The 115,343-nt window shown below is 40.6% G+C and carries 105 protein-coding genes (1 of these 105 running past the window's edge); 55 read left to right on the top strand and 50 right to left on the bottom strand.

Translation table 11 applies throughout. The annotated features are described in order from the left end of the window. From ACKI39_RS10145 to ACKI39_RS10135, 3 genes are all read right to left on the bottom strand, one after another. On the bottom strand, window positions 1-1,156 hold the 5' portion of the coding sequence (locus ACKI39_RS10145; protein ID WP_407400163.1) for a peptide ABC transporter substrate-binding protein. The gene continues 335 nt to the left of window position 1, outside the view; the window shows 1,156 of its 1,491 coding nt (coding positions 1-1,156); it begins with the start codon at window positions 1,154-1,156; its stop codon lies beyond the left edge, outside the window. Window positions 1,157-1,247: 91 nt separating this feature from the next. Further along, the gene (locus ACKI39_RS10140; protein WP_407400161.1) at window positions 1,248-2,654 is read right to left on the bottom strand and encodes a TP0584 family protein; all 1,407 of its coding nucleotides are present in this window, start codon (window positions 2,652-2,654) and stop codon (window positions 1,248-1,250) included. A 91-nt stretch (window positions 2,655-2,745) separates the two neighbouring features. Beyond that, window positions 2,746-3,642, bottom strand: coding sequence for a 1-acyl-sn-glycerol-3-phosphate acyltransferase (locus tag ACKI39_RS10135; RefSeq protein WP_407400159.1), 897 nt, complete (start codon window positions 3,640-3,642; stop codon window positions 2,746-2,748). A 145-nt stretch (window positions 3,643-3,787) separates the two neighbouring features. Here ACKI39_RS10135 and groL point away from each other — a divergent pair, with 145 nt between their 5' ends. The 4 genes from groL (at window position 3,788) to ACKI39_RS10115 (ending at window position 11,183) form a co-directional block, all read left to right on the top strand. Continuing rightward, window positions 3,788-5,416 carry a chaperonin GroEL gene (groL, locus tag ACKI39_RS10130; protein WP_407400157.1) on the top strand — a complete coding sequence of 543 codons (1,629 nt, stop codon included), beginning with the start codon at window positions 3,788-3,790 and terminating at the stop codon, window positions 5,414-5,416. A 112-nt stretch (window positions 5,417-5,528) separates the two neighbouring features. Further along, window positions 5,529-7,463, top strand: coding sequence for a substrate-binding and GGDEF domain-containing protein (locus ACKI39_RS10125; RefSeq protein ID WP_407400155.1), 1,935 nt, complete (start codon window positions 5,529-5,531; stop codon window positions 7,461-7,463). A 9-nt stretch (window positions 7,464-7,472) separates the two neighbouring features. Then, window positions 7,473-9,209 carry an AMP-dependent synthetase/ligase gene (locus tag ACKI39_RS10120; RefSeq protein WP_407400153.1) on the top strand — a complete coding sequence of 579 codons (1,737 nt, stop codon included), beginning with the start codon at window positions 7,473-7,475 and terminating at the stop codon, window positions 9,207-9,209. Window positions 9,210-9,980: 771 nt separating this feature from the next. Continuing rightward, complete coding sequence (locus ACKI39_RS10115) at window positions 9,981-11,183, top strand: hypothetical protein (protein ID WP_407400151.1); 1,203 nt, start codon at window positions 9,981-9,983, stop codon at window positions 11,181-11,183. A gap of 34 nt (window positions 11,184-11,217) precedes the next feature. Here ACKI39_RS10115 and ACKI39_RS10110 read toward each other — a convergent pair whose 3' ends face one another. Further along, window positions 11,218-11,973: a class I SAM-dependent methyltransferase gene (locus tag ACKI39_RS10110; protein WP_407400149.1), complete on the bottom strand. Its 756-nt coding sequence runs from the start codon at window positions 11,971-11,973 to the stop codon at window positions 11,218-11,220. Beyond that, on the bottom strand, window positions 11,948-12,169 hold the full coding sequence (locus ACKI39_RS10105) for a hypothetical protein (RefSeq protein WP_407400147.1): 222 nt from the start codon (window positions 12,167-12,169) through the stop codon (window positions 11,948-11,950). The genes ACKI39_RS10110 and ACKI39_RS10105 overlap by 26 nt, the downstream gene beginning before the upstream one ends. Window positions 12,170-12,346: 177 nt before the next feature. Here ACKI39_RS10105 and hprK point away from each other — a divergent pair, with 177 nt between their 5' ends. The 6 genes from hprK (at window position 12,347) to ACKI39_RS10075 (ending at window position 16,220) form a co-directional block, all read left to right on the top strand. Then, complete coding sequence (gene hprK, locus ACKI39_RS10100; RefSeq protein WP_407400145.1) at window positions 12,347-13,336, top strand: HPr(Ser) kinase/phosphatase; 990 nt, start codon at window positions 12,347-12,349, stop codon at window positions 13,334-13,336. A gap of 58 nt (window positions 13,337-13,394) precedes the next feature. Beyond that, window positions 13,395-13,661 carry an HPr family phosphocarrier protein gene (locus tag ACKI39_RS10095; RefSeq protein ID WP_407400143.1) on the top strand — a complete coding sequence of 89 codons (267 nt, stop codon included), beginning with the start codon at window positions 13,395-13,397 and terminating at the stop codon, window positions 13,659-13,661. Beyond that, a complete protein-coding gene (lexA, locus tag ACKI39_RS10090) occupies window positions 13,662-14,273 on the top strand; it encodes a transcriptional repressor LexA (protein WP_407400141.1) in 612 nt (203 codons plus the stop codon). After that, window positions 14,257-15,297, top strand: a complete 1,041-nt coding sequence (gene holA, locus ACKI39_RS10085) for a DNA polymerase III subunit delta (RefSeq protein ID WP_407400139.1) — start codon at window positions 14,257-14,259, stop codon at window positions 15,295-15,297. Before lexA ends, holA begins: the two co-directional genes overlap by 17 nt. Before the next feature lie 108 nt (window positions 15,298-15,405). Beyond that, window positions 15,406-15,903, top strand: coding sequence for a pyridoxamine 5'-phosphate oxidase family protein (locus ACKI39_RS10080; protein ID WP_407400137.1), 498 nt, complete (start codon window positions 15,406-15,408; stop codon window positions 15,901-15,903). Next, a complete protein-coding gene (locus ACKI39_RS10075; RefSeq protein ID WP_407400135.1) occupies window positions 15,903-16,220 on the top strand; it encodes a hypothetical protein in 318 nt (105 codons plus the stop codon). The genes ACKI39_RS10080 and ACKI39_RS10075 overlap by 1 nt, the downstream gene beginning before the upstream one ends. Window positions 16,221-16,450: 230 nt before the next feature. Here the strand turns inward: ACKI39_RS10075 and rpsD are convergent, their stop codons facing one another. After that, the gene (gene rpsD / locus ACKI39_RS10070) at window positions 16,451-17,044 is read right to left on the bottom strand and encodes a 30S ribosomal protein S4 (protein ID WP_407400133.1); all 594 of its coding nucleotides are present in this window, start codon (window positions 17,042-17,044) and stop codon (window positions 16,451-16,453) included. Between the two features lie 116 nt (window positions 17,045-17,160). On the opposite strand from rpsD, the gene ACKI39_RS10065 reads away from it, so the two are divergent. The 7 genes from ACKI39_RS10065 to ACKI39_RS10035 all read left to right on the top strand — a co-directional run bounded on the left by ACKI39_RS10065 (window position 17,161) and on the right by ACKI39_RS10035 (window position 25,357). Beyond that, complete coding sequence (locus ACKI39_RS10065; RefSeq protein ID WP_407400131.1) at window positions 17,161-18,354, top strand: AzlC family ABC transporter permease; 1,194 nt, start codon at window positions 17,161-17,163, stop codon at window positions 18,352-18,354. Between the two features lie 244 nt (window positions 18,355-18,598). After that, complete coding sequence (locus tag ACKI39_RS10060) at window positions 18,599-20,416, top strand: alanine--tRNA ligase (RefSeq protein ID WP_407400129.1); 1,818 nt, start codon at window positions 18,599-18,601, stop codon at window positions 20,414-20,416. Window positions 20,417-20,477: 61 nt separating this feature from the next. Next, a complete protein-coding gene (locus tag ACKI39_RS10055) occupies window positions 20,478-21,557 on the top strand; it encodes an MOSP complex formation periplasmic protein, TDE1658 family (RefSeq protein WP_407400127.1) in 1,080 nt (359 codons plus the stop codon). A 15-nt stretch (window positions 21,558-21,572) separates the two neighbouring features. Further along, entirely contained in the window at window positions 21,573-22,046 is a 474-nt protein-coding gene (gene nusB / locus ACKI39_RS10050; protein WP_407400125.1) for a transcription antitermination factor NusB, read from the top strand. A 41-nt stretch (window positions 22,047-22,087) separates the two neighbouring features. Then, a complete protein-coding gene (locus ACKI39_RS10045) occupies window positions 22,088-23,932 on the top strand; it encodes a hypothetical protein (RefSeq protein ID WP_407400123.1) in 1,845 nt (614 codons plus the stop codon). An 82-nt stretch (window positions 23,933-24,014) separates the two neighbouring features. Then, window positions 24,015-24,287 (top strand): co-chaperone GroES, encoded by a 273-nt coding sequence (locus ACKI39_RS10040; RefSeq protein ID WP_407400121.1) that lies wholly within the window; start codon window positions 24,015-24,017, stop codon window positions 24,285-24,287. Between the two features lie 215 nt (window positions 24,288-24,502). Next, the gene (locus tag ACKI39_RS10035) at window positions 24,503-25,357 is read left to right on the top strand and encodes a sigma-70 family RNA polymerase sigma factor (RefSeq protein WP_407400119.1); all 855 of its coding nucleotides are present in this window, start codon (window positions 24,503-24,505) and stop codon (window positions 25,355-25,357) included. Here ACKI39_RS10035 and ACKI39_RS10030 read toward each other — a convergent pair. From ACKI39_RS10030 to dnaE, 3 genes are all read right to left on the bottom strand, one after another. Beyond that, window positions 25,320-27,491: an ATP-dependent DNA helicase RecG gene (locus ACKI39_RS10030; protein ID WP_407400117.1), complete on the bottom strand. Its 2,172-nt coding sequence runs from the start codon at window positions 27,489-27,491 to the stop codon at window positions 25,320-25,322. The genes ACKI39_RS10035 and ACKI39_RS10030 overlap by 38 nt on opposite strands. A 3-nt stretch (window positions 27,492-27,494) precedes the next feature. After that, on the bottom strand, window positions 27,495-28,094 hold the full coding sequence (locus tag ACKI39_RS10025; protein WP_407400115.1) for a YggT family protein: 600 nt from the start codon (window positions 28,092-28,094) through the stop codon (window positions 27,495-27,497). A gap of 318 nt (window positions 28,095-28,412) precedes the next feature. After that, entirely contained in the window at window positions 28,413-32,150 is a 3,738-nt protein-coding gene (dnaE, locus tag ACKI39_RS10020) for a DNA polymerase III subunit alpha (protein WP_407400113.1), read from the bottom strand. Between the two features lie 70 nt (window positions 32,151-32,220). Here dnaE and ACKI39_RS10015 point away from each other — a divergent pair, with 70 nt between their 5' ends. The 5 genes from ACKI39_RS10015 to ACKI39_RS09995 all read left to right on the top strand — a co-directional run bounded on the left by ACKI39_RS10015 (window position 32,221) and on the right by ACKI39_RS09995 (window position 34,823). After that, complete coding sequence (locus tag ACKI39_RS10015) at window positions 32,221-32,451, top strand: hypothetical protein (protein WP_407400111.1); 231 nt, start codon at window positions 32,221-32,223, stop codon at window positions 32,449-32,451. A 182-nt stretch (window positions 32,452-32,633) separates the two neighbouring features. After that, window positions 32,634-33,062: a 50S ribosomal protein L13 gene (rplM, locus tag ACKI39_RS10010; RefSeq protein WP_407400109.1), complete on the top strand. Its 429-nt coding sequence runs from the start codon at window positions 32,634-32,636 to the stop codon at window positions 33,060-33,062. Between the two features lie 12 nt (window positions 33,063-33,074). Beyond that, window positions 33,075-33,467, top strand: coding sequence for a 30S ribosomal protein S9 (gene rpsI, locus ACKI39_RS10005; protein WP_318689632.1), 393 nt, complete (start codon window positions 33,075-33,077; stop codon window positions 33,465-33,467). Between the two features lie 24 nt (window positions 33,468-33,491). Beyond that, window positions 33,492-34,109, top strand: coding sequence for a regulatory protein RecX (locus tag ACKI39_RS10000; protein ID WP_407400107.1), 618 nt, complete (start codon window positions 33,492-33,494; stop codon window positions 34,107-34,109). A 96-nt stretch (window positions 34,110-34,205) separates the two neighbouring features. Beyond that, window positions 34,206-34,823 carry a response regulator gene (locus ACKI39_RS09995; protein WP_407400105.1) on the top strand — a complete coding sequence of 206 codons (618 nt, stop codon included), beginning with the start codon at window positions 34,206-34,208 and terminating at the stop codon, window positions 34,821-34,823. A gap of 75 nt (window positions 34,824-34,898) precedes the next feature. Here ACKI39_RS09995 and sppA read toward each other — a convergent pair whose 3' ends face one another. Genes sppA through cyaB form a run of 3 tightly spaced genes read right to left on the bottom strand, consistent with a single transcriptional unit; the run spans window position 34,899 to window position 37,166 of the window. Continuing rightward, the gene (sppA, locus tag ACKI39_RS09990) at window positions 34,899-35,945 is read right to left on the bottom strand and encodes a signal peptide peptidase SppA (RefSeq protein ID WP_407400103.1); all 1,047 of its coding nucleotides are present in this window, start codon (window positions 35,943-35,945) and stop codon (window positions 34,899-34,901) included. An 11-nt stretch (window positions 35,946-35,956) separates the two neighbouring features. Then, entirely contained in the window at window positions 35,957-36,592 is a 636-nt protein-coding gene (locus tag ACKI39_RS09985) for a DUF975 family protein (RefSeq protein ID WP_407400101.1), read from the bottom strand. 13 nt (window positions 36,593-36,605) lie between these two features. Then, entirely contained in the window at window positions 36,606-37,166 is a 561-nt protein-coding gene (cyaB, locus tag ACKI39_RS09980; RefSeq protein ID WP_407400099.1) for a class IV adenylate cyclase, read from the bottom strand. 140 nt (window positions 37,167-37,306) lie between these two features. Between cyaB and ilvD the strand changes: the two genes are divergently transcribed. The 6 genes from ilvD to ACKI39_RS09950 all read left to right on the top strand — a co-directional run bounded on the left by ilvD (window position 37,307) and on the right by ACKI39_RS09950 (window position 43,554). Further along, window positions 37,307-38,998 carry a dihydroxy-acid dehydratase gene (gene ilvD / locus ACKI39_RS09975; RefSeq protein WP_318690550.1) on the top strand — a complete coding sequence of 564 codons (1,692 nt, stop codon included), beginning with the start codon at window positions 37,307-37,309 and terminating at the stop codon, window positions 38,996-38,998. Between the two features lie 283 nt (window positions 38,999-39,281). After that, window positions 39,282-39,818, top strand: coding sequence for a manganese efflux pump MntP (locus tag ACKI39_RS09970; protein ID WP_407400097.1), 537 nt, complete (start codon window positions 39,282-39,284; stop codon window positions 39,816-39,818). A gap of 56 nt (window positions 39,819-39,874) precedes the next feature. Beyond that, window positions 39,875-40,291, top strand: coding sequence for a hypothetical protein (locus tag ACKI39_RS09965; RefSeq protein ID WP_407400095.1), 417 nt, complete (start codon window positions 39,875-39,877; stop codon window positions 40,289-40,291). Window positions 40,292-40,460: 169 nt separating this feature from the next. Continuing rightward, window positions 40,461-42,200, top strand: a complete 1,740-nt coding sequence (gene ilvB / locus ACKI39_RS09960) for a biosynthetic-type acetolactate synthase large subunit (RefSeq protein ID WP_407400093.1) — start codon at window positions 40,461-40,463, stop codon at window positions 42,198-42,200. Next, on the top strand, window positions 42,200-42,589 hold the full coding sequence (locus ACKI39_RS09955) for a PilZ domain-containing protein (RefSeq protein WP_407400091.1): 390 nt from the start codon (window positions 42,200-42,202) through the stop codon (window positions 42,587-42,589). Before ilvB ends, ACKI39_RS09955 begins: the two co-directional genes overlap by 1 nt. After that, window positions 42,589-43,554 carry an SAM-dependent methyltransferase gene (locus ACKI39_RS09950; protein ID WP_407400089.1) on the top strand — a complete coding sequence of 322 codons (966 nt, stop codon included), beginning with the start codon at window positions 42,589-42,591 and terminating at the stop codon, window positions 43,552-43,554. Before ACKI39_RS09955 ends, ACKI39_RS09950 begins: the two co-directional genes overlap by 1 nt. Here ACKI39_RS09950 and ACKI39_RS09945 read toward each other — a convergent pair whose 3' ends face one another. Next, complete coding sequence (locus ACKI39_RS09945; RefSeq protein ID WP_407400087.1) at window positions 43,555-44,475, bottom strand: homoserine O-succinyltransferase; 921 nt, start codon at window positions 44,473-44,475, stop codon at window positions 43,555-43,557. A gap of 47 nt (window positions 44,476-44,522) precedes the next feature. Here ACKI39_RS09945 and ACKI39_RS09940 point away from each other — a divergent pair, with 47 nt between their 5' ends. From ACKI39_RS09940 to ACKI39_RS09915, 6 genes are all read left to right on the top strand, one after another. Further along, window positions 44,523-45,515: an alpha/beta hydrolase fold domain-containing protein gene (locus tag ACKI39_RS09940; RefSeq protein ID WP_407400085.1), complete on the top strand. Its 993-nt coding sequence runs from the start codon at window positions 44,523-44,525 to the stop codon at window positions 45,513-45,515. 10 nt (window positions 45,516-45,525) lie between these two features. Beyond that, window positions 45,526-46,998 carry a peptidase U32 family protein gene (locus tag ACKI39_RS09935; protein ID WP_407400083.1) on the top strand — a complete coding sequence of 491 codons (1,473 nt, stop codon included), beginning with the start codon at window positions 45,526-45,528 and terminating at the stop codon, window positions 46,996-46,998. A gap of 22 nt (window positions 46,999-47,020) precedes the next feature. Next, window positions 47,021-47,710, top strand: coding sequence for a hypothetical protein (locus ACKI39_RS09930; RefSeq protein WP_407400081.1), 690 nt, complete (start codon window positions 47,021-47,023; stop codon window positions 47,708-47,710). After that, window positions 47,707-48,597 (top strand): metallophosphoesterase family protein, encoded by an 891-nt coding sequence (locus tag ACKI39_RS09925; protein WP_407400079.1) that lies wholly within the window; start codon window positions 47,707-47,709, stop codon window positions 48,595-48,597. The genes ACKI39_RS09930 and ACKI39_RS09925 overlap by 4 nt, the downstream gene beginning before the upstream one ends. A gap of 73 nt (window positions 48,598-48,670) precedes the next feature. Then, a complete protein-coding gene (locus ACKI39_RS09920; RefSeq protein ID WP_407400077.1) occupies window positions 48,671-50,569 on the top strand; it encodes a RelA/SpoT family protein in 1,899 nt (632 codons plus the stop codon). An 11-nt stretch (window positions 50,570-50,580) separates the two neighbouring features. After that, window positions 50,581-51,660, top strand: coding sequence for a BMP family ABC transporter substrate-binding protein (locus ACKI39_RS09915; protein ID WP_407400075.1), 1,080 nt, complete (start codon window positions 50,581-50,583; stop codon window positions 51,658-51,660). Here the strand turns inward: ACKI39_RS09915 and ACKI39_RS09910 are convergent, their stop codons facing one another. Continuing rightward, window positions 51,661-52,395: a tRNA1(Val) (adenine(37)-N6)-methyltransferase gene (locus ACKI39_RS09910; protein WP_407400073.1), complete on the bottom strand. Its 735-nt coding sequence runs from the start codon at window positions 52,393-52,395 to the stop codon at window positions 51,661-51,663. 37 nt (window positions 52,396-52,432) lie between these two features. On the opposite strand from ACKI39_RS09910, the gene ACKI39_RS09905 reads away from it, so the two are divergent. After that, window positions 52,433-53,779, top strand: a complete 1,347-nt coding sequence (locus ACKI39_RS09905; RefSeq protein WP_407400071.1) for an RluA family pseudouridine synthase — start codon at window positions 52,433-52,435, stop codon at window positions 53,777-53,779. Between the two features lie 88 nt (window positions 53,780-53,867). Here the strand turns inward: ACKI39_RS09905 and ychF are convergent, their stop codons facing one another. Continuing rightward, window positions 53,868-54,998 carry a redox-regulated ATPase YchF gene (gene ychF / locus ACKI39_RS09900; protein WP_318712983.1) on the bottom strand — a complete coding sequence of 377 codons (1,131 nt, stop codon included), beginning with the start codon at window positions 54,996-54,998 and terminating at the stop codon, window positions 53,868-53,870. 1 nt (window position 54,999) lies between these two features. Further along, entirely contained in the window at window positions 55,000-56,703 is a 1,704-nt protein-coding gene (locus tag ACKI39_RS09895; protein WP_407400069.1) for a SulP family inorganic anion transporter, read from the bottom strand. 411 nt (window positions 56,704-57,114) lie between these two features. Here ACKI39_RS09895 and purE point away from each other — a divergent pair, with 411 nt between their 5' ends. The 3 genes from purE to purN all read left to right on the top strand — a co-directional run bounded on the left by purE (window position 57,115) and on the right by purN (window position 59,692). Further along, on the top strand, window positions 57,115-57,615 hold the full coding sequence (gene purE, locus ACKI39_RS09890) for a 5-(carboxyamino)imidazole ribonucleotide mutase (RefSeq protein ID WP_407400067.1): 501 nt from the start codon (window positions 57,115-57,117) through the stop codon (window positions 57,613-57,615). Window positions 57,616-57,675: 60 nt separating this feature from the next. Then, window positions 57,676-58,785, top strand: coding sequence for a phosphoribosylformylglycinamidine cyclo-ligase (purM, locus tag ACKI39_RS09885; protein ID WP_407400065.1), 1,110 nt, complete (start codon window positions 57,676-57,678; stop codon window positions 58,783-58,785). A gap of 283 nt (window positions 58,786-59,068) precedes the next feature. Further along, window positions 59,069-59,692: a phosphoribosylglycinamide formyltransferase gene (gene purN, locus ACKI39_RS09880; RefSeq protein WP_407400063.1), complete on the top strand. Its 624-nt coding sequence runs from the start codon at window positions 59,069-59,071 to the stop codon at window positions 59,690-59,692. Window positions 59,693-59,784: 92 nt separating this feature from the next. Here the strand turns inward: purN and ACKI39_RS09875 are convergent, their stop codons facing one another. Further along, window positions 59,785-61,266: an OmpA family protein gene (locus ACKI39_RS09875; RefSeq protein WP_407400061.1), complete on the bottom strand. Its 1,482-nt coding sequence runs from the start codon at window positions 61,264-61,266 to the stop codon at window positions 59,785-59,787. A gap of 185 nt (window positions 61,267-61,451) precedes the next feature. On the opposite strand from ACKI39_RS09875, the gene ACKI39_RS09870 reads away from it, so the two are divergent. Next, window positions 61,452-63,515, top strand: coding sequence for a methyl-accepting chemotaxis protein (locus tag ACKI39_RS09870; protein ID WP_407400059.1), 2,064 nt, complete (start codon window positions 61,452-61,454; stop codon window positions 63,513-63,515). 101 nt (window positions 63,516-63,616) lie between these two features. Here ACKI39_RS09870 and ACKI39_RS09865 read toward each other — a convergent pair whose 3' ends face one another. Then, complete coding sequence (locus ACKI39_RS09865; protein WP_407400057.1) at window positions 63,617-64,606, bottom strand: lytic transglycosylase domain-containing protein; 990 nt, start codon at window positions 64,604-64,606, stop codon at window positions 63,617-63,619. Next, the gene (locus ACKI39_RS09860; RefSeq protein WP_407400055.1) at window positions 64,603-65,667 is read right to left on the bottom strand and encodes a tetratricopeptide repeat protein; all 1,065 of its coding nucleotides are present in this window, start codon (window positions 65,665-65,667) and stop codon (window positions 64,603-64,605) included. Before ACKI39_RS09860 ends, ACKI39_RS09865 begins: the two co-directional genes overlap by 4 nt. A 51-nt stretch (window positions 65,668-65,718) precedes the next feature. Between ACKI39_RS09860 and ACKI39_RS09855 the strand changes: the two genes are divergently transcribed. The 8 genes from ACKI39_RS09855 (at window position 65,719) to ACKI39_RS09820 (ending at window position 77,188) form a co-directional block, all read left to right on the top strand. Then, the gene (locus tag ACKI39_RS09855; RefSeq protein WP_407400053.1) at window positions 65,719-66,156 is read left to right on the top strand and encodes a hypothetical protein; all 438 of its coding nucleotides are present in this window, start codon (window positions 65,719-65,721) and stop codon (window positions 66,154-66,156) included. Between the two features lie 13 nt (window positions 66,157-66,169). Beyond that, window positions 66,170-67,924, top strand: coding sequence for a tetratricopeptide repeat protein (locus ACKI39_RS09850; RefSeq protein ID WP_407400051.1), 1,755 nt, complete (start codon window positions 66,170-66,172; stop codon window positions 67,922-67,924). A gap of 378 nt (window positions 67,925-68,302) precedes the next feature. Beyond that, entirely contained in the window at window positions 68,303-68,710 is a 408-nt protein-coding gene (gene yajC / locus ACKI39_RS09845) for a preprotein translocase subunit YajC (protein ID WP_407400049.1), read from the top strand. After that, window positions 68,711-70,447 (top strand): protein translocase subunit SecD, encoded by a 1,737-nt coding sequence (secD, locus tag ACKI39_RS09840; RefSeq protein WP_407400047.1) that lies wholly within the window; start codon window positions 68,711-68,713, stop codon window positions 70,445-70,447. Continuing rightward, window positions 70,447-71,664 carry a protein translocase subunit SecF gene (secF, locus tag ACKI39_RS09835; protein ID WP_407400045.1) on the top strand — a complete coding sequence of 406 codons (1,218 nt, stop codon included), beginning with the start codon at window positions 70,447-70,449 and terminating at the stop codon, window positions 71,662-71,664. Before secD ends, secF begins: the two co-directional genes overlap by 1 nt. A gap of 134 nt (window positions 71,665-71,798) precedes the next feature. Next, complete coding sequence (ispH, locus tag ACKI39_RS09830; RefSeq protein WP_407400043.1) at window positions 71,799-72,650, top strand: 4-hydroxy-3-methylbut-2-enyl diphosphate reductase; 852 nt, start codon at window positions 71,799-71,801, stop codon at window positions 72,648-72,650. Window positions 72,651-72,705: 55 nt separating this feature from the next. Beyond that, window positions 72,706-73,740 carry a hypothetical protein gene (locus ACKI39_RS09825; protein ID WP_407400041.1) on the top strand — a complete coding sequence of 345 codons (1,035 nt, stop codon included), beginning with the start codon at window positions 72,706-72,708 and terminating at the stop codon, window positions 73,738-73,740. Between the two features lie 223 nt (window positions 73,741-73,963). Next, window positions 73,964-77,188 (top strand): FlgD immunoglobulin-like domain containing protein, encoded by a 3,225-nt coding sequence (locus tag ACKI39_RS09820; protein WP_407400039.1) that lies wholly within the window; start codon window positions 73,964-73,966, stop codon window positions 77,186-77,188. A gap of 269 nt (window positions 77,189-77,457) precedes the next feature. Here the strand turns inward: ACKI39_RS09820 and pepF are convergent, their stop codons facing one another. Further along, on the bottom strand, window positions 77,458-79,257 hold the full coding sequence (gene pepF / locus ACKI39_RS09815; protein ID WP_407400037.1) for an oligoendopeptidase F: 1,800 nt from the start codon (window positions 79,255-79,257) through the stop codon (window positions 77,458-77,460). Window positions 79,258-79,460: 203 nt separating this feature from the next. Between pepF and ACKI39_RS09810 the strand changes: the two genes are divergently transcribed. Both ACKI39_RS09810 and ACKI39_RS09805 read left to right on the top strand, forming a co-directional pair. Next, complete coding sequence (locus tag ACKI39_RS09810; RefSeq protein ID WP_407400035.1) at window positions 79,461-80,207, top strand: transposase; 747 nt, start codon at window positions 79,461-79,463, stop codon at window positions 80,205-80,207. Window positions 80,208-80,343: 136 nt separating this feature from the next. After that, window positions 80,344-81,513, top strand: coding sequence for a class I SAM-dependent methyltransferase (locus tag ACKI39_RS09805; protein WP_407400033.1), 1,170 nt, complete (start codon window positions 80,344-80,346; stop codon window positions 81,511-81,513). Window positions 81,514-81,779: 266 nt separating this feature from the next. Here ACKI39_RS09805 and ACKI39_RS09800 read toward each other — a convergent pair whose 3' ends face one another. The 30 genes from ACKI39_RS09800 to ACKI39_RS09655 form a co-directional block, all read right to left on the bottom strand. Next, the gene (locus ACKI39_RS09800; protein WP_407400193.1) at window positions 81,780-82,985 is read right to left on the bottom strand and encodes an IS256 family transposase; all 1,206 of its coding nucleotides are present in this window, start codon (window positions 82,983-82,985) and stop codon (window positions 81,780-81,782) included. Window positions 82,986-83,069: 84 nt separating this feature from the next. Beyond that, window positions 83,070-83,285: a polysaccharide biosynthesis C-terminal domain-containing protein gene (locus ACKI39_RS09795; protein ID WP_407400031.1), complete on the bottom strand. Its 216-nt coding sequence runs from the start codon at window positions 83,283-83,285 to the stop codon at window positions 83,070-83,072. Continuing rightward, window positions 83,251-83,817: a GNAT family N-acetyltransferase gene (locus tag ACKI39_RS09790; protein ID WP_407400029.1), complete on the bottom strand. Its 567-nt coding sequence runs from the start codon at window positions 83,815-83,817 to the stop codon at window positions 83,251-83,253. The genes ACKI39_RS09795 and ACKI39_RS09790 overlap by 35 nt, the downstream gene beginning before the upstream one ends. Before the next feature lie 72 nt (window positions 83,818-83,889). Beyond that, window positions 83,890-84,435: a hypothetical protein gene (locus ACKI39_RS09785; RefSeq protein ID WP_407400027.1), complete on the bottom strand. Its 546-nt coding sequence runs from the start codon at window positions 84,433-84,435 to the stop codon at window positions 83,890-83,892. A gap of 77 nt (window positions 84,436-84,512) precedes the next feature. Next, the gene (locus ACKI39_RS09780) at window positions 84,513-85,409 is read right to left on the bottom strand and encodes a leucine-rich repeat domain-containing protein (RefSeq protein ID WP_407400025.1); all 897 of its coding nucleotides are present in this window, start codon (window positions 85,407-85,409) and stop codon (window positions 84,513-84,515) included. Window positions 85,410-85,426: 17 nt separating this feature from the next. Beyond that, complete coding sequence (locus ACKI39_RS09775) at window positions 85,427-85,996, bottom strand: leucine-rich repeat domain-containing protein (RefSeq protein ID WP_407400023.1); 570 nt, start codon at window positions 85,994-85,996, stop codon at window positions 85,427-85,429. 1 nt (window position 85,997) lies between these two features. Next, the gene (locus ACKI39_RS09770; protein WP_407400021.1) at window positions 85,998-86,996 is read right to left on the bottom strand and encodes a helix-turn-helix transcriptional regulator; all 999 of its coding nucleotides are present in this window, start codon (window positions 86,994-86,996) and stop codon (window positions 85,998-86,000) included. A gap of 110 nt (window positions 86,997-87,106) precedes the next feature. Continuing rightward, on the bottom strand, window positions 87,107-87,454 hold the full coding sequence (locus tag ACKI39_RS09765; protein WP_407400020.1) for a hypothetical protein: 348 nt from the start codon (window positions 87,452-87,454) through the stop codon (window positions 87,107-87,109). Window positions 87,455-87,468: 14 nt separating this feature from the next. Then, window positions 87,469-88,125 (bottom strand): hypothetical protein, encoded by a 657-nt coding sequence (locus ACKI39_RS09760; RefSeq protein ID WP_407400018.1) that lies wholly within the window; start codon window positions 88,123-88,125, stop codon window positions 87,469-87,471. Between the two features lie 255 nt (window positions 88,126-88,380). Next, window positions 88,381-88,869 (bottom strand): prolyl-tRNA synthetase associated domain-containing protein, encoded by a 489-nt coding sequence (locus tag ACKI39_RS09755; protein ID WP_407400016.1) that lies wholly within the window; start codon window positions 88,867-88,869, stop codon window positions 88,381-88,383. A 62-nt stretch (window positions 88,870-88,931) separates the two neighbouring features. After that, window positions 88,932-90,122 (bottom strand): Wadjet anti-phage system protein JetD domain-containing protein, encoded by a 1,191-nt coding sequence (locus tag ACKI39_RS09750; RefSeq protein WP_407400014.1) that lies wholly within the window; start codon window positions 90,120-90,122, stop codon window positions 88,932-88,934. Then, the gene (locus ACKI39_RS09745) at window positions 90,112-93,345 is read right to left on the bottom strand and encodes an ATP-binding protein (protein ID WP_407400012.1); all 3,234 of its coding nucleotides are present in this window, start codon (window positions 93,343-93,345) and stop codon (window positions 90,112-90,114) included. Before ACKI39_RS09745 ends, ACKI39_RS09750 begins: the two co-directional genes overlap by 11 nt. Then, window positions 93,317-93,952 carry a DUF4194 domain-containing protein gene (locus ACKI39_RS09740; RefSeq protein ID WP_407400010.1) on the bottom strand — a complete coding sequence of 212 codons (636 nt, stop codon included), beginning with the start codon at window positions 93,950-93,952 and terminating at the stop codon, window positions 93,317-93,319. Before ACKI39_RS09740 ends, ACKI39_RS09745 begins: the two co-directional genes overlap by 29 nt. Continuing rightward, a complete protein-coding gene (locus tag ACKI39_RS09735) occupies window positions 93,945-95,339 on the bottom strand; it encodes a Wadjet anti-phage system protein JetA family protein (RefSeq protein ID WP_407400008.1) in 1,395 nt (464 codons plus the stop codon). Before ACKI39_RS09735 ends, ACKI39_RS09740 begins: the two co-directional genes overlap by 8 nt. Window positions 95,340-95,604: 265 nt before the next feature. Then, on the bottom strand, window positions 95,605-96,987 hold the full coding sequence (locus ACKI39_RS09730; protein ID WP_407400006.1) for an RNA-binding domain-containing protein: 1,383 nt from the start codon (window positions 96,985-96,987) through the stop codon (window positions 95,605-95,607). A 160-nt stretch (window positions 96,988-97,147) separates the two neighbouring features. After that, window positions 97,148-97,516 (bottom strand): hypothetical protein, encoded by a 369-nt coding sequence (locus tag ACKI39_RS09725; protein ID WP_407400004.1) that lies wholly within the window; start codon window positions 97,514-97,516, stop codon window positions 97,148-97,150. 50 nt (window positions 97,517-97,566) lie between these two features. Then, window positions 97,567-98,070, bottom strand: a complete 504-nt coding sequence (locus tag ACKI39_RS09720; protein ID WP_407400002.1) for an O-acetyl-ADP-ribose deacetylase — start codon at window positions 98,068-98,070, stop codon at window positions 97,567-97,569. Next, window positions 98,067-98,384: a hypothetical protein gene (locus ACKI39_RS09715; protein ID WP_407400000.1), complete on the bottom strand. Its 318-nt coding sequence runs from the start codon at window positions 98,382-98,384 to the stop codon at window positions 98,067-98,069. Before ACKI39_RS09715 ends, ACKI39_RS09720 begins: the two co-directional genes overlap by 4 nt. Beyond that, window positions 98,365-99,120 carry a hypothetical protein gene (locus ACKI39_RS09710; protein ID WP_407399998.1) on the bottom strand — a complete coding sequence of 252 codons (756 nt, stop codon included), beginning with the start codon at window positions 99,118-99,120 and terminating at the stop codon, window positions 98,365-98,367. The genes ACKI39_RS09715 and ACKI39_RS09710 overlap by 20 nt, the downstream gene beginning before the upstream one ends. Before the next feature lie 12 nt (window positions 99,121-99,132). Further along, the gene (locus tag ACKI39_RS09705) at window positions 99,133-99,426 is read right to left on the bottom strand and encodes a hypothetical protein (protein ID WP_407399996.1); all 294 of its coding nucleotides are present in this window, start codon (window positions 99,424-99,426) and stop codon (window positions 99,133-99,135) included. A gap of 81 nt (window positions 99,427-99,507) precedes the next feature. After that, window positions 99,508-99,804 (bottom strand): hypothetical protein, encoded by a 297-nt coding sequence (locus ACKI39_RS09700; RefSeq protein ID WP_407399994.1) that lies wholly within the window; start codon window positions 99,802-99,804, stop codon window positions 99,508-99,510. Window positions 99,805-99,851: 47 nt separating this feature from the next. After that, complete coding sequence (locus ACKI39_RS09695) at window positions 99,852-100,145, bottom strand: hypothetical protein (protein ID WP_407399992.1); 294 nt, start codon at window positions 100,143-100,145, stop codon at window positions 99,852-99,854. A gap of 152 nt (window positions 100,146-100,297) precedes the next feature. After that, window positions 100,298-101,044 carry an MBL fold metallo-hydrolase gene (locus tag ACKI39_RS09690; protein WP_407399990.1) on the bottom strand — a complete coding sequence of 249 codons (747 nt, stop codon included), beginning with the start codon at window positions 101,042-101,044 and terminating at the stop codon, window positions 100,298-100,300. A 136-nt stretch (window positions 101,045-101,180) separates the two neighbouring features. Then, a complete protein-coding gene (locus ACKI39_RS09685; protein ID WP_407399988.1) occupies window positions 101,181-101,789 on the bottom strand; it encodes a peptide chain release factor-like protein in 609 nt (202 codons plus the stop codon). Next, on the bottom strand, window positions 101,786-102,913 hold the full coding sequence (locus ACKI39_RS09680; protein ID WP_407399986.1) for an RtcB family protein: 1,128 nt from the start codon (window positions 102,911-102,913) through the stop codon (window positions 101,786-101,788). Before ACKI39_RS09680 ends, ACKI39_RS09685 begins: the two co-directional genes overlap by 4 nt. Window positions 102,914-103,291: 378 nt before the next feature. Then, complete coding sequence (locus ACKI39_RS09675) at window positions 103,292-103,639, bottom strand: PqqD family protein (RefSeq protein ID WP_407399984.1); 348 nt, start codon at window positions 103,637-103,639, stop codon at window positions 103,292-103,294. Next, on the bottom strand, window positions 103,636-105,507 hold the full coding sequence (locus tag ACKI39_RS09670; protein ID WP_407399982.1) for an OPT family oligopeptide transporter: 1,872 nt from the start codon (window positions 105,505-105,507) through the stop codon (window positions 103,636-103,638). Before ACKI39_RS09670 ends, ACKI39_RS09675 begins: the two co-directional genes overlap by 4 nt. Before the next feature lie 464 nt (window positions 105,508-105,971). Then, window positions 105,972-106,946: a plasmid encoded RepA protein gene (locus ACKI39_RS09665; protein WP_407399980.1), complete on the bottom strand. Its 975-nt coding sequence runs from the start codon at window positions 106,944-106,946 to the stop codon at window positions 105,972-105,974. A 3-nt stretch (window positions 106,947-106,949) separates the two neighbouring features. Continuing rightward, the gene (locus ACKI39_RS09660; protein ID WP_407399978.1) at window positions 106,950-107,465 is read right to left on the bottom strand and encodes a hypothetical protein; all 516 of its coding nucleotides are present in this window, start codon (window positions 107,463-107,465) and stop codon (window positions 106,950-106,952) included. After that, the gene (locus ACKI39_RS09655) at window positions 107,462-108,220 is read right to left on the bottom strand and encodes a ParA family protein (protein WP_407399976.1); all 759 of its coding nucleotides are present in this window, start codon (window positions 108,218-108,220) and stop codon (window positions 107,462-107,464) included. The genes ACKI39_RS09660 and ACKI39_RS09655 overlap by 4 nt, the downstream gene beginning before the upstream one ends. A gap of 1,028 nt (window positions 108,221-109,248) precedes the next feature. On the opposite strand from ACKI39_RS09655, the gene ACKI39_RS09650 reads away from it, so the two are divergent. The 6 genes from ACKI39_RS09650 to ACKI39_RS09625 all read left to right on the top strand — a co-directional run bounded on the left by ACKI39_RS09650 (window position 109,249) and on the right by ACKI39_RS09625 (window position 115,010). After that, entirely contained in the window at window positions 109,249-109,920 is a 672-nt protein-coding gene (locus tag ACKI39_RS09650) for an MIP/aquaporin family protein (protein ID WP_407399974.1), read from the top strand. 292 nt (window positions 109,921-110,212) lie between these two features. After that, window positions 110,213-110,803, top strand: coding sequence for a hypothetical protein (locus ACKI39_RS09645; protein WP_407399972.1), 591 nt, complete (start codon window positions 110,213-110,215; stop codon window positions 110,801-110,803). 124 nt (window positions 110,804-110,927) lie between these two features. Further along, a complete protein-coding gene (locus ACKI39_RS09640; RefSeq protein WP_407399970.1) occupies window positions 110,928-111,809 on the top strand; it encodes an AraC family transcriptional regulator in 882 nt (293 codons plus the stop codon). A 259-nt stretch (window positions 111,810-112,068) separates the two neighbouring features. Then, window positions 112,069-113,412, top strand: coding sequence for an ATP-binding protein (locus tag ACKI39_RS09635; protein ID WP_407399968.1), 1,344 nt, complete (start codon window positions 112,069-112,071; stop codon window positions 113,410-113,412). Between the two features lie 146 nt (window positions 113,413-113,558). Next, window positions 113,559-114,350: a MerR family transcriptional regulator gene (locus ACKI39_RS09630; protein ID WP_407399966.1), complete on the top strand. Its 792-nt coding sequence runs from the start codon at window positions 113,559-113,561 to the stop codon at window positions 114,348-114,350. 258 nt (window positions 114,351-114,608) lie between these two features. Continuing rightward, window positions 114,609-115,010: a DUF2992 family protein gene (locus ACKI39_RS09625; protein WP_407399964.1), complete on the top strand. Its 402-nt coding sequence runs from the start codon at window positions 114,609-114,611 to the stop codon at window positions 115,008-115,010. The last annotated feature ends 333 nt before the right edge of the window (window positions 115,011-115,343 follow it).

Below are 115,343 nucleotides of genomic sequence, written 5' to 3'. Positions count from 1 at the left end.
AATCTCCGATCCATGAATAATAGAAAATATCTGCATTCCACTGCGGAATTGAGATGTTGTAGCGTTCAACGGTTGTGTTCTGCATCGTAAGTTCAACGCCCAGTGGTTCCCAAGCTTTTTTCAGAAGTTCTCCCCATTTTTTCAAGTGCTCGTCACCAGTGATGACTGCAAATACGATTTGAAGCTTTTCGTCTTCTCCGATTCCATATCTTTTTCTTGCAGTCTTCATCATTTCTTTTGCATCTACAGGATCCCAGTCTCCGATGCCTGTAACCTTTGGATAGCCTGGCAATGGATTCACAAGGGTTTCCGCCTGAATGCTGAAATCTTTTCTCAGTTCATCATAAGGAATTGCTTCTATGAGGGCGTTGCGGAATTCTGCTTGAGTCCACGGATAGTTCTGCATCTTGAAGAAAAGATATACGGTTCCGAATTCAGCGCTCATCTGAAGATTTGACTTGTTGATGATCTTTGAAAAGTCTGCGTTTCCACTGACCCAGTCGAGTTTTCCTGTATTGTATTTGAATGAATTTTCTGGGTAGTCGTCGCTGATCGTAAAGTTGATTCCAGGAATCTTTACTTTTTCTGCATCCCAATAGTTATTGTTTTTCTTGAGGATGATTTCAGATCCATCTATCTTCTCAAGAACGAATGGACCGCTGAAAACCTTTGCATCTGGATTAACTATGCTGAAGGAATGATGGCATAGAATTTTTGGAAGATGTCCCATCGGTTCCTTTAGTCGGATTACTATTGTGTAGTCGTCGCGTACGTCAATCTTGACATCCTCTGCTTTTCCCTTGCCTTCACGGAATTCCTGTGCACCTGCAATGTTGTCGATCAGGGAAGCAAATGGTGCACCCTTTGTTCCAAGAAGTCTGATGAAGGAATCTCTGACATCATTTGCTTTTATTGGACTTCCATCGCTGAATTTTGCGTTTTCGCGCAAGGTTAGAGTCCAGCGTTTCTTGTCCCTTGAGATTTTGTAGGATTTGCAGATGGCTGGTAGTGGAGCCAAGGAGACTGGATCATAGGAAAAAAGCCCTTCATGAAGTCCTGTAAAAAGCTGTGCTTCCGATGAGTATGATGCCGTAAAAGGATTTAAATTATAGGTGTGGTTCGATACGGCTATATTAACTTCTCTTTGCTCGGACATTTCCTGAGCAAAAAAAATAGTGGCCTTCACCAAAGCTAGGACCACTGAAAAAATGATTTTTTTCTTCAATTTGTTACTCCGAATGGAATCCTTAGATTCCAAGTTTTTTCATCTGTTCAGCTTCTTCAGCGTAGGCAACATAGTCGCTTCTCTGCTGGTTTGCCTTTACAAGAATGTTCTTTATTGTTGTAAGTTCCATGCTGCAACCCTTGATCTTTGCTCGATCCACCATATCGACATGGTTCTTAAAGTATTCATCCAGGGCAATGACAAGGGCAAAGAGATGGTTGTTTTCTGTAATCTGTTTATTCAGGTATTCAAGGATGGCTTCGTCCTTCTGCTGGGAAATTTTGTTGTATCCGGGAGTATCCTTCACCGCAAATGCCGAATAAATCTTGACTCTCTTAAGGAGACCTGCTGAGAAATCATTGTAGTGAACGATTTCCTTTTTCTTTGTTTCAGTTTTCTTGTCCGTGAGGAACACTTCATAGTCTACCTTTGGTTCTTCAAGACCAAAGAAAGATCTAAGAAGCTTCAATAGTTTTTCCTTGATAGATTTTTTTCCGCTTTGCAGGACATCGTGATTTGCGACAATCTTATCATATATGACCTTGTATGAATCATAGGTTGTTCCAACCAGACGTAATGCTTCCATAAGGATGGCGTGTGTGTCTACTTTCTGGATCTTAGATTCGGATGTTTCTTCTTTTACATTTATCTTTGCAAGAAGCGCTGCCTGAAGCTCTGCCTTGTTTGGGGCAGTTTCTTCCGCTACGACCTCTGCAATAAGTTCATTGCTTAAAGGACGCTTTGCCATGCAGGAAGGGAAAAGCCTTCTGATTTCTGTTGTCATTCCCTGTGGAGATGCGTATGCCTTGCCTTTATCGAAAGAGGAATTTTCCAGAATGTTCTTTCTGATATCAAGCTTATAGCGTTCCTTCTGGAATTCAGCAAGCCCCTTGAGGACGTTGTTGATCTCCGATATGGCGTTCTGAGTCTTAAGGGTGTTGTCCTTGATCATGCTGACAGTCAACTGGTCTGCATTGTTTTTGAGTTCATTGATTGCGCTGGCAAGTGATCTGGTGTTCGATCTTGTTGAATTGAGGGAAAGATTGCTCCATGTAAATACATTATTGAGTTCAAGCATTTTCTTGATCGTCTCAATGTTGAGCATTTCAACGGAGAACCTCATGTAGTTGCATACATAGTCTATTACGCTCTCGTAATTGCTTAATCGGATTCCAAGAACCTGAGAACGTTCGTTGTCGCTGAAGGGTTCCGTGTCAGGACATTGGATTGAAGTGACCTTGTTGTCTTTCTTGTATGGATCAGGCGTAATGAGACCGCGTCTTACAAGGGCTTCAAATATGTTTCGGACACAAGAAAGGTGAAGCCTGTAGTCGTCCTGAATCTTAGGAAGCTGAGTGCTGTTGTACCATTGCTCGCGGTCAGCACCTGCCATGATGATTTTTGTGTTGAATGATTCGTTCTCTGCCATATTCTATCCAATTAAAAAAAAGTGAAATCTACTTCTATATTTCAAGTATCGGTAAGAATAATGGCAGAGCTTAACGATTTTTTTTACGGCCTTAAAGCCTTGTCTTTTCTACCTCGTCGTGCTGTTCTTCAAGAATCTGCATTACGCGGTCGATGACCTTCTGCTTTGGATCAGGATCGTCAGCAGGAAGTGTTGCAAGATAATCTTTACGGAACTGCTTGCACTGGATTACAGGACTTGCAGTAAAGATCATTTTGTCCTTGCAGACGATGTCTGAAAGCATGTCTTCCTTGCCGTCCTGAATCTGGAGGATCGATCCGTTTATGCTTACGAGGATTGCGATGTCAAAAAGACGGAGGTAGCTGTCGATCTCACGGAGACCACGCTTTGTTTCTGGATGTCCAGGTCTATAGCGTGTTCCTGATGGGAATACAAGGATTACTTCACCTCGACGCTTACAGTCATCCATTGCGTGCATTGCTGCAAGATTGATCTTGCGAGCCTTCATCTCCTCTTCCTTTGCTTCTTCTTCAGAAACGTTCTGGGCTGCCTTATCAAGGCTGCGTGTAGGGTAGATTACTACGCGTGTAAAGCTTTCTGCAAATGCGCGGACGATAGGATCATCCTCATTCAGCTTCATTCCAGCGATGGCAACGATTCTCTTTGAAAGGTCTGCAAGTTCTTCCTTGCCGTTGTGCTCGAGCATGTACATGAGGGCAGGTAGGTCTGTGTTTGCATAATGCTCCATAAGGATGAGACCACTTTTACCCTCTTTTATCTGATTGTAGAAGTCAAGGAAGTTTTCTTCAGCGCCGATGTGGCTTTCTGGAAGAATATTATCCGAAACCAGTTTGTCTATGAGAACCCTGTTCTTTTCGTTTGCTGGTTGATATACATTTGTAGCGTCGATTTTTGCCGCTGCCACTGAATTTCCTGCCAACTGCTTGAAATAAGGTCCATACATACTGCGAATTGTGTTGATTTCCATCATTGTACTCCAAAATAAGGTGTATTTTTCTATTATAAGAGTAGCATTTTTAACTGTCAATTATCAGAAAAATGTTGTCGATTTTTCATTTTTTTATTATCTTTATACACAATCAATCTATTAAATTATTTTTTTGGAGATAAAAATGGCTAAACAGTTAGTTTACGGTGAAGACGCACGCAAGAAGATGCTTTCTGGAGTTGAGCAGATTGCAAAGGCAGTTAAGGTTACTCTCGGTCCACGTGGCCGCCTTGTAATGCTGGACAAAAAATACGGTGCTCCAACAATTACAAAAGACGGTGTTTCTGTTGCTAAGGAAGTTGAACTTAAGGATCCATTTGAAAACATGGGAGCTCAGCTTGTTCGTGAAGTTTCCTCAAAGACAAATGATGTTGCAGGAGACGGAACTACTACAGCTACGGTACTTGCCTATGCCATCGTTCGTGAAGGCCTCAAGCAGGTTTCTGCAGGTATGACTCCAATCGGAATCAAGCGCGGTATCGACAAGGCTACAGCTCAGGCAGTTGAAGAAATCAAGAAGAATTCCCGTGCTGTAAAGGGTAACGACGACATTACTCATGTTGCAACAATCTCTGCAAACAACGACCCTGAAATCGGTAAGATCCTTGCAGAAGCAATCGAAAAGGTTGGCAAGGACGGCGTCATCACAGTTGAAGAATCAAAGAATATGGATACAACTGTAAAGACAGTAGAAGGTATGCAGTTTGACCGTGGATACATCAACGCTTACTTCATCAATGACCGCGAAAGAATGGAATGTTCATACGAAAATCCATTCATCCTCATCTATGATGAAAAGATCAGCACAATGAAGGACCTTCTTCCAGTTCTTGAAAAGGTAGCTCAGACAGGACGCCCAATCATCATCATCGCAGAAGATGTTGACGGTGAAGCCCTTACTACTTTGGTTGTAAACTCAATCCGTGGTGCCCTCAAGTGCTGTGCTGTAAAGGCTCCTGGATTCGGCGACAGACGTAAGGAAATGCTTCAGGATATCGCCATCCTTACAGGCGGAAAGGTAATCTCAAAGGCAGTAGGACTCAAGCTTGAGGCAACAGAACTTGAAGATCTTGGTACAGCTAAGTCTGTAAAGATCGACAAAGATAATACAACAATCGTTGACGGAAACGGTGACAAGGCTGCCATCGCTGACCGCGTAAACGAAATCAAGACTCAGGTAGAAAAGTCTACATCTGACTACGACAAGGAAAAGCTTAAGGAACGTCTTGCAAAGCTTTCTGGTGGTGTTGCAGTAATCGAAATCGGTGCAATTACAGAAACAGAAATGAAGGAAAAGAAGTTCCGCGTAGAAGATACACTTGCTGCTACCCGCGCTGCCCTTGAAGAAGGTATCGTGTGTGGTGGTGGAATTGCCCTCATCCAGGCTGTAAAGGCTCTCGATGAATCAAAGGCAAATCTTGTAGGAGACGAAAAGGTTGGTTTCGACATCATCAAGCGTGCCCTTGAAGAACCAATCCGCCAGATTGCAGAAAATGCTGGCGTTGACGGTGCAGTTATCGCTGACAAGGCAAAGAGTGCAGAAACTGGTGTTGGATACAATGCCGCTTCCGGTGAATGGGTGGACATGATGGCTGCCGGTATCATCGACCCTGCAAAGGTTACACGCTGTGCTCTTCAGAATGCTGCCTCTGTTGCTGGAATGCTCCTTACAACAGAATGTGCAATCACAGACATTCCAGAACCTCCAGCTCCTGTAGCAGCTCCTGCTCCAGATATGGGCGGAATGTATTAATCGATAATACTTATTTCAGGTTCTATACCTAGATTTTTGGACCCTCGTATTTACAACGGGGGTCTTTTTTATTTTTGTGGTATATGAAATGAACATGGGGTATAATTAAGATATGAGAATCGGACTTGTAATTTATGGCAGCAACAATGAGTATTTTTATCAATTCATCAATGGCGTAAAGAAGTATTGTGGCGTCCATAACATAGATCTGCTTGTGTTCGTTACCGGAGCTCCTAACTGGCAGCCTGCAGATTTTGGATATCATGACTGGTATCTCGTGAAATTTGTAAATGAAATGAATCTTGATGGTGCCATCATTCTTTCTGGTACCATCTGCCATTATGTTACGACAGAAGAAATCAGATCTATCGTAAGATCCTTCTTGCCTTTGCCTGTTGTTTCAGTCAATGTAAAGGTTCCGGGAATCCCATCTCTGATTGAAAATCCTGACAAAGGTTTCTGTGATCTTGTTGAACATCTTGTCGAGAAGCATGGTGTTGAAAAATTCCTTTTCCTTACAACTAGGACGGACAGCGCCGAGATAAAAAGGCGACTTCAGATTTTTAAGAACGTTCTCAAAAAGCATTCCCTCACTTTCCCTTCAAGAAATATCATTCACGGTGACTATACATTTTATTCCGCAGAAAATGCAGTCGTTGAATATATAAATAAATTTGGCAAGAATTTTGGTGCTGTTGTCTGTGTTACTGATGAGATGGCGTATGGTGTCATTTCTGGACTTGAAAAGATGGGACTTTCTGTACCTGATGATGTGATAGTAACAGGATTCGATGATACTTCAATCGCAAAGTCTTCTAAACCGACTCTTTCATCAGTGAATCAGCATGTCTTTGAGCAGGGAGAATTGAGTGCTCAGGTTCTGTGGAATCAGATCATGGGAGAAAAAATTCCTGCAGTAACTACAGTTGAAACTTCCTGCCTTATGAGGCAATCCTGCGGCTGCATAAAGAAAAGCGATGGCGTGAACAATTCTGTGGACACGAATGGTCGATTTACCAAAAACACAAGTGCCATATCCTTCAACGCAACCCTCAGATATCTTGCGGTTCAGGAGCAGATACAGAAGGTTCAGTACCATGTAAACAGACTTCAGGGAAATCTTTCTCTTGATGAACTGACCCACAATCTTCGTGACGATTTTTCTTCTTTGGGAATTTCCAAGGCTGCAATCTGTCTTTACAAGCAACCGATAAAACAGACAGCACAGAAGATGAATACAGCTCCAAACAAGGCAAGGGTCTACTTTGCTTTCGATGAGGAATCCCATAACTTCAACTATGATCCAGACCTATTCTTTGATTGTGAGAATATTCTTCTTCCAGATTATTTCTTTGATTTTCTGAAAGGTCACAACACTGTAATGTCCCTTTATCACGGTGAATATCTCTATGGTTATCTTGTTGTAAAGCTTGGGGACTTGGAGCCATTCATCTATACTCTTTTCTGTTCTGTCATTGCAAAATCCATCTGTTCCGCCTTTGAAGTTTCAAGACGACGGGCAGAGAACCTGACATTGACAAAGACAAACAACGACCTTTCAATCCTTTCGTTTACTGATGAGCTTACTGGAATTTTCAATCGCCGAGGTTTCATGAAGGTTGCTCAGAATGAACTTAAGGCCGCAATCGATGCAAAGAAAACAGGACTTGTCATTTTCGGAGATATTGACGGTTTAAAGAGAATAAATGATACCTATGGTCATGATGCTGGTGACAGGGCAATCCTGGCAGAGGTTCAGCTTTTGAAGAAGGCATTCCGTGAGGCAGATACGATAGGTCGTCTTGGTGGTGATGAATTCGCCATCCTTTCCATTGCACTTTCTTTTGAGATGTTCGATAAGCTTAAAAAACGTTTGGCGGATCTCTGCAATGAATGGAATGAATCTTCAAATGAAGAATTTACGCTGTCCATAAGTCTTGGTGCTGTATCCTTCAACAGAAACAACAATGATCTTTCCAAGCTTTTAAAACTGGCGGACATTGAGCAATATAAAGAAAAAGAAAAACATAAAGCCAATAGAAAATAAGGAGCGGATATGGCAAAAGCACTTGAAAAACCATGGAAGTTTTTGGATTCCTACAGGGGAAAAGATTTTGACGGGGAGTGGCCTACAGTCCCAGAGATGTTCAGCATCACTGCATCAAGATTTCCAGAACGCCCTTGTTTTACTGATTTTGAAGGACCTGGAGGAAGCAAGCAGACTCTTACATATTCCCAGGTAAGGGATAATGTGCTCGCCCTTGCTTGCTGGCTTAAAAAGAATGGTGTTGTAAAGGGTGACCGCATTGCTGTTTCCGGGAAGAATTCTCCTGAATGGGGAACTGTTTTTCTTGCTGGTATGTTCACTGGAGCAGTAGTTTGTCCTATTGACTATGCTCTTCACGAGAAAGAAATGGAAAATCTTCTTTCTACCGCAAAACCTAAATTCTTCTTTGTAGATGAAGAAAAGTACAGCCACTTTGAAGCAGGAAATTTTGAATTCAAAACCTGTTCCCTCAATCCTAAATTTGATGACACCTATGTGTACAACCTTAAGGCTGAATCCGAAGTGAACAGCCATGCCAACGCGGAGGACGATCTTGCGGTCATCCTTTTTACAAGCGGAACAACTGGAAATCCAAAGGGTGTAATGCTTACCCATAAAAATCTTGTTTCTGATACATATATTGCACAGACAAGAATGTACTTGAATGAAAAGGATGTCTTCTATGCTCTTCTTCCTATACATCATGCATACACCATGCAGGCTGTTTTCATTGAGTCCCTTTCTGTAGGAGCTGAGATCGTCTATGGAAAATCAATGGCAGTCACAAGGCTTATGAAGGAACTGAAGGAAGGACAGATAACCATGCTTCTTGGTGTTCCTCTGCTTTTCAATAAGCTTCTTGCAGGAATCATGAAAGGAATCAAAGCCAAGGGACCTGTTGTATATGGCGTGATAAAAGTTATGCTCGAGATGTCCTACATCATCAAAAAGCTTACTGGAAAGAATCCAGGAAAAAAACTTTTTAAGGCTGTCCTTGAACAGGCTAATATTTATTCACTTCGTATAGCAATTTGTGGTGGTGGTCCTCTTGCATCAAGCGTTTTCAAAATCTATAACGAAATGGGAATTGACTTTGTTCAGGGATACGGACTTACAGAAACAAGTCCAATCATAACATTGAATCCTGTAGATCATTTTAAGATTGAATCAGTTGGTCAGTATTTCTTCCCTTGGATGGAAATGAAGATCATCGATAAGGCGGAAAACGGAGTTGGAGAAGTTGCCGTCAAAGGACCTATGGTTTTCAAGGGCTACTACAACATGCCTGAAGAAACTGCTAAGGTGTTTACTGAAGACGGATTTTTCAAGACAGGAGACCTTGGTAAGATAGATAAGGAAGGTTATCTTGTGCTCTGCGGCCGCGCAAAGAATATGATCGTAACTGACGGCGGAAAAAATGTTTATCCTGAAGAAATTGAAAATGCCTTCCAGCTTGAAACTGACATTGCGCAGATTACGGTTCAGGGATATGTGGAAGACAAGGCATCAAAGGCAGAAAAGATAGAAGCCCTTATTTATCCTTCTGATGAACTTTTTGCAAAGCTTGGACTTAAGCGTGACAGTGACGGCAATTCGGAAAAAGTATCCTGTGTCATCAATGAAATAGTTGCTAAGATCAACAAGACGCTTCAGCCTTACGCAAGGATCAGCAAGGTGACGATACTGGAAAAAGCCTTGGAAATGACAACGACTCAGAAAGTCAAAAGAATATATAGTAGAAAATAAAAAAAAACATGCTTCCGTCGAGAACCGGGTCAAGCCTGTTCCGGTGCGCGCTGCGCTTGCAAGTCGTGTTTTGTCAGAACACGTACTCCGCGTATATTTTTTGTTGCAGTAGTCTTTTGACTTGCTTCGTTAAGCGAGACTCCCGCAGAGAACCATGTCAAGCTGGCTCCATTGCTATGGGATCTATACACGAATCGCCTCGCGCGATTCGTGGGGCGAAAGTTATGGCAGGTGCTGACATCTAAGACAGCAGGTGCTTTCGCCCGCTTGCAAGTCGCAGTTTGACCCGAACCCCGACTCCGCATGTTTTTTTTATGACAAAATAGTCTTTTGATTTGCTTCGATAAACGAGGCTCCCGTACGTAACCTGACAAAGCCACTCCATTGCTATGGGGACTATACACGAATCGCCTCGCGCGATTCGTGGGGCGAAAGTTAGGGTAGGTGTCGGCATCTAAGACAGCAAGTGCTTTCGCCCGCTTGCAAGTCGCAGTTTGACCCGAACCCCGACTCCGCATGTTTTTTTTATGACAAAATAGTCTTTTGACTTGCTTCGTTAAGCGAGGCTTCCGCAGAGAACCATGTCAAGCTGACTCCATTGCTATGGGGACTATACACGAATCGCCTCGCGCGATTCGTGGGGCGAAAGTTAGGATAGGTGTCGGCATCTAAGACAGCAAGTGCTTTCGCCCGTTTGCAAGTCGTGTTTTGTCAGAACACGTACTCCGCGTATATTTTTTACCACGCCCACTTTCGCCCAGGGGGAAGTCTATGAAGAAATTTTCACTTATTTTGTTGCTGCTGGAATTGAACCTGGCTTCAATTTATGCAAATGATTCTAGAAATTTTATGGAAAGGGCCTTGAAATTTTCTGGAGCTGACAGTTCATTGATTGCTTCTTATCTGGAAAAAGTCGATTCCATCACCGAAAATTATCTTGAATGCATGAATGGAAAAAAATCGAGGATTATCGCAGAGGAAACTCTTTTGTTCATGTATGACAATTGCCTTAGGACATACATGAGTTCTCAGACAAGAATGGATGTGCTCCTTGATTCCAGGAAATACAACTGTGTTTCCTCATCTTTGCTGTATATGTATTTCATGAAAATCGCCCATGTGCCATGTGTGGAAATCCAGACAAAGGAGCATGCCTTCTGTGAGGTGTTTATAGACGATAGATGGATACGGGTTGAGACGACTAATCCTTACGGTTTTGAACCTGGAACAAAAAAAGAAAAGAAAAACGGATATTACAATGTTCCAGCAAGAAACTATGCAAATCCCAAACGGATAGATGACAACCACGCTCTTTCTCTTATCTTAAGAAATCGCATTGCCCAGACGTCAAGAAAAAATCCACTTGAAGCTTTTGAGCTTGCCGTAGAATGTCATGAGCTATGTGGAGGAGATGAGGAAAGTAGTGGAGTGCTTCAGGCTGCCATCACCAATGCCATAGGAATCATTGACGGCAGGGGAAATACAGATGAAGCTATATCTTTTGGAAGAAAATGTCATGAGAAATACAGACTTGGGAAAGAGGCAAGACAGAACTACGATTCAGCTGTGATGAGAAAAGTCATGGGACTTAACCGAACCATGCAATTTGATTTGGCTCTTGAGTTTATCGAAAAAGAGAGCGACATTTTTACTGCGGAGAATGTAGCATCGGCAAAATCTGCGACGATACAGAACAAGGCTTATTGGATATATGATAATGAAGGTTTTGATTCGGCTATGTCATTGTTGAATGAGCAAAAGGTTATTTCCCAGGCTGAGTTCTCAAGGATCAAAGCAGATATCTGTAAGTCTGAATCCATAAGGTATCATAATGAATCGGTTCCTTTCATGAATAAAAAGGATTATGAAACTGCCTTAAAGATTATTGAAGAGGGTTTGAAGAAAATTCCTGACTCGCAAATTCTTTTAAGAGATAAGTCCAATCTCATTCGGCAGGTGCTCCAAAAGTCCTAGTGGGAAAATCTAAATTTTCGTTTTCAGGTTTCACTTATTTTTTTGCCACAATCACCATGGTGCTTAAGTTCTGGTCGTAAGGTTCCATGTTGAATCCCCCGTATACTTCTGCGCTTTTGAATTTGCATTCCTTAATCAGAATGTCACGGAGTTCCGCAGCTGAATAAAGCCGCTGCACGAAAGTGTGGTCGATTTTCTTTCCATCCTTGTCTATGAGGATCCATCTTGAGCTTAGTCCTTCCCATGCACCAACAACTTTGAATTCTGTGAGGACTGTCATGCCTGCTCTTTCAAACCATTCTCCAGGGGTGAAATATTTTATTGCCGATTCGCGGCTTATGCACTCAAGAATGAAGGTTCCGCCTTTCTTGAGGCTCTTATAGACCTGCTTCAGGATTTTTATGTCGTCTTCAATTTTGTCGCAGTAGCCAAAGGAATTGTAGATGTTGACCGCGGCATCGAACTTATTTTTTGTGGAGAAAGTTCTCATGTCGTGATTGATCAGCTCCAGTTCTACGCCTTCATCTTCGGCGCTTTCTCTTGCGGCATCCAGAAATGGCTGTGTAATGTCCACACCAGTTACTTTCATTCCCAGGGATGCAAGCTCTACGCTGATTCTTCCGACGGCACAGCAGACATCAAGCACTCTGCTTCCTTTTTCAAGCTCGGTAATCTCAATGCATTTTTCTGCAATGCCATGAGCCTGCGACCATTGCTGCTCGTCAAACATGATTGGACCGTAGTTGAGCCAGAAACTCTCATTTTCAAACCATTCTTTCTGCTTGTTCATAATGCTCCCGTGTTTCCTTCATAAGATGGAATGTGTCGTGCTCCTGAAAATCACCCTTAGTCCTTGAGATGTCCTGATCCTGATGCGATAGTTCTGCTGCATTTACATTGAAGGAACTGAAGGAAAGCCAATAGTTGCTGAGGTTCCCTGCAAAAAGGTCATTTTTCTGAAGTTCAGGCAAGTCAAATATCCTCATTTTTTGCCCCCGTATACTTTTTATTATTGAAACCAGTCAACATGCAGTGCCTTATGGTATCATTTGCTTGAGCGTCTACTCCTGCAGATTTATTTTCGGTATGAAAGGAGAAGTGTCTTAAAAAAATGATAAAACAGGTCTATTGTTTTAAATCGGATATAACTGTATAGTATAAATATGTCGGATAAGACCATTACTGTCCTCAATTTGCTGGACATGGATTTAAAAGGACACAACTCACTCAACATTCGCTGTCTTGCAGGCCGCAGTGGTCTTTCCCGTGCAATCAAAGCATCCGATGTCAACAGACCTGGGCTTGCTCTTTCTGGGTTCTATGAATCCTTTGCCCATGAACGAGTTCAGCTTTTCGGTCGTGGAGAGTATGCCTATCTTCAGAAGCTGGAAAATGAGGAAAATCTGGATCCTATCAAGAAATTCTTTACATATGAGATTCCGTGCGTAGTTTTCTGCCAGAACCTTCAGCCTTCGGAGACCATTCTTTCCCTTGCGGAATCATCTGGAGTACCTGTGCTTCAGTCTGATCTTGGATCATCTGAATTTGCACAGAGGATTATCCGTGTCCTCTCGAATATATTCGCGCCTAGCAAAACCCTCCATGGTGTTTTTGTCGAAGTATATGGTGTCGGTATTCTTCTTACTGGAGAAAGTGGTGTAGGTAAGAGTGAAACAGCCCTTGAGCTTATTGAACGCGGTCATCGTCTTGTTGCCGATGACATCGTTGAGATTCGTTGTGTAAACGGTAACTCCATCCTCGGACAAGGTGCAAACAAGCTTATCAGCCATCATATGGAAATCCGTGGTCTCGGCATCATCAATGTCGCTCAGCTTTATGGTGTCGGTGCCATCCGTGAACAGAAGGAAGTTCAGATTGTCATAAAGCTTGAAACCTGGGATCAGACTAAGGTTTACGATAGAATCGGAACGGAAACCCACTTTATGGATATGCTTGGGGTTAAGATTCCTCTGATTGAAATTCCTGTCAAACCAGGACGCAATCTCCCTATCATTATCGAGGCTGCGGCAATGAACGAGCGTCTTAAGACCATGGGTTACTATTCTGCAAGGGAATTCAATCAGAACATTTTGCGCTGGATTGAATCTGGAGAAGCCCAGAAGGCCTATTACGGCGGCGAAGATTTGTACTGAAATAAAAAGTGTAAATAAAGTATAGATAAAATATGTTGATCTAAAAAGGAAGGACATTGTGATCGAAAAAATTTTGACAGTTAGAAACCGTGCTGGAATTCATGCGAGACCTGCAGCTCTCATTGCACAGACAGCAAACAAGTTTGCCTCAGAAATTCTTCTTGAAAAGGAAACTGCTTCTGTTAATGCAAAGTCTATCATGGGTGTAATCACCATGGCTGCTGGATACAATACAACTATTACTCTCAAGGCAGAAGGTGCAGACGAAAAGGAAGCTGCAGAAGCAATCTTTGCTCTCTTTGAATCAAAATTCGAGGAGGAATAAATGAAAGGTTTGACAGCTCGTCAGCAGGAAGTCCTTGATTTCATCACGAGATTTTCCTATGACAATGGATATCCTCCTACAGTACGCGAGATTGGTGAGCATTTTAAGATTTCCCTTCGTGCAGTCCAGGATCATATTGCTGCCTGCCAGAAGAAGGGGGCTCTTACCCAGAGCCAGAAGCGTTCCCGCTCCTTTCGTGTCATCAAGGGTGATGCTGTGCAGGAACCAAGGGTATTCGTTACTAAGGTTCCAAAGCTTGGTACTATTGCCGCAGGTAAGCCTCTTCTTTCGGAAGAAAATCTTGACGGTTATGTGACCATCGCAGAACCTTTCGTAAAGCCAGGCAAAACTTATTTTGCGCTCAATGTCCGTGGTGCAAGCATGATCAATGCTGGCATCCTTGAAGGAGACCTTGCGATCATCGAACAGTCCGAAATAGCTGCAGAAGGTCAGATAGTCGTTGCGGTTGTTGATAATGCCATCACTCTCAAGAGGTTCTATAAGGAACAGGATAGGATCCGTCTTCAGCCTGAAAATCCTGACTTTCAGCCAATATATTCCACTGATGTCAAAATCGCAGGTATCATGGTAGGACTTGTTCGCACATACTGATATGGCAGCAAGGGAATACTATGTTTTCACTGGCCCTGAGGCTGGTGAAAAAAATGATGCTATTGCAAATATTCGTGAGCAGACAAGAAAAAGGTTAGGAGATGTATCCGAATACCGCTACTATGCTTCCGATGTCGATGTCTCGTATCTTGTGGCACAGCTGCAGAATGCAACTCTTTTTGAACCTGCTCTTTTCATTACTGTGCGCAATGCTGAAACAATAAAGTCAAAAAATGATATCGAGCTTCTTGTAAACTGGGCAAAGTCTACTGCAGACAGCGCCAATACCCTCATTCTTATTTCTGAAGAAAACGGAATAGATAAAAAACTTGAGGCTGCCTGTGCGAGTGACCACAAGAAGATTTTCTGGGAAATGTTTGAAAACAGAAAGTCTCAGTGGGTTGAATCCTACTTCCGTAAAAATGGATTTTCCGTTACCTCTGACGCCGTTGAGCAGATTCTCGATATGATTGAGAACAATACAGATTCCTTGAGGTCAGAATGTTCAAGGTTCTTCTTTTGTTTTGAAAAAGGACACACAGTTACATGTGACGATGTTGATAAGATACTTTCCCATAACCGCGAAGAAAATGCATTTACCCTTTTTGATGCCATGGCAGACGGGTCTCGTTCTTCATCGCAGCGTTTTGAAACTTCCATTGAAATTCTGGATAAAATAAAATCAGCCTCAAAGTCTGGTTATCTCATTGCGCTCATTGCGGGGCTTGTATATTGTTTCAGACAGCTTCGTACATGGCATACTATCCATGCAAACGGAGCGCATCCAACGGATGTTCAGCTAAAGACGGCTGGTTTTTCAGGAAAGAAAAAGCAGGAACAGTATGCAAAGGCTGCTAAAGTCTGGAACGCAGGTGCCACTTCATCTATCCTTGCGCTTCTTGCAAGTACGGATGGGTCCATTCGTGAAACTTCGGAGCTTGATGAAAACATCATGGCGATGTGTATCTATTCAATCGTGATTAAAAATGGACTCTTCCCTGCAAAATATGAGCAGGAAATCTGAGATGTCTTTCGGTATGCAATTTAGCTGTTGATTTCTGAAACGGTTATTCAGTCTGTTTGGATGTATTTCCTTGTGTGAGATTCCATACATTGATTTTGAGGTGCCTTTATGAGAAGGAAAGATAGAGAAGTTACAGATTTTAAAGTAATCACGGAAATAATCGATCGGTGTGAAGTTATTAGAATCGGATTGTCTGACGGTGATTATCCATATATCGTGCCTTTGAATTTTTCTTATGAAGCAGATATGGAAAATCATAAGCTTTGCTTTTATATTCATGGTGCGATGGCAGGCCGTAAGTATGAGCTCCTTAAAAAGAATCTAAAATGTTCCTTTGAAATGGATAATCAGATTAAAATTGATTATCTGTATGATTGTCATGACATTACAACACGGTATGAATGCGTAATGGGGACTGCTGATGTAGAAGAAATTCCAGAGGATGAAAAAGAACAGGTCATGCAGGAAAAAATCCTTTCACGATGGGAAGAAGCCAGCAGATTTCCGTGGAACAAGGAAGCTTTGAAACGCTGTGCCATGTTCAGAATAATTGCAAAAACAATCAGCTGCAAAGTTAATCCTTTGACAGGTGGGGCGGATTTATAATGACGGAAGAAGAAATCAAAATTTTTTTTAATGTAAATGTAAATAATGAAAAATCATATCTAGCAGTCAGGAATGTTTTTTCAGATGAAGAAGTCCTAAATCATCCTGAAAAACTCATAGCAGAAATATTAAAGCAGACCTACGGTTATCCGATCAGTTTTATGGATGAGGCCATGGAAGAATTGGTGCACATATCTGAGGAAAAATCTCTTAAGGTTTATGAAAACTACGCTCAGGAAATCGTAAAAGGATATTATGAAAATCTCTATGATTTTACCCAGGAGCTTTCTGATTGTCTCGGTAATTTTCCTGGATGAGTGTTCCTTGATTTGCGCGGAGGATTTAATATACGACGCTCTGCGGATCGCTTGTTGATTTGTAAATTTGAAATCCATTAGATTGCAGCATTATGGTGAAATTTATTCTGCAGACTTTACCCAGTTGGGCGGAAGAAAGTATCTACAAGTTTGAATGACTTGAATTCCTAGACAAATAAAAAAGGGACTGTCCAAAAAGACAGTCCCTTCCTTTTCTGGCAGAAGTAAAATTACTTAGAGTAGAATTCAACGATAAGCTGTTCGTTGATTTCTACAGGGCATTCTGCGCGCTTTGGCATCATTGTAAGCTTACCAGAGAAAGATTCTTCTGTAACTTCAATGTAGTCCAATGGACGGCGGTTTCCGTTAAGGAAAGATGCCTTGACCTGTTCATTCTTCATTGACTTTTCGCGGAGAGAAATTACCTGTCCAACTTTTACCTGGAGTGAAGGAATGTTTACCTTCTTTCCATCAACACGGATGTGACCGTGAGATACAAGCTGGCGTGCCATACGGATTGAGTTTGCGAATCCGATGCGGTATACGAGGTTGTCGAGACGTGTTTCCAATCCTACGATGAGGTTTTCACCTGTCTTGCCTTCCTTGCGGGAAGCAATGTCGTAGTAGCGGCGAAGCTGGCGTTCCATGATACCATAGTAAGCCTTTACCTTCTGCTTTTCACAAAGCTGCTTTCCGTATTCAGAAGTCTTCTTTGTCTTCTTGAAAGCTGGATCGTTAGCTCTGTTCATTGCCTTTGGATGTCCACATACGTTAACACCAAGTCTTCTGCATTCCTTGAAACGTGGGTTTCTTCTTGTTGCCATAATATTAACTCCTATTCACCATGGTGATTTTCTCACCATATTTTTGCCGCGGTGAGGGATATAATAGTTCGTACATTTTATAGAAATTCGCCTATGAATTCAATACAATTTGCTTCATGAATAAAAATATGCTTTTGCACGCCTTGAAAGTTACAATGCCTGTTTTCTTTGGTTACATTTCAATCGGAATTCCTTTTGGTCTTCTCGTCGTAAATGCAGGTTATCCATGGTGGCTTTCACCTCTTATGGGTGTTGCCATGTTTACTGGTGCTGGACAGTTTTTTGCCATTGCACTTTTTTCAACGGGGACAGTCCTCTCGGTAATCGTGCTTGCGGAATTTCTCTTGAGCATCCGCCATATTTTTTACGGCCTTTCTCTTATCGATAGGTATAAAAAACATATCCGCCGCCGTCCTTATCTTATGTATTCAATTACTGATGAAACTTTTGCACTGGTAACTACCGTTGATGTTCCAGCTGGAGTCGATGCTGGAAAATTTTACAACCTGGTTTCTTTCCTTGACCAGAGCTATTGGGTAATCGGGTGTACCATCGGTGCTGGAGCTTATAAAATCCTTGAGGCATACAATTTGACCCAGTATCTTGCAGGTGTTGATTTTGCACTTACCGCATTGTTTGTGGTTCTTGCCGTTGAACAGATTATTTCCCGTCATGATGTTCTGGGACCTGTTGTGGGTGCATTGATCTGCGGTTTTACGGTCTGGCTTTTTAAGGCTGGCAGATTCGATTCGTCTGGAATCATCTGGGTGTCGATATGTTTTGGTCTTACCATGCTTTTCCTTTTGCGCGGAAAGTCTTATTACAGAAACAGCCGTGGAGAGAATGGAAATGTCGTTCCGTCCGAAGAAAAAGAGACAGTGTCTAAATCTGGTGCACTTGCAGCCCTGGCATCAATGGTGATTTTTGCGGTTCTTTTCCTGCTTTTCAGCAAACCTCATAATTTGCTTTCCGAAGGAACTTCCAGACTTTCTTTGGCAGCTGCCCTTGTTGCTGTATTTGCCTCTGGTGCTGTTGTCCTTGCGACAAGGATTCTTCCTTTTGCAGTGTTTGCAAAAAAGAATCCTCCGCTTTTCATCCGCTTTATCGAAAAATATGCACCGCCTCTCATTATGATGGTACTGCTAGTCTATTGTTTCAAGGATGTTGATTATTCTTCCGCAGCTTTGTGCGTGCCTTATTTTGTCTGTGTTGCGACTGTAGGTATCATACATGTCATTTTCCGCAACAGCATGGCAAGCATCATAGGCAGCACCGTCCTCTTCATGCTTCTATCCAGACTCTGGACCTAATTTCAATCGCATGTTATAGAATCAGCAGAAACAATAACTAATAATCGGATTTGAAGATGAAGGTATGCAAAACAGCATGAAAATGCGTAGCAGAGGTTTGTACCAAACTGCGATTTGAATGCGTAGCATTCACCTGAGCAGGCTTGGTGCAGTTCTCTGCGAGAGCATTTTTATTAAATTCATAGCTGCAGGCAATAATCAAATTTATTGAACATTTTCAGTGATTTTTCTATAATATGCGATTATGACCGCTAATGAATTACGCTCTAAGTACATTGAGTTTTTTAAATCAAAGAATCATGCAGAGATTTCAGGACAGTCTCTTATTCCTGAAAATGATCCATCAGTATTGTTTACAACAGCAGGTATGCACCCTCTCGTTCCTTATTTGCTGGGCGAAAAGCATCCTGCGGGAACACGCCTTACAGACTATCAGAAATGTGTTCGCACTGGTGACATCGACGAAGTAGGGGATCCAAGCCACCTTACATGTTTTGAAATGCTTGGAAACTGGTCCCTCGGTGACTATTTCAAGAAAGAATCAATTGCATTCTCTTATGAATTCCTTACAAGCAAAGATTGGCTTGCATTGGATCCAAAAAAGATTTCTGTAACAGTTTTCGCAGGTGATGAAAATGCACCTCGTGATGAAGAAGCTGCTTCATACTGGAAGGAAGTTGGTATGCCTGAAGACAAGATTGCATATCTTCCTGCATCTGACAACTGGTGGGCAGCAGGTCCAACAGGTCCTTGTGGTCCAGATACAGAAATTTTCTACTGGGTTGGAGAAGGACTTCCACCACAGGGTTCAAACAAGGGAACAGACAGTGCCAACTGGATGGAAATCTGGAACAACGTTTTCATGCAGTTTGAACGCAAGGATGAAAAGACTCTCGTTCCTCTTCCAAAGCAGAATGTAGATACAGGCATGGGTCTTGAAAGAACAAACTGTATTCTTCAGGGAAAGACTTCAGTTTATCTTACAGAAGTATTCCAGCCAATCATCGCTGTTGTTGAAAAGCTTGCAAACTACAAGTACGGAACTGATGAAGCAAAGGACCGCTCGGTTCGTATCATTGCAGACCACAGCCGTTCTTCTGTATTCATTCTCGGTGATCAGAAGGGTGTAAGCCCGTCAAACATTGGAGCAGGTTATGTTCTCCGCCGTCTTATTCGCCGTGCAGTTCGCGAAGGAATGAAACTTGGCATCGACCAGGCATTCCTTGCAGAAATTGCAGAAGCCGTAATTGCAAACTTCAAGTGCGCATACCCTGAACTTGAACAGAATGCACAGAAGATTAAGAGCGAACTTACACAGGAAGAAGCAAAGTTCCGTGATGCCCTCAAGAACGGTGAAAAGGAATTCCAGAAGATGATTCCTAACCTTATGAAGAATCCAAAGAAGGAAGTTAGCGGAAAGACAGCATTCAAGCTCTTTGATACTTTCGGATTCCCTCTTGAACTTACAATGGAGCTTGCGTCAGAAAACGGATTCACAGTTGATGTTGAAGGCTTTAAGGAAGCTGAACGCAAGCACAAGGAAGCTTCAAAGTCCCTTGATGCAGGAGCTGCAAAGGGTGGTCTTGCCGAACAGTCTGACGTTACTACAAAGTACCATACTGCAACTCACCTTCTTCAGCAGGCCCTCATCAACGTTCTTGGTGAACAGGTTGCTCAGAAGGGTTCCAACATCAACAATGAGCGCATGAGATTCGACTTTACTTTCGAACGTCCAATGACAAAGGAAGAAATCCAGCAGGTTCAGGACATCGTTAATGAACAGATCAAGGCAGACCTTCCAGTTACAATGGAAATCATGCCTCTTGATAAGGCTAAGGAAGAAGGTGCCCGCGCATTGTTCTCAAACAAGTACGGTGAAGATGTAAAGGTCTATACAATCGGAACAAAGGACAAGTGGTTCAGCAAGGAAGTTTGCGGTGGGCCACATGTTCAGCATACAGCACAGATCGGTGACTTCAAGATCGAAAAAGAACAGTCATCTTCTGCAGGTGTACGCCGTATCCGTGCAACAATCAGCGGTGGTCTTCCACTGGATAAGTAGAAAAAAGGTTAAGACATGTAACCTTTTATAGGATTACATGTTGAAATACTAAGAGGTTATTATGAAAAAGATTATTACAACATTCTTGGCATCAATGGTTGCTTGTGCTGCAGTTTTCGCACAGAGCGACATGACTCCACTTGCTGTAGTCAAGTACAATAAATCAGAAACAATCACTCTCAAACAGCTCAAGACAAGAGTTGCATTCGTTCAGAAGCAGTACGGAATGGAGACTTTCCCAGTTGAGCAGAAGCAGACACTTCTTGAAAACATGATCAATGAAAAGCTTCTTTGTCAGGCAGCAGCAAAAGACGGCGTTGCCATTTCCGACAGCCAGGTTGACAATGCTTTCCTTGCAACTTTCAGCCAGCAGGTAGGAAGACAGCTTACAGAAGCAGAAGTTGAAAACATCATTAAGGAAACAAGCGGTAAGACCCTTGATGAATACATCAAGGAGATGAGTGGAATGTCTCTTTCTGAATACAAGGCTTATCTAAAGAGCCAGCTTCTTGTACAGAACTATGTTTCCCAGAAAAAGCAGGAGGAAATCCGTGCTGTTGCAGCAACTGACGAAGAAATCCGCAATGCCTATGAAATGAACAAGTCAAGTTTCAGATGGGATGAAATGATGAAGCTTTTCCTTGTAATGGTTCCAAAGGGAAGCAACGACATGGCTGCTAAGGCCCTCTGTGAAGACATGAGAAACCAGTACATCAAGGATCCAAAGAAGACTACAGTATTCGTGAATGCTCCAGAAAATGGAAAAAGCTATCAGGCTGGGGAACTTCTTATCGCAAAGACCTCACAGCAGGCCCAGGCTTTGAGATGGTCAGAGGATAAGCTCCGTGAACTTTTCTCTCGCAAGGAAGCATATATCAGTGAATCGACAGAAACATCTACAGATTTCCAGTTCTATGTTGTCCTTAAGAAATACGATGCAAAACTCCTTTCACTCAGCGATGTAGTTCAGCCTGAAACAACAGTTACTGTCTATGATTACATCAAGGGAAACCTTTCTCAGCAGAAGCAGATGCAGTATTTTACAACAGCTGCTCAGAACCTGGCTAAGGAACTTAATACAGATGCAAACGTTGACCGCAAGAAGAAAGGCGACGCTTTGACAAAGCTTCTTAACTGGTAATTAGGAGAATAGTAAGTGTCTCGAAGAAACGGCCGTATCCTTGCAGTTCAGGCATTGTATTCCTATGATGTGGGAAAGATGCCATTGGAAGAGCTTTTAAAGCTTGAATGGATTCAGAATGAATCTGATAACATCGTTCCAGAAGAACTCAAGGAAGGACTTGAAGCTGAAGCTGCAGGTTCTGATACAAAAGCAGAGGAGTACGATTTTGCCCGTCTCCTCATTGCTGGAACAATAAATCATATCGATGAGATTGATGAAAAAATCAAGGCTCATCTTTCTGGAAAATGGGATTTCAACAGATTGAACAAGGTTACTCTTGCAGTAATCCGCATCAGTGTGTTTGCAATCCTCTACCAGAAGGATCTTAATCCTACTATCGTTATTGATGAAGCGATCGGAATTTCAAAGGACTTCGGTACTGACGATTCCTTCAAATTCATCAATGCAATTCTTGATACAATCCGCAAGGAAGAAGAGAAAGCGTGAGAAAAAGATGCCTGTGCATAGCGGTCATATCATCTCTATTTGTGCTGTGCTTTGTATCATGCTCTTCTCATTCGGAAGGATCATCCTTTACCTCCCGTCTAGATGCCATCGATGCCTTCATTTCACAGAATTCAACTGACAGTGCTGTGAAGGCATTGAAAAAACTAGAAAAGAAAGCCTACAGTTCCTATGATCGACTTGGAATCTACAAGCGCTATGTTCTTCTTGGAGAAAAGAAGCTTGCGGAGAAGGTTTTGATCAAAGGACTTAAGAAATTACCTAAGAATCCTGAACTTTCAGCAATATATGTAAATTTTCTTCTCCGTGAAGGAAGGATTGAAGAGGCCTTCAAGATAAGCGTCTGTCTCGAAAAAACAAACTATGCTTCAATGTATTCTGAATGTGTTCTCAGAAAGGCTTTGACTTCCATAAGTGAAAATGGCGAAGTTGTAAATGAAGCTTTCAATCCTGCAAAGAAAAAATCCCGCAAAATGTTGAAGGCAAGCAAACTTTTGCCAGAGAAGACACGGGACGAGATAAAAGAAATTTTCTGCGATGATAAATTTATTCCCATATACACAGGTGCCTTCAAGGGATCTAAAAACAACAGATGGCTATATAATGCTGCTTCCGTTCTTATGCGAAAGGGGGAGTATGGGGCTGCGGCAGAGTTGTATCCTCAGAGGATAACTAATTTTAAAGACAGTCTTTTTTGGGGTAGCGTATTCTTTGACGCAGGACTGTATGCACAGAGTCTCGATTCCCTTGAAGCAAGTGAACGCCTTGCTGCCCTAGATGGTACAGGAGACTATTCTGAAAGTCTTTATGCGGAGATTCTTGCGCTAGAGACAGACTGCTGTTATGTTGAAGGCGAAGAAGACCGCAGTGAGGAGCTTAGGCTTAAGCTTTCCAGCATGGACAATGAAAAGTATCTTACACCTGTTGTCTGCATGAACGGTGCAATGTATTCAAGACGAAAAGGAGATGTCCTTGAAGAATATCGCCGTTTTGATTACATTGCCGATAGATTCCCAGGCTTTGTTCCAGGCATTGCTGGTAAAGGTCAGATTGCTGTAGATCAGCTGTATTGGCCTAAAGAAGATGAGCTTTCAAAGAAGCTTAGGGCTGCTGGGATAAGAACGAGGGAAATGGAAGCCCGTGATGAAATTCCTGTAGTAAAAGTCGATGATGTATACACCCACATTGCTTCCCTTGGAGAAGAAGGTGATGTGCCTGCGTTGCTTGTCCTTAAGGATAGACTTGACTGTGAATATAAGAAAGCAAATGGTCTGAAAAAATCCGTTTCCGACATCTGGGTTCTTCTTGAAAACAGTGAAAATGAGAATGGATATCCTTCTGAGATAGCAAGATATTGTACCGCATACCTTATTGAAGAAAGGATGATCAAGGAAGCCGAAGGTGTCTTTGACGGTTACATGCACAGAAAATATGATATGGACATTTTCAGGAATCCAGAAGAACTGGAGCTTTGGGAATGTGAATTTGCCGCTTGGTTTGCCTGCAAGAATGCAGATTTTGCACATGGTGCGGAACTTTATCGCTTTATAGCCGACAGATATGGACAGAGGCTTCCTGCCCTTAATACTTCTTCTGGAAATAGGAGTGTTACCAATTCCCTTGTTAATCTTGCTGTTGTATATGCAAGCATCGACAACCTGGATGAAGCTTTGAATATTTTAAGTCTTGCTAGTTCAAGAACAGACAATGCAAAGGAAAAAGCTGAAATACTTTACAGGATAGCAGAAATAAACTGGAACCTTGGAGATTCAAGAAGTGCTTCCAGATCCCTTAAATATGCACTTAGTCTAGACAACACCCATAACAGATCTCGCCTTTTACAGAAGAAAATAAAGGCGGATAAGTAATTTTATCTTGAAAAATTTGACTTTAGTTAAAAAAATTTGTAGATTTATAATCACATAAAAGAAGATTATTTGGAGGAAATAAATGACTATCAAACCTTTGGCAGACAGAGTTCTCGTAAAGCAGGCAGCTGCAGAAACAAAGACAGCAGGTGGACTTATCATCCCTGATACAGCACAGGAAAAAACACAGCAGGCAGAAGTCGTTGCTGTAGGTCCAGGAACAGAAAAAGAAAAGATTACTGTGAAGCCTGGAGACAAGATTCTTTATGACAAGTACGCAGGAACTACAATTAAGGCGGATGGAGAAGAGTACCTAATCCTCAAGAACTGCGACATTATTGCTATAGTAGAATAGTTTCGTTGAAGGAATGGGTCATTTTGACTCATTTAAGGCGATGAAAAAGGTCACTGTGTCATTATGATACGGTGACCTTTTGTTTTTTACGGTTCTACGGCTCTGTTTTTCTTATTTTTCATATAAATTCGATTTTTGGGTTCCTGTGAATAAAGTTGGCATGATATATGCTTATTATAAGTGACAGATCGATGCTATTGCACGGGAGGATTGTTATGAGAAAGAGTTCAGTTTATTACGATGATGTAGTCAAGATGCACCTCAATGAAGTCAAGAGATATCCTCTCTTGTCACCAGAGCAGGAAACAGAAGCTGCGACAAAAGCTCTTGCTGGTGATAAAAAAGCTCGTGATCTCATCCTTACTTCCAACATGAGATTTGTCATAAAAGTGGCTGCAAGGTATCGTAACCGTGGTCTTGATTTCGAAGACCTTATCAGCGAAGGTTACCTTGGTCTTATGAAAGCACTGGATCATTTTGATGTTTCTAAAGGCTACCACTTTATTTCCTATGCGGTCTGGTGGATCCGACAGAGCATTCTTAAGGCTATTCTTGATACGGGGCGTGCAATCCGTCTTCCTGTCAACAAAGAGCAGGAACTTCGTCAGATCAAAAAGGCAAGCCATGAGCTTAATCCGCTTGGAAGAAAGTCTGAAGTAGAGGAGCTTGAGGAAGTTGCGTCAATGCTTGGAATGACTCAGTATCATGTTCGTGAAATGCTTGAAATTTCCCGTGATATGACAAGATTGGACAAGACTTTGACTGTTGATTCTGAGACAACTCTTCTTGATACAATTGAATCGGAATTCATGACACCAGAAGAAAATGCCATAGATCAGGCAATGAAGCAGGATATCAATGATGCTCTCTATGCAATGGATAAAAAATCAGCAACGGTAATCGCCATGCGCTATGGACTTAACGGATATGGTGAGAGAACTCTTAAAGAAGTAGGTGAGAAGCTTAATCTTTCACGGGAGAGAGTCCGCCAGATTGAAAAGAAGGCTGTGGACACCCTTAGGGAATATGTGGCTAAGAATAATTCCCTTCACGATTACGTAGTTGCATAAAGGCATCGTATCGTGCAAGTTTAAGCATTTCCTTGTCTCTCGCAAGGTCAGCTATGGAAAGTGAAAGATAACCAGACTGTGAGGTTCCTGAAATTTCCCCAGGACCTCTTAGTTTTAAATCCTGTTCCGCAATGTAGAATCCGTCTGTGCTTTCATGCAATGCCTTTAGTCTTGCTTTTCCTTCCTCTGAAATGTTTTTGCCATATATCAGGAAACAGAAAGATTGAAGGCTTGATCTTCCAACTCGTCCACGCAATTGGTGAAGTTCTGCAAGGCCGAATCGGTCTGCGTGTTCAATTACGATGCAAGTAGCGTTTCCTACATCCACACCGACTTCAACAACTGTAGTTGCTATGAGGATCTGTATTTTACCGTCCCTGAATTCCTCAAGGATTTTTTTCTGTTCTTCTTCAGTAACCTTTCCGTGTATCAAGGCGCAGCTTATGCCTGGGTATACTTGCTGGGAAAGAAATGCATACATTTCTTCCGCTGATTTTAAGGATCTGTCATCGCTGGCGTCCTGAGAGTCCTCTCCAATTCGTGGATATACAAAGTAAGCCTGATGACCTGCCTTCAGCTCTTTACGGACAGCCTCGTAGACGTTCCGCTCGTTGCCCATGACCGTGAGCAGAGTCTTTACTGGTTTTCTTCCTTGTGGCATTGTCTTGATTACGCTTATATCGAGATCTCCAAAAGCGGTTAGGGCTAAGGTCTGCGGAATCGGAGTCGCACTCATCATGAGGACGTCTGGAGTATGTGCCTTTGATCCAAAGGTTATGCGACCTTTATCAATTATGCTTTCCCTCTGTGCCACACCAAAACGGTGCTGTTCGTCGATAATGGCAAGCTGAAGTTTTCTGTATGATACGTTGCGGCTGAATAGAGCATGGGTGCCGATTACAAGATCTATTTTACCCTCGCGAAGGGCATTCACAAGATTCCCTCGTCCTGAACTTTTAAGGTTTCCCGTTAGGAATGCCGCCTTTACGTTTACAGGCTCAAGAAGTTTAGCTGCATTTTCTGCGTGCTGTCGGGCAAGCAATTCTGTCGGAGCCAGTATGGCACACTGTCCGCCGTAGTCGATTGTCCTGAGGCAGGCAAAGAAGGAAACGAGGGTTTTACCAGAACCTACATCTCCTTGAAGAAGACGCTGCATGCTGAAAGGTGGTCTATCATTTGGTGCATTTTCGTTTGAAAGGTGGCCATTGAGCATGGTGTTGAATTCTTCCTGACTTCTATCTATGTCGGCATTTATTTCGAGGATTGCCTGCATCTGGTCGGAGGTAAGCTCAAATGTAAGACGGTCCATAAGTTGTTTTTGTCTTGGAGACAATGACCTTATGAATTCTTCCTTTGAAGTCTCTTTGTGTTCTTCTTTCTGTTCATCGGTCGGCAGCATTCCTCTGTGCTGGTAGGCACGCAATGCCATCTTGTATTCAAACTGATAGAGTTCTTCGTATATGAGCGTCCTTCGTGCGTCCTCCACCTGCTGAAGGTTTTCAGGCATATGTACCTGAATAAGGGCCTGGTGTTTAGGTAAAAGTTTTCTTTCCCTTAATATTTCATCAGGAAGTTCATTGGACACAGCCTTTCCATATGCTTTAAGTGCGGCTGCTACAGTTTTTCTGTAGCTTTTCTGGCTCAATCCTTCCGTAAGAGGATATACTGGTTTGACTGCGCTGTCAGGAATCGGAGAAGAAAGATATTCCGTAAGGTCACCTTCGTACGCTAGTCGAGTTGCTTCAAAAACAGAGGATTGCAGCTCGTTGTATTTGATTTCGAATCTTCCTGTGACGGAAATGACGCTTCCTACTGGAAGTGATTTTTCGAGAAAACTTCTGTTGAAAGCTACAAGCCAAGCATTTGCTGTTCCGTCGGTGATGGCTATTTTTAGGGTCTTCATCTTGCCGTAGCCGAACCATGTATGGGCAGTCACCTTGCAAATTGTATGAACCTTTGAATTCTTGGAGAAATCAGCGAGGGATACTTTTTTTGTTAGGTCATCGTAGTCGCGGGGATAAATGGAAAGAAGATCCGCCACGGTGAAAATGTTCAGTCTTGCAAACTGCTTTGCCGTGGCAGGACCTACGCCTGCAAGAGATTCTACAGTTCCGTTAAGTTCGTGGAGAAGCATTCTTTATAGTGGAAGCCCTGCGAAAAGTTCTGTGATTAAACGTGCGACGTATCCTAAGACAATCTGAACGACAAAAAGTGAAAGTATTGAAATGATCAGTGCAGATTTGTATGTAAGAGTTTTTCCTAAGGTGAATGTTCTTGCGATTCTGTATACAAGAGGTGATATTGAACTGTCGATCTGGTTGAGCATGAAGCTGCTTGAACTGTAGCTGTTTCTGTTGATCAGAATGACGATGAGTCGAACGATGAATACAATGATCACAAAGGTTATGAGGGATGAAAGAATGGAAAAGAAAATCTGTGTTCCCATTGCAAGAATCATACCAACTGAAATTTTCCCGCCGTTTGCAAGCATTCTGAAAAGTGATGAAAGCGCACCAAGGATACATAATGCAAGTGCAGGTGAAAAATCAAAACTGCCCATCCTAAGCCATCTGATTCCCCTAAAGCAGTTCATGTATGGATCACAGATTCCTGAAAGAAACTGAGCTGCCTTTGAATAGGAAAGCTCTGGAATCCAAGTAAGGATGATCCTGAAAAAACAAAAAATAGAATAGATAGTAAAAAGAGAAGCTGCGATTCTAAAAAGTGTATACATCATATTTAAAATATACCCAAAATAACCCCATAAAACAAGTTTGTTCCGCCCATACACGAATTGCCATCAGCAATTCGTGCGACGAAAGTTACACAGGTAAAGATAACTTCAAAACAAACGCTTTCCTAAGGAAAGTTACCCGCCCATACACGAATAGCCTTCAGAAATTCGTGCGACGAAAGTTACACAGGTAAAGATAACTACAAGACAAACGCTTTCCTAAGAAAAGTAGCCCGCCCATACACGAATTGCCATCAGCAATTCGTGCGGCGAAAGTTACACAGGTAAAGATAACTACAAAACAAACGCTTTCGCCGTAGTTCAGTTTGTCCAAACATCAACTACATTCGGCAAATCCTTCAGCTGTGCAAGGAATTCTTCCCTGTGGGAAACGTTAAGCTGGCCGTTTGCCTTGACGATGTAATTCCTTCCGTTGATATTGTCCAGGTGAAAATACACTATGCAGTTGCCCGTTCCCTGTTCGCCAAAGATGATGTCCTTAAGTGTTGAGATATCCTTCACGTTGGCAAATCCAGGCTCAAGCTGAATGTGGACTTCGGAAATAGATTTTTCCTGGAGGGTATTTATGTCTTCCATGGAGTCAATGAGAATGCTTGCGCTTTCCCTTGGTTCTGCAGGTGTTCCCATGTCTGCTTTTCCCTTGAATGCATATACGCCCTCATTCTGGATCTTGTCCTTAAGCTGTTCCCATGTTTTTGGAAAGAAGGTTATATCTATGGAACCGTTCAGATCGTTGAGCTTTGCAAAAGCCATCTGGGACCCTTTTTTTGTCATTATCTGCCTGATGTCAGTGAGCATACCGATTGCTGTGTATGTTGTTCCTGTATTTCTTGCCCATCTGTTTGCTCCGCTAGCTTCCTGTGCTGCTTTTTCTGCCAGGGCGATCCTACCGCAGCGTTCAATGTTCTGGCTGTTTACGGTTGCACATCGCTCAATTACAGTCCTCCAATCATCAAGAGGATGTCCTGAAACGAAGCAACCGATAAGTTCTTTTTCCATGTTTAGCAGAGCCATTTTAGGCATCTCGTCTACTGTTTCATATTTGAAATCGGCGAATTCCTTGATGCCAGTATTCTCAAACAGACTGGCCTGCCCAAATGATGCCTCTGCAAGTTTTTTTTCTACATATGAAATGGCAGCTTCGTAATTCTTGAGGAGCGTTGCTCGGTTCTGGTCTAGCTTGTCAAAGCCTCCAGTCTGGATAAGGACTTCAATAGCCTTTTTATTAACCAGTTGCTTAGGTGCTCTTTTTTCGCCTGTCTCTTCATCTGTTCCAGTATCACGGAGCTTAAGACATCTTTCAAGGAAGTCGATGAAGGAAGTAAACTGTCCGTTGTCCCTTCGTTCCTTAACGATGGCTGCGGCTGCACCGGTTCCCATTCCCTTGATTCCACGGAGTCCAAAGACGATTCTTCCGTCAACAACGTCAAAGTTTATGTCGGAACGGTTTACATCAGGAGCATCTACAGGGACTCCCATTTTTCTTGCTTCTTCTATATAGAAAGGAAGTCCATCAGTCGTTGTTATTTCATTTGTAAGGTTGGCTGCCATGAACTCTGCAGGGTAGTGGCACTTGAGCCATCCTGTGCGGTAAGCAAGGACTGTGTAGGCTGCGGCATGAGACTTGTTGAAACCGTAGCCCGCGAATGGAACCATGATTTCAAAAATATCTTCCGCATGTTCCGTGGTAAAGCCTTCCTTGAGGGCACCTTCTACGAATTCCTTTTTCTTGCCCATAAGAACTTCAGGCTTCTTTTTACCCATGGCACGGCGAAGCATGTCGGCACCACCAAGGGAGAATCCTGCAATCTTCTGGGAAACCTGCATAACCTGTTCCTGGTAAACCATGATACCGTAGGTTTCCTTAAGAATTCCTTCAAGGCATGGGTCAGGGTAGTTGATCTTGGCAGGGTCTTTTTTACCTTCAACGAAGTTTGGAATGTATGCCATAGGTCCCGGACGATAAAGGGCGTTCATGGCTACGAGGTCGTCAAGACAGTTTGGCTGAAGGGCCTTCATCCATTTCTGCATTCCTGGGGATTCAAACTGGAAGATGGCGACTGTCTCTCCGCGGGCAAACATTTCAAAGGTTTCCTTGTCGTCGTCAGGAATTTCCCTTGTGTTGATTGGCTTTGCGCCTTCAGGAAGGTGGCTGTTTATGATGTCTTCCGTATAGCGGATGAGAGAAAGTGTCTTTAAACCAAGGTAGTCGAATTTAACGAGACCGCAAGGTTCGATGATGTCCATGGTGTACTGAACGGCTGTCTTCATTTTTCCGTCGGCATCGGTGATGGCAAAAACAGGAGCCCAGTCGGGAAGTGCCGTAAGACCGATGACCATACCAGAAGCATGGAGACCTGTGTTTCTGATACAGCCTTCAAGTTTCATTGCAAGCTGGAAAAGCTTTGTAAATTTAGGATCATCCTTGTATGGAATGAGCTGTCCGCCGTCTGGAAACTTTTCTGTTGGTTCTTCAAAGCAGTTCTTGAGCTTTGCCTTAGGACTGTCAGGCACACATTTCTTGAGCATGTTTACATCCGACAGAGGAATGTCAAGAATTCGTCCGACATCTGCAATGACATTCTTTGGCTTGAGGGTACCGAATGTGACGATGTGTCCTACCTGACTGTCTCCGTAAAGGTCGCGGGTATGCTGAATGATTTCCTGTCTAAAGTCGAAATCCATGTCGATATCAAAGTCCGGCATGGAAACGCGTTCTGGATTAAGGAATCGTTCAAAAATAAGCTTGAAGCGGAATGGATCGATGTCCGTGATGCCCATGGAGTATGCAACCAGTGAACCTGCACCGGAACCACGACCAGGTCCAATTGGAATATAGTGCTTTGGCTTGTCGTGAATGTTGTCGTAAAGGGATTTTGACCAGTTGATGAATTCCCAGACGATGAGGAAGTAGCCTGAAAATCCCATGCCGAAAATGATGCCGAGTTCGTATTCGCACCTCATGCGGATTTCTTTTGTGATTTCAGGATAGCGCTTTCGAAGACCTTCCTCGACAATGTGACGCATGTAGTCGTCCTGGTTCTGGGTATAGTCCTCGTGCTTCTGGAATTCTTTTGGAAGCTCAAAGCGGGGGAGTGTTCCCTTTAGTTCTGGAGTTGAATACTGATGGATCGTAAGGTCGCACATGGAAGCGATTTTCATGGTGTTTTCCATGGCTTCCTTTATTACGCCTTCGTCTACACCTTGAATGCCGTTGAGAACTTTTTTCATTTCTGATTCAGACTTAAGGTACCATTCAGGTCCACCCATTGGAGGTGTGTCCTTCAGAAGTTTTTTATGTCCGATGGCAACAAGTGCATTCTGTGCTTCTGCATCTTCCTTGTTTGTGTAATGGACGTCGTTTGTAAGTACAAGTCCGATTCCAAGGTCTCGGGCAAGCTTTATGAGTTTTGGTGCAACTTCAATCTGGTCTGCAAGACCGTGGTTCTGTATTTCAATGTAATAGTTGTCCTTTCCAAAAAGGTCGCGGTATTTTGTGGCTACGGCATATGCTTCTTCATCAAGGCCGTTCATCAAAAGCTGCGGTATTTCTCCCTGAATGCAGGCTGAACAGCAAATGAGCCCTTCGTGGTATTTTTCAAGCAGCTCAAAGTCGATGCGGGGCTTAAAGTACATTCCTTCTGTGAAAGCAATGGAAGAAAGCCAGCTCATGTTCTTGTAGCCAGTCTGATTTTTGCAAAGGAGTATTAAATGGAAGTACTTTCCATGCTTGCCGTTTCTTCCGTAAGGAATTACGTTCTGTTCTTTATGGCTTCCGTATGCAACGTAGAATTCTTCCCCAACGATAGGATTGATTCCATTTACGTGGCAAAGTTTTTCAAAGTTGAGTGCGCCGAACATGTTTCCGTGGTCTGTAAGTGCCAGGGCGCTCATGTTCATTGATTTAGCCTTTGCTACAAGCTCATCTATCTTTGAACATCCATCAAGAAGTGAATAGTCTGAGTGTACGTGGAGATGGACGAAATTGCTTGGTGGTGTTCCCTCTGGTGCGGGATCGAATACATGATAGTCTGCCATGATAATAATATAGAATGTTTTTTAAGATTGTGCTATTATGATGCAAACATTTTATTAGAGGTTATTTTCTATGGTATCACTTATCGTCGGTGTTGTTCTTATGGGTTTCTGTGCTTTTGCTTGCCTTCCATGCGGACTTGGCTGGAGTGGAGACGTAATCAACTTCCTCAAGGGATTTGCACCTTCTTTCGCAGCCTTCTGCGGACTTGTTTCAATCTTTATTGGCTTTGCAGACATTAAGGACAAAAAGGAAGCAAAAAAAGAAGAGCTTGCTGCAAAACAGGCTGAAGAGAACAAATAGAATACCTTTGGGCATTTTTGATTTTTCTTAAATTCAATTGAATTCAAATGAATTCAATTGACGCAAAATGTGATTTTGTGGTATATTTTCGTACCCCGTAAAATAATGGCAACCGCTCATTGCCAAATGTTCGAAGCTCGATGCAAAGCGGAGGACGAAACTTTTATTTGAAGGTAAATTAAATGAAAACTATTTTTGCAAAGAATGCTGAAGTAAAGAATGACTGGTATGTCATCGATGCAGCAGGAAAGACACTTGGTCGTGTAGCAGCAGTAGCAGCTTCTGTTCTTCGTGGAAAGAACAAGCCATCTTACACACCTAACTCAATCTGTGGTGATTTCGTTATCATCATCAACGCAGACAAGATTCAGGTAACTGGTAACAAGCCAGACGGAATGCTCTATCGCCACCACACAGGTTTCGTTCGTGGTCTCCGCACATTCACTTTCAATGAACTTCTTGCAAAGCACCCAACAGATCCTCTCAAGAGAACAATCTGGGGAATGCTTCCACACAATCGTCTTGGCCGCCAGATCATCGGCAACTTGAAGATTTACGCAGGTGCTGAACATCCACATGCAGCACAGAACCCACAGCCACTTGAAGTGTAATAGGAGTCTATCATGGTAAAGAATCTTGCAATTGGAACAGGAAGAAGAAAGACAGCTGTTGCCCGCGTATTCTTGCGCGATGGCTCAGGAAAGATTGTTGTTAACGGAAAGGATGTAAAGGAATATTTCTGCCTTGAATCACAGGTTCGCCTTCTCAGCCAGCCACTTCTCGTAACATCAAACGCAAATAAATTTGATATCCTCATCAATGTATTTGGTGGTGGAACTAACGGACAGGCAGCTGCTTGTCTCCACGGAATTGCACGTGCACTTACACAGGTTGATCCTAATGCACATGCAGCACTCAAGGCTAACGGATACCTTACTCGCGATTCTCGTATGGTAGAACGCAAGAAGTACGGTCAGCGTGGTGCTCGCCGCAGATTCCAGTTCTCAAAGCGCTAAACTTATACTTATATACAGTTTCGAATGCTTATTCGAGAGATGGTGCAGACTTTGCAAGGGGTATACGAAATTACTCCAGATGCAGGGTCTGCATTTTTTTTGCGCAAAGAATATTTGTCTCTTGTTGACGCCGATAGGATTTGTGCTGGAGCGCAGTTCAATGATGAGGAGACTGCGGATATTCTTAATGCTGCGTTGATTTACAGTGCGGAATATGCCGCCATGACCTATCTTGCCCGTGCGGAACATTGCAGGACAGCCCTTACCCAAAAACTGATAAAAAAACAGATTGAAAGAAAAGCCATAGGACCTGCCTTGGATTACCTTGAAAGCGTACATTATCTTGATGATGAACGCTTTGCTGGCGCATGGATTAGAACCAGATCCATAGACCATGCGGAAGGAAGAATTCGACTTGCGGCGGAGCTTGCGGGGCGTGGTGTTGAAAGAAATGCCGCTAAGAAAGCCCTTGATGAATTCTTTTCAGATCACGATGAAATGGAAATATGTCGCAGGGCATACAGAAAATCAAGGATCATGAAAAGCGATCCAGACAAGATAAAGGCTTCCTTGGTTCAAAAAGGATTCACCATAAAGGAAATTGATGCGGTGATGAAGGAATCTGAGGATTCATGCAGATAGCAATAAATGTCACGAATCTTCATGAAAATGGGCTTTTAATCGTTTATTTTCTAGTAAATGTAGAAAAAATCAAAAAAAAGTATTAAATTAGTGTTCATGAGCAAAAAAAGTGAGGAAAAATCCGTAGTTTATTCTGCGCTGGAGGTAGCACGCATCTGTGGTGTCGTCAATCAGACTTCCATCAACTGGATAAAAAACGGTCATCTAAAGGCATTCAAGACACCTGGTGGACAGTTCCGTGTATATCCTGATGATCTTGTTGAATTCATGAAGCTTCGCGACATGAGGATTCCTGCGGATGTTTTGGCACAGTGCAGCAACGATCCTGAAGAAAATAGAAAGATAAAGATTCTCTTTGTGGACGATGATGAAAGCTTTAATAATGTAAGTGTCTCTCTACTTCAGAAAAACCTTCCTGATGCAGAAATTTTCCAGGCTTTTGACGGATTTGAGGCAGGATCCATGGCTGTCAAAAAAATGCCAGACTGTCTTATCCTTGACTTGAGTCTTCCAGGTATTGACGGAATCAAAATTTGCCAGACCATAAAATCAAGCGATGCTTTTGGAAAACCAGAGATCATCATTGTGACTGGTATGGAAGATGAAGAAATGGAAAAAACTTGCCGTGACCTGGGAGTGAAATATTATTTCAAAAAGCCAGTGTTCATTCCAGAACTGGTCACAGCAGTTAAGGATCTGATGTCCGTTCAGTGATTTTGATGGTTTCGGTTGGCTCAACCACCGCAAAACATACTTTTGGGGCATCTCCATGTACCCCTTAGGCCCGAATCAATTGAATGTATCGCAATAGTAGGCTGGAAAAGCAATCTTGTTTTCAAGCTTGTCCTCGATTGCTTTAGGAAGCAATGAACTTCCAATGGATGTCTTGCTGAACTGCTTGGCGGCTCCCATGAACATGTTGTAAAGATTTTCTGGTTTCGTGTAGCTGTAGTCGATGATTTCGTAGTCGGCAAAATCAAATTCCTTGCGCTTCATCGCATCTTCAAGGTCTTCCATGGAACCGATGCTGTCGATGAGCTTGTTTTCCATGCACTGTTTTGCCGTGTATATTCTTCCGTCTGCAAGCTTTACGACTTCTTCCCTTGTCATTCCACGTCCGTCGCTTACGATTCCAACAAACTGATCATAGCCTTCGTCGCAGATGGACTGCATAATCATTTCCTGTTCCTTTGTCAAAGGTTCACTTACGGAGCCCATAATCTTGTTGCGTCCTGAATGAATGGTCTTCATCTTGATTCCATATTTTCCCATGAGCTCTGAAAGGTCTACAAACTGTCCACAGATTACACCGATTGAGCCTATGAGGGAATTTCTGTTTGCCATTATGTAGTCGGAAGAGCAGGCTATGTAGTATCCTCCGCTTGCGGCAAGATTCTTGAAATATGCATAGACAGGACGGTTTGTCGTCTTCTTGTAATCCATAAGGGCAAGGTATGTTTCATCTGCTTCGTATACGCCGCCACCTGGAGAAGTTACGCTCAGTATTATTCCCTTGTTGTTCTTGTCATCCTTAAGTTCCTTGATGGTGTCCATGATCCACTTTTGGTTGTAGGTATCTCCAGCTCCAGTGATAACGCCTTTTATTTCTATTCGGGCAATGTAGTTTCCTTTGGGTGTTTTTGGTCTGCTGTTTCTGTTGAATTTCTTTACGAAATTGTCCTGGATTTTTTCTGGCGATTTGAATTCAGCCTTAGGCTTTGCATCCGAAACTGAGCTGCTGCTGTTGTTTGCAAGTGACGAAAGTCCCGAGTAAAGGGCTATGATGATGATTGCTGCAAAAACTGCTTTACCTTTATTGATCTTCTTGAGTTTCATTTCTATGTCTCCTACTTTTCAAAATCTGCAGGTGTAAGAACGCCTGTTCTGATTGATTCCTGTTTAAGATAATAATAAGCATTTGTAAAGGTCATGTTCATGTAGGGGATGATCCATACAAAAAGAATTCCGCAGGAAATAAGTCCAAGTATCCACCATCCACAAAAAGACAGGGCAAGCATGAACAGGTCTGCCTTGTGGTTTTTTGTCATTACCTTGCTGATGTTCATTGCATTGATGACACCGATCTTTGGGTTGTCTGATAGAATGAAGAATATCTGGGAATAGGCAAATGCCTTTACGAAGGCAGGAATGATGAATAGCATGGACCAGAGGAGAAGCCATAGTGTCACCCAAAGCATTCCTAAAAATCCGCGGAGGAAATCTGAAAATCCGTTGATGAAGTCAGAAAAAGTCACAGCATCTCTTGAAAGAAACAGGAGTATGAAGATGTTTGTGAAGGCAATGGCTGAAGACCCGTAGATGAAAATCGTGAGGATTTCTCCAAGTTTTCCGTTGGTCATGAAACTGCTTTTGCCGATGATCCCCAGTACACAGCACAGTATGAGGGTTGCGATGCATGGTATGGTCCATCTTCCCTTCAACTGTGACAGCGCTGCGGTTTTGAATGAGTGTGAGTCGAACATGTTGTTTCTCCCTTTAGTTATTTTTGTTGTATTCCTTAAGCAACTGGGAATAATATTTTTCTTCTATGTCTTTGTCCGAAAGTCCGCTTTTTAAGAGCATATCCTTTAGTTTCTTTTGTGCGGACTGAACCGTTGCATCATCATTTGATTCTGTAAGTATCTCTATTTCAAGGAACCATCCCAATGGCGGTATGTTGCAAAGCTCAAGCGTGGCTTCCTCATAGGACCAGTCATAGACATCCTTGTGCTTTGTAAGGGCCACTGTATAGCCTGAATCTTCAAGGTAACGGACGAGTGGAGTGGAATCTTCCATTGTTGTTTCAAGTTCTTCGTTTACTTCCGTTGCTGTTCCATCGGCACTTATTTTGTTTTCCTTTTTTTTATATGTCAAAATCCAGGTGATCTTTCCGTCCTCGGTTTCTTTCCTGATCCTGATTTTCTTGCCTTTTCCAGAAGGACCTATGTAGTAAGTGTCATCTCTGGTAACGGCTCTTTTGAATTCTGCAAAGGAATTGAGCTGGTCTTCAACTGCTTTTTTGTCAGCAACGCGGGCCTTGATTTCAATTTCATTCATGGTTCAATAGTAGCATTTTTTAGGCGTTGGGAGAACAAGTAGTCCTGGTTTTAATGACTATTTAATTGCAAATTTTGTCGATTGAAATTATACTTAACAAACTTAAATCTCACTTCATTTTTTTTTATCGAGGCAATATTATGGCAAAGAAATCAGACAACGCATGCAAGGGTGTAGCACGCGCACCACATCGTTCACTTTATTACGCATCAGGATATACTGATGAAGAACTTGACCAGCCAATGGTTGGTATCATCTGCGCTAAAAATGAACTTATTCCAGGTCACATTGAACTTGACCGCATTGCAGAAGCCGTAAAGGCAGGTGTTCGCATGGCAGGCGGTACACCAATTGAATTCCCAGCCATCGGTGTTTGTGACGGTATCGCTATGGGACACGAAGGAATGAAATATTCCCTCGTTACACGCGAACTTATTGCTGACTCTGTGGAATGTGTTGCCAAGGCACATCAGTTTGATGCACTCGTAATGATTCCTAACTGTGACAAGATTGTTCCAGGTATGCTCATGGCAGCTGCCCGCCTTGATCTTCCTACAGTATTTGTATCAGGTGGTCCAATGATGCCAGGTCATCTTGCTGGCAATGACCCATCAAATCCATACAGCGGAAAGAATCTTTCACTTACAGACATGTTCGAAGCTGTTGGTGGTCTTGCAGTCGGCAAGGTAACAGAAGCACAGCTTAAAGAAATGGAACACCGTGCTTGTCCTGGTTGCGGTGCATGTTCTGGAATGTTCACTGCAAACTCAATGAACTGCCTTACAGAAGTTCTTGGGCTTGGTCTTCCTGGAAACGGAACAATTCCTGCCGTAACAGGTGAAAGAATCGCACTTGCAAAACATGCAGGTATGGCAGTAATGAACCTTTACAAAAAGGGAATCACTGCACGCCAGATGATGACTGCAGAAAACTTCCGCAACGGTCTTGCAGCTGATATGGCTCTTGGATGTTCTTCAAACACAATGCTTCACCTTCCAGCTATCGCTCACGAAGCAGGTATTGAAATTGACCTTCACGAAGTAAATGAAATTTCAAACAGAACACCAAACCTCTGTCACCTGGCTCCTGCAGGCCACACATTCATGTGCGAACTTGACGATGCAGGCGGAGTCCAGGCTGTCCTTGCTGAACTTGCAAAGAAGAACCTCATCAATACAAGCCTCATCACTGCAACAGGAAAGACAATCGCAGAAAACATTGCAGGCGTTAAAAACCGCAATCCTGAAATCCTCCGCCCAATTGAAAATCCTTTCAGCGACAACGGCGGTATCGCAATCCTCTTTGGTAACCTTGCTCCAAACGGAACAGTTGTTAAGCGTTCAGCCTGTGCAAAGGAACTCATGCTCCACACAGGTCCTGCACGTGTATTCAACGATGAGTCTGAAGCAATGGATGCCGTACAGAAGGCACAGATCAAGGCTGGTGACGTTGTTGTAATCCGTTATGAAGGTCCAAAGGGTGGTCCTGGTATGCGCGAAATGCTTGCAGTTACAGCAGCTCTTGCAGGTCAGGGACTTGATAAGGAAGTTGCCCTCATTACAGACGGCCGCTTCTCTGGTGCTACTCGCGGTGCTTCTCTTGGACACTGTTCGCCTGAAGCAGCAGTTGGCGGTCCAATCGCTCTCGTAGAAGAAGGCGACAAGATTACCCTCGACATCAACAACTACAAGATTCACCTTGATGTATCCGACGAAGAACTTGCAGCAAGAAAGGCAAAGTGGGTATGCCCAGAACCAAAGGTTAAGACTGGCTACCTCGCCCGCTATGCAAAGCTAGTTAGTAGTGCAGATAAGGGAGCTATACTCCAGTAGGTGGTTCGCGAGTTTTGCTGTTTTTTGCGTAAGCAAAAATGGGAGCCTCTTGCGACCAAAGCGAAACTCGGTAAGCAGGCGTTAGCCTGCGACCAGATAAGGGAGCTATACTCCAGTAGGTAGTTCGCGAGTTTAGACGTTTTTTACGTAAGCAATAAAATGCTGTATATACCATGAAAAAATCAGCGTAGCTGGGGTTCCCAGCGGAAGCTGATTTTTTTCTTTTAATCTTATGAATTTACTATTTTTTTTTAACAGTGTTCTTTTAGGTATAGGTCTTGCAATGGACGCTTTTTCGGTGTCCATTGCCAACGGACTCAATGAACCTAAAATGTCCCGCTTAAAGATGAACGGCGTTGCTGGGACCTATGCTTTCTTTCAGTTTGCCATGCCTATGGTTGGATGGATTTGTGTCCATACGATCGTGGGGTATTTCAGTGCTTTTCAAAGGTTCATCCCATGGATTGCTCTGGTTCTTCTCCTGTATATAGGCGGAAAGATGATTTTTGAGAATGTACGGGGCAAAGAGGACGATTGTGGTGGTTCTGCAAGTGTCCTTGGCTTTGGAACTCTTGTGCTCCAGGGAATAGCAACAAGCATCGATGCTCTTTCTGTAGGATTCACCATTGCCGAATATGGACTTTGCCTTTCCCTTGTTTGCTGTCTTATCATTGCCCTGGTTACTTATGTCATTTCTTTTTCTGGAATAATCATAGGTAAAAAGGCGGGTGGAAAATTCACCGACAGGGCGGAAATCTTTGGTGGTATTATTTTAATCGGAATCGGCATAGAAATTTTTGTAAAAGGCTTGTTTTTCTGATTTTTTGGATTATATTTACAATACATTGGAGATTTTACATATATAGGAGTAAATCAATGAAGAAGATTTTGATGGCAGTAGTAGCAGCATTTGCATTTGCAGCAGCAGCGTTTGCACAGGAAGTGGATCTTACAGATGCATCCAAGACAATCAAGTTCCCAGAAGAATTCAATCTCGGAAAGTGGTATGATGCAAAATGGGATGCATACTGGGAATTTGAAAGCGATAATATCAGCCTCTACAAGGGCGATTCAAAGATTGTTTCTTTTTCTGGTAAAATCAAGAACTGGAACATGTCGGTAAGCACAAGAGGTCTCGAAATTTCTTTTGACTGTGATGCAACAAGCAGATCGTACAAGGTTACAAAGCCTATCGCTTCAAGTTCTGACCTTGAACTCGAGGTAGAGCGCCATGATGTTCCTTCTACAGACAAGAACAAGAAGTGGAAGACAACAATTCTTCGTCAGCAGTAATAGTTGCTGAATGACTTGTCAATGCCCTTTCCTTTTACGGAGAGGGTTTTTTGTTTTTAGGACAATCCATGGCAGTCCATATTGACCTCAATTGAATAAAGTTTGTCTGCCGTGTATAATTCTCAGACTGAAATAATACTGAAGAAATTTTAATAGAGGTAAAATTCGTATGAAGTTGAACGGTTCACAGATTGTAATTGAATGTCTTATTGAACAGGGGGTTGATACAGTTTTCGGTTATCCTGGAGGATGTATCCTCAATGTATATGATGAGCTTTACAAGAACTCAAGCAGAATAACACATATTCTTACAGCTCACGAACAGGCTGCAGCACATGCGGCTGACGGTTATGCTCGTTCAACAGGAAAGGTTGGAGTCTGCATGGCTACCTCTGGTCCAGGAGCTACCAACCTCGTTACAGGCATCGCAACAGCATATATGGATTCGATTCCTATTGTGGCAATCACATGTAATGTTCCTTCCAATATCCTAGGAAAAGATTCTTTCCAGGAAATCGACATCAAGGGTGTCACAATTCCTATCACAAAGCACAACTTCCTTGTGCGTAGGGCAGAAGATCTTGCTCCAACTATCCGCCAGGCATTCCTCATTGCAAAAAGCGGTCGTCCAGGTCCTGTTCTTATCGATATTCTTAAGGATGCGACAGCCCTCAATGCACAGTACGAATTTACACCGCTTAAGAAGTCTGAAAATGACAAGAAGATGATTGCTGCCTTGGATAAGAACCTTGGACGCACCCTCATCGCAAATAAGCCTTCTGATGCAGAAATCAAGGAAGCTGCAGAACTCATCAACAGCTGCAAGAAGCCAATCATCTATGCGGGTGGCGGTATCGGTATGTCTGGTGCAGAAAAGGAGCTTCTTGAGCTTGCAGAAAAGAATTCTATCCCTGTAAGCGAAAGCCTTATGGCTCGTGCATCATTCCCTGCAACACATCCTCTCTGTACTTGGATGGTAGGCATGCACGGAACAAAGGCAAGCAATATGGCAATCACAGAAGGTGACCTCATCATCGCTCTCGGTGCAAGATTCAGCGACCGTGTTATCGGTGATCCATCAAAGTTTGGTCTTAACGCAAAGGTTCTTCAGATAGACATTGACCCAGCTGAAATCAACAAGAATATTCCGGCTTTCAAATCTGTTGTGGGCGATATCAAATACATCCTTTCAAAGCTTATTCCTCTTGTAAAGGAAAACAAGCGCAAGGAATGGGTAAGCCAGATTGCCGCATGGAAGAAAGAGTATCCTTCAATCTATGATAAGAATCCGAAGAACTCTGTAAATCCAAAGCACATCTGTGAAATCATCAACAAGGTTGCAGGTGAAAATACATTCATCACTACAGAAGTTGGTCAGCACCAGATGTGGACTGCCCAGTTCTATCCATTTACAAAACCAAGAACATTCCTTACATCAGGTGGTCTTGGAACAATGGGTTATGGTACTGGTGCTGCTATGGGTGCTCAGATCGGTAATCCTAAGAAGCGTGTAGTTCACATTGCAGGTGACGGCTCGTTCCGCATGAACTGCAACGAACTTGCAACTATTTCGCACTACAACCTTCCTATTGTAATCGTCATCTTCAACAACCATGCCCTTGGCAATGTCCGTATGTGGCAGCGTCTTTTCTACGGAAAGAGATTCAGCCAGACAACTTTGGATTTTGGTCCGGACTGGTGCAAGCTTGCTGATGCCTATGGAATCAAGGGATACAAGGCAAATAATGCAAAGGATTTTGAGAAGGTTTTTGAGAAGGCTTTCAAGGCAAAGGCTCCTGCAATCATAGATGTAGAAGTTGATATCGATGAAATGATCCTTCCAATGGTTCCAGGTGGAAAGCCGATTTACGATATGATCATGTCCCTCAGTGAAGAGGTGATGAGCTGATGAGAAAGGAACTCCGGGGAGAGGAGCGTTATTCTGAAATAGGTCGCGTTGAATGTGAGCAAATAAGTGCTCTTCCTGGGGTACTGGATGACATCAGTTTATCCGGATGTAAGGTTCATTTTCCTTTTCCCGCAAATGTGGATAAGGAAAATGAATATACAATCTTCATTCAATTATCCAGGGCTGACTTCCCTGATAAGCTTCAGCTTCTTTGTTGTCCCCAGTGGACCTTTGAGAATGAAGATGAATGCCAGACTGAGATAGGGTTTTCTTTTCTTCGTTCTCCAGATTCTCCAGAGCTTGCAAGGTTTATTGAATCCCTTAAGAACAAGAATGATCCTGACGACATAACAAGTCTTATCATAGAAGACGATACGGATTTTATTTAATGAGTTCCACGATAGAAAAAATTCCAGGCGTTGCGTTTCTTCCATACATCGATATGAAGGAACTGCTTCTCAGTGAGCTTAAGAACCGATTTGGTTTTTCATGTGACAGTGCAGTTCATTACGGTGATCTTGTGTACTTCCCAGATTATGAAGTTGAAACGGGAATTCCTTACTGGGCAAGGTGTGCTATGATCGAACCTTTCATAGTTCATTTTGATTCCATTGGCGACGCAGCAAATGAATTGAAAAAAATACAGCGTTCCTGGGCTCCATACAGTTATACAAGCTTTCGTCGTGCTGCCCTCATTCAGGAAAAACTTCCGTATGTGAATCTTAAGCCAAAAAGTTTTCCTGCAAAGATTCCTTCAGGCGCAACAGGGCTTTATACCTTGATAGATGATCATAGGATGATCGCTTCTGCTTTGACGAATACAACAGTTCCTGCTGGCCGTATTGAATTCATCGAGGACCATGAAAATCCTCCAAGCCGTGCATATCTTAAGATTCAGGAAAGCTTAAGCCTTGCATCCCATTATTTTGATGTTGAAATTCCAGGAAAAGGAAGCCGTTGCTTTGAAGCAGGAGCATGCCCTGGTGGCTGGACCTGGGTTCTAGTAGAGCAGGGGGCTGAGGTTTTTGCCGTTGACCGCGCTGAGCTTGCTCCTTCGTTGATGAAAAACGATCTTGTTACTTTTCTTGCCCATGATGCCTTTACCTTAAAGCCAGAGGATCTTGGTGAATTCGACTGGGTCATAAGCGATGTCATCTGCTATCCAGAACGTCTCCTTGAATGGATAAAGATGTGGCTTGCGAGCGGAAAGACAAAGAAGATGATATGCACGATCAAAATGCAGGGAGAGATCAATTGGCCTCTCATTGCGGAATTTGAATCAATTCCTGACAGCAGGATCGTGCATCTCAACTACAACAAGCATGAATTGACCTTCATACATGTAGAGAAATAATCATTTCTTGATTGAATCCAGCCTGTAAGGTGTTGCCTGATAGACATAATAGTTGAGCCAGTTGCTGTAGAACAGGTGGGCTGTGCTTCTCCATTTTGATACTATAGGCTTTGCAGGATCATCATCCGTAAAATAATTTTCTGGCACGTGGGGATTGATTCCTTTGTCCATGTCTCTCTTATATTCATTGGCAAGAGTTTCTGGGTCGTATTCAAGATGCCCTGTCATGAAGATGCTTCTGTTGTCCTTAGATTTTGCAAGTGTAAGTCCTGTCTCCTTTGAAAATGCAAGAAGTTCAAGCTTGTCGTCGGCCAGTACATCTTCGGTTTTGATGAGTGTGTATCTTGAAGTTGGAACAGGAAACCAGTCGTCAAAGCCACGCATCAAAGGTTCCTTTGGGTTCAAAAGCTTTGAGTAGTAGATTCCTGAATATTTTGTGTCCACCACATGCTTGTTGATTCCATGGAGGTGGTAGAGTCCTGCCATGGCTCCCCAGCAGATGTAGAGGGTGCAGAATACATTGTTTTTTGCATAGTCCATGATTCTGCAAAGGTCGTTCCAATAGTCAACTTCCTCAAATGGAATCTGTTCGACTGGCGCACCTGTAACAATCATTCCGTCGAATTTTGCCTTGAAAAGCTCATCGCTTGTGATGTAGAATTTGTCGAGGTGGCTTTGGTCGGTATTCTTTGAGATATGGTTTTCCATATGAACAAGAGAAATGTCTATCTGCAAAGGTGTGTTTGAAAGAAGCCTTAGAAGCTGTGTTTCCGTAACTTCCTTTGTCGGCATGAGGTTTACGATTGCTATTTTAAGGGGACGGATGTCCTGGGATGCTGCGCGTTCCTCGGTCATGACAAAGATGTTTTCATTTTCCAAGGTCGAGCGTGCTGGTAAGTTTGAATCAATTTTAATTGGCATGAGACCATTGTAGCAAAATCAATGTTAATTTGCTACAATTTGAACCTATGGAAATCAGGTTGGATAGAAAAACTGCATTAAAGAAAGTAAAGACGCTTGTTCTCTCCTCAAGGGCAGAAGTAGAGAATTTCAGGATAAAACTTGAAAAGAATTTCAGGACGGATTTTTTGCCTAATAGAGTAGAACGTTCTGAAAAAAGCTATTTCGGTGTAAAGTGCGATTTGCTTGCTCCTGAGGTGTTTGCTTCTTCCAGGATAGTCGTTTATATCCATGGAGGTTCCTTTGTCGGAGGATCCCGTGAAAGTTGGCGTGGCTTCTGCTCAAGCTTTGCACATGCAGTCTCTTCTCGTGTAATCGTACCTGAATTTCGACTTGCACCTTCATATCAATATCCTTCATCGATCGAAGATATTGAATGCGTCATGCGTGGAATCATTGCGGAAGCCAATGCTGCTCAGATTTCCGATGAGAATGCACCAGCTCCAGAAATCATCCTGGCAGCTGACGGTAGCGGTGCATCTCTTGCTTTTTCTGTTCTGTTCAGGATGGATGAAGAAAAGCGAAAATCCATTTCAAAGCTGGTGCTTTTTTCTCCTTGGCTTGATCTTTCATTTGATAATCCAATCTATGCAGAAAAGAAATCCAGGGACAAGGTCCTTAATCCTCGAGACATAAGATATGCGGCGGAACTGTATACTGCGGCATCCAATCTTTCCAGCATACATGTTTCTCCATTAAAGGCCTCTGAAAGCAATTTTGTCAATTTTCCAGAAGTCTTCATTCAAAGCGGTGAAAATGAAATTCTTCTTTCTCAGGCTGAACAGATGAACGACCTTCTGACCTGCCATGGCATTGACTGTACTCTTGATGTGGTACCTGAAATGTTCTACATGTTCCAGATGGCTGGTGATACACTCCTTGAATCAAGCTTTGCCGTTGAAAGGGCTGGTAAATATGTCAATAAAAGAGCGGATCTTACCGACAAGGAGCTCGTAGAAAGAGAACGGCTCATTAAAGAAAACAACATTACAAGAGAATAGGAAATAGACTATGGAACTTTTGTCTCCTGCTGGAAACATAGAAAAATTAAAATACTGCTATACTTATGGTGCCGATGCAGCCTATATCGGCCTTAAGAATTTTTCCCTTCGCGTTAAAGCAGACAATTTTTATGAAGACGAACATAAAAAGGTAATCGAGCTTAAAGACAAATTTCCCGGTCGTCGCCTTCATTGTGCCCTTAACATTGCTTTTCACAATGATGAAATTGACCGCCTTATAAAGAACATTCCTTATTTCAAGGAATATCCAATCGATGCTTTTATTGTTCAGGATCTTGGAATAGTTCCTATCCTTCAGAAAGAATTTCCTAATGCAGAACTTCATCTTTCAACTCAGGCAAGCTGTATGAACCGTGAAGCCGTAAAGGTCTATAAGTCTCTTGGATTTAAGAGGGTTGTAATGGGGCGTGAAGCCAGCCTTCAGGAAATTGCAGAAATAAAGGATGCTGTTCCTGACATGGAGATAGAATGCTTTGTTCACGGTGCCATGTGCATTGCCTATGCGGGTCGTTGCCTTATGAGTGCATACCTTAACGGACGAAGTGCACAGGAAGGTTTTTGCAGCCACACCTGCCGCTGGGACTATGATGTTCTTGCTCAGCTTGATAAGGATATCAATGCAAAGAAAATTGCTGAGAGCGGAAATCTTGTTCTTCGTGAGCATAAGAGACCTGACGAATATTTTCCTGTATATGAGGGGGAAAATTTTACGGCAGTTCTTTCTTCAAAAGATTTGTGCATGATAGACCACCTTGCAGAACTTAAAAAGGCTGGCGTTGATTCCCTTAAAATCGAAGGCCGCATGAAGAGCGTCTATTATGTTGCAATGATTACCCGAGCCTACAGAAAAGCCCTTGATGCCCTTGATGGAAAGATACCGGAAGCAGAAGCAAAGCCTTTTGTTGATGAACTCTATAAAGTAAGCCACAGGCCTTTTGCTACAGGTTTCTATTTCAACAAGGCTGATGCAGATGTTGCCGTAAGCGGTGCAAGCGACAGTCCTTTTGAGCTTTCTGCTGAATTAGGATCTTGCCTTGATGAAAGAGCAACGGAAGAAATCCTTAGGGTTGCTGAGGACGGTAGAAAATTAAGGCAGTCAAAAATCGATGCCATGTGCGAACCTGAACTCAAGGCTTACGAAAAGCGTGTTGCGGACAAACCTGATATGCACCTTCCTTTTGCAGAAAAAAAAGAAGGCTGGAAAATGTATCCCGTGGAACCGCTCAACATGCTTTCAAAGGAAACGGAAATCGAAATGGTATCGCCTGATGTATGTGGAAAAAAACTTGAATGGGGCAAAGATTTCCTTTTTATAAATCCAGAAAATGGACAGGTCTACAATTGGGTCTGCAACGGACATCCTTGCGTAATGTATACTGGCCTTTCCATTGCTGACGGAACTCTTCTCCGTTCAAAAGACCCTGAATATGTAGAAGGAAAATTCAGGGACAATGGAAGATGATTTTCATTAACTGATGGTTTCTATGAAAAAAAGTGTTTTAAAATTATTTGCTCTGTTTATTCCATACCTTGCTTTCACAGAGGTTAAGGAAATTGTCTGGACGGAACTACAGGTTGCCGAAACCAGAACCGTGATTTCTGATGATTCAGCAATTTCATTTTACTATACCAGGGAAGATGAAAACTACGATCTGTTTGTTGGGGTACAGTTTGCCTCGGAACAGACAACCTTTGATTCCCATGGAAAATGGATTTTCAAGAAAGAAGGACGGGTAAAGCTTGGCTTGGAAGGGATTTTCTCTAACGAGAAATATTCAGACATAAGCCGTCGTGGAAATTATTTTGCTGGTCTTTATTCCGATATCCGAGCCAATGATAGAATTTCTGTTGGAAGCGACATTCTTTTTGGTTATAAAACAGTGGATTATATAGGTCTTGATATCGAAAGAAAATGGAAATTTGATACCATGCTCGACATATTCCTTGCCTGGAATTGCTTTGAAAACGGGCAACTTAAATTTGCCATTATGACACGAGACGATTTTTTCTATCAGAATTTCGGCTACATCATCTATGCTCTATCCTTGAGAAATGATTTTGACAGCAGGATTTCCCTTAAAGTCTCATATTCTATCCGCAGCATTGACATGATGACCATATCATCCTATGTGGACGGGTGGTGTGCAAAATTTACCATGGGGTACAGGTTATGATGAAAAAAATCTATCTGGTCATCATTTATGTAATTTTTTTACAGCTCCTTTTTTCCTGCAGCTTTGGATGGAGTGAATTCTTCTACAGACCTGATGCTGTCAATTCCCGTACCAAAAGCATTGCTGATTTCGATATTAATGGGCTTGCTCCTGATACTGGTGATTCAGATTGCTTCAGTGTGCTTGTTGTGACTGATGTTCATTTTGGTACAAGCGATGATAATCTTCCTGAAAAGCTTCTTCAGTGGGCAGACGTAAAGAAAACTTCTCTTGCTGCGGAAGGCTATCCGTTGAAATTTTCAATCTGCCTTGGAGATGTTACTTCTTCTGGTGCATCAAGTGAATATGATGACTATGCTGATTTCTGCATAAAAATGAAGTCCGATCTGGATGTTCAGATGTACACTATTCCTGGAAACCATGATCTTTATAATTCTGGATGGAGCAAGTGGGAAAGTAAAGTTTTTCCTAATAAGGGTGCATATCGTTTTACAACTTCTTCTTCCTCTGGTAAAAAAATGAGCTGGTATTTCATCGATACTGCAAACGGAACTTTAGGAAATCCTCAGATCAATGATCTCAAGGCAAAGATGAAGGCTGACAGGAACAGAAAGCTTGTGTTCTCCCACTATCCTATCTACGGCGACGGTCACTGGTACTATATCCTGCAGAATGTGAATGAACGTGATACCCTTATAAATCTCTTTGCAAAAAATGATGTCGTAGGTATTTTCTCTGGCCATGCGCACTATGAAAAAAGATGCCAGTTTGGAAACTATTTTTTCGAAAAGACACTAAATGCATTCAAGAGGACTGGGACTGTTGCTGTCGTAAAGGTCGATGTCGCACATGGAACCTGTGATTATGATTGCTATGATCTTAAATGATTAGTGCTGTTCTTTCATTGGTTTGGTCAAAATTGCTTTTTTTACATTTTCATTATATTCTTAATGTTAAGATATGAGCGAATTGAAGGGAATTGAACAGACTGAAACAGATCCTGAGGTGCTCATCAATGCATTCCTCAAGGATTTTTCTGATGTCTACAGCGAAGAAGACGAGAAGAAAATTTCCAGCGCATGGAACTACCTCATTGGAAAAACCGAGTTGCTTAAGCGTAACTGCGGCAAGCCTTATTATGTTCATCCACTTCGTGTTGCTCGTGTGCTTGCAGAAAAGCATCTTGGTGCCGATACAATAGTTGCTGGTCTTTTCCATAATATTCTGGATGTGGACAATGATTGTCTTCCTGAGATTGAAAAGCTTTTTGGCAAGGATATCGCCGTAATTTGCAATGGTACTGCAAAGATTACCAGCCTAAAGATAAAAAGTAAGACGATTCAGCAGGCAGACAGCATCAGGAAAATGCTTTTTGCCATGGTCGATGATATTCGTGTTATCCTTGTAAAGCTTGCTGACCGTCTGGACCGAATGCGCAATCTTAAATTTGTAAGTCCTGAATCTCAAAAGGCAGTTGCCAAGGAAGTCATAGATATATGGTGTCCTCTTGCCAGCCGTCTGGGTATGGCAGACATAAAAAGTGAGATGGAGGATCTTTCTCTAAAATATTCAAATCCTGATGTGTTTCAGCAGATTAAATCTATCGTGGCTCAGAAGAAACAGGAACGTGCGGACTATCTCAGCAATGCGGTAAAGAAAATCTACTCTGCGACAGAAAGGGTCGGTGTAACCGTGAACATTTCAAGCCGCGCAAAGCATTTCTATTCCATCTACCAGAAGATGAGGAAAAGAAACAAGGATGCGGGTGAGCTTTATGATCTTCTTGCCCTCAGAATTATATGCGATACCAACGCTGAATGTTATACCCTCATAGGAATTGTCCATAGCCTTTGGAAGCCTATGGATGGTCGTTTTAAAGATTACATTGCAATGCCTAAAGCAAATGGATATCAGTCCTTGCATACGACTGTAATCTGCGAAGGTAAGCCACTTGAGATTCAGATAAGAACACAGGAAATGCACAATATTGCAGAGCATGGTGTTGCTTCTCATTGGCTCTATAAAAAGGGAACCAACAAGGACATGGTAAAGGCTGAGGATTTAAGCATCATCAATCAGCTGCGTGCCCTGCGCGATGAAGATCTCAGCAATGAAAGTTTTTTCAAGGAGCTTAAGAACGAGCTTCTTGGAGATTCAATATATGTATTCACTCCGATGGGGGACGTAAAGGAACTTCCACAAGGTGCCAATGCAATTGATTTTGCCTATATGATTCATTCTTCTATCGGTGAAAAGATAGTTGGAGCAAAAGCAGATGGAAAAATCATTCCGTTGACTCAGCCTCTGAAGAATACTCAGATCATCGAAGTCCTCACCAACCCTCAGGCTCATCCGACTCAGGCTCAGCTCAATGCCGTAAAGACGAGTCGTGCCCGTTCCAGGATCAATGCCTGGCTTTCTGCCAATGATCCCACCTATATCGATAGGGAGGCTCAGGAAAAACGTGATGCGGAAATTCTTGCGAATACCATATATTCAAAGAAGGTTGCGGAAGAAAAACGAAAGAAATCAAAGGAAAAGAAAAAGGAAACTCAGTATTCGGGAAAAATCAGGGTGGACAACCTTACAAATTACCTAGTTACTGTGGCAAAGTGTTGCGACCCTGTTCCTGGTGATCCAATTGTGGGTTATATATCCCGTTCAAGGGGAATTACGGTACATAGGGCTGACTGCCTTACATTCCTTAGGATTCCTGACATAGAAAGAAGAAAGGTTTCTGTTGAATGGGATACTTCCGAAAAGAAGAAGAATGAAAGGGAAGAAAAACTTCTGGAACAGATACAGGAGAAATCACGACAGAAGCAGAAAGAAAAGAATCAGTACAAAAAGCAGCGTTAGGAGATTTCATCATGAAGAGAAGTTTATTTTTGTTTTTTGCAGTTGCCGTTTTGTTTTGCGGATGTTCAAGAAAGAATTCTTTCTCTAAGTATTCTGGAGCAAAGAACCTCAAGGTTGGGTTCATCTACATTGGTAAAATAAACGACATGGGGTATACACAGGCTCAGGATGCAGGTCGTCGTGCGCTGGAAAGGAATGGCATAAGGACTTTGTATATTGAAAATGTTCCTGAGAATGAAACCTGCAGAATCGCCATAACTGAACTTATCCAGCAGGGATGTAATATGATTTTTGCCACAAGCTTCGGCTTTGGGGAATATGTTCATAGGGCTGCTGCAGAGTATCCTCAGATAAAATTTGCACACTGTTCTGGATCAAGAACAGCAGATAATGTTTCCTGCTATTTTGGAAGAATGTATGAAGCAAGGTATCTTACTGGTATAGTTGCTGGATTAAAGACTACTGCAAACAGAATAGGATATGTAGCGGCTTTTCCTATTCCTGAATGCATAAGAGGAATCAATGCCTTTACTCTTGGCGTCAAGTCGGTAAATCCTGATGCCGTCGTTCATGTGCGCTGGTCAAATTCATGGGACAATTCTGAGGAAGACAGATACAAGGCTGAGGAATTGCTGATGCTTGGCTGTGATATTGTCACTCAACATCTTGATTCTGTCAGCGTTCATCTTGCCGCTCAGAATAAAGGTGCATTTTCAATTGGTTACAATTTCCCGACACCAGATGTAGCTCCTGGCTCCTATCTTACTTCCGCCTGCTTCAACTGGGAAGTATTTGTCATTGATGAAGTTCAGCGTTATCTTGAAGGAAACTGGGAGTCACGATTTTATTGGGAAGGTCTTGAATCTGGAATTATTGACATCAGCCCGCTTTCCAAGCTTTGCAATCCAGGAACAAAAAAAGCAGTTGAGAATGCCAGACAGGAAATCATTTCAGGTACCTTAAATATTTTTTCCGGTCCTATGTATGACATTAATCAAGAGCTTAAGCTTGGTGATGGAGACATCATGACGTTGGATGAAATATGGAACATGGACTGGTTTGTTGATGGAACGAAAGTCATCAACTATTGATCAATTGATATTCCGTCCATAGATTTTATTGATTTCTTCTGTATATATGCCAGGCTTTGAATATACGGTAAGGATGGTTTCCACCGTAAGTTCAGGTCTGGCGCATTTTTCTGCCTCTATCAATAGCATTGTAGGCTTATTTTTTTCAGTAGGCTGAACAAGTCGCAGTCGCCTTGCACCAAGATTGTATTCTTCAAACAGTGTAAAAATTTCACCAAGTCTGTTTGGACGGTGGATCATGTATAGCTTTCCGTTGGATTTAAGAAGATCGCTTGATGCTTTGATCACGTCTTCAAGATTGCATTGGATCTCCTGACGGGCTATGGATTTGGGGTTTTTCTCTGTCTGTGCATTTGGCTTCATGTAGGGGGGATTTACTGTAATAAGATCGTATGTGTTTTTTTTAAGGATGGAACATGCATCTTTAAGGTTGCCTTCAAAGATGGTGATCCTGTTTTCAAGTTTGTTGAGGCTTATGCTTTCCTTTGCCAATTCCACCATGCTGTGCTGCAGTTCAAGGCCGTGGATCGTTTCTGCCTTGATTTTATTGGCAAGAAGGATTGGAATGATTCCATTTCCAGTGCAAAGATCACAAGCCTTTTTCCCTCGTCCATTCTTTGCGTAGTCGGCAAGGAGTATGGCATCGATCCCGAAACAGAACTTGTTTTTATCCTGATATATTTTATACGGACAGCCGCAGTGACTTAGATCTTCCAATGAGATTGTGCTTGTCATGTGGTGATTATATCAGTTTTCCATTACAATACAACACATGTTTGCACCATTTGATGAAAATCTGGCTTTTGAGGCCTGTAGGAAAATCATAAGCTTCCTCGATGAAAATAAAATTGCATTGGAATATACAGGACGGATCAGTCAGGAACGGGCAGACAATGGAATAATGATAGGTGCGTGCCTTGCAAAAAATGCATTGGGAAAAGTTGTGTTGCTTTACACTGTGTCGGGCAATGCAAGAAAAATTGTTGATGAAAAAAATCTTACAGGTGGAACATTCGTCGCACCCATTGTTTCAATAGATGCCATTAACGATGCTCTTTATTTAAACGATGACGAAATCCATAAATTGACGGATGAAATAAATTCTGAGACTGATATTTGTCGAAGAAACGAATTGAAACAGCAGCGTGAAAAGCTTACTACGGAATCCCTTTCTAAAGTTCACGATCTTTATACCTTTCATTGTTTTGATCGAAAAATAAAATCTCTTAAGGAAATTTGTGCCGTAACAAACAAAGGAAAACTTCCTCCTACAGGAACTGGTGATTGCTGTGCTCCAAAATTGCTTGATCATTGCTATAAAAACGGTCTTATGCCTTTGAGCATGTGCGAAGTCTACTACGGTAAAGACAGCGAAACAAAAAAATCAGGCCATGTCTACAGTCCTTGCGATGAACGATGCGGACTGATCCTTCCTGAAATGTTGGGTCTTAGGATTCTTTACCGTGATGATGACATTGTAGTCGTGGACAAACAAAGCGGACTTTTGAGTGTCCCTGGTCGCGGTCCTGAAAAAGAAGATTCTGTCGAGACTAGATTCAGAAGAATTTATGGAGATGACGTAGAAATAAAACAGCCTGCGGTACATCGACTTGATATGGAAACGAGCGGAATAATGGTCCTTGCCTTTACAAAGGATGCTCACAGGGCAATGAACATGGCTTTTGAAAGGGGTGATGTTCAGAAGGAATATGTTGCACTTCTGGATGGTGTCCTTGTACTCAAGGGTGTTCCTCAGCACGGACAGAATGAACTTTACTTCCGCCTTGATGTGGACAACCGACCTCATCAGATCTGGGATGATGTAAACGGAAAGAAAGCAATTACCGAATGGAACATACTAGGTGTTGAAAAATATATTGCACCTGACGGCTGTCGTCGTGATGTTACAAGAATTCAATACATTCCCCATACGGGCAGAACCCATCAGCTGCGTCTGGTTTCTGCCGACAGCCACGGTTTTGGAATGCCCATAATCGGTGATACTCTCTACGGACATTGTGAACCAGGTGAGCGACTGATGCTGCACGCAAAAAAAATCACCTTCCCGCACCCGACAACAGGGGAGAAGGTGACCTTTGAATGTAAAGAGCCTTTTTGACACTTTGCCAGTGTTCACGGTTGCCAAAGCAACCATGGGGCAAAAGTTATTCGATGTAAAAATTACTCTTCAACAAGGCTTTTGCCCATTAAACATTAAACTTGAAGAAAAGAACATCGCCGTCCTGAACAACGTATTCCTTTCCTTCCTGACGGTACTTGCCTGCAGCCTTGATTGCGGCTTCAGACTTGTATTCCCTAAGGTCGTCAACTGTGTAAGCTTCAGCCTTGATGAATCCCTTTTCAAAGTCTGTGTGGATTACACCTGCAGCCTGAGGAGCCTTGTCTCCTGCGTGGATTGTCCAAGCGCGGCATTCGTCGGCACCGCCTGTAAAGAACGTGCGGAGTCCCATAAGGTGGTAAACAGTGCGTGCAAGAACTGTAAGTCCTGATTCCTTAAGGCCAACTGAATCCATGAATTCCTTGCGGTCATTTTCATCAGTGATGTCTGAAAGGTCAGACTCAAACTTTCCGCAGATTACGATAACTTCAGACTTCTGTTCTGCGGCGAATTTCTTTACTGTCTCAACATAGTTGTTTGTACCGCTGTCAATGGTATCTTCATCGATGTTGCATACATAAACCTGTGGTTTGATTGTCAAAAGATGAAGTTCGTATACTGCAGCCTTTTCTTCGTCTGTAAGGTCTGCCATGCGAGCGCACTTTCCGTCTTCAAGCAAAGGTTTGATCTTTTCAACGGCGCTGAAATATGGAGCAAGTCGCTTTTCTTCATCCTTTCCAAGAGCGCGGATCTGCTTTGTAACTTTTTCCGCGTGCTTGTTGATTGTATCAAGGTCAGCCTGTGCAAGCTCAAAGTCGATTGTAAGGATGTCGCTTTCAGGATCGATTGGAGCATCTGTCTTTGCGTCTTCACGAACGTGCTGAATATCAGGGTTGTCGAAGCAGCGTACAACGTGTGCGATTACCGCTGTCTCACGGATATTTGCAAGGAACTTGTTTCCAAGTCCTTCACCCTGGCTTGCACCCTTGATGAGTCCCGCGATGTCAACGAAGTCAACTGTTGCAGGAATCTTCTTTTTGGGTTCAAAAATAGAACACATGAAGTCGAGGCGTTCATCAGGAAGATCAACGATGCCAACGTTTGGATCGATCGTACAGAAAGGATAGTTTGCTGCTTCTGCAGGTGCCTTTGTAAGGGCGCTGAAAATTGTTGACTTTCCAACATTTGGAAGTCCAACGATACCGCATGTAAGTTTCATTTTATTCTCCTGTTACTGACTTAGCTCTTTCGAGGGCTGCGTTGATGTTTGCGCAGATATTTTCCTTGCCAAGCTTTTCTGTCATGCCTGTCTTTTCGCAAAGCAAGAATGGCTGTGTATGGATTCCGCTAAGGATGATTGTGATGCCCTTTCTGTCGCATGCTGCCTTTGCCTGTTCAAGTGCCTGGATTCCGCCAGCATCAAGATAGATCAAGTTGCGCATACGGAAGATGATTGCCTTGCAGTCTGAACCTGCGCGCTCAAGGGCATATTCAAATTTTCTGACAGTTCCAAAGAAGAGGGAACCTTCGATTTCATAGACCATGACACCCTTTGGAAGGTCGATGGTTTCTGTAGATCCGTCTCCTTTGATTCCTGTTACGATTGTTGTGTTACCGGTTTCAACTTCAGAAAGGTCTATGATTTTCTTGATGAAGAAGAAGGCAGCAATGATGAGGCCAACACCGATTGCGTATGTAAGGTCTACAAAAACAGTGATGAGGAATGTAGCTGTAAGAACTGCAATGTCTGACTTCTGTCCTTTAAGGAGTTTTCTGATTGAAGGAATTCCTGCCATGTTCCAGGCAACCTGAATCAAAACTGCAGCAAGGGCTGCCATTGGAATGTATTCAACATACTTGCCAAAGAAAATCATGATGAGGAGAAGCACGATGGCATGGATGATACCTGCTACTGGAGTGCGTCCACCGTTGTTGATGTTTGTAGCTGTACGGGCAATGGCACCTGTTGCAGGAAGTCCACCGAACAAAGGTGATGCAAGGTTTGCGATTCCCTGACCGATGAGCTCATTGTTTGAGTCATGCTTAGCACCGATCATACCGTCAGCGACAACGGCAGAAAGAAGTGATTCGATGGCTGCAAGAACTGCAATGGAAATGGCTGTAGGAAAAACAGTCTTGATTGTCATGAAGCTGAAGTCTGGAGCCTTTGGAGAAGGCAAACTTGATGGAATCTTGTATCTGTCACCGATGAGTGTTGTTTCAAGTCCGCATGTTCTGTTGAGGATGATGTGGATTACTGTAGCTGCGATGATTACGATGAGAGATCCTGGAATCTTCTTTGTTACCTTTGGCCACATGAAAAGAGCTGCAAGTGAAACGACTGCCATGATTGTTGTGTATGCATCGATGGTGTTGAAAATCTGGGAGTAGGCGATCATCTTCTGATGGAATTCACCAGGCATCTTTTCGAGTTTTTCACCAAGAATCATGACTGGATTTGATGCTGTAATTGGAGTGAGACCAAAGAAGTCACCGATCTGACCGCTGGCGATTGTAACTGCGATACCTGCTGTAAATCCAACGACGATTGTGTATGGGATGAACTTTACAAGACCGCCCAGCTTGAATGCACCAAGAAGAATCAGGAGGATTCCTGCGATGACAGTTGCTGTTGCAAGGCCGCCTACGCCAAGCTGAGGATTATTGACGATTGCATAGATGATTACTGTGAATGCACCTGTTGGACCACCAATCTGACAGCGGGTTCCGCCAAAAGCTGCGATACAGAAACCTGCGATGATGGCTGTGTAAAGACCTGTTTCAGGAGAGCATCCTGAAGCAATGGCAAATGCAATGGAAAGTGGGAGAGCCACGATTCCGACGATGATACCTGCAATAGCGTCCTTTGCAAAAGCGGCGCCCGAGTATCCTTTCAATGTGTTAAGTAACTCTGGTTTATACATAGTGCGCGTATTATGATACTTTTATAGAAAATAAACAATTATATATGTTAAAAATGGCTTCCGGCGGGAACCAGGTTTTCGTCATACACGTCATTGCGAGCCCGAATAGAGCGTGGCAATCCATTGCTTTTTGTACCGTCGCTGGGACCCGTCCTTTTTTTAGCTGCTTCATCCATCCCCGGTTGAAAATAGGGGATAAGAAAGCATATCTATATGGATGAAGCACTCCAAAAGGTTTGGTGGGATGCAGGTACAAAAAGTAAGGAGGGGCCCGCCATAAAGGCACAGCGCTTTACGAAAGTGAAGCGGGAGGTATCCATTGCTTTTTGTACCGTCGCTGGGGCCCGCCTTTTTTATTATCTGCTTCATCCATATAGATAATATTATAAAAAGTGTGGTATCTTTATTTCCATGAAAGTTGCTATATTTTTAGGTTCAAAGTCCGATATGGACACAATGAAGAAGGCTGCTGATGTCCTCAGGGACTTTGGCATTGACTATAAGGCTTATGTAATTTCCGCACACAGAGCTGGAGATCTTCTTGTAAAGACAATCAAGAAGGTAGAGGAAGATGGATGCGAGGTAATCATCGCAGGTGCAGGCCTCAGTGCTGCTCTTCCTGGTGTTATTGCAAGCCGTACTGTTCTTCCTGTCGTAGGCGTTCCGCTTGAATGCATCAACCCTGGAAAATCTAACGGCTTGGCTGGAATGGATGCACTTCTTTCCATTGTAATGATGCCGCCACAGATCCCTGTTGCAACGGTTGGAATCGGCAATGCAAAGAACGCAGGTTATCTTGCAGCCCAGATTCTTGCCATCAAGTATCCTGAAATCAAGGCAAAGCTCGTTGAATTCCGTGCAAAGATGACTGCTGATGCTGAGTCAAACGGCGGTGATGGAATTGAATTGTAATTTTCAATTCATTATGTTATCTTTCTAAAATCCATTTCATTTATTATTGAGGAGTATCTCATGGCTAAAGTTGTTGATTACAAAAACGCCGGCGTTGATGTTAATGAAGGTTACAAGGCTGTAGACAAGTACAAGGTGCAGTCACAGCGTGCACGTATCCCAGGCCAGCTTACAGAGCTTGGTGCATTCAACGGAATGTTTGCAATTCCAAAGGGGATGAAAAACCCTATCATGGTAAGCGGAACAGACGGTGTTGGTACAAAACTCGACATTGCATTCCAGATGAAGAAGTACGACACGGTTGGAATCGACTGCGTTGCCATGAGCGTTAATGATATTCTTTGTTCTGGTGTTCAGACAAATTTCTTTCTTGACTACATTGCTTGCGGCAAGCTTGATTCAAGGGTAGCTGGAGAGCTTGTCAAGGGTGTAACAGATGGATGTCTTGAAACTGGATGTGCACTCCTTGGTGGTGAAACAGCTGAAATGCCAGGTTTCTATGATGATGGAAAATATGATCTTGCTGGTTTCGGTGTTGGCGTTGTAGACAAGGCTGACGTTATCGACGGAAAAAAGATCAAGGAAGGCGATGTTCTCATCGGTCTTTCTTCAACAGGTCCACACTCAAATGGATATTCACTTATCAGAAAGCTCGTAAAGAATTTCAATGAAAAGGTAAAGATTGGCGGAAAGGAAAAGAAGATCGGTGACGTTCTCCTTACACCAACACGCATCTATGTTAAGCCTGTTATGGAAGTTATAAAGAAGTTCCCTGGCAGCATTCACGGTATGGTTCATGTTACTGGTGGTGGATTCTACGAGAACCTCCCACGCATGTACCAGCATGCTTCAGAAGGAAAGAAGCAGCTTTGTTCTATGATCAAGAAAGACAGCTGGAAGGTTCCAGAAATCTTCGACATCCTTGTAAAGAAGGGGGCTGATCCAAAACGCATGTTCAACACATTCAACATGGGTATCGGTCTTGTTCTTGCAGTAAGCAAGAAGGATGCAGAAGCCATCCTCAAGATGTTCAACAAGAATGCAAAGAAGTACCACAAGGCTGGAATCGAAGATATGGTTGCCTATGAAATCGGTTACGTTGGTCACACAGACAAGGTGATTAAGGGCGACTTTAAGGGCAGCAAAGAAATGACACAGTTTGTTGACTAATTCTTACATGCTTAAAATACATTAAAAAAGGGCGGGCCCCTCGCGACGGCGAAAAAAAATTGTTACCTCCCGCTTCACTGTAACAAGACTGTGTGTTCAGTTGGCGGGTCCCTCCAATTTCTTTTTCTGCACTCGCACGCACTTGCTACGAGTGCATGTCCCACCCTTTTTTTGTTTTAAAAATAAAGGAATTAATCAACGTTTAAGGCATGAAAATAGAATGCCTTTCACTGAGAAAAAAGGCCCACTTTTTTTATTGATTACTAATTCAGAGGTAAACAAAATGAAAATTGCAGTACTTGTTTCAGGCGGTGGAACAAACCTTCAGGCTCTTATCGATTATCAGAAGTCTCATGAAGACTGTCCATATGAAATTGATGTTGTAATCTCCAGTACAAAAACTGCATACAGCATTGAGCGTGCAAAGAATGCTGGAATCGATTGTGTTATCAAGAGTCCTTTTGCCGTCATGGGAAAGGATGCTGCATCTGCTGCTTCCCGCGAAGAAAAAAACATTGCCGTTTCAAATGCGATCCTCGAGGAGTGCAGGTCACGCGGAATCGATGGAATCGTTCTTGCTGGATATCTGTCTGTTTTGACAGGCGACATCATCAGCGAATACAGCAATAGGATCATAAACCTTCATCCAGCCCTTTTGCCAAAATTCGGTGGAGTAGGGATGTGGGGACACAATGTTCACGAAGCTGTCCTTGCGGCAGGAGAAAAGGAAAGCGGTTGTACAGTCCACTATGTAGACGGTGGCTGTGATACAGGAAAAATCATTGTCCAGAAAAAGGTTCCTGTAATGCCAGGCGATACTGTAGATACCCTTTATGCCCGCATTGCTCCAAAGGAACACGAGGCCATCGTCGAAGGTACAATAGCACTTGTCAATTCAATTCATTAATCAGGGCATCTCTAAAAATTGCAATTTTTAGAGATGCCAATTATTTTTACAGGTTGTTTGCATGTTTCGATTGATGGATGCAGGCAGCCTGCCTACTTTGTCATTAGATAACTGTCCTTAGGCAGAATTATGATTTCTACGCGCCTGTTCTTTGCTCTTCCTTCCGCTGTGCTGTTGCTGGCAGCAGGTTTTGTTCCTCCATATCCCTTGAATGTGAACAGTCTCTTGTTGAGTCCACTGTCCACAAGAGCATTTACGATGGACTGGGCACGCTCGATGGAAAGGTTCATCTGTCCGTTTGGCTTGTTCACATCGGCAGTATGTCCTTCAACAAGAATGCTGTAGTCTCCATCAGCGGTTTCTTTCTTGAGTGTTTCTGCAATTGTGCTGATTCTGTGTTTTTCGCTTTCAAGAAGTTCTGCTGAATCTGCCACAAAACGAAGGTTGTCCACTGTTATCTGGATTCCTGTCTTAATATCTGCAAGACCAATGTCAGGAATTTTCTTTTCAATGAAGTACCTCATGAGTCTATGATATGTAATGTAATAGTTTCTGTCTTTGTTTGGGACCGAAACCTTGTGTTCAAGAAGATCCTTGTCCAAAAGAAGAACGATTTTCCCGTTCTTAAGGAGATCAAGGTTTTCCTTTACAGATGCGATACGAAGATAGTCTTCCTTTGAGATAACAGGATCGCAACGGTTGATACCGTATACCTTCTTTGCGGATATCCAGAGAGGATCTTTTCCAACTCTCCCGTTGTAGTCTTCTATAAGGTCACTGCTGGAATAGTGAACCATACCTTCTTTCTTTGCGGTCTCAGGTACCACCATGTTTTTCTCGTAAACCAGATCCATATCCTCATTCCAGATCTTTGGGAAAAGACAAGGATAAACACGGCTGCTTGAGAATTCTCCCTGGACAGGCTTAGTTCCACGGGCATCGATTACTATACCTGTGTACTTGCGAGATGCGATGCTGTCTATTGGCTGAGGCTGGGTATAGGGTTTTGTGTGTTTTACAAGAGAGGATGAAATGTTCCTAAGGTCGATGTCGTGTTTTGTAAGGAGAGTGCTTCCGCCTTCTGCAAAAACTGAAGGGGTTTTGTGCGATTTGTCTACGATTCTTGTGATGTTTTCAAGTGTAATGGTTCCGTCCAGAACAAGGTCATTGAGTGTCTTTGAATCATCTACATTGAGGGAAAGCAAAGGATCCTTTATGAGGATTGGAAGATCCATTTCGATTCTTTTTACTGACGTGGACTTTCCGCTAGGCATAGGAATTCCTGCTTTTTCAACATCCAGAGAAACATCGGAAATGAAGGAGTTCTTTGTCCAGTTGACGAAGCTGGAGGAGGTCGTTGTCGCGTTTTCCCGAGAAGCGTGGCCATTGGCTGCTGCGACCATTTCGGCTTCCCGTTCCAGTTCCTCATCCGCATACGGAACATAGTGCTGAGGAATATAAGGCTTGTCCATGAAGTCTGCTACATCATATGTTTCTATATAATTTTGGGAAAACACTGCAGGATGAATAAGAACTATATAAATTAATAGTGATTTCAGGATCTTTTTGTTCATATTTCTCCACCGTAAACAATCTATCTTTTCATTTATCGGTTTTTTCTATAGAAGAGTTAAGGAAATTCACGACAATCATTGCTATATAAAAAAAAGTTAAAATAATCTTTAAATTTGAAATTCATGATAATGGCATTATAATTATTTTTGGATTATCAGTATTTTTATTAAACCAAGGAGTTTTTATGGCAAAAAAAGCAAGAAAGTCATCGGTTTCAACCATCATGATAGCAACCATCGTCATGGGACTTGCAGTATTTTCTGTTGTTCTGTTCATGATGATTTCGAGACTCTTGAACAAAGGCCTTGAAGATTATTTTCAGGGTGAACTTGAAAATAGTTCTGAATTGTTTCTTAGGGAAATCAAGACTGAAGAAAATAATCTTGTAAAAGTCCAGACTAGTCTTATTGGTACCCTTGATTCAATTTACAGCGAACTCGGATCTTTCCCAATAGAATTTGTTGATACTGTTGTTAAAAGTGCCTGCAGGAGTTTTGACGTTGATGACCTTACCGTTTATGACGAGAACCTCAATATCTGTAATTCTGTCAGTGTGGCTTCGTCTATCAACAAGACTGATATTTTGAACAGAGCTCTCAATGGCGATACTGTCCTCAAGGTTGAAAAGATGGGGCAGGACGTAAAGATTGTCCGTGCAGTACCAATCAAGCATGGTTCCTATGTAACTGGTGTCCTTGTTGGAATGGCAACTGCTACATCTCAGAAATTCGTTGAAAGAATGAAGTCCCTTACAGGCTGTGACAATACTATTTTTGACGGCACAACCCGTGCGTATACAACTCTTTCCGGTATGCGTGGTTCCGTGATTGCTGATCCTGAACCAATCCGCAGGGCAGAACAGGGCGGAGATTATGCTGGCGTTACTACAATCGGAGGAAAAAAGTATGTAGTTTATTATTTCCCTATGAAAAACAACGAGGGAAAATTCCTTACTACACTCTGGCTTGGAAAGGAACTTGGCATCATTGACCATGTTTCTGCAATCATCTTCAAGCCTCTTGTAAGCATAACAATTGTTCTTGTCCTCATTCTTCTTGCAATCCTCATCCTCATCATCTACATGAGGGTTATCAGACCTCTCAAGAGTGTTGGCGGTGCAATGAGGAGACTTGCTTCTGGAGATGCTGACCTTACAATACGTCTTCCAGTCAACGGCAATGATGAATTTGCTGATATTTCTAAAAATGTAAATACATTCATAATCATGCTCCAGACAATCGTAGAGGAACTCAGCCAGGCTCAGAATTCTCTTTCATCAATCGGTCAGAACCTTGGTGCAAATGCTCAGCAGTCTGCAAGTGCTACAGCTCAGATCATGGCAAACATCCAGGGTGTAAGAAAGCAGTCTGAAAATCAGTCAGAGGCTGTTGCTAACACTACTGGTGTTCTTGGCAAGTCTTCTACAAGCATGAATGCACTTTCAGACCTTGTAGAGAATCAGTCGGCAGGCATTGCAGAATCTTCCGCTGCCATTGAGGAGATGCTTGGAAATATTACTTCTGTTACTAATTCCGTCCATAGAATGGCAAACAGCTTCAATGAACTTGGTGGAACAGTTTCAGACGGCAAAAACAAGCTTGCCAATGTTGACGGTAAGGTCAATGAAATCGCAGAGCAGTCAAAGATGCTTATTCAGGCAAACCAGATCATTGCACAGATTGCGTCTGAGACAAACCTTCTTGCCATGAATGCCGCAATTGAAGCAGCTCATGCAGGTAAGGCTGGAGAAGGCTTCTCTGTTGTTGCAAATGAAATCCGTAAGCTTGCTGAGACTTCAAGCACCCAGTCAAAGAACATCAATATGGAGCTTAAGCAGATTTCTACATCAATCAAAGATGTTGTTTCCCTTTCAAAGGACAGTCAGGCTGCATTCGCACAGATTGTCACACATCTTGATTCGACTGACACGATCATCCGTGAAATCGATAATGCGATGAATGAACAGGAAAATGCTTCCCGTCAGATTTTCAGCGCCCTTAGCGATATGAGGAATCAGGCTATCGAGGTAAACAAGAAATCACAGGAAGTCAACAACGGTATCATTGCGGTTTCAAAGGATATGGATTCTGTTTCTCAGATTTCATCGATCATCCTTGGAAGCATGGATGAAATGACAGCAGGTGCACAGGAAATCAGTTCTGCTTCACAGAGCGTTGCTGACCTTGCATCTGAGACAAGACAGAACATCAACGTAATGCAGGATAAGCTTGGTAAGTTCAAGTTCTAATCTTGTGATATGACACATGGCATAAGGCGGTGATCTTTCGGTCACTGCCTTTTTTTGTTTAAATCCTCAGCTATGATCTAAAATTCAAATATGTAATAGACTTACCTGATTGATTCTGCGATTTCCTTAGCCTTTCCTGATGGAACTTTCAGGATCCAGGTTTCATTTGGCGGAGTGCAGCCCTTGATAAGGGCAGGATTCAGTTTCTTGAGCAGGTTGAGGTCAATGCCTGATTTTTCGGCAATGGTTTCAAGCTTGATGCTTCCTGTGATCTTCAGCTTTCCGAATTTTTCAGGAGTCATCAGTTCTATCCATTTGTCTGCGACTCCAAGGTCTATGGCACCGTAGTATTCAGCATTTTCCACAGCTTCCGTGATTGCTATGAGTTTTGGGACATATAGGATGGATTGTTCTGAAAGAAGTTCAAGATCTGCGAGCATCCAGAAATCTGCCTTGCTTTGCTTTTTTACTCTTTTTACGGCACCAGCTCCCATGTTGTATGCGGCAAGGGCAAGTTCCCAGTTTCCAAGCATTTTGTAGTTGTCGTTTAATTTAGAAAGAGCTGCCTCCGTCTCAATCCATGGATCAAGACGTTCGTCGTACCATTCATTCTTTCTCAAGAAGGGTTCCATGCTGTTTTCCATGAATTGCCACATTCCTGTAGCTCCTGAAACTGAAACTGCATTGGGCCTGTATTCAGATTCAACTATTGGTAGATACTGAAGGAACATTGGCATCTTTTTTTTCTTCAACTGTTCCCTGACATAGACCCTGTATTCAGCAGATTCAATAAGAATATCTGCAAGTCTTTTCCGTCCTTCAGCCGTAAGATAGTAGTCCAGAAATTTCTGTGTCCGTCTATCATCAAGACCTGTTAGACCAATGTCCTTGTGGACAGGCTCCTTGACGGTGTACGGTTTTCTCTTCATTGCGTTTTTTTCAATTTCGATTTGACGGAGCTCCGCAAGATCGTCGATCGTGCTTGTGTCGAGCTTTATGGAATCAGAGGAAATAAGAAAATCTGCGACAGGTTCTGCGAAAAGACTGAAAGCCGTCAAGGCAAGTAGTACTGTTGAGCTTCTTTTTATCACAGCTTTTCACCGTAATATATTCCTGCCCATTCCCAGCGTCCGTGAATTTCAGGGTCAGCAGGGAAGTTAACTTTTCTGAAGTAGAGATACCAGACGTTTACGTAGTTGCTCCATCCTGTTGTCCTTAGGTAAGCTTCCGTAGGAGAAGAAGATGGGTCCAGTTCTGCACTGTATCGGATTCTGTTTCCTCTCATGAAGGATCGCATTGAAAAGCTTTCCTGTGCATTGACGTCGGTTTCGACCTGGCGCCACGACATGGCAAAGAAATTGACCTTTGACTTGTATTTGTCCAAGGCTTTGTAGTTGTAGCTCGAAATGCCTTTCTTGACCGCATCGACAAGGGCATCAAGGGATTCAAAGGTCCAGTCCTTTGAGGAGTTCGAGAAATCGATCAGCTGTTTTGTGCTGAGATATGCGTTAGGATATCCTGAAATCTGCAGTGTGGCGGCGTCATCCTGGTCCAGATACTGGGTGTAGGAACGGATGGCCTGCTTCCATTCACCTTCCTTTTCGTATTCCAGTGCAAGTCTGTAGAAAAGTTCCGTTGTGCTTACGTTGTTGGGGAACCTGGATATAAGCTGGTTGAAGTAAGCGATTCTGTTTGCAGGACTTTCGCTTATCTGGATTAGGTGCTGCAGGCAGACAAAATGGATTGATTTACCTTGAACCATAAGATCGTTGTAGTTGTTGATGATGCGCTCAAAGTAGTATTCCGCAACAGGTTCTGCGTCGTTCTCAAGGTAGGCGTATGCTGTCATAAGGAGCCAGTAGGCGTTGTAAGGATCGTCACCGTGCTTTTCAACCCAATCGGAAAGAAAAAGAATAAGGGATTTATAGTCCTTTACGGAAAGCATGTTGTTTGCAATCCTGTTTACGACCGCATATCTGGTCTCGCTGTTAAGGTCTGTCCTATCGAGAAGGGTTTCAAGCTGGTTCTGGGTTGTCCTGTATGACTTTGAAAATGCGCCTGGAAGAATTTTACCCCTGTAGGAGCGGCCGCAGCTTGAAAAAACTGTAATAATTGCAAGAATAATCAGTGTTTTCCCGATTTTTTTTAACATGTGGTAGATTTTAGCATACAATTATTGTATTGTAAACGAAAGGGCAAACGGATGAACGACAAGAAAGTATCACCAGCGGTTTTAAGAAAGCAGGGGTTCCTTCTGGGAATGGGACTTACCTTGATCATTGACGGAATTCTTATCTGTCTTGTGAATTTTCATTTAATCAATGTTACGCTAAAACAGATATGGCCGCTTTTTGTTGTCATTGCGGGATTCTGTTTTCTTGGCTCTGATCTTTTCATTTATAGAAGATTGAGAACAGCATTCCTTTTCCCTTCCATCATGTTGATTTTTCTCGGTGTGGCATTTCTGGTGTTCTCATCGGATGTGTTCAACATTTCATTCAGAAAGTTTATATCCGTTTGCTGGCCTATAGTCCTTGTTGTATTCGGTATTCTTTTGCTTTCCGTGTATGGGATCCAGAGAATAAACAACAAGCAGTTTCCGTATATGCAGGACGATACATTGGAAGAAGACAACTACTAGGAGAGTTGCTTTTTTGACAAGACTGAATTTCATCAGCCGTGGATGGCATGCATTCATGGTTGTTTCTATATTTGCACTTTTCTCATGCGGAAGCTCGCCTGAATCTCAGCCTAAGGCTGTCGAAGAGAATATTGTCATCGATGACTCTGAGGCCGTTTATGTTCCAGTGGCGTCACCAAAGAAGAAATCATTTTTTGCTTCTATAAAAAAGCAGGACATGGAAGCCATTGAAATCGGATCGCCGCAGAGCCTAAGGCAGGCATACAACAATCTTCATAAAAGCGTAGAGGAAGGATATTCAGATTCCGAGAGGACAATCCTCAATATAATTTCCGTGATGATGGACGTGGCGTGGCCTTCTGAAAAAGGCAACATGGTTTCGCCTAGGATCATAAATACGGATCAGTACAGCGGAATCGTTGACAGCGTACGAAACGGCATCTATGACCTGAGCGCGGATTCTTCGGATTTTCTTCTGTCTTTATTGCCATCACTAGTGATTCTTTCTTCCAGCAACATGTCGGAGTATTACGGAAAGGCTGAGGAATCCCTTTCAAAGGCTCTTGAATTCAGGCCTGATTCCGTAATTGCAAACTATGTCATGGGTGTCCTTTATCTTAGGACAGGACGGGCAGAAGAAGCCCTCAAGCATCTTAATACGGCAAACGGAAAATATTCTGCAGGTACGAAGGAAATACTTCTTGCTATTGCCGATGCCTGCTTTGAGACTGATAATCTTGAGCTTGCCCTTACGGTCGGTGAGCAGCTGCTTGCAAGGAATCCTCAGGACACAATGATTCTTGACCTCTGTGCAAGATCTGCCTATGCCCTGGGGGATCTGGACAAGACGGAGTCATACATCGTACGTATCCTTCTTCTTGAGCCTGACAATGCGGACTATGTTCTTTTCCGTGCACGCATACTTATGCAGAAGCAGGACTTTATCCGTGCGTCTTCCCTGCTTGATGTCTGTGCCCGTAAAAACCAGACGACAAGGGAATATTATATTCTCCGTGCAAGGCTGCAGTGTGACTGGAATAAGAACTACACCAGTGCGGCAGAAACTGCTTCAAAGGCATTGGAGCTGTATCCTGATGACTTGGACATCATGTTGCTTGCGGCAGAAATGGCATCCCTTACAGGTAAATCTGTAAACGGTATGTCTGCCATGGAAATAGCACGCAAGGCGTTGGAAAAAGATCCTTCCAACAGCAAGGCAAACGAGATCTGCATCAGTGAAATGTACAGGAATGGTGAATATCAGCAGGCTTATGCCCTTAGCAGCAGGATGGTAAAAGAACAGAATGTTCAGAAATCAGTGCTCTATACCCATATTGATGTGTGTCTTGCCCTTAGAAGAACTACAGAAGCTGGAAATATTGCGGGGCGACTCTATAAGGAAAATCCAGGGGATGAAGAGGCACAGATGGCATATATAAAGGTTCTTGCCGCCTCTGGACAAGGAGGAACGGCAAACCAGCTCATAGCAAAGCTGCTTCCTGACGCAAATGCCAAGATGAAAAGCTTTCTCTATTACGAACGGAGTTTCCTGCAGGGAACCGAAGATCAGATTCTTTCAGATCTCCGTTCAAGCCTGACAGCAAATCCAAGAAACAAAGATTCTCTCTATCGTCTCTATCAGATCTACTATAACAAAAAGGATTGGCGCCGTGCCCAGTACTACCTGAAGCAGGTTGTTGCCCTGGATCCTGCAAACAGCATCTATGTCCGCCAGAATTCAGAGCTGGACAAGCTTCTTAAACGCTGAAAAGCATATTTTTGTATAGCCTTTTTGGGAATCTTTTGTTTTTTTAGTTTCTCCTAGGGGTCTGTCCCCTCTGTCCAAGAATTGCGCTGCAATTCTTGTGACGAAAGTTAATGGGTAGGCTGGTTGTAGAAAAGCAAGGCTTTCGTCAAGGGTCTGTCCCCTCTGATCAAGAATTGCGCTGCAATTCTTGTGACGAAAGTTAATGGGTAGACTGGTTGTAGAAAAGCAAGGCTTTCGTCAGGGGTCTGTCCCCTCTGTTCTTGACGTCCGTTCATTTTCCTGCTTTTTTCAATGTAAAATATCCTTGAATTTGCCCTTGAATCGTGTTATCTTATGTTACTATTTTTAAATAGAAAAATTAAAAGGTAGGAATTTAATATGTTCAATGCACTTTTATTGCAGGCAGCTGCACAGCCAGCACCAGGCGGATTTGGAATGATCATGCCTCTCGTTCTTATCGTGGGAATCATGTATCTCTTTATGATTCGTCCACAGCAGAAAAAGCAGAAAGAAACACAGAAGATGCTCGATGCTCTCAAGAAGGGTGACAAGGTTATCACAATCGGTGGTATCCATGGAACAGTATCTTCTACAAAGGAAAATACTGTAGTGGTTAAGGTTGATGACAACACAAAGATTGAATTCAACCGTACAGCTATTGCGACAGTTGTTACTGACAAGCCTGCTGAAGAACCAAAGACAGAAAAGAAGTCACTTTTTGGAAAAAAGGCAAAAAATACTGAAGAGTCAGCTACAGCTGCAGCTTCAGAAACTGAGGAAAAATAAATGAACAAGAAAAGTCGTTTGATTACAATTCTTGCTGTGCTTGCAGTCTGCTTTGCATTCCTGTGGCCAACAATCAGTTGGTATGCACGCACTCCAAAAGAAGACCAGGCTTTGGCATTGAGCTCACTTGAAAGCATCAAGGACTACTCAAGCTTTAAGGCTGCTTCTGACGTAAAGACAATGGTTGCTGCTGTAAAGGCAGATCCAGAGACACTTGTTGCCGCTGACCAGGAATGGCTCAAGGAACAGGTAAAGAAAAACTATAAGCTTGAGGAAAAGAAGTATTCAGAACCACTCAAGCTTGTTGATGCCCTCAATTCATTCTCTTCAAGGACAGAACTTGTGAACTTTGTGGAGGGCGTATACCGCAAGCGCATTCTCAAGAACAAGGATTTCTACAAGAACTCCGTAAAGCTTGGTCTTGATCTTTCAGGCGGTATGAATGTCATCGTAAAGGCCGACCTTGATTCTGTTTTGGCAAACAAGGGTGATTCACCTTATTCCGATGAAATGCTCAAGGCTGATGCAATGGCTCAGGCTGTAGAGACTCTCTCAAACCGCATCGACCGTTTCGGTCTTTCTTCACCTACAATCAGACAGCAGGGCGAAGACCGCATCTACATTGAACTTCCAGGTTCGGCAGAAGCTGATCAGATCAACTCGATCATTCAGGGTCGTGGTATCCTCAACTTCCGCCTTGTAGACAACGAAGCTACACAGGCATTCACAACATACTACTACAACCACATGGACAGCACATTCGACAGCAAGGGACGTCTCATCGACTCTTCTGTGATTCCAGAAGACTGTGTTGTAATGGGGTACTATACAACAGATGCCTATGGTCTTGATCAGAGGGAAGGTTACCTCGTCGTAAAGAAGGAAATCGCACTTGATGGTAAGCACATCAAGTCTGCTGAAGTTGGTTCAGAAGATCTTACTGGTAAGCCACAGGTTAACTTCGTTCTTGACGGTGAAGGTGCAGAAATCTTCGGAAAGTTCACAGGTGAACATGTTGGAGAAAGCCTCTGTATCATCAGTGACGACAAGGTAAAGTCAAACGCAAGAATCCAGACAGCAATCACAGGTGGTCGTGTCGCAATCACTGGTTTCGGAATCCAGGAAGCACAGAACCTCCGCAAGGTTCTTCAGACAGCATGGCTCGATGTTCCACTTTCAGTTGAAAGTCAGCAGGTTATCGGTGCTTCTCTCGGTGACCAGGCAATCAAGCAGGGTATCCTTGCTATCGCTGTCGGTCTCGTAGCTATCATGATCTTCATGCTCATCTGGTACAAGGGTGCAGGTGTAAACGCATGTGTTGCACAGGTTCTCAATCTCTACATCATGTTCTCGATCCTCAGTGCCCTTAACCTTACAGTTACACTCCCAATGATTGCAGGTATGATCCTTACTATTGGTATGGCTGTTGATGCCAACGTAATCATCTTTGAACGCATCAAGGAAGAACGCCGTCTTGGAAAGGACAGAGCTTCTTCGATGAACACAGGTTTCAACAACGCATTCTGGGCAATCATGGACTCCAACATCACGACATTTATCGCAGCCATCTTCATGTCACAGCTTGGTACAGGTTCTGTACAGGGCTTTGCATACAGCTTGGCAATCGGTGTTGTTTCAACATTGTTCACAACATTGTTCGTTTCTCGCCTCATGTTCGACTTCCAGACAGAAGTCATCGGTAAGAAAAACATCAGCATTGGCTGGGGGATTAAATAATGAAAACAGTAAAGCAGTTCAGTAAAGCATTTCCTGCCTGTGCCATTGCAAGTGCCGCAGTTATCGTTCTCGGTGTTGCAGGAATTTTCGTACGCGGAATCAACTTCGGCATTGATTTCGTTCCAGGTCTTGTAGAGGAAGTACGCATCGCTCCATCGGCAATTGAACTTACATACAAGGGTTCAGCAAGCGTAAGCGTTGAAACTTCTAATGTTGCACTTTCACTCGTTATTTCGGGAACTGGTGCAGAAAACGAAACAAAGACATTTACATACGGTCAGAATCCAACTATCCGTGACATGGCAAATGCCCTCAACGGCGTAGAAGGCGTTACAGCTACAGTTGTTAATTCTGCTTCTGCAGATTCTTACGGAATCTATACAGACAGCGCATCAACAGCTCGCCTTTCTTTTGATCAGGCTGTAAAGCTCTATGTGTCTGATGCTTCAAACAACGTGTCTATTGATGCAGTTCGTGAAAGCCTTGCTTCTCAGAATGTTGCTGTAAAGGAACTTGGAGATGCTTCAAACCGCAGCTTCCAGATTCGTGCAGCAATGGGAAAGGATGACGAGACATCTGTTGAGACACTTCAGAATGGTATCACAGGTTCCCTCAAGGCAAAGTTCGGTGCTGACAATATTGCAATCGTAAAGACGGATTTCGTAGGTTCAAGCTTCTCTTCAAGCAACGCATGGAAGTCAGTTGTTCTTGCATTGGTAACACTCTTTGCAATCTGGTTCTATGCAACTATCCGTTTCCACTGGGACTTCGCTCTTGGTGCAATCATTGCCCTTATCCATGACTGTATGATCATGTTTGCATTCATTTCATGGACACAGGTTGAATTCTCAACAACATCATTTGCAGCTGTTCTCACAATCTTTGGTTATTCTATCAACGCTACAGTTGTTATCCTTGACCGCGTTCGTGAAAACATCAAGCTTGTTGATACAAAGGATTTCAAGGTTATCCTCGATACGTCTATCAATGGAACTTTGAGCCGTTCAATCATTACAACAGTTACAACTTTGTTTGCTTCTTGTGCACTTCTCGTGTTCACATCAGGAAGCATCCGTGACTTTGCACAGATCCTTACAGTTGGTCTTATCTCTGGATGTTATTCATCTATGTTCATCAGCTCTGGATTTATTTCATGGGCACGCCGCAACTGGCAGCCTGGTGAATGGGCAAATCATGTAAAGCCACACAACTCGTAAGCTGAAATCTACAAGTTGAAAAATGAAGGATCCTTCGGAATGTTGATGACTTTCCGAAGGATTTTTTTTTTTTCGTAGCAGCTGCAGCTTGATGCATATTTTATTTAATTTTCTTTTGTAGTATATTTTCTTTCATGGAAATTATTCGTGCACGGGTGCTTGGTTTTTGTTTTGGAGTTCGCCGTGCTGTGGAAACTGCGGAAAATGCCATAGCTGAGAATTCCGATTCCTTGAAAAAAATATTTACTCTTGGTCCCTTGGTCCATAATCCCGTTGTAATGGATTCCCTTGGTAGATGCGGTGTGCAGGTGATAGATGGATCTTCCTTTGAGATGCTGGACAAAAAGTCTGTCGTGGTGATCCGTGCCCATGGAACGACGCCAGAAATCATTGACTCCTTAAAAGAGAGGCAGGTTCAGATTCTTGATGCGACATGTCCTAAAGTTCATTTGAGCCAGAAAAGGGCAAAGGAATGGTCCGAGAAGGGATACTTTGTCATCATAGCTGGTGACAAGAATCATGGTGAGGTTGTGAGCATTTCATCCTATGCAAAAGGTTACTGTAAGGTCATAGAAAATGCAGGGGAGGCATCTGACCTTGATTTACCGAAAAATTGTGTGCTAATAGCCCAGACAACTTTCAGTCCTGTTGAATTTGAAAAGATAAAGGACATTCTCGTTTCAAAGAATAAGGAGCTTGTCATCTTCAATTCAATCTGCTCTGCGACCATGGAACGACAGGAAGCTCTTGTTGGCCTGAAGGATAAAGCTGATGGCATCATTGTCATCGGTGGAAAAAATTCAGCCAATACAAAAAGACTTTATGAGACGGCGGCTTCAATCTGTCCCAAAACAGTGCTCATAGAAGATGCAGAGGAAATACCTGATAGTTTTTTAGGCATGAAAAAAGTTGCGCTTACAGCAGGGGCAAGTACACCTGATTCTACGATAGAAAGGGTTGAGTTGTTCCTTAAAGATGAAAAATAAGTTATAATTTAGTATATTATGTCTAATTGTGAATAATTTTTGGAGGAGATAAAAAATGAAAAAAATTATCATGGCAGCGGCAGTAGCTGTATCTTCGGCAGTGTTATTTGCTTATAACCCACCAATGGGCGGAGAAGAATTTTTTAGACTTGCAAACCCAGAGATGCTCAGCGGTGCATCATCATCGGCAGCAGGTGGTCCATCATTCAATGTAATTCCAGCATCGATTACCTACAATCCTGCACTTCCAGCAAACAGTGAGATCATTACATTTGATTTGAGCGGAACTCTTATGATCAACTGCGACAAGAAGGACGGCGATAAGTCTACTGGTTCTGCATTTGAGACAGGCGTAATCATTCCAACAAAGTTCGCTGCTTTCACGGCAACAACAAGCGGAGTTTTCTCAGAGATGATTGGAATGCCAGTCGGTAAAATCTGGGATGTTCACGCTGGTGCATCAAAGGATATCCTTGACTGGCTTTCAGTTGGTGCAAACTTCTACTATCGTTCATACAGAGGTTTTGATATGGATTCCAGCTATGCGATCGGTGCTGATGTAGGCGCCCTTGCAAGAGTTGGTGATTTCGGTTTCCTTAAGGATGTTCGCCTTGGTGCTGCAGTCCTCAACATGGGAAAACCTGCTGACTTCAAGACAGGTGGTATTGATAAAAAGGAAGAATGTTCAAAGTATCCAACAATCTTTACACCTCGTGCAGGTGTAGCAGCTCAGCTTTTTGAGGCTGGTGACTGGATCGGTTCTTTCAGTGCAGATGTATGCATGCCAACATATGTAAAGAACTTTATTACTGACCTTGCATTTGAAGTTTCCTATGCAGAAAAGCTTAAGATCAACTTAGGCTGGCAGTATAACCTTCGTGAATGCGTAGAAGGTGGAAGCGATGGTATTTCAAGCTGTTCCGTAGGTGTTTCCTACAAGTTCGGTACAAAGATCGGAAGCAAGGAAAGCAGCATCACTCCAGCTATGGCAACTCAGTACCTTTACAGCGGAATACTTGCTCTCAGTGGCGGTGCAAGAGTTGACCTTGGACAGAAGGATACTTCTGGTGCAGAAATCGAGATGTGGTAATTCCTCATCGGACGGTTGATGATTTTATCAATGAATTGGAAAGAAGGGTCAGGATTTCTTATGTCGGATTTCATGACCCTTTTTTATTCGAGCGTAGGGGTTGATGCTCAGACGCTCTGCGTTCAAGATGTTTATTTGTAACATAAATCTAAATTAAATTGTTTATATTATGAAAGAACTAAGGCATAAAGCTTTAGAGGCTCTTATATAGGATTTTTATCAGATGAAAAAGACAGCAATCAGATTTATTGAAGTTTCTGCTTTGGCAGCTTTTGTCCTTGCTGGGACACAGATGTTTGCGGCTCCGAAGGCAGAGGCAAAGAAGGGACCGTCGTTAAAGTATATCTCACCTAACAATGACGGCATCATGGATGAACTGGTGGTTAATTTCAATATCGATGCAAAAGCAAAGAATTCCACCACTGGCATCATTACTGCATGGAATCTTCGTATCTATGACAAGAACGAAAAACTTGTTCGCACAATCGGAAACAAGATAAAGTTTCCTGAAGAAATCAATGCAAAATCAATCGGTAAACAGCTTTTGAAATCAAAGGAAAGTGTTGAGATTCCTCCTAGCGTAAGTTGGAATGGCTATCTAGATGATGGTTCACTTGCAGAAGACGGAACATATTACTATTCAATCTGGACACGCAAGGGCAACAATCAGGAAACAGAGACAAAAAAGGCAACTGTAATCGTTGATAATACTCCACCTGCTATTGAACTTGCCAAGCTTTCTGGGGATGAGAAAAACTTTGGAGAAGGTGTTAAAGCTGTTCTTCCTGTCAATCAATCAGGTTCAGTCGAGGAGCTTTGGACAGCAAAGATTACAGATTTGAATGGAAAGACTGTAAAATCATACAAATGGGAAAAGGCAGCTCCTGATAAGATTGTATGGAACGGAACTGATGACAATAAGGCAATCGTTCCTGATGGTGTTTATCAGTATGAAATCACATCTACTGACCTTGCTGGCAATACTTCTGAAAAGGCAGTGATTTCAAACATCATCTTCTCTGCGGAAAAACCTGAAGTTTCGATTTCAATTGCGGGAAACACATTGGATTCGAGGTTTTTTGCTCCTGCTCCAAAAGGTGAAGTCGCAAAGGATCGCAAGACTGTAAATTTTGATGTTTCAATTCCATCGCCAAAGGCAAGTGTCAATTCTCTTGTTGCATGGAAAATTGATATCGTTGGAAAATCTGACGACAATGTTCTGTATTCAGTATCTGGAAACAACAGCAAGGCACCAGAAAAGCTTGTCTTTGACGGCAAAGGAAGCAACGGTGTGGTTCTTGCAGAAGGAGAATACCGAGCCAAGGTTACTGCACGTTATCTCAATGGTTATGAGCCTAAGGCTGTATATTCTCCAGTATTCGTTCTTGATAATGAAGCTCCTAATGCAGTTGTAAATCTTCCTGCAAACACGGTCTTCAATGGTCAGAATCTATTTGAGATCGTTCAGCAGGCAACTACAGAAGGTTCTTACACAGGTCCTAAGAACTGGGTAGGTAAGATCATAGATAAGGACGGAAAGGTAGCAAGACAGTATAACTTCGGTTCGATTCTTCCTGCAAAAGTTGAATGGAATGGACTTGGTGAAAATGGACAGTTTAATGACAATACATACAAATATGTTCTTGAAGTAACAGAGCTTGCTGGAAACAAGAGGACAATTTCAACTGCCGTCTTTACGCTTGATACAAGCAAGACGGAACTTGCCCTTTCTGTAGCACCAAAGGCATTTTCTTTGAATGCAGAAAGCAAGGTTCAGAGCGTGGCTATCAGTCCTGTTGTAAATGCTTCAAGCGGAATCAAATCATATGAGGTTACAGTAGCTTCAAAGGGTGCTGTGGTTAAAAAGTTTACAGGCAGCGGAAAAGTTCCTTCGTCAATCAAATGGGATGGGCTTTCGGATAGCGGAACAAGATGTTCTGACGGTGAGTATGTTGCAAAGATTACTACTGTTGCAAATAGCGGAACAGAGGCGACTGCAGAATCTGGAAAATTTATCCTTGATTCAACTAAGCCTGAAGTTGAGGTGTCTGTTCCTTATTTAGCATTCTCTCCTGAAGAGACAAGCACTAAAAAAGTTCTTCCTGTAAAGGTCGCAAAGTCTTCTGTGGAGGATTTGTGGACTGCGGAAATTACAGATGGAAAGGGCAAGGCTGTCAGAACCTTGAAGTTTGAGAATTCAAAGGTTTCAGATTTTGCATGGGACGGAACCGATGACAACGGAAACAAGGTTGCCAATGGATATTATGCTCTTGCGATTTCTTCTGTTGATGCCGCTGGAAATAAGGGGGAGACTGTAATCCATGAAATCAATCTTGATGCAAGACCAGTATCTGCTTACGTCACTGCGGAATACAAGGGAATTTCTCCTAATGGTGATAATGTTCTTGATGTTCAGAAATTTGATATCAAGACATCACTCAAGGAAGGTATTGCATCATGGAAGTTTGATGTTGTAAATGAAAAAGGAATAAGCGTTAAGCAGTTCTCTGAAAAAGATCAGAAGAATCTTCCAGCTGTAATCAACTGGGCTGGTGATACAAATGACGAAACACTTGCAGAAGGAATTTTCAAGGGCAAGCTTCACATTGAATATGCAAAGGGAAACATTGTTGATGCAGAAACTTCAATGTTCATCTGCACTTCAAAGGCTCCAGAACTTGCCGTAAGAACAGCTCCTGCATATTTTAGTCCTGATAACGATGGCAATGATGACGATCTCTTTATCCAGCTTAAGTGCAAGGCTGTTGCTGGACTTAAGAACTGGTCATTTACTATTTACAATCCTATAAAGGACGAAAAGAAGCCTTTGAGCCCATTCTGGAAAACTGCAGGTAAGACTGTAATGACAGAACGCCTTGTTTGGGATGGTCGCGGAAACAACGGTGAAATCGTTCAGTCTGCAGAAGACTACCCATATATCCTTGAAGCCTATGATGAACTTGGAATGCATTCTACTTTCAAGGGGGTAATCAATGTCGATGTTCTTATCATTCAGGATGGTGATAAGCTTAAGATGCAGATTCCTTCCATCATATTCCGTGCAAATGCTGCAGACTTCGGTGTTCAGAAGCTTGACGCAAAAGGCAATGTAAAGGAGAAGGGAATTACACAGGCACAGGCAGACAACAATCAGCGTATCCTTAAGCGTGTGGCAGAAATCCTCAACAAATTCAAGGATTATAAGGTAACTGTTGTTGGTCATGCAAACCGCGTAACAGACAATGCCGATGAAGAGACAAAGGAACTTATTCCACTTTCTACAGAACGCGCAGAATATGTTAAGAATCAGCTCATTGCTCTTAAGGTTAAGGATGGTGAAAAGAGACTTTCATCTGAGGGTAAGGGTGGTACTGAACCTGTTGCAGACCGCAAGAACAGCGATGTCAACTGGAAGAACCGCCGCGTAGAATTCATTCTTCAGAAGTAGGATTAAAAATCGACATTCTGTAGATTTTAATCGAGAGTTATGCCATGCAAAACTCTCGTGCGATGTTGCTGAATTTATGACGCGCCATCCTTGGTGCTGCCAACAAGAAGCCCCTTCGGATTTCCGAAGGGGCTTCTTGTTGGGTGTAAGATAGACTAGATAAGCTTTGTGTAATTTAGCAGATCTTTATGCAATTGCCGTTGGAAAAACATACACGAAATGAGAATCATTTCATGCTGCAAAAGTTAAGTCAGGTACTGGTATCAAAACTAGCAGCACAGTTTTTGCAGCTGGTCTACAAGTTCCTTAAATGTATCAAGGGCAGCTTGAACTGGCTCTGGGCTTTCCATATCTACTCCTGCAACTCTGAGGGCTTCAATTGGATAACGGCTTCCACCGCTCTTAAGGAACTTGAAGTAATCTTCCCTTTCCTTTTCTCCGCCTTCAGTTACACGCTTTGCAAGTGCAAGTGATGCCGAAATTCCAGTAGCATACTTGTAAACATAGAATGCGCTGTAAAAATGTGGAATTCGTAATCCTTCCATATCACTTGATTTTTCAAATTTCATTTCAGGGCCAAAGTACATTTCGAGGAGGTCGCGATAGATCTTTCGTATTCCATCTGTGCTTAAAGGAGTTCCGTTTTCAACTGATTCGTGGCACTTGAGCTCAAATTCTGCAAACATTGTCTGACGGTGAAGGGTTGCAAGGATATCGTTGGCACGCATTGCGAGAAGATATTTCTTCATCTCATCATCTTTTGCGTTCTTGAGCATGTACTGGAATACAAGTTCCTCGTTGAAGGTCGAGGCAACTTCTGCTTCAAAGATCGTATAGTCATAGCAGCTGAAAGGATTGTTGTGGACGCTGTACCATGAATGCATGCTGTGTCCACCTTCGTGCGCCATGGTATAGACATCACGCAGCGTGTTGTCATCGTAGTTCAAAAGAATGTAAGGGTATCCTTCGTAGCATCCGCTTGAGAATGCACCGGAATGTTTTCCCTTGTTTTCGTAGCGGTCACACCAACCGCCCAAAAGACCACCACAAAGTGTGTCCGTGTATTCCTTTCCAAGAACGGCAAGGGCATTGCGGCAGATTTCTACTGATTCCTCGTATGTAACATGGGATTTTACCGTTTTTACAAGCGGAACATAGACATCCCAGTGGCGGAGTTCATCTACTCCAAGAATTTTTTTGCGAAGTGAGTAGAAGCGGTGAAGGTCTGGAAGATTCTTGTGGACTGTCTCAATCAAGTTGCGGTAAACGCTTTCTGGCACTTTGTCTCCGTAGAGTGCGGAATCCAAAGATGATTTGTAACCGCGTGCACGGGCTATGAAAATGTCGTTGTTGACTGAACCTGCGTAAAGCGAGGCTAGGGTGTTTGCGTGCTTTTCAAAGACATCGTAGAACTTTGTGTAGGCTTCCTGACGGACACTGCGGTCCTGGCTTTCAAGGAAGTTGCTCCATGTGCTGTGAGTAAGGGGCTTTTCCTTTCCATCTTCTGTTACACTTCCAAAGTCCATGTCTACATCATTGAGAAGGCTGAATACATTTGATGCAGTCTGTCCGCTTTCGCTCTGAAGAGCCATGAGGCGTTCTTCTTTTTCTGAAAGAATATGAGGTTTTGCGTGAAGAGATTTTTTGATGCTGATTTTGTAATCTGCAAATTCAGGAAGTTCACACCAGGCGTTGATTTTGTCATCTTCTGTCGAAAGAAGTTCTGGTGTAAAGAAACTGCACTGGGATGACATGTTCGTATATGCCATCATTACCTTGTTGTAGCGCTCTTGGTTTGCGCTTTCACTCTGGTCTGCTTCGTTCATGAGGCTTGCGTAGTGGTATACTTTTTCTACAAGAAGTCCAAGCTCATCATCGGCCTTGAGTGCTGCAAGAAGTGTGTCGCTTGAAGTTCCAAGTTTGCCCTTGAAGGAAACCAGTTTTTCTGTAAAGGATGGAATGCGCGCAAGGTCTGCTTCCCAGTCCGATTCTGTTTTATAAAGTTTTGTCAGGTCCCATTTGTGTTCCGCAGGGACGTCTTTTCTCAATGGAATTGTTTCGTTATTCATGGCTATAAATATAGTAAAAAAAAGACATGTTGTCACGAAATTGCAAGTACTAAAGGGGACAGACCCCGATGTAAAAAGAAGAAATAAATGAACAGAAGGATAAAAAAGATAATAAGGGGACAGATCCTCAATTTCTGAGTTTTTTTATTATAACTGTCGGTTTTTTAAATTTTTTTGAAAATAAATATAAGTAAGAGATTATAATGTCAAGAAAACCTAGAGTGTATGGAACTTCCGGTTTCTATCATGTGATTTTGCGCGGAAACAACAAGCAGAATCTGTTTAATGATGTTGAAGACAGGAAGTTCTTCCTTGAAAAATTAAAGAAATACTCCAACGAACTTGGGATAAAAGTATATGCTTTTTGCCTGATGAATAATCATGTTCACGTTTTGATTGGAAATGCAAATGAAAATATGAGTCTAATGGTTCAAAAAATTGCAAATAGCTACGTTTATTATTTCAATAGAAAGTACGAGCGTTCTGGGCATCTTTTTCAGGGACGATTTAAAAGTGAACCAGTTCTTGATGATGAATACTTTAAAACAGTCTATCGATACATACTTCAAAATAGTGAAAAAGCGGGTCTGGAAACTTTTGATCGATATCGCTGGAATAGTTTTTATGCATTGAAAAACACAAGACGGAGAAGTTTTGTCGATACTGAATATGTAATTACTTTGTTTGGCTCAAGGAAAAAATTGATGAATTTTGTGTATCAGCGGGAAACAATAAATTGCATGGAATATGAAAATATGCTGGTATTTACAGATTGTCGAGTTTTAGAACTAATAAAAAAATTGTTCGGAATATCATCGCCATATAAGCTTGAAAGGCTTCCTATAGATGAACAGAAAGAAAAGTGTAGCGTCTTGAAAAAATTAGGAATCTCAATGTCTCAGATTGCTAGAATAACGGGAATAAGTCGTAAAATAATCAGAATGTCATAAAAAAATCAAGGATTCAGTTCATTTTTTAAAGATAAATGCACTTGGAAATGCATATTGAAGAATATATTGTTTATGAGGGGTCTGTCCCTATTGTTTTATTATTGATTCATAAATGATATTTTTCTAGAATGAAAACATGTTGATTTCTGCCACATTTTCAAAGCCCTCAAAAATTGTTGAAGAAAAATTGGGGAAAGCTTATGTAAAGGTCCGCATTTGGAAAAATCCGTCTCCTTCAGCTGTTTCTTCAAATGTTTATATTTCTGAAAGTTTTACTGAAAAGCAGTCATTTACAAAAAATCTTACTAAAGAAGAAGCTGAAAAGTTTGTGAAAGAAAATGCCGGTAAGACATTCAAAAACTGTGTGGAACGTACTGAGTCCGAGGAGATTACATACCTTTCTAATCGTCGCGGAGAAGTTAGAAAACTTGTAAGAAAACTTTCTGTACCTGTAACTATAAAAACAAGCAAAGAGAAAAACTATATTCTCAAGGAAGGTATTCCTGTTCCTTTCCTTATTGAACTTGGGGTAATGACAAAGGAGGGGAAGATTGTCTCCTCACGATACGATAAATTTCGACAAATCAACCGTTTCCTTGAATTTATAGATGATATTCTTGGTGATGTAAAGAAATTATGCTGTGGAGATGGTGATTTCAATGGGGACAGACCCCTACGCATGGTGGATTTTGGTTCCGGAAAATCCTACCTTACTTTTGCAGCCTATTATTTCCTCTCTGAAATAAAAAAGATCCCCTGTGAAGTGTTCGGATTGGATTTAAAAAAGGATGTAATCGAGCATTGTGCAAATCTTGCCCGCAAATACGGATATTCGAACCTGAACTTTGCTGTAGGGGATATTGCAAAATATTCTGGAGAAACCTTACCAGATATTATTGTGACTCTTCATGCCTGCGATACGGCTACCGACTATGCCTTGAAATATGCTGTTGAACACAATACAAAGGCTATTCTTTCGGTTCCATGCTGTCAGCATGAGATAAACAGCCAGATTGGTAAAAATACGGTGGAAGGAAACAGTCCTCTTGCGATTTTCATGAGACATGGAATTTTACGAGAAAGGTTTGCTGCCCTTGCAACTGATGCAATTCGTGCTGAACTTCTTGAAGAGAATGGGTATGCAGTTCAGCTTATGGAATTCATTGATATGGAAGGAACTCCGAAAAACCTTTTGATTCGTGCCGTAAAGAAGCAGTCATCAAATGGTGCAGTAAAAAAGTCTTCGGCAAAAGATTCCATCCTTAATGCACTTAGTGTAAAACAAACTCTCAACGACATTCTCTAGAGGACATACTTTTCTATGAAATCCCCGACGCCGTCATTGTTGTTGTCCTTTTCAGTGACATAGTTGGCGATTTTCTTTGAGAGTGTGAAATTTATTCTGTAAATTCAGTAGGCTGCAATAAAAAGGATTAATGCGAGTTACTCGCTTGCAGCTGACAGCTACTGTTTATGTTTCGAATATAAAATACGATTTGATTTTTTTCAAGAGTCAAATGATTTAAAGACAACTTGCCCGTAGAAAAGCAGGTTGTCTTTTTTTTATGAGTATTAGTCTGGCAGACGGCCTTCGTACATTATGCACATTTCACCGTAGACTCTGCCCCAGTCCCTGAGAGGTAATGTCCATTTTTTTGTTGCTTCGAATGTTGCCAGGTAAAGAGCCTTTAGCAAAGCCTGATCGCTTGGGAAAACACTTCGCTGGCGATTCAGTTTTCTGTAAGTAGAATTCAGACTTTCGATGGCATTGGTAGTATAAATAACCTTTCTGACATCAGCAGAAAATTTAAATATAGGTGTAATGACATCCCAGTTTACAGTCCAGCTTTTCATTGCATTAGGATATGTTGACGACCATTTTTCTGTAACCCTGTCCCGGGCTTTTGCACCAGCCTTTTCATCAGAGGCATGGTAAATGGTTTTAAGATCTGCAGCGAAAGGCTTGCGGTCTTTGTCGGCAACATACTTCAAAGTGTTTCTGACCTGATGAACGATACAGCGCTGGTATTCAGTTTTAGGAAATGCTGCATTGATTGCTTCCTTGATTCCTGTGAGTCCATCAGCACAGATGACCATAATGTCCTTTACACCGCGATTTTTCAGCTCATTAAGCACGTTAAGCCAGTATTTTGAGCTTTCATTGTCTCCAACCGACAGAGAAAGAACTTCCTTATGGCCGTCGCAGGTAAGTCCAAGAATTACATAGGCTGCAAGCTTACGGATAACTCCGTTGTCCCGAACTGAGTAATGAATGGCGTCAATGTAAATCACCGGATATATTTCTTCCAGCGGACGGTTCTGCCATTCTTCAATTTCAGGAAGGATCTTATCTGTAACATCCGAAATGAATCCTTCTGAAGTTTCAAATCCGTAAATGTCCTGAATGGTATCTGAAATCTGGCGGGTGGTCATCCCTTTTGCATACATCGAGATTATTTTTGAATCAATGTTGTTTATGTTTTTCTGACCTTTTTTTACAACCTGAGGTTCAAAAGTAGAACGGCGGTCCTGAGGAACTTCAATTTCCATCTTGCCGAAACGAGATTTTACAGTTTTTGATTTGTAGCCGTTGCGATAATCGTCACTGTCTGAACGTTCTGATTTTTCGTAACCCAAATGATGATCCATTTCTGCTTCCATCATTTCTTTAATGGTTCCGCCAAGAAGATCTTTGAGAGCTTCCTCAATGTCTTCTGCTGACTGAATGTCATACTCAGACAGAAGGCCTTTTATTATTTCTCGTTTGCCTTCTGTCATTTCCACTTTGTGTGGGGGAATTTTGTCTTTTGCCATAGTTGGCTCCTGTGTTTTATTTTATCACAGTCCTACTATGTTTTGAATTTACAGAAAGATTTTCACAGTCTCATGACAGATGTACCACACGGCGAGAACCGCGGTAAGAATTTGTCCCAAAACCGTAGCAACTGCGGCACCCATCATTCCCCACTTAAATGCAAAAATAAAAATTGGATCCAGAATTATGTTCAGGATTGCACCGCTCACCTGGCTTACCATTGCAAACTCAGGGCTGCCGTCTGCACGAATTACTGCATTCATTGCCTGCCCGAAAATATAAAAAGTCCAGCATCCAGAATTTTCTTGTTCTAACAACTTCATAGAACATTTCAATCCTGTCGATTTCTTCAAAACCTGCTTTTACGTAAAGTTTCATGGCCTTGTCGTTGGTATCAATTACATCAAGATGAATTGCAGCGTCCCCATTTTTTTTGCAGTAATCAAGAACCTCTTTCAAAAAATCTGAACTGGTTCCATGTCTCCAATAATCAGGATGAACACAGAAAGCGTGAATTGAAGAAATCTTTTCGGCAGGAGTTTTGATTTTCCAGTCGATCTGATTATATTCTTCGTTTACAGAATAATTTACAGCACAGGCACCGATGATGTTTTCATTGTCAGAGAAAATTAGCATTTCATTTTTATTAACACATTCAGTGACCCATTCTAAAGACGGATATACTTCCTTATTCCAGCCAAGATTCACTGGTGTTTTTGCTACCCCTGCAACAACTACTTTGTAAAGTGAGAATATATCATTGATTTGTGAGGCGACAGCCTTATGTAATATCATTCTTTTTCAATATATTGTTACTATTTTTTAAGAATTTATAAATTTTTCTTTTCGGAATACATACTTCTCTCTTTATTTTTCTATCCACTTCATCATTTTATTGCGTTTTTCCTGAACTTCAACATAATCAGCAAGAATTGGATTTTCACTTTTACAATTTTTAAGTACCGGAAATAAATCTTTCCATTCTTTGTATTTAAATCCTTTTGAAAGAATATTCTTCTTATCTTCATCAGAAACAATTCTATCAGAAAGGAATATTAACACTTTTTCATATTTTGAATATTCCGATAAACCTGATAAATAATCCAGTTGTTTATCCAGAACCTCGACAGCATTATTTTCTGCCACAGGATTATTAAAAACAACAAAGTATTTTTCATTAATAATTAATCCAGGAACAGAATAATCGTCATCCTGTTGATAAGATAAATAATTTCCAGAAACAACTTTTTTGATTTCTATGTGGTCTCCCAGTAAATTCTGAAGTATTTGTTTAGCACATTGATTCAATTCAGGCTCAACTTCTATATTGCTTTCATCTGCCCACTGCAATAACCACAGAATAAACCAGTCAATTCCACATCCAAGTTTAAAGATATTAGGTCTTAATGTCATATTATCACCTCGTATTCAAAGAACTGATATTAATATAACACTACATCTCCATCATTTAATGATGTACATCTTTAAATTTAGTCATAATAATGTTTTACAGGCGGAACTTTTCCCTCCAGCAATTCGCAAGCAACAAAAACTTCATATCCAAGTTCAATAGAATCTTTGTAGTCAACCTGCCTTAGTTTATGACAATTAAAGAAAGCCCTGTCACCAATCTTTTTTAACGAAGCTGGAAGAATACAGATTTCAAGATTATCACTGCACATTGAATATGGGCCGATAATTTCAAGTTCTTCGGGCAGTTTAATTTCTTTCAATTTGTCACACTTATTAAAACAATTTCGCTTAATTTCTTTTACTTTTCCCGGAATTGTAATGCTCTCCAGATTTGGACAGCTGTTAAAACAATATTCCCCGATTTTCGTAAGAGAATCTGGAAGTCTAATTGATTTCATATTGCAGCCACTAAACGCATAAGGTGCAATTTCAACAACACCCTCTGGAACAATAACTTCTTCTATATCATTATCTGCATAAAGAAGAATTCCAAGATGAGTATTTATCATTAGCCCGTTTTCTTTTTTGTAGACAGGATTTGTCAGCAAAATATCGTCGGTTTCGTGGAAAGTTTCTTTTGTACAGACACGGATATTTTCATGAACGTAAGCTGCTTGAATGTTTCTGCATTCATAAAATGAATACGGAAGAAGAATCTGTGCTTCTTCTGGAAGTTCAAGGGAAGAACTGCTTTCAAAACATATTTCTTGTTCAACTGCATTTCGTATAATGATTTTTGAAAATTCCTTTTCTTTTCGCTTGTATTCTTCTTCAGCAGCAATTCTTTGTTTATCTCTTTCTTCCATTAATTTATCATCTTCTACATTCTGCTTGCGTTCATCGTCTGGAAGCGATTCTAACCATTTTTTATATTCTAATTCTCTTTCTTTTGGTGATTTTAATTTCTGAATCATTTTATTGCCCTACTTCCTTATCTTGATTTTCCACCAGTAATAGCAACGTTGTTTAGGCTTTCATCATTTTTATAATATTCCACCTGACTACAAAGCTTAATTTCTTTTAATGATTGGCAGTCTTTAAATGCTCCCCGCCATATAAGACCAGTATCATGTGTTTCAATTAAATATCCTGGTAATTCTCCTGGTTCTCGTTGATTTTCCCAAATTAATTCTGAAGATTTGCGGGTGTTTGTAAAATTGATTTCCACCGACTTTAATGATTCACAAAATCGAAATGCATCAGCATCAATTCTTACAGGATTACTAAAAGAAATAGATTCAAGAGATTTACAGCATTCAAATGCACCCTCTCTGATTTTTCTTAACGATGAAGGAAAAGTAATTTTTTTCAAATTCACACAATTGATAAAGGCATATTCTCCAATAACTTCAACACCTTCAGGAATTACGATTTCTGTTGTAGAGTCTTTGTCCAGCATGCATTTCTTTATTTCAACCCAGTGGCTTTCAAAATAACACCCGTTATCTATGTCACCACCGGTAGGAATATCAAAAATATAATCATAAGTATTAAAATTCATCTTAGTCCTCTATATTTTTCATCATTAATTTTACGTGTGATTTCCATTCCTCAACAAGTCTAGGTGGGGCAGAAGGTTTAGCATAACCACCTTGAGATAAAACCCATTCTAAAATTGCATTAAATTGATTTGAATGAAAGGTTATGGTAGTTATTTTTCTTTCTTCATCATCTTCCAAAATCTGATCATCCGCCCATATACAGCTTTTTACAAATGGTCGGCCATATCCGTTGAATTCTATTTTATATTCTTCTGATTCACCTTGAACAAAGGCTCCAAATCGCCCGCCGTCCAAATGCTGTTCAAAAGCATAATCTTCTGGTAATTCAAAGCTTCTCGTAGTTACAGCAACACATTTCATTCTTGTAAGATTAAAAATTCTGCAGGCTTTACGTTCTTCTGAATATCCCCACAGAAAACAATTTTTACCATCAAGAAGAATTTGGTAAGGATGTACTACCCTACTCATGCTTTTATTCTGATATTGTCCCTGGTAATCGAACTTTAAAATCAAATTGTTTTCCAAAGCACGGATTATCTTCTCCCAGAGAACTGAATCTATTTTTACTTCAGGCCTAGGTGAAACTGCAATTCGGTCCAGAATAGGATTTTCTGATCTGTATGAACCTTTAGAAATTGCTTCAAGTAATTCCTGTGCATCTTTGTATAAAGGAGTTCCTTTAAAAGATTCCAGCATGATTTTTGCATTCTGCAGATAATGAATATGTTTTTCAGAAATAGTTTTTAAAAGTGGAAAATCATAATCCTGGCTGTAATAATAACCCCGTTTAGAAGCATCATGCGCAATGGGGGCACCGTAAACATCACGAAGATTTGCAATGTCTCTGGTTATTGTGATTTCAGATACATCAAAATATTCTGCGAGTTTACGAGTATTTGGGTATCTTTTTTCTGCAATTTGACAGTGTATTTCTCGTAATCGCTCAAATTGAGGAACTGTAAGAAACAGACTGTCCGCAGTTGAAGTGTGTCGTGCCATTTTTGAACTCTCAATCAATCCCGAAAAACCATCAGATGGGACTGGCTCCTCTGTCTACTGAAACTCCCTGTACAAGCTCAGACAGTAGCATCTGGGGAGGGAGAAAGTTATTATCTTGTTGGGAAATGTTTTTGCCCATTAGGATTTTGATAACAAATATCATTAACTAAATAGAACATTTTTTTATATTGCATTCCACAATATTTACAAGTCAAATTATCCTTATGGTTCCCTTCATATACAACATGTTTATTATTTGAGTTTTTTTCACAATAAGCATGACATAACTCAAATAATGAATTATATTCGTTGCCACATATCTGACAAATATATGGACTAGAATTTTCTCCTTCGAATAATTCATGTTTACCATTTTCAGATTTTTCGCATCTACCAGTCGACAATTCAAATATGTTATCAAATTCTAAAGCACAATTCTTACATACACAGTTTGACATAAATTGACACTCCTTTATTTATTAATAGATTTTAAATATCCCAACAATTTTTCATTCCAAATACTACTGCAATAATTCCATTGTGGATGTCTCATAAAAATTAGAGTTTTTTCATTTTTTGTATAAACTCTAAAAAAACCCTGTTTCGGAATTTTTTCAAAAACTATGGGTGTAAAATCCTCATAATGAATAAACTGTTTTAACAATTCTATACCTGGATTTCCACAACAAAAAACTGTTATATCTGGATTTATCAAGTTATATTGTTCTTCTAGTAAGTCGATATGTTTTTTTGCATATATAAGATATTTTCCATCAGTTTGTCCCTTTCCAGCAAACTTACTTAAATTCATTATTGAAATATGCTTAAATAATTCACTTCGTAGATTTCCTCGTCCATCAATTCTATATTCTCTATCTGCATGCGTTAATTCATTATTTAGTAATATATCAGTCCATTGAGCAACTCTAGCCCATGTTTTCCACCCATTACCGCAAGTTGCTGTCATTTTTGCAAAATCACCAGGAAAAGAATTGTTTGGATCATCAACTTCTTTAAGGATAAACAATATTTTTTTTTCTTCAATATTATTCCAAACATCAGGGGCACAAACACCGTCTTCATAGAGGTAAAAATTGGAATATTCAGATTCTCTATTCCATTTTACCATAATTTTATGATTGTCATCTTTATTAAAATTTCGCAATTTTTACCTCTTATTAAATAACTCCAATAAAACAGGGAGCCGATATAGTAAACTTGCATAAGCCGAGCAGCTCCCCAGTTGGAAACTTCTGTTCCTTGATGTTTTGCCCTTCTCTCAGTCAAGCTTACATCCTTAATATAACATTATACCCCCATCTTTTAATGATGGACATAAAATATTTTTACTTATTATAAATTTCAAATCTGTCTACCAGAAAATCTAATTAAAGTCCTTATAAACATTCGCCAGCTGATAAGTATGACCGTAATGATCAACGAATCGTTTCAAATCATCAAAAGCTATGCTTACGGATGCTGTATTTCGCAATGGATGAATTATAACCTTTTTGCCTTCAAAGTTTTCATCAAACAAAACTTTAACCGAACGCTGGGTATCGAACATAATGCAAAGTGGTGTTACTGAACCTGGTGTGATATTCAGATATTTCATCAGCTCATCAGGATTGCAGAAACTAAGTCTGCCATAACCAAAAGCTGCAGCGATTTTCTTTAAGTCTGCCCTTTTATGCAAATCAAGGCTCACCAAACCATACTTGTTGTTCTTGTCTTTTACGAAAAGGTTTTTTACATCAGTTCCTTCAAGAGTGATTACAACATCTTTGGAATCTTCTTCTGAGAAAATCGCTTTGTGTTCCTGAAGTTCGTATGGAATGTTCAGGTCGGCTAAGATTTGTAAGATTGGTTCCATCTTGCTTTTGTTACATCCTTTACAGTTATTGGATCTACTATTCTTTCATTTAAGAATGTCGCTTAATTTAAAATTTCTGCCTCTTGCTCCAATTTGCAGTTATTTTCAAGCATAAACTGTATAACATCAGAATACTTTGGTGCTAAATTCAGTAGTTTCTGTAGCCTTGATTTATCATTTTCGCTTAATGTTTTCCAATAAGATTTATGATTTTTCAATGTTTCGATATTCATATTAAAGGGAACAAAAACAATTCCTGTTTTTTTTATTAAATGCTCAAGGATATAGAATCCTCCGGCATCAATATCTCCAAAGTGAAAGAAACTGGTTCCTGGATTACAATCATTAACACGCTTAATAAAATCTCGCTTTATGGAATTATGAAAGCCACCAAGATATATTACAAGTTGATTATCGCTCTGAAATTTATGGAAATTAGTTAGATTCTCAATAGTTACAACTTTTGCACCTTGCAAATCCACAGAGACAAGCTGGTTAAGTGTTTTAGTGGACAAGCCAATATCACCGTTGATTTGAGATAAATCAATAGTTTGGCCAAAATTCAAAACACCTTTTCCTTTTACCATAACATAAGTTGGAGTCTTTAGTATATTGTGTTCTTCAAAGACTGTATCTTTATCATCATATTCGCCATATCTATATAATAAAGAACGAACCTGAGATTCTATGGATTCAAGTTTTTTTGAATCATTAAACAGTTTTACAGACAATTCACGAATGAATATTTCATCTTTGTTTTCTAAAACTGCTTTAACGGCGGACAATAAGTTTTTATATTCTTTCACATCTCCATCAAAGAAAACAATACGCTTATTTTTAGAGAGGTTATTTTTTTGTTCAATCAAGTAATCTGATAAAGGTTTATAAATATAAGAATCTAAATCCGCAAAACTATCCCAAATCTTTTGCAAGCTGTTATTAGTTTCAAATTTTGGAGTTCTTTTTATGAATTCATAAACTTCAGAGAGTTTTGAAGGTTCTAACAAAACAGATTTAACTTTTCCGCTTTTCTCCTTTTGTAACTTAACAAATCTCTTTGAGTCCAGATTCGCTAATGCTGCATTTACATCTTTGTAAAATTCATATTCTGAATCATCATCATATTTGGGAAATAATTTAGAAATCTGTACTCTAAACGATTGCTGATTTTTATTCTCACCAATAAAAGTTTTACTTTTCTCGTAAGAATCAAGCAATGCTTTCAAAAGTTTTTGTTCTATCTTATTCGCCATAGTATCTGAAATCCTCTACAAAACTTATCGTATCTTCTCTCATTACAGTAAGAACCGAATCCACATTTTCTTCTATATCCTGAATCTTTGGAGAAGGAGCAACAAGAATTGTCTGGAACTGAAGTTGATTAAAGAACATCATAACACTAGCAATACGTTGTTCATCCATATTGTTAAAGGCTTCATCGAGCATTAATAATCGAACCGAGTTCTTATTCTGATATATGTTGTTAAGAGAAGCTGCCATAATTACATAGAAAGGAACCTGTGCTTCTCCTCCACTATTACTTTTTGCTTTTGCTGAAAGTTTTTGAACAGTACCATTCTTTTTTGTAATTTCAATATCATAATCAAGATAAGTTCGATAATCTGTATATTCACGAACAGCTTGATCACTGGAATCTCCCGCTTTAATTTTTGTAAACAATTCATCAATCTCATCTTTATATTGGCTTTCAAAGTTTCCTGAAAAGAGATTTGAAGTACCTAAATTGTCATCGGCCATAATCATATTGTACAAATTTCGCTTCTGACTATTTGGAGTAAGAATAAATTTATAAGTATCTTCTCCATAATTTATATCTTTAAGTGCTTTTTTGAGGTTATCAAATTCATATCTGGCACTCTCTATAGATTCCTTCATTTTAGAAAGGAATTCATTCTTAAAGATATCTTCGCATTTTTCACGGGATACACGAATTGTTTCTTCTGTTCGTACAATTTCAACATTGTTTAGTTTATCAGACTGAGCTTTGTATTGATCATAACCATCCAAACCAGAATAGAAATCTTTACTGAAGGTAGAATTATAATTGCTCTGCATCTGAATAAGACCAGTATATCCTTTTTCCCCATTCAACAGTTTATTTGCTTTGTTATCATAAACAACTTTTTGTCTGCTGTAGTTAGTCTGAATTTTTTCAATTCCTTCATGTTTCATTGCATCCAAATACTTATCAAAAGCCTCATTATATAATGCAGCATGATAATCTTGGAGAGTTGTCAATTCTACAATCTTGCTTTCAAGTTGTTCATTAATATCGGAAAGCTGCTTTTCAGTATCTTGAATTGAATTATTAAGATTTGTTTCCATTTTAACCAATGAAACTCTTTTCGAATCAAGATTATCAACATTCTTTTCATAAGCTGAAATCTGATTCTGCAGTTCAATAATATCTTGATTTTTAGAAATCTTATCAAATTCATCCCGCTCTTTTTTTAATCGATCACATACTGATTCAAGTTTATTTGGAGAATCCATATTCGACTTAACCATATCAAAATTGACATGCTTATATGAATCTTCTAATTGTTTGTAGGTCTCAATTTGACTTCTTAATTCAGGAAGTTTTTCCAACAAAGCTTTTCTCTGAAGTTTTGCATTTTTTAACTGAACTTCAATGGCATCCTTACCAATATATGGTTTTGAATAAATTTTTGGATCAATTTTACGAGAAACATAGTTCTTATAAACCATACAATCTTTTGTAATTGCAGATGAATAATTTTCAAGGTTCTCCAATTGTTCACAACAAACAACATTTCCTAACACATAATCTGCGTATCGTCTGGCAAATCTGTTTTCTGTAGTTACTAATGAGGCAAGTGAATTATTTTCAGGTTCTGTTTCAGGTAATTTTCTAAAATTGATAATACCCTGGCTGTAACTTCTTTTATTTGCATTATATATCTGCAATGCTCTCGTGTAATACTCAGGCTCCACAATAAGATAGAATCTCTGGGTATTTAAGTAGCCTTCAATAGCATTCGTCCATTGCTTATCTGTAATAGATAAGAGTTCTGCGAAGATATAGACTGGGGAGTCTATACCAGATTCTTCAAATTCTTTTTGAATACAATTCCTAAGTCGCTCTGTTTCTTCAGGGAATTGAATTGATTGTGATTCTAACAGTTCAATCTCATTTTCAAGTTTTGAGATTTGCTCCGAAGTTAGGTCTCTTTCTTTTTTTATTTCGTAGTGGTTTTCTCGAATTGATTCTATTTCTTTGCTTATAAATGCTTCAAGTTTATCAACAATTTCGACTTTTTGGTTTTCATCAGAATTCTGTCCAATGCTTTTTACATCATCTGCAGTAACAGGAATTTCTTTAAGCTTTGCAAATAAATTTAGATAATTATTCAAAAAACGCAAATATTCCGTAAGCTGTTGTTTTCTACTTTCTTCAGCGTTTTTTTCTTCACAAAGTTTATCAATAGAATTCTGGAGTTTTTCAGTTAATTTTCTGTAATCCGAATTCTCAAATGTTTGCTGCAATTGCATTAACTTTGCTCTAACCTGCTTAAGCTGTTCTTCAATATTATTTTTTTCAGAGATTGTGTTCTTAAGTTTTTGATTATCAATTCTTATTTGACTTAATCCATCTTCTCTAGATTTTTCAAGGATGTCCTTATCGACAATTTTCATAAGCATATCATTTACTTCTTTATTATGCTCATTTTCTTCAATATCACTGAATCGCTTTAAGATTTCACCTAAGGCATCTCTTTCCTGTTTTGCCTTTTTTAGAGTCTGTTCAAATTCATTCAGAACATCTATACTTTCTCGTAATGACTGAACATCAATATTTTTTTCCGTTAAAACATATCTATTAATAAAATCTTTTACATTATCAACAGGTCTGAATGCGAGAGCTTTCAATATTACTTCAAAAAACTTATCTTCCAAGTTTCCTAATCTATGACGTAGGTTATCTTTATATTCATTTACAGTCTTTATGAACTTTACTTTCTCCCCTTTATTTCTGAATTCCTCAGCCATTGAAGGCTTATTTTCTTCTGTCAGAAAAGAAAAGTCTTCCAGCTGTCCATTTTCAATGTACCATCGCTTTACTGGGGTTTCGTTTTCATTTCCGGAAGTAATATGAACACCGATTACAAACCAGCGGTTTTCTTTCTCTTCATAAAACTCTAATGCAATATTACTTATGACATTACCTTCTCTAAGATATGTCTTCTCTGTTGTATCTATTTTGCATCTTACATAACTTTTCAAATCACGATCTGAATTTTCATTTGCAGCCTTATTGAATTTTGTCGAGTTTCCAGTAAGAACCATTTGAATTGCATCTAACACAGTTGATTTTCCGGCTGCATTTTCACCACTAATCAAAACTGATCCCTGGTTTATAGGAAAAGTTTCATATCCAAAATACATCCAGTTTAAAAGTCTTACTCTATTCAGTTTCTTCGTCTGTATCTGCATCGTCTTCTCCTCCTTCATATTCAGTAAGTCTGTCTTTTACACTTTCATATAAGTGTGTAATTCCTTCATTCGGTATTGCAATCATAATCGAAGGATATATTTCAATTCTTGTATCACCCTGAGTAATGTCAGCGGACAAATTTTTTATCAGATTGTATCTCTTAAATAAAGCAATAATCTGGCGTTCAGAATTTTTATCAAGTTTTTGTTTGTTTTTAAGTTTCAGCACATTATATTTATCGCGTATTTCTTGAATTGTAACTGTGACATTATCTCCATTTGTTGAAAGATCATTTCTCTTTTCTAAATAAAGTAATTTCAGAATCAGAAACATAATACTTTCAAACTTTGTAAACTGAAGTCGTCCTGTACCATTTCTATTTAAAATTGAAATAAGCCCAATATCTTCATCAATTCTTATGTCATAGCCCAAAAGATCAAATACCAATGCAAACTGATCTCTGTTATCTTTGATAAAAATGTAATCTAATCGAGTATCTTCTTTTTTCTTAAGAATAAAACAGTGATTTAAAAGATTGTTAGCTGCTTTGGAAAACTTTTCCTTTTGGGAATTTGAGCTACCAATAATCTCAAGTTTTTCAAACATTCTTTTCACCTCCGTTCTTCTTTATTATTTCAAAATCAGTGAATTCACATTTTTCGGTCTTTATTCGCTGACCTGTTTTCTTTACTTTATATATCTTAGACTCTATCGCAAATAACCTTATATAAATCAAGGTCTCAAAATCTTTTCGACTATTTACAGGAATTTCAGAGGCCATTATAAGTTGTCGAAGACCTAATCTTTCCATTACAAATGCCTCAATTTTTTTTCTGTATATTCGAGCCATTTGTTTATCCTGAAGAAGTTTCTTTTTTAATTCTTTTTCTTCTTCAGTTAAAGTTTCAGCAACATTTATGCTTGCAACTTCTTCGTATGTTTTCTTTTCTGGGATTTTTTTTATGGATTCTTCTGAAACAAATTTCTGTACAAAAACATTGAACAAGTCCTCAGGAGCAGTTTCGTCCTCGTCAGAATATTCAGTAAGATACCTTAAGATTGCATTAATTTTGCCTTCCTGGTTAGTTCCTGAGGCAAGTTCGAATTTTGCTCTGGATGCCGCGTTTTTCATATAATGATTATTTTTGCGGTCTATATCTTCAATAATTTTATCAAGGTTTTCAAAAGCAGATTTTACATCAATAATCATTTCAATGATCTTATCTTGGGCAATATCTGGATCAGTTTCCTGTTCAATTTCCATATATCCATCAACAAGATCCTTTAGGATTGATGGTTCAGAAAGCATCCTATCCAAATTTATTTTGATAGACTGCCTGAATTTACCAACATTTTCACTGGTCTTTAATCTATAAAGTGATTTTGAAACAATCTCAGCATTATAATCAGCAAATAATTTCAAAACATCTGATAATTCTTTATTTTTTGTCTGTTTATCGATGTGTTTCTTGATAGAAATATTCAATCTTTTTAGACTGGAAACCAATTGTTCTGTATTGTTTACAACGTTTTTAAGAATAAACTGATAAGGTTTTGAATAAAGATCTTCATTTTGAAGAACCGCGTGAATCTGAGAAATAAGTCCTTGGTATTCTGTTTCTTCATTGCGGATAACATCATTCATTGTTCGTATGAATGGAACAGCATGTTCTGTTAGGACTACATTTTGTAGATAATTTTTCTCTTCTTCAAAATCAAGCCAACCACAATCTTTTAAGTAATTTATGGTTTTCTGAGCTTTTGTACGTGAATCTTTTTCAAAACTGGAATCATCATCAAAGCTGATATCATCAGTACGAGTATTAAAATATTCTACCAAGGTAGAAACAACAGATTCTCTGTCTACACCATATGAAATTTCTGATTTATAGGAATTGTAAATCTCTAAGAGACAATCTGCATATTGGTCTTTATATTTACTATTGAGAGGTTTAAAAAAATCTGCTGGTATAACTGAAAATAGATTTTTCATATGATTCACTTATAAGTTACTTTAATTATATATTATTAATATGCCAACGAACGGCACTGTAAATAATAAACCAAACCAAAAAATCCGTAAGAATTCCTGGCATTTCGCCTCAAAATTTTAACCGAACTTAACCGAACCCACTACGGTTAAACCTGCTCCAGTTTATATTTCCACCCTAAAAGATAAGCGACTGTCCGACAAAATTCACTAAAAAATACACCGTTATGCTCCCTCAATATTGCCGAACATTGCCAGATTGGCAATGTTATTTCTTAATTTTATAAACCGATTTTGGAGATTTAATACCACCCTCTCTATAAATCTTTTCATCTTTAATAAGAGGATTTATAACTTCTTCTAAGAATCGACTCCTACTTCCATAAGTTGTTGCTGACTGCAATTCACTAGCGGATTTTGGGCCATCTTCCAACAAATGTAATACCAATTCAGCATCTGTCATTTCTTTAAAATCGTCAGTTGTTTCATACAACTTATCATAGAGTCTTAAATCCAGAAATCCAGGATAAATCATCACACATGGTTGTTTATCTTCTGGAACATCTTTATAACTTTCAATCATTGTCTGAAATCCTGTTCCTCCTCGCTCCATTAAATTGGCCACATCAAAACAAGCTGCAATAATTGTATTTCTTCTGATTGAAGGAATAGAACCTGCAGGATATTCATTATAATCTTTTGGTAAAAGCCATGAACCAGGAGAAACTATATCAATCCTATCCAGATAAATATCAACATCAATCTGTGTCCCATTGATTGAATAATCTCTATGGGCAAACGCATTAACTAAGGCTTCCCTTATTGCTTCTCTAGGATATGATAAAACTTCTTCTCTACCTCCAGCTGGTGTTTTCTTCCAGCCTGTTTTTGTATTTCTTTCTATGAATGCAATTGCTGATTTCAATCCTTTAGATATTGGACCTTTTACTTTTAATGTATCCAGAACTATCCCGGTTTTATTTTTCCCACGCCATAATCTGCAACAGATTAATGAATCATCTCCATTGTAGTCGTCCTTAAACATCAAGAAACCTGATTTCACAAAACCATCTTTGGAAACAATCTCTTCATTTTGCAATTCTTTTATACCAGGTTCGGCCCCATCACTTCGATATGTTTTACATAAATCGATGTAATCCGTCCACTGATCTGCAGAATACATCTTTTCTGTTGTCTCATTATCAACACCAAATTTTCGTTTTGAAAGAGAAATAATATCTTCAGGAGTAGCAGGAGTAGAATTTCCATCTCCTTTTACATATACAGTTTCGTTAAAATCACCTTCCCGATATCTGACAACTGATTCTGCTGGGTAGACTCTTATGCCTAAAACAAAATGATCTGCATTGTCATCAACACTTCTGAGCAAATAGGAAATTTTAGCATGTGGAAAAATATGTCTGTCATTTTCAACAGCAACAAGGTTCTTTGTTTTATCAACTTCTTCTAAGCTTAAACCAAAAGCATCTCTTTCATTTGAAACACCGACAAAGATATATCCACCATCTCCGTTTGCAAATGCTACAATTGTTTTAGCCCATTTTATAGGATTGTCCTGATTTAATACTGCCTTAAATTCATACTGGGTATTTTCCATCAAGATATCTGAATAAAGTTCATTAATTCTCATAAAGTTGCCTCGTCACCATGTATTATAACATACATTGCCGAACATTGCCATAACTATGCCGGAACATTGCCAACTTGGCAATGTTCCATAGAAACAGGCCAAATTTCCTCAAAAAACCCGCCACGATACCCCCACTCAAAATTTGCAAAAATTCAGATTTTTAGTCGTTATCTTCATCATCATCTTCAAAGAAATAAGAATATCCCCAAAAATCATCCAGGATTCGAACAATATATTCTGCAGCAAGGCAAGTTGCAAAAGCTCTCACCCTTTCTTCCTGTGACTTTTCAGCATCTCGTATCATTTCTAACCAGTTTTCGTAAAATGGTACTGCCAGATCATAAAAAAGAATATTCTCTTCTTCTGGATCAAGTGGTTCTACAAAATCTATTAAACTAGAATTAAAGACTTCATTCTTATCCATGCCATTAAGTGCATTTTTCAGCTTTTTACAAAACTCAAGAACTTTCTTATCATCTGCATCTTCTGAATCAATGTAACTGTTTCTGGCAAGGTCTTCCATGGTCATCTAAGACTTCATAAAAGTACTGATTAAAAATATTCGAATTATCCATCACTCTACCTCACTAAGTCCTTGTATTTCTTCTTAGCTATCTCAAATGCCTCTGCATCAAACAGAACAATGACAGCATCCATATTATCGACGAATCGCTGAATGCTACTTACGGCTATATCCAGGGCTTCGGCTTTTGGATAACCATAGACACCTGCTGAAATCAAAGGAAAAGCAATTGATTTGCATTCATTCAAGAGAGCCAAAGCTATCGAGTTTCTATAGCAGCTTTTAAGCAACTCTACACATTCATCTCTTTGATTTTCATAAAAGACTGGGCCGACTGTGTGCACAATCCATTTAGCCTTTAGATTATATCCTTTGGTGATTTTGGCTTCTCCTGTAGGACAACCTCCAAGAGTTCTGCATTCAGCAAGCAATTCAGAACCTGCTGCACGGTGAATGGCACCATCAACGCCTCCACCACCTAAAAGAGAACTGTTTGCTGCGTTTACGATTGCATCCACTTCGTACTTTGTAATATCACCCTGTTCGATTCTTAAACTCATTTATTTTTTCCCCATCTATTGTATTCTTCCAATAAAAACGGTATTCCTGTTTTATTCCAAAAGTCTAAGGATATTACGCCTGATGACATTCCACTTGTCGCAAACGCATCCATATAAAAATCTTCCTTTTCATCTAATTTGTGTCCCGTTAATTTCTCAAAGGACAATTTCAATATATCCATAAATTCATCTTCTGTTTCTGGAAGTTCATTTTCCGATTGTAATTCCTGCATTCTATCCCATAAGACAGGATCACCTCTTTTTCCCCATGTAATAGGTTGATTATTAAAAAGCTCACTTATTCTCATCTTCATTTATCTCCCTATTTGTCCAGAAAAATCCCCACAAATCTTTTCCACTTGTATATTTATCAAGTATTTGTTTCAATTCAAAAAACACTGATTGAACTATACCTAATGCATTTAGCGTAAGTTCTTCTACAGATCCAGGTTTTATATCGTCTTTAAACCTTTTAATTTTATCAACTCTCATAGTCAAAATATTGAAACCCTTTACTGTTCTTCGACCAAAACGAATTACTTCATCTGCTCCATCATAAAACCATTCATTACTTACATTCCTAGGAAAACTTCGAATAATGTTGTCTTTTTCTTTTATAAATTTTTTGACATTTTTTAAAAGTTCCAATGAATTTATCAATATCTGCTCATTAAAATTTTCCTTCGCTCTAGTTTCGAAATTATAATCCCAGGTTTCAACAATTAAGTTTCCATCTGACAATAATATTAGCCTATGACGTGGCCCCCATAAACACGCATAACTATATTCAAAAATAACCGATGGAAGTTTTTTACAATTACGAAAGATTTCAAACGGATTTATATCTAACTCCCATTTTGATTCATTTCCATTAACAAGAATAACTTGTGGCAATCCGATACAAGGTGGATTTTTTTTCCACTCCTTTTTGTATGGAGTGTAAACTTCATAGTTTCCATAAATTCCTTCGCATTTTACGGCATCATAATGCATCCCATCTTTTGCAGCGAATTCTAAAGCCTTCTTTCGATATTCATAGGTGGTCTTCATTCAAACTATCTCCTATGCTCGTTTCCTTGTTCCATATTCCCTGTAGAAATCTTCCTCCCACAATCCATTATGAGAATCAAAATCGTACAGAGCCTTGTGTGTAACATGATAATACCCACAGTCTTTACAGTAATATTTACGGCGTGAAATGTTCTTTGAATTACTATGGTCAGCCTTTATCCAACGATGACTTCCGGCATGTACATGTTTCCTGCAATTGTTAATTACTACACCAGCCTCTCTTTCCGTGTAACAAACTTTTCCTGTGTTAACACAAGTAATGTTAATTCCTTCAACTGTCTTCATAGCACCCCCCTTCCACAGCTTTGTATGATTCATTATAAACTGCAAGGGTGCCAAAAATTGACACAGTTAAAAATTTTTCTGCTATTCCATATTTTTCCCTACTCCCCTGATTTCTCTGTAGTAGTCATCAATGTTCTTTTCCCCTGAAACATATTCGTTTCTGAAGGCTTCCTCCATAAGCGGAATTATCTCCGCAAGCTTCTTAAGGTTCATCTGATAGAACACATCTGGAGACGGCATATATTCCCATCCGCTCTTCATGTCATAGTCACGCTCAAATGCCTTGATGTCACTTAGAGCTTCATTTCTAAGGGTAAGCAGTTCCATGTAATTCATTTTCTTGAGTTCATCCAAATGGTTTTCTAGTTCAATAATCATTTTCTAATTCTCCTTTGCCCGATTTATATTTTCATAATGAAAAACACCTACGCTCTTTTTCTTGAGTCATATTCCCTGTAAAAAGCATCTTCCCAATGGCCGTCAACAGAACCTGAACCATAGTATGCAAGATGGGTCAGGTGATAGTAGCCGCAATTCTGACAGTAGTATTTTCTGCGCGGAATGTTTTTGGAATTACTGTAATCGCCCTTAACCCAGTGATGACGTCCTGCATGGATATGCCTTTTGAAATTGCTGATTGCCTCCCCTGCTTCCCTTTCGGTATAGCAGACCTTGCCTGTTTCTTCACACTTTACGTTTGTTCCTTCTTCTGTTTTCATAACCACCTCCATTCTATAGTCCCATTTTACATCAGAGGGTTTATCATAAATTGATATAGGTTTAAAACTATGGAGATAAAAATAAGGCATGTGAAGCCAACGACCCCACATGCCCGGAGCAACATTGATATGAATCAAATAGTCAAATTCCATCAGTCAGCAAAAAAAGAAACATGCTTTCCCTTGTAAGTCTTTCTCTTCTTTCCCATTACTTCAGTTTCTTCAGGAACTATTTTTCCAGCCTTAAAAAGCTTTGCATCCTCAATGCAATATTTAATGTATTCAGGACCATAAGAAATAGTGTTGTGGGCTGAATATATTGTTTTGATGTTCTTCTTGAATTTGCTGAGTTTTTCCATGCTGGCAATGTAGGCATCAAACTTTGATACATCACCGAACATAAAAATCGGACCTTCCTGAACACTGTCTCCAGCAATCAGAATCTTTTTATTTTTTTCAAGAAGAACGATGCTGCCTTCTGTGTGTCCAGGAATTTCAATGACTTCAAAAGCAAAGTTTCCAATATCGATTTTATCTCCATCTTCAAGAGGCTTCTTTTTGATATCTTCAGGAATCATGGAAAAATCCCGTTCATTCACAAGACATTCACCAAACTGATTCAAACCTCCAATATGATCTACATGTCCATGAGTAATCACAACTTCAATCGGTAGATCGCTGAACTCACGGATTCTTGCAGTAAAATCAACGCGTCCAAATCCAGTATCTACAAGAAGAACCTTATCTGTCCCGATAAAGAAAAACTGACGGGAAAAGTCATCGATGCAATAAAAGTTGTCGTCAATTTTTATGGTCTTAGGTTCACTGCCTTTTTCCTGTGCCGTACATACTGTTGCCGTCATTAAAAGTCCTGCGATAAGTGATGTGATCTTTTTCATAAATAATTCCTCCTTCCAAATTACAACTTTAATAATATACCCTACCCTAATCAATTTGAATATTTTTTTTCATCCAAATTTTCTCTCAGCAACTATCGGTTCAAACTTTCAAAATCAGTAGGGACTGTCCTAAACGTCAGGGTATTAAACCCTCCGCGCGAATAAAATTCTTACCCTCATAAATACGCACTGGGTTTCCACGAACTATACTGTTGCTGGAATTCCATGCTGCAGCGTTCTGTTTTGATTTTTCCGCTGACGCACGACATTTGATTTCCAGATTCAATTTTTCCAATGCACGTTTTCTGTTCAAAGCCTGGCTGCGTTCTTCTGTGCAGGTAACTACAATTCCTGACTCCTTGTGGATCAAGCGGACTCCTGTTTCAACCTTGTTTACATTCTGTCCGCCATTTCCACCACATCTAAAAAACTGCCATTCTATGTTTTTTGATTCTGGGACTTCAGAATACTCTGGTATGAGACTGACATCTACAAACCAGTTTTTCCTTTTATGTCCTGGCCGCAGATAGCTTTGACATTTCCATTCTACGCTTCCTTCAAGAAAAGCCAGATCTGCCGAAGTCTCAAAGATTACAGAAGTCCATCCACCGCCGAATCTGGATTCGTTTTTGCTTTTTATTTCGAATCTGTGTTCAGGAAATTCTTTCTGCAACGCTTCAAACAATAGGCGCACGGCAACTTCACATTCTACAGGCCCCTGCCCGCTTGAAATCTGTAAAATCATTCCTCACCTCCAGCTTTAAAATTGTATACAGGCTTAAGGATTTCTGTAACTTCCACCGTAGGCTCAATTGCATTTTTAATTTCATCAATTCCACGGTAAGCAAAAGGAGCTTCATCTAAAGTTCCAGCTCCTATGCAGGAAGAATAGATTCCTTTCATGCTCGCCTTAAAGCTGCTTACGGTAAAAGATTTTTTTACATCCTCCCGTTTCATTACACGACCTGATCCATGAGGAGCTGAATAATTCCATTCAGGATTTCCTTTGCCTCTTCCAAGAATCACGCCATCCCTCATATTGATTGGAATGATGACCGACTGATTTTTTCTTGCACTTATGGCGCCCTTTCTTAAGATCGGTTTTCCGAGTTCCCCATTGTCAAAATCAATGTAATTGTGAATGCAGGAATAAGGCTCTTCAGTTTTCCATTTCATTCCTTTTATAATCTCATCGATAATGGCAAGTCGATTCAGTTCCGCAAATTTCTGGACCATCTTAATGTCATGAAGATAATCTTCCATGAGTGGGCCATTCAGATAAGTCAACTCGTAAGGAATTTCAATCCCCTGCTTCCTCAGAAGTTTTCTTCCGCAGTTCAGATAGTGATCCGTAACTTCTTTTCCAAGATGACGGCTTCCAGAGTGAACAAGAATATAGATACCGCTATCCCCTCTGTCGATTTCGATGAAATGATTTCCCGATCCACAGCTTCCAAGACTCAGCGCAGTATTTTCCTGTCGAATGTGCTTCCTACAAATCAACTCTGAAAAATCAAACTGCTCTATAAACCTATGAGGATTTTTTCTGATCTCAAATCCAGAAGGTATCCTTTCTCTGATCAGACTATCCAGCTGTTTAAATTCAAGTCCACGATGCTTTATGATTCTTGCGATTGTCATTCCACAACCGACATCAATTCCAACAAGATTGGGGAGAATAGAATTTCCGACAGTCATGGACAAACCAATTGGCGCCACATAGCCAGGATGAACATCAGGCATCACACAGATAGTCTGTCCAATAGATACACCATTGTCGCAGATTTTCTGAATCTGCATACCAGCATAAGGTTCCATCGTGTCAGAAAAAACTCTGGCACTCGCATTTTTGCCTTTAATAATTTCCATAAATTTCCTTTTAAGTTTTACGGAAGTGGCTGCTGCTTTGAGAAAATTTTAATGTAGTGATTAGAACGGACTCATCCCGCTTAATTACAAAGAAACAGCCATGCTTCCAAGAATAAGATTTGTTTTGAATGATGATTTTACGTTTGTCATGGCTGTCCTCCTTTTGTCTGATGATGTTAAGAATATACAATCGTTGAAATAAAATTTCAACGCAAAATCATTAAAGCTGTAGTTTAATAAGGAAAGCAGCCACTCCTGTTATACAGATGCCTCCCGGGTGGGAGGGAGAAAAATAGGAGGCTTCCTGAAGAGTGGCTGCCTGCTAACATTATCGGTACAAACTGTCAAATTCCAAATATATTATTCATTTTTTTAGCTCTATTTGCCACATCTGGTAATAAAACTGTTGTTCTCCAATATCCTGAAATACTGAACCAGACGAGGCAATAAAGGCTCTGCTTTCTCTCCGAATTCCTTGTGGACTTCCTCCGATATGGAAATCAATGTTTTTTTTCCATCGATCTCCATCCAGATGAAACTTCCAAATTCTTCAAGATGAACTTGAGAGATTCTGGGCTTGTTCAACAGCTTTTGCATAAGCCTATTAAAGAAGCCCTTGTTCTCAACAAAAAGCGTTACCGATCCATCATCGGACTTTTCAAATTCAATTGAATCATTTTTTCTGAAAACGATATCAACATAATTCTGCTTTTCGTGCTTCATCATTTTTCTTTTTTACCAAGACTGATTTTCATGATGGCAGCCACAAGTACAATCGCAACAACAAGTCCACCGACAGAACCAGTAGAGAATCCAATCGAGGTAGAGACGCCTGCCACTGCAAGAATGGCAAGGATGATTCCAACTATTCCTTCTCCAGCAATGAGTCCTGAGCAGAACAATACACCGTCTGAACTTTCACTTGCTGCCGATTCATTCTTCCTGTCAACAAACCAGCGGACAAGTCCACCAAGCATTATTGCAGAGGATAGTTCAAGAGGAAGATAGATGCCGATTGCAACGGCAAGGGATGGCAACCCTAGGATTTCAACTACGATGGCAGAAAATACACCAAGGAAAACAAATGCCCATGGAAGATTGCCATTCATTACACCTTCCGTAACAAGCTTCATCAATGTTGCCTGTGGTGCGGCAAGTTCAGGAGAACCAAATCCCCAGGCTTTGTTAAGAAGGAAAAGGACACCACCGATGGATATTGCAGAAATCACAGAGCCTATCAATTCACCAATCTGCTGTTTCTTTGGAGTTGCTCCAAGAAGATATCCTGTCTTAAGATCCTGTGACATGTCACCAGCAAGACAGGCAACGATACAGATGATAGCACCGATTGAAATTGCGCTAGTATATCCCGCAGCTCCAGTATGTCCCGTTGACTTCAAAATGATGGAAGCAAAAATCAAAGTTGCTATTGCCATTCCAGAAACTGGATTGTTGCTTGAACCTACAAGTCCTACCATTTTTGATGAGACCGTAGAAAAGAAGAATCCAAAGACAACGACGAGCACAGCACTCAATATTCCTGCTGGTATCGGAGGAAGAAGCCAGATTGCAAGAACTACAACAACGATTCCCACAAGAACAAATTTAAGGCTGAGATCCTGTGCTGTTCTTTCGGTCGATTCCATGCCGCTTGATTTTTTAAGACCTGCCATGGCGCTGGCAAAAGTCCTTACAATGATAGGAATTGACTTCAAGAGGGAAATGATACCAGCTGCGGCAAGAGCACCTGCACCAATATATCTGACATAGTTTGACCATATGGCGCCTGCTCCTCCCTTCTCATAAAGTTCAGAGATTGAAAGTGATGCGGGGAACAGTACACTGTCTCCTCCAAAACTGACGATCATAGGAATGAACACAAACCATGCAAGAACGCCACCTGCAAACATCATTGCAGAGATTTTCTTTCCACAGATGAATCCTACACCGATTACCGCTGGGTATATTTCCATAGAGAAAGCTGTCTTCAATGAACTGATTGAGGTTTCAACTACACCAGACACAAGTCCAAGTCCATCTGTAAGAAATTTAACGAAGGCTCCTATTCCCATTCCAGAAAAAACAGCTTTTGTTCCTGCTCCCTTTGTCTCACCAGAAAGAAGAACTTCGGCACAAGCCTGGGCTTCAGGGTAAGGCAAGGTTCCATGCTCCTGGACGATTATAGAATTTCTAAGAGGAATCATGAACAGAACACCCAGCAAGGCACCACACACCGTAATCAAGGTAATGGTCAAAATACTAGGAGCAGAAATGACACCTTCCTTTGCCCATAGAAACAAAGCTGGCATCGTAAAAATTGCACCAGCGGCAACGCTTTCTCCTGCTGATCCTATGGTCTGGACCATATTGCTTTCAAGAATTGAATTTCTTTTAAGAAGGATTCGTGTTATTCCCATTGCAATTACAGCTGCAGGAATGGAAGCAGAGACTGTCATTCCTACACGAAGACCAAGGTAAGCATTCGCAGCACCGAACACAACCGCAAGTAAAATACCTGTCACCACTGAGATGACAGTGAATTCCGCAGTAATCTTTTCACTCGGAATATAAGGTTTAAAAGAATTGTTTTCCATGCATAAATTATAACCTTACATCATGTTTTTGTGTGAAAAAAAAAGCGCTACAGTTTCTATACGGCATTTCACGCATATACAAACTGTAGTACCCCTACCCTACTACAGTTTGTCTTCATTTATCCACATTCCGCTATGGAAAAGTCAAGTTTTCCACTACACTTTATATATATGGCTGTTGAAATTTATTTCTTTATATTATATAGATTTACATTGCGTATACAGACTGTAGTACTACGGTTGATATATGAATCCACTACAATTTATATATATCTTCTATAGATTCAAATAATTATCAAATATTTATATATAACAAGTAGTAGAATTCCATTCTCTGTGGAAAAATCGTGATATCACAATACCCTGGCTGAATGAAATTCTATTCCATATACAAACTGTAGCAGCCATTTCCATAACCACTTCCTTTCATTTGATCAACATGAACGAATAGAAACTGTAGTACGTTAAAGATCAGAAGTAACAAGAATATATCTTGTATCATCACTTTCAATCTGAGGCTTGCTTTTATAAAGGGTTATTCCCAGATTTGCCTCATCAAATGAAACTTTCAAATCCTGATAATACTCCGCCTTGATTTTCTTTATCTGATCCTTTATGTAACTCCAGTTTGTCCTCATCTGGTCTTTATTTTCAGGATCATCAACTGGCATGAACTGGTTAATCAGCTGTTCCCTTGGAATGTACAGCGGTTCCTTTAGGCTATTGTTTCTGTATACAAGCCACGCATAAAGATCTTTTCCAATAGCGGAAGAAATGCTCTTGTATGTCGTGTAATTGATTGGCACTGAATGTTCCCTTGAAAAATTTGCAAACTGATCGTCCAGAATTATGTCAAAAGCTACGTTCTGTTTTTCGCCCTTCCTGTCCTCCAGTTCAATATACTGAAGTCCTCTGAGAAACGGAATTACACCTGTAGAATGCTTTGTTGCCGTAACCTCATCCCCGAGATCTGCGATTTCATCACCAAAATCACGGAACAGCGATGACTGGGTTACCTTCATGACCTTTTCTTCGTATATGAATGTTGACTGTGAAAAGTATTCAAGCTGAGCCTTGATGTCATTGCAGCGTGAATTTGGCAGCTGAAGTTCCCTCATGAGCTCATTAAGGCTTTTATACTGAATCCTCACAGGTTCTCCTGGTTTTGTATTTTTCGTAATGACCGCATGGGTCGTAAGGATTGTCAAAAGCAGACGTCCATATTTTCCAAATGGAACCTTGTTGCCACTTGAAAGCTTGAGTGTGATGTTGTTGTACTTACGGATAAACACGGAACCTTTTACATTTCTTGCAGGTAAAGCAGCCGCAATGAACGGTGAAGGCATATAGCTTATGTATTTCTGAACTTCCTTACCGGAGTTTTCATCCTTTTCAAAAAGTTCCAACAACTGTTTTTCATCGTCTTTATTTTCAGCCATAGTCTACCCCAACCTTTTAACGCCATAACGAGAAATGTTGATTTTTCCCTGTTCTACATCCTGCTTAAGGTAGTCCAGTGAATACATGATCAGATCTGTGATTGTAATGCCGTGGGATGCCGCAAAAGCCTTGAATTCAAGCTTTTCCTCCTCTGGGAATGAGAAAGTGAACTTGTCTACAAATTTTCCGCTTTTTCGGCGAGTCGTCCTCCTGTCGATTTTTGTTGAATCATCGGTCTTTTCTGCTACAGTTTCTATCTGTACGCTATTTTCTTCTTTAACCGCTACACTTTCTGTATGCCTTTCATCTACTACAGTTTGTATATGTGCGTTATTAATAGAAGAAACTGAATCAATTTTTGATTCTTCCTCTGAAAGCACTACAGTTTCTATCTTTGCAGGTTTTGCTGGAGTACTTGAAAATGAAGATATGTCATCTAGAGCCGATGCCACTCCCTGACTTGCGGCAAGACGCTGTTTTTCGGCAAATGACATTGGCTTTTTCTTTTCTTTAATCATTTTGTCAGTCCTTCAGCAAGATTTGTGATTGCGTCAAGGGTTTCCTTCTTTGCTGAGAATTCCTTGTTCTGTATTACATCATGCAGGGTCTGTGCCTTGCTGAAAGCAGGATCCTTTGGAATTACAAACAGGTTGAACTGGTTGTCCTTGTTCATTTCCTTGTAGGACTCAAGGTATGCAGCCTCATTTTTAAGGCGCTTGTCCTGCTGGTTTAGAACAATCTTTGTGAATGCAGGCTTGATGTTCAGTTCATCGTCGATTTCCTTGAGGTTCCTGATGAAGATCTGGAGTCCATCCTTTGAAAATTCATCAAGGCGGAGGACTGGAACGACTTCATCGGTCGCAATGAAGATTGATTTTTCAAATTCTCCAAATGTAGGAGAAGTATCAAAGATTGCGTAGTCAAAGTGTTTTTCAAGGTTTGTCACCACGATTTTCTTGAACTTGAGTCCACGGATCGTGTTGGATACGGTGCGAAGGTCTCCTCCAACCGAGAACGTAGGAACTACAAAAAGGTTTTCAATGTCCGATTCATAGACGCATTCCAGGATGTCGATTCTTTCATCTTCGTTCTTGAGCGCGTCCGCTAGTTCGTGGTCAAAATCATCCAAAAGCCATGAGCTGGAATTTCCCTGAGGGTCACAGTCGACAAGCACTGTCTTGAATCCTTTGTGCGCCAATTCCGTAGCGATCGTTACCGCCAGACTTGATTTTCCAGTGCCGCCTTTCTGCAATGCAAAAGCATAAGATTTCATGAAGCCCCTCCAAATCTATCGTTTTTTTAAGTATATACCATTTTTACCATAAAAGCAATAAAAGAAATGATGTTTATTATAAAAATAAGGGTAATAAAAACAATAAAAATGATTGATAATACAGTTTAAAATAGGGTATTTTTAATTGTATTATTAATGGTAAATTATACCATTAAAACAATAAAAACCATATAAATGGTGTCAAAATCGTCTGTATTGCATTTTTTTTGACTGGATCGAATGGTTCCATGTCCTGACAGAAAATAGCCTGTCCTAGGACTTTTTTTGAATTCAGAATTTTTTCCCACACCAAGAAATATTATTAGTGAATTTATTTTATGGTGTCAAATTCAAATTCACGAATTCTTGAATTTATTTTTCCAAATTTGTGAATTTTTTTTGATGTTTTTTTATTAACAGCTGGTGTATTCAAGTGAATCTGCGTATATAAACTGTAGTGTTTTTTCAGCCTGGATAAGAACTGTAGTACTAGGTTTTGAACATGCCGTATACAAACTGTAGTGGTCTGTGATTCCTTATGTTGTCAAAGTCTATAAATTCATGAATTCTATCCTATAAAATAATGTTTAAATGGTAAATTTAAGGGTATTTTAAATGGTTCAACATGCTGTGGCTTTTGAAATGGATTACAGGATCGGCTTTAGGGAATCAGCGTATAGAAAGTGTAGTGGGGTAGGGAAACAAAGTCATATATAAACTGTAGTGATTTTTGCGGCTGGGTGAGATGCTTTCGGTGCTGAAATTTAGGCTTCATATTTATATGTTTATAGAAGAAATTAATGTTTTTTTGTCTATATCAGAGCATGCGTATAGAAACTGTAGTAGGTGACACTAAATGTAGCGGAATTCTCATCGAATTTTCAAAAATGACCATATATAAAGTGTAGTGGTCCCATTTAGCCGTATAGAAACTGTAGCAGTTCGGATTGTAACTGCAAAAATTTTCATCACCCCTAGATAGAATTCAGTAAAAAAGAGGTTAAAATAGTATGTATCGGAGGTAAACGATGAATTATAGAAAGCTTTTGGCTGAATTCATTGGTACAATGGTACTTGTTTTGTTTGGTTGCGGTTCTGCCGTAGTTTCACAGTGTGCAGCGGGTGCTGCTGGTCATTTGATGACAGCTTTGGCATTTGGTCTTGTAATCGTTGCAATGGCTTATTCAGTAGGAAATGTTTCTGGATGTCACATCAATCCTGCTGTTTCTATCGGAATGCTTGTTGCAGGAAAGATGACATTGGTTGAATTCACAGGCTATGTGATTTCACAGTTCCTGGGAGCAATTGCAGGTGCGGCAGTCCTTAAGGCTGTTTTTTCTGCTTCTGCAGTATTTGCCACAGCGGGTCTTGGAACAAACGGGCTTTATGCAGGAAATGTCTGCGCTTCGTTGGTAATTGAAGTGATCCTTACATTCGTGTTCGTTTTTGCAATTCTTGGTGTCACCAGCCGTGAGGGAAACAGTTCCGTTGCAGGTCTTGTTATCGGATTGACTCTTGTTCTCGTTCACATCATGGGTATTCCATTTACTGGAACTTCTGTAAATCCTGCACGTTCCTTTGGACCTGCTCTTTTTGCGGGTGGCGAAGCGCTGAGCTGTGTTTGGGTATTCATCCTTGCTCCTCTTGTTGGTGGAGCATTGGCTGCAGTTGTTTACAAGTTGCTCGACAAGGCTAAATAATAACGACTGACTGAATCGCATTGTATGATAGGAGGTATTCCAGAATTTCTGGGGTACCTCTTTTTATTTTTGCAAACTGCTGGGTTGTCCCTTATAATATGGTGGCATCTATGTCGTGTCATAATGTAGAGGTATTAAGCTGACATGGCATATCCAGATATAAAATAAGAAAGGGGAGGGGAATGGTATGAACCACAGCAGGTTTCTTAAATCAATTTTTGATTACGATCCTGACGGACCAAACATCCATCACCTTTTGGCGGTCCATGAATACAGCGTCCTGATTGCCCAGATGGAAAAAGTTGACGCACATACTCTTCTGATAACTGAACTTGCAGCGTATCTTCATGATATTGGCGTAAAGGTCAGCAAGGAAAAATATGGAAACAGTCAGCCTCAGCATCAGGAAGCAGAAGGTCCCGTCGTTGCAAAAAATCTGCTGGAACCGTTGGGATTGCCTGCTAGAATTTTTATTTCTGCCTTTTATTTTATTGAAACGGCTTTTTGGCCAGTGTTCGTTTATTTGTTTATGGCAGAAGAACCAACAGGATATCAGCTACTTGTTTTAATTTTTTCCATCGGTCTTGGGTTAGCTTTTCTTGCAGCTGGAATCAATATTTTGATGGCAAGGATCGAATATGATGATGAAAAATTGATTACGAGAAGTTTTAAAAAACAGAAAGTTTTTTATTTTAAGGATATATGTTTCTTTGGAAAACGAATTGGAACTTCAACTGGTAAAACTAGGATTTCTTATTGGATCATAAAAACCAAAGAAGAAACCTCTCATATTGATATTCCAGTAAATTTTCAGACTCAGGAATTTGAAGATTTTATTGCAGCCATGCAAAGGGCAAATCCTAATATGCGCATAAAAATGTAAGAAATGTGATATGACAGTCAACGAGATTTTTGAACTGATCCGACAAAATTGCGCATAAATTATCAGGAATGAATTTTTTCTGTCTGTTAATCTCTAACCACAACAGACAGGTATGGAGAAGTAAATGGACTGGATTACGGGAATTCAAAAAGCAATTGATTATACGGAAGAGCATCTTGAAGAGGAGATTGATTTTGAAAAAGTGGCGGGAGAGGCCTGCTCGTCAAGTTTTCAGTTTCAGCGGATTTTCACTGCTCTCTGTGGAATCAGTCTTGGCGAATATATCCGTAACAGAAGACTTTCCAAAGCGGCAGAACTAATTGCACGCGGCGATGCAAAAGTCATTGATGTGGCATTCAGGTTCTGCTACGAAACTCCGGAAAGTTTTACCAGAGCCTTTACCCGTTTTCATGGAATTACTCCAATGGAAGCTAAAAAGGGTGGGCTTGTAAAATCTTTTTCCAAACTGTCTGTCAAATTAGTTTTAACTGGAGGCAGTTCTATGGATTACAGAATTGAAAAAATGGACGCGTTTAAAGTTCTATGTAAACGCACAGATGTTAAAAAGCCGATGGGAATGGAAAATGATGCCGTAAAGGACATTTCAGATTTCTGGGCTGAATGTGGGACAAACGGTACAACAGAAAAAATCATCAGCTACTATCCAAACAAGAAAATCAAGGGCTTGATGGGAATAAGTTTTTCAAGTGAACTGAACGGCAATAAGTTTCCTTATGGAATCGGTGTTGAATATGACGGAAGAGAAGTGAAGGATGCGGATCTTGATGTTATAGAAATTCCTGCCCACACTTTTGTTGTGTTCACTTGCAGAGGAAAAATGCCAGAATCCTTTAACGAGCTTTACAGAAAAATCGTGTCGGAGTTCTTTCCTCAAAGCACAAAATACGAATACGGTTGGGGTGTAGAGCTGGAAGTTTATCCGTCACAGGATATTTCAGATCCAGACTATACTTGCGAGATTTGGATTGCAGTAAAGGAAAAGTAGCATAATACACTGGCAATGAACCTCAGTTGAAATTGTTGTTTATTGCCAGAAGAATAGAAAACCATTTCTGCAGCTTTTGTCTTCATATGCAATTATCAGAAATATTTTTGATACCCGAAGTTCCATTTCAGGGACTCTTTATGCTATTGTGACCTTGTACTCCCTTGGAAAAGTGCAGTGAGATATTGAAAACTCCCTTGGAAAAGTGTATTTTATAATCATAAACTCCCTTGGAAAAGTGCATTTAGTGGAGATGCTTATGTATAGACGAAAAATAATGAATGAACTTGTTGCATGGAAAAATAGCACTGGGAAGAAAAAGGCTCTTGTTATAGAGGGAATGCGTCAGATTGGTAAAACATACATTGTCCAGGCTTTTGCAAAAGAAAATTATGAAAATGTCGTATACATAAACTTCAAGGATAATGAGTCCGCAAAAAAGATCTTTGACGGTGACTTTGTTATAAACCGAATTACAGTTGATATTTCAGCACTTATTCCAGAAGCTCACTTTGTTCCAGAAAAGACAATCATTATTTTTGATGAAATCCAAGAGTGTGCTAATGCCAGAGCCAGTATAAAAGCTTTTATGCTTGACGGTCGGTATGACGTTATCTGCACTGGTTCACTTTTGGGAATTAAGGGATACAACAAAAAAAAGGGCAGAGGAATTCCTACAGGATTTGAACATATCGTTTATATGAAGCCTATGGATTTTGAAGAATTTTTATGGGCTAAAGGAATTGATGACACTGTAATCGATGAACTCAAACGCTGCTACAACGAAAAAACTCCAGTAAGTGAAGTTCTGCATAATTCGATGCTCAGATATTTTAGAGAATATATTTGTATTGGTGGACTTCCATATATTGTGGACAGATTCCTTACAACAAATGACATGAATGTAGTTTATGCTGAACAGAAGGATATTCTTGAAGAATACAAAGACGATTTTGGAAAGCATCTTGATGAAAATGAACAGGAAGAAATTGATATGACACTTCTTGCCAGAATCAACAGAGTCTTTGATTCGATTCCAGCTCAGCTTGCAAAAGAAAACAAAAAATTTATATATTCTCAACTGGAGAAAAAAGGACGATCAGAAAATTATCAGGCAGCCATTCAGTGGCTTTATGATGCAGGCATAATTAATATCTGTTACAATCTTTCAAATATAAGTCTTCCTCTGGAAGGAAATAAAATCGATAATATTTTCAAAATATACATGCAGGATTCTGGTTTGTTTGTAGCAATGCTGGAGCAGGGTACTACAGCTTCATTACTGAACGGTGACTTGGGAATGTATAAAGGTGCGATTTATGAAAACCTCATTGCAGACGCATTCTCCAAGATGGGCAGATCTTTATATTACTATCACAAAGAATCAGGACTGGAAATTGATTTTATTACCGCTTATAAAGGTGAAGCAGTTCTTGTTGAAGTAAAGGCAACGAATGGAAATACAAAATCTGCAAATACCATACTAAAAAACAAAAGTCTTTATGATGTAAACCTTTGCATAAAATTTGGTGAATGCAATGTTGGATTGGAAGGAGAAAAACTGTCACTTCCTTATTATATGGCATTCTTGCTTGATAAATAAGGAATTAATATATTCTATGAGCAAATATCAAAAGCTTTGGGAACACATGAAAGAGAAGTGTGTGGAGTTTATAAAAAATTAAAAATCTTTCTTGACTCTCCCCTTAGAGGATACCGTAGACTTCATATTGTAAGGAGACGAACAAAATGCTAAAGATTGGTGAGTTTTCAAAGCTGAGTCAGATGACCGTAAAAGCTCTTAGATTCTATGAAAAAGAAGGCCTTCTCATTCCTGCTTCTGTTGACGAATGGACAGGATACCGCTTTTACACAACTGATCAGCTTACAGTTGCGGCAAGAATAAAATCATACCGTCAGCTGGACTTATCAATAGAAGAAATCAAGGCAATCTTTAAAGGAAAGAACGCGCGAAAAATCCTTGAAGAGAAAGCCGAAGCTCTTGTAAATCAGCAGAAAGAAATTGATGTTCGTCTTTCAATTATCAACCACATTTTGGAGAAAGACAGTATGAAGTATCAGGTAACAATTAAAGAAATTCCGGAAATGACAGTTTATTATTCAGAAAAGCGTCTGGCAAAATATTCAGACATGATGCAGGTGATTCCTGAAATAGGGGAGGAAGTTAGAAAATACAATCCTGACCTTAAGTGCAGTGAGCCGCCTTATGAGTTCTGCGAATACCCGGATGGCGAATATAAAGAAAGCGATGTACTTATCCGCCATGTTGAGGCTGTAGAAAAGTTCGGTGTTGAAAGTGAAAACATCAAATTCAAAAAGCTTCCTGCAACAAAAGTTTTAAGCATTTTCCACAAGGGTGCTTATAACGAAATTGGCGAAGCATATGCATTCATCATGAAATATGCAGAAGAAAACGGCTACAAGGTCACAGGACTCTCCAGAGAATGTTACATTGACGGAATATGGAACAAGGAATCCGTAGAAGACTGGCTTACAGAAGTTCAGCTTCCGATTGAATAAAGGGTGCAATTGGCATTTTTTACTGGCAATAAACCTCAATTAAAGTCGTAGTTTATTGCCAGGTCTTTCTTTTTCGAATATTATTGAGTTGTAAAAACTATCAATACATCTTTCGAGAGAGACATTTTTTACTGTTAGAAAAAATTGTCTCTTACTTTCTTGACCGAAGGTTGCCACACAGCGCATAACATCGGTTTACTTTTTATTCTTCTCGATTTTGGGCAAAAATATTTATTCTTTTGCCCACAGGAAAGATGCATGAAAATCACTGAGAAAAATTATACAATAACAACAATATACTTTGACGGCCAGTTCTGGTGTGCATTAATTGAACAAAACAGAGACGGTCAGAATTATGCAGGAAGATATGTTTTTGGTGCAGAACCAACAAATCCACGGCTTTTGCATTGGATGATTCACGAATTTGCTTTTATTCCGCTGCTGCCTTTAAAAGAAAAAACTAAAATCCGTTTCAAAAAACTGGCAAAGAATAATGCAAAGAAGGAAAGCGGAATTCCAAAATCTCTTGTTGCATTTTCTAAAGCTCAGAAGAAATTTGCTGAAGAAAGAAAATCACAGAACAAGAAGCAGAAGAAGATTGAAAAACAGGAACAATATCTGGCTAAAAAGTTAAAGATTAAAGGGTTGAAAGGAAAATGAATATGAAGAACTTAATTCTGTACATCCACGGCAAAGGCGGAAATGCAGGTGAAGGGGAGTACTACAAATGAGTCAAGGGCGAAGAACGAAGTGTCCCTTGACTAGACGTATGCAAAATTTGTGCTAAAATAAAGTAAATACATTTTAAGGAGGCTTACAAACAAAGTCTGCTAAAATAGCGCAGCCTTTGTTTGTGCCAAGTTTGCGTTGCAAACTTTATTATATATTGCACATTCTCATTTCATTGCGAATGTGCCAAAAAAGTCATTAAAAATGTTGAAACATTTTCAACGACTTTTTTTAGGAGTTGGATGTCAAAATCTAGCAAACAGT

The organism is Treponema sp., assembly GCF_045641405.1.
GTDB lineage: Bacteria > Spirochaetota > Spirochaetia > Treponematales > Treponemataceae > Treponema_D.
The sequence above is the reverse complement of the archived record's forward strand: the minus strand, read 5'-3'. Positions and strand labels throughout refer to the sequence as shown.

Bases quoted from the DNA above. Each gene is read 5' to 3' on its own strand.
- ACKI39_RS10140 (WP_407400161.1), bottom strand. From the start codon at position 2,654: ATGGCAGAGAACGAATCATTCAACACAAAAATCATCATGGCAGGTGCT.
- ACKI39_RS10135 (WP_407400159.1), bottom strand. From the start codon at position 3,642: ATGGAAATCAACACAATTCGCAGTATGTATGGACCTTATTTCAAGCAG.
- groL (WP_407400157.1), top strand. From the start codon at position 3,788: ATGGCTAAACAGTTAGTTTACGGTGAAGACGCACGCAAGAAGATGCTT.
- ACKI39_RS10125 (WP_407400155.1), top strand. From the start codon at position 5,529: ATGAGAATCGGACTTGTAATTTATGGCAGCAACAATGAGTATTTTTAT.
- ACKI39_RS10120 (WP_407400153.1), top strand. From the start codon at position 7,473: ATGGCAAAAGCACTTGAAAAACCATGGAAGTTTTTGGATTCCTACAGG.
- ACKI39_RS10115 (WP_407400151.1), top strand. From the start codon at position 9,981: ATGAAGAAATTTTCACTTATTTTGTTGCTGCTGGAATTGAACCTGGCT.
- ACKI39_RS10110 (WP_407400149.1), bottom strand. From the start codon at position 11,973: ATGAACAAGCAGAAAGAATGGTTTGAAAATGAGAGTTTCTGGCTCAAC.
- ACKI39_RS10105 (WP_407400147.1), bottom strand. From the start codon at position 12,169: ATGAGGATATTTGACTTGCCTGAACTTCAGAAAAATGACCTTTTTGCA.
- hprK (WP_407400145.1), top strand. From the start codon at position 12,347: ATGTCGGATAAGACCATTACTGTCCTCAATTTGCTGGACATGGATTTA.
- lexA (WP_407400141.1), top strand. From the start codon at position 13,662: ATGAAAGGTTTGACAGCTCGTCAGCAGGAAGTCCTTGATTTCATCACG.
- ACKI39_RS10080 (WP_407400137.1), top strand. From the start codon at position 15,406: ATGAGAAGGAAAGATAGAGAAGTTACAGATTTTAAAGTAATCACGGAA.
- ACKI39_RS10075 (WP_407400135.1), top strand. From the start codon at position 15,903: ATGACGGAAGAAGAAATCAAAATTTTTTTTAATGTAAATGTAAATAAT.
- rpsD (WP_407400133.1), bottom strand. From the start codon at position 17,044: ATGGCAACAAGAAGAAACCCACGTTTCAAGGAATGCAGAAGACTTGGT.
- ACKI39_RS10065 (WP_407400131.1), top strand. From the start codon at position 17,161: ATGAATAAAAATATGCTTTTGCACGCCTTGAAAGTTACAATGCCTGTT.
- ACKI39_RS10060 (WP_407400129.1), top strand. From the start codon at position 18,599: ATGACCGCTAATGAATTACGCTCTAAGTACATTGAGTTTTTTAAATCA.
- ACKI39_RS10055 (WP_407400127.1), top strand. From the start codon at position 20,478: ATGAAAAAGATTATTACAACATTCTTGGCATCAATGGTTGCTTGTGCT.
- ACKI39_RS10040 (WP_407400121.1), top strand. From the start codon at position 24,015: ATGACTATCAAACCTTTGGCAGACAGAGTTCTCGTAAAGCAGGCAGCT.
- ACKI39_RS10035 (WP_407400119.1), top strand. From the start codon at position 24,503: ATGAGAAAGAGTTCAGTTTATTACGATGATGTAGTCAAGATGCACCTC.
- ACKI39_RS10030 (WP_407400117.1), bottom strand. From the start codon at position 27,491: ATGCTTCTCCACGAACTTAACGGAACTGTAGAATCTCTTGCAGGCGTA.
- ACKI39_RS10025 (WP_407400115.1), bottom strand. From the start codon at position 28,094: ATGATGTATACACTTTTTAGAATCGCAGCTTCTCTTTTTACTATCTAT.
- dnaE (WP_407400113.1), bottom strand. From the start codon at position 32,150: ATGGCAGACTATCATGTATTCGATCCCGCACCAGAGGGAACACCACCA.
- ACKI39_RS10015 (WP_407400111.1), top strand. From the start codon at position 32,221: ATGGTATCACTTATCGTCGGTGTTGTTCTTATGGGTTTCTGTGCTTTT.
- rplM (WP_407400109.1), top strand. From the start codon at position 32,634: ATGAAAACTATTTTTGCAAAGAATGCTGAAGTAAAGAATGACTGGTAT.
- rpsI (WP_318689632.1), top strand. From the start codon at position 33,075: ATGGTAAAGAATCTTGCAATTGGAACAGGAAGAAGAAAGACAGCTGTT.
- ACKI39_RS10000 (WP_407400107.1), top strand. From the start codon at position 33,492: ATGCTTATTCGAGAGATGGTGCAGACTTTGCAAGGGGTATACGAAATT.
- ACKI39_RS09995 (WP_407400105.1), top strand. From the start codon at position 34,206: ATGAGCAAAAAAAGTGAGGAAAAATCCGTAGTTTATTCTGCGCTGGAG.
- sppA (WP_407400103.1), bottom strand. From the start codon at position 35,945: ATGAAACTCAAGAAGATCAATAAAGGTAAAGCAGTTTTTGCAGCAATC.
- ACKI39_RS09985 (WP_407400101.1), bottom strand. From the start codon at position 36,592: ATGTTCGACTCACACTCATTCAAAACCGCAGCGCTGTCACAGTTGAAG.
- cyaB (WP_407400099.1), bottom strand. From the start codon at position 37,166: ATGAATGAAATTGAAATCAAGGCCCGCGTTGCTGACAAAAAAGCAGTT.
- ilvD (WP_318690550.1), top strand. From the start codon at position 37,307: ATGGCAAAGAAATCAGACAACGCATGCAAGGGTGTAGCACGCGCACCA.
- ACKI39_RS09970 (WP_407400097.1), top strand. From the start codon at position 39,282: ATGGACGCTTTTTCGGTGTCCATTGCCAACGGACTCAATGAACCTAAA.
- ACKI39_RS09965 (WP_407400095.1), top strand. From the start codon at position 39,875: ATGAAGAAGATTTTGATGGCAGTAGTAGCAGCATTTGCATTTGCAGCA.
- ilvB (WP_407400093.1), top strand. From the start codon at position 40,461: ATGAAGTTGAACGGTTCACAGATTGTAATTGAATGTCTTATTGAACAG.
- ACKI39_RS09955 (WP_407400091.1), top strand. From the start codon at position 42,200: ATGAGAAAGGAACTCCGGGGAGAGGAGCGTTATTCTGAAATAGGTCGC.
- ACKI39_RS09950 (WP_407400089.1), top strand. From the start codon at position 42,589: ATGAGTTCCACGATAGAAAAAATTCCAGGCGTTGCGTTTCTTCCATAC.
- ACKI39_RS09945 (WP_407400087.1), bottom strand. From the start codon at position 44,475: ATGCCAATTAAAATTGATTCAAACTTACCAGCACGCTCGACCTTGGAA.
- ACKI39_RS09940 (WP_407400085.1), top strand. From the start codon at position 44,523: ATGGAAATCAGGTTGGATAGAAAAACTGCATTAAAGAAAGTAAAGACG.
- ACKI39_RS09935 (WP_407400083.1), top strand. From the start codon at position 45,526: ATGGAACTTTTGTCTCCTGCTGGAAACATAGAAAAATTAAAATACTGC.
- ACKI39_RS09930 (WP_407400081.1), top strand. From the start codon at position 47,021: ATGAAAAAAAGTGTTTTAAAATTATTTGCTCTGTTTATTCCATACCTT.
- ACKI39_RS09925 (WP_407400079.1), top strand. From the start codon at position 47,707: ATGATGAAAAAAATCTATCTGGTCATCATTTATGTAATTTTTTTACAG.
- ACKI39_RS09920 (WP_407400077.1), top strand. From the start codon at position 48,671: ATGAGCGAATTGAAGGGAATTGAACAGACTGAAACAGATCCTGAGGTG.
- ACKI39_RS09915 (WP_407400075.1), top strand. From the start codon at position 50,581: ATGAAGAGAAGTTTATTTTTGTTTTTTGCAGTTGCCGTTTTGTTTTGC.
- ACKI39_RS09910 (WP_407400073.1), bottom strand. From the start codon at position 52,395: ATGACAAGCACAATCTCATTGGAAGATCTAAGTCACTGCGGCTGTCCG.
- ACKI39_RS09905 (WP_407400071.1), top strand. From the start codon at position 52,433: ATGTTTGCACCATTTGATGAAAATCTGGCTTTTGAGGCCTGTAGGAAA.
- ychF (WP_318712983.1), bottom strand. From the start codon at position 54,998: ATGAAACTTACATGCGGTATCGTTGGACTTCCAAATGTTGGAAAGTCA.
- ACKI39_RS09895 (WP_407400069.1), bottom strand. From the start codon at position 56,703: ATGTATAAACCAGAGTTACTTAACACATTGAAAGGATACTCGGGCGCC.
- purE (WP_407400067.1), top strand. From the start codon at position 57,115: ATGAAAGTTGCTATATTTTTAGGTTCAAAGTCCGATATGGACACAATG.
- purM (WP_407400065.1), top strand. From the start codon at position 57,676: ATGGCTAAAGTTGTTGATTACAAAAACGCCGGCGTTGATGTTAATGAA.
- purN (WP_407400063.1), top strand. From the start codon at position 59,069: ATGAAAATTGCAGTACTTGTTTCAGGCGGTGGAACAAACCTTCAGGCT.
- ACKI39_RS09875 (WP_407400061.1), bottom strand. From the start codon at position 61,266: ATGAACAAAAAGATCCTGAAATCACTATTAATTTATATAGTTCTTATT.
- ACKI39_RS09870 (WP_407400059.1), top strand. From the start codon at position 61,452: ATGGCAAAAAAAGCAAGAAAGTCATCGGTTTCAACCATCATGATAGCA.
- ACKI39_RS09860 (WP_407400055.1), bottom strand. From the start codon at position 65,667: ATGTTAAAAAAAATCGGGAAAACACTGATTATTCTTGCAATTATTACA.
- ACKI39_RS09855 (WP_407400053.1), top strand. From the start codon at position 65,719: ATGAACGACAAGAAAGTATCACCAGCGGTTTTAAGAAAGCAGGGGTTC.
- yajC (WP_407400049.1), top strand. From the start codon at position 68,303: ATGTTCAATGCACTTTTATTGCAGGCAGCTGCACAGCCAGCACCAGGC.
- secD (WP_407400047.1), top strand. From the start codon at position 68,711: ATGAACAAGAAAAGTCGTTTGATTACAATTCTTGCTGTGCTTGCAGTC.
- secF (WP_407400045.1), top strand. From the start codon at position 70,447: ATGAAAACAGTAAAGCAGTTCAGTAAAGCATTTCCTGCCTGTGCCATT.
- ispH (WP_407400043.1), top strand. From the start codon at position 71,799: ATGGAAATTATTCGTGCACGGGTGCTTGGTTTTTGTTTTGGAGTTCGC.
- ACKI39_RS09825 (WP_407400041.1), top strand. From the start codon at position 72,706: ATGAAAAAAATTATCATGGCAGCGGCAGTAGCTGTATCTTCGGCAGTG.
- ACKI39_RS09820 (WP_407400039.1), top strand. From the start codon at position 73,964: ATGAAAAAGACAGCAATCAGATTTATTGAAGTTTCTGCTTTGGCAGCT.
- pepF (WP_407400037.1), bottom strand. From the start codon at position 79,257: ATGAATAACGAAACAATTCCATTGAGAAAAGACGTCCCTGCGGAACAC.
- ACKI39_RS09810 (WP_407400035.1), top strand. From the start codon at position 79,461: ATGTCAAGAAAACCTAGAGTGTATGGAACTTCCGGTTTCTATCATGTG.
- ACKI39_RS09805 (WP_407400033.1), top strand. From the start codon at position 80,344: ATGTTGATTTCTGCCACATTTTCAAAGCCCTCAAAAATTGTTGAAGAA.
- ACKI39_RS09800 (WP_407400193.1), bottom strand. From the start codon at position 82,985: ATGACAGAAGGCAAACGAGAAATAATAAAAGGCCTTCTGTCTGAGTAT.
- ACKI39_RS09795 (WP_407400031.1), bottom strand. From the start codon at position 83,285: ATGAATGCAGTAATTCGTGCAGACGGCAGCCCTGAGTTTGCAATGGTA.
- ACKI39_RS09790 (WP_407400029.1), bottom strand. From the start codon at position 83,817: ATGATATTACATAAGGCTGTCGCCTCACAAATCAATGATATATTCTCA.
- ACKI39_RS09785 (WP_407400027.1), bottom strand. From the start codon at position 84,435: ATGACATTAAGACCTAATATCTTTAAACTTGGATGTGGAATTGACTGG.
- ACKI39_RS09780 (WP_407400025.1), bottom strand. From the start codon at position 85,409: ATGATTCAGAAATTAAAATCACCAAAAGAAAGAGAATTAGAATATAAA.
- ACKI39_RS09775 (WP_407400023.1), bottom strand. From the start codon at position 85,996: ATGAATTTTAATACTTATGATTATATTTTTGATATTCCTACCGGTGGT.
- ACKI39_RS09770 (WP_407400021.1), bottom strand. From the start codon at position 86,996: ATGGCACGACACACTTCAACTGCGGACAGTCTGTTTCTTACAGTTCCT.
- ACKI39_RS09765 (WP_407400020.1), bottom strand. From the start codon at position 87,454: ATGTCAAACTGTGTATGTAAGAATTGTGCTTTAGAATTTGATAACATA.
- ACKI39_RS09760 (WP_407400018.1), bottom strand. From the start codon at position 88,125: ATGGTAAAATGGAATAGAGAATCTGAATATTCCAATTTTTACCTCTAT.
- ACKI39_RS09755 (WP_407400016.1), bottom strand. From the start codon at position 88,869: ATGGAACCAATCTTACAAATCTTAGCCGACCTGAACATTCCATACGAA.
- ACKI39_RS09750 (WP_407400014.1), bottom strand. From the start codon at position 90,122: ATGGCGAATAAGATAGAACAAAAACTTTTGAAAGCATTGCTTGATTCT.
- ACKI39_RS09745 (WP_407400012.1), bottom strand. From the start codon at position 93,345: ATGCAGATACAGACGAAGAAACTGAATAGAGTAAGACTTTTAAACTGG.
- ACKI39_RS09740 (WP_407400010.1), bottom strand. From the start codon at position 93,952: ATGTTTGAAAAACTTGAGATTATTGGTAGCTCAAATTCCCAAAAGGAA.
- ACKI39_RS09735 (WP_407400008.1), bottom strand. From the start codon at position 95,339: ATGAAAAATCTATTTTCAGTTATACCAGCAGATTTTTTTAAACCTCTC.
- ACKI39_RS09730 (WP_407400006.1), bottom strand. From the start codon at position 96,987: ATGAGAATTAATGAACTTTATTCAGATATCTTGATGGAAAATACCCAG.
- ACKI39_RS09725 (WP_407400004.1), bottom strand. From the start codon at position 97,516: ATGACCATGGAAGACCTTGCCAGAAACAGTTACATTGATTCAGAAGAT.
- ACKI39_RS09720 (WP_407400002.1), bottom strand. From the start codon at position 98,070: ATGAGTTTAAGAATCGAACAGGGTGATATTACAAAGTACGAAGTGGAT.
- ACKI39_RS09715 (WP_407400000.1), bottom strand. From the start codon at position 98,384: ATGAAGATGAGAATAAGTGAGCTTTTTAATAATCAACCTATTACATGG.
- ACKI39_RS09710 (WP_407399998.1), bottom strand. From the start codon at position 99,120: ATGAAGACCACCTATGAATATCGAAAGAAGGCTTTAGAATTCGCTGCA.
- ACKI39_RS09705 (WP_407399996.1), bottom strand. From the start codon at position 99,426: ATGAAGACAGTTGAAGGAATTAACATTACTTGTGTTAACACAGGAAAA.
- ACKI39_RS09700 (WP_407399994.1), bottom strand. From the start codon at position 99,804: ATGATTATTGAACTAGAAAACCATTTGGATGAACTCAAGAAAATGAAT.
- ACKI39_RS09695 (WP_407399992.1), bottom strand. From the start codon at position 100,145: ATGAAAACAGAAGAAGGAACAAACGTAAAGTGTGAAGAAACAGGCAAG.
- ACKI39_RS09690 (WP_407399990.1), bottom strand. From the start codon at position 101,044: ATGAAAAAGATCACATCACTTATCGCAGGACTTTTAATGACGGCAACA.
- ACKI39_RS09685 (WP_407399988.1), bottom strand. From the start codon at position 101,789: ATGATTTTACAGATTTCAAGCGGGCAGGGGCCTGTAGAATGTGAAGTT.
- ACKI39_RS09680 (WP_407399986.1), bottom strand. From the start codon at position 102,913: ATGGAAATTATTAAAGGCAAAAATGCGAGTGCCAGAGTTTTTTCTGAC.
- ACKI39_RS09675 (WP_407399984.1), bottom strand. From the start codon at position 103,639: ATGATGAAGCACGAAAAGCAGAATTATGTTGATATCGTTTTCAGAAAA.
- ACKI39_RS09670 (WP_407399982.1), bottom strand. From the start codon at position 105,507: ATGGAAAACAATTCTTTTAAACCTTATATTCCGAGTGAAAAGATTACT.
- ACKI39_RS09665 (WP_407399980.1), bottom strand. From the start codon at position 106,946: ATGGCTGAAAATAAAGACGATGAAAAACAGTTGTTGGAACTTTTTGAA.
- ACKI39_RS09660 (WP_407399978.1), bottom strand. From the start codon at position 107,465: ATGATTAAAGAAAAGAAAAAGCCAATGTCATTTGCCGAAAAACAGCGT.
- ACKI39_RS09655 (WP_407399976.1), bottom strand. From the start codon at position 108,220: ATGAAATCTTATGCTTTTGCATTGCAGAAAGGCGGCACTGGAAAATCA.
- ACKI39_RS09650 (WP_407399974.1), top strand. From the start codon at position 109,249: ATGAATTATAGAAAGCTTTTGGCTGAATTCATTGGTACAATGGTACTT.
- ACKI39_RS09645 (WP_407399972.1), top strand. From the start codon at position 110,213: ATGGAAAAAGTTGACGCACATACTCTTCTGATAACTGAACTTGCAGCG.
- ACKI39_RS09640 (WP_407399970.1), top strand. From the start codon at position 110,928: ATGGACTGGATTACGGGAATTCAAAAAGCAATTGATTATACGGAAGAG.
- ACKI39_RS09635 (WP_407399968.1), top strand. From the start codon at position 112,069: ATGTATAGACGAAAAATAATGAATGAACTTGTTGCATGGAAAAATAGC.
- ACKI39_RS09630 (WP_407399966.1), top strand. From the start codon at position 113,559: ATGCTAAAGATTGGTGAGTTTTCAAAGCTGAGTCAGATGACCGTAAAA.
- ACKI39_RS09625 (WP_407399964.1), top strand. From the start codon at position 114,609: ATGAAAATCACTGAGAAAAATTATACAATAACAACAATATACTTTGAC.